This is a genomic window from Microtetraspora malaysiensis (assembly GCF_001528665.1).
In the GTDB taxonomy this organism is placed as follows: Bacteria; Actinomycetota; Actinomycetes; order Streptosporangiales; family Streptosporangiaceae; genus Microtetraspora_A; species Microtetraspora_A malaysiensis.
Map to the genome: position 1 here is coordinate 56,083 of NZ_BBYJ01000022.1, position 98,885 is coordinate 154,967.

At 70.3% G+C, this 98,885-nt stretch carries 87 protein-coding genes, 1 pseudogene and 1 riboswitch (1 of these 89 running past the window's edge); of the genes and pseudogenes, 55 read left to right on the forward strand and 33 right to left on the reverse strand.

The features are described from left to right. From AWQ71_RS27255 to AWQ71_RS27270, 4 genes and pseudogenes are all read left to right on the forward strand, one after another. Positions 1-68, forward strand: a pseudogene (locus AWQ71_RS27255) (RNA-guided endonuclease InsQ/TnpB family protein); it begins 1,114 nt to the left of the window's first position. 48 nt (positions 69-116) lie between these two features. Beyond that, positions 117-587 (forward strand): ABC transporter permease, encoded by a 471-nt coding sequence (locus tag AWQ71_RS27260; RefSeq protein ID WP_067138069.1) that lies wholly within the window; start codon positions 117-119, stop codon positions 585-587. A 4-nt stretch (positions 588-591) separates the two neighbouring features. Beyond that, positions 592-1,677 carry a sensor histidine kinase gene (locus AWQ71_RS27265; RefSeq protein ID WP_067138071.1) on the forward strand — a complete coding sequence of 362 codons (1,086 nt, stop codon included), beginning with the start codon at positions 592-594 and terminating at the stop codon, positions 1,675-1,677. Next, positions 1,677-2,273: a response regulator gene (locus tag AWQ71_RS27270; protein ID WP_084259347.1), complete on the forward strand. Its 597-nt coding sequence runs from the start codon at positions 1,677-1,679 to the stop codon at positions 2,271-2,273. The genes AWQ71_RS27265 and AWQ71_RS27270 overlap by 1 nt, the downstream gene beginning before the upstream one ends. Positions 2,274-2,315: 42 nt before the next feature. Here the strand turns inward: AWQ71_RS27270 and AWQ71_RS27275 are convergent, their stop codons facing one another. Continuing rightward, positions 2,316-3,539, reverse strand: coding sequence for an MFS transporter (locus AWQ71_RS27275; protein ID WP_169806639.1), 1,224 nt, complete (start codon positions 3,537-3,539; stop codon positions 2,316-2,318). 1,165 nt (positions 3,540-4,704) lie between these two features. Between AWQ71_RS27275 and AWQ71_RS41980 the strand changes: the two genes are divergently transcribed. Both AWQ71_RS41980 and AWQ71_RS27280 read left to right on the forward strand, forming a co-directional pair. Next, the gene (locus AWQ71_RS41980; protein ID WP_157570597.1) at positions 4,705-5,610 is read left to right on the forward strand and encodes a hypothetical protein; all 906 of its coding nucleotides are present in this window, start codon (positions 4,705-4,707) and stop codon (positions 5,608-5,610) included. A gap of 997 nt (positions 5,611-6,607) precedes the next feature. Continuing rightward, positions 6,608-8,266 carry a M4 family metallopeptidase gene (locus AWQ71_RS27280; RefSeq protein ID WP_067138077.1) on the forward strand — a complete coding sequence of 553 codons (1,659 nt, stop codon included), beginning with the start codon at positions 6,608-6,610 and terminating at the stop codon, positions 8,264-8,266. Positions 8,267-8,476: 210 nt separating this feature from the next. Here AWQ71_RS27280 and AWQ71_RS27285 read toward each other — a convergent pair whose 3' ends face one another. Continuing rightward, complete coding sequence (locus AWQ71_RS27285) at positions 8,477-9,742, reverse strand: MFS transporter (protein WP_067138079.1); 1,266 nt, start codon at positions 9,740-9,742, stop codon at positions 8,477-8,479. 174 nt (positions 9,743-9,916) lie between these two features. On the opposite strand from AWQ71_RS27285, the gene AWQ71_RS27290 reads away from it, so the two are divergent. Together AWQ71_RS27290 and AWQ71_RS43990 are read left to right on the forward strand one after the other, a co-directional pair. Then, positions 9,917-10,585, forward strand: coding sequence for an ArsR/SmtB family transcription factor (locus AWQ71_RS27290; protein WP_067138202.1), 669 nt, complete (start codon positions 9,917-9,919; stop codon positions 10,583-10,585). Then, the gene (locus tag AWQ71_RS43990; RefSeq protein WP_169806640.1) at positions 10,582-12,072 is read left to right on the forward strand and encodes a cysteine desulfurase/sulfurtransferase TusA family protein; all 1,491 of its coding nucleotides are present in this window, start codon (positions 10,582-10,584) and stop codon (positions 12,070-12,072) included. The genes AWQ71_RS27290 and AWQ71_RS43990 overlap by 4 nt, the downstream gene beginning before the upstream one ends. 145 nt (positions 12,073-12,217) lie before the next feature. Here the strand turns inward: AWQ71_RS43990 and AWQ71_RS27300 are convergent, their stop codons facing one another. Next, positions 12,218-12,766, reverse strand: coding sequence for a lytic polysaccharide monooxygenase auxiliary activity family 9 protein (locus AWQ71_RS27300; protein WP_218001981.1), 549 nt, complete (start codon positions 12,764-12,766; stop codon positions 12,218-12,220). 309 nt (positions 12,767-13,075) lie between these two features. Here AWQ71_RS27300 and AWQ71_RS27305 point away from each other — a divergent pair, with 309 nt between their 5' ends. Together AWQ71_RS27305 and AWQ71_RS27310 are read left to right on the forward strand one after the other, a co-directional pair. Further along, positions 13,076-13,441, forward strand: coding sequence for a nuclear transport factor 2 family protein (locus AWQ71_RS27305; RefSeq protein WP_067138083.1), 366 nt, complete (start codon positions 13,076-13,078; stop codon positions 13,439-13,441). 216 nt (positions 13,442-13,657) lie between these two features. Beyond that, positions 13,658-14,074 carry a nuclear transport factor 2 family protein gene (locus tag AWQ71_RS27310; RefSeq protein WP_067138086.1) on the forward strand — a complete coding sequence of 139 codons (417 nt, stop codon included), beginning with the start codon at positions 13,658-13,660 and terminating at the stop codon, positions 14,072-14,074. 135 nt (positions 14,075-14,209) lie between these two features. Here the strand turns inward: AWQ71_RS27310 and AWQ71_RS27315 are convergent, their stop codons facing one another. Together AWQ71_RS27315 and AWQ71_RS27320 are read right to left on the reverse strand one after the other, a co-directional pair. Continuing rightward, a complete protein-coding gene (locus tag AWQ71_RS27315) occupies positions 14,210-15,220 on the reverse strand; it encodes a zinc-dependent alcohol dehydrogenase (protein ID WP_067138088.1) in 1,011 nt (336 codons plus the stop codon). A 234-nt stretch (positions 15,221-15,454) separates the two neighbouring features. Beyond that, complete coding sequence (locus tag AWQ71_RS27320) at positions 15,455-16,045, reverse strand: TetR/AcrR family transcriptional regulator (RefSeq protein ID WP_067138090.1); 591 nt, start codon at positions 16,043-16,045, stop codon at positions 15,455-15,457. Positions 16,046-16,123: 78 nt separating this feature from the next. Here AWQ71_RS27320 and AWQ71_RS27325 point away from each other — a divergent pair, with 78 nt between their 5' ends. Both AWQ71_RS27325 and AWQ71_RS27330 read left to right on the forward strand, forming a co-directional pair. Then, positions 16,124-16,876: an SDR family oxidoreductase gene (locus AWQ71_RS27325; RefSeq protein ID WP_067138092.1), complete on the forward strand. Its 753-nt coding sequence runs from the start codon at positions 16,124-16,126 to the stop codon at positions 16,874-16,876. Continuing rightward, a complete protein-coding gene (locus AWQ71_RS27330) occupies positions 16,843-18,069 on the forward strand; it encodes a Cmx/CmrA family chloramphenicol efflux MFS transporter (protein WP_245658496.1) in 1,227 nt (408 codons plus the stop codon). The genes AWQ71_RS27325 and AWQ71_RS27330 overlap by 34 nt, the downstream gene beginning before the upstream one ends. Positions 18,070-18,188: 119 nt before the next feature. Here the strand turns inward: AWQ71_RS27330 and AWQ71_RS42775 are convergent, their stop codons facing one another. Together AWQ71_RS42775 and AWQ71_RS42780 are read right to left on the reverse strand one after the other, a co-directional pair. Next, positions 18,189-19,460: a DUF222 domain-containing protein gene (locus AWQ71_RS42775; protein WP_169806641.1), complete on the reverse strand. Its 1,272-nt coding sequence runs from the start codon at positions 19,458-19,460 to the stop codon at positions 18,189-18,191. Between the two features lie 86 nt (positions 19,461-19,546). Continuing rightward, positions 19,547-19,690 (reverse strand): hypothetical protein, encoded by a 144-nt coding sequence (locus AWQ71_RS42780; protein ID WP_169806642.1) that lies wholly within the window; start codon positions 19,688-19,690, stop codon positions 19,547-19,549. Between the two features lie 750 nt (positions 19,691-20,440). On the opposite strand from AWQ71_RS42780, the gene AWQ71_RS27345 reads away from it, so the two are divergent. Continuing rightward, positions 20,441-20,755, forward strand: a complete 315-nt coding sequence (locus AWQ71_RS27345) for an HNH endonuclease signature motif containing protein (protein WP_169806643.1) — start codon at positions 20,441-20,443, stop codon at positions 20,753-20,755. Between the two features lie 194 nt (positions 20,756-20,949). Here the strand turns inward: AWQ71_RS27345 and AWQ71_RS27350 are convergent, their stop codons facing one another. After that, positions 20,950-21,441: a pyridoxamine 5'-phosphate oxidase family protein gene (locus AWQ71_RS27350; protein ID WP_067138103.1), complete on the reverse strand. Its 492-nt coding sequence runs from the start codon at positions 21,439-21,441 to the stop codon at positions 20,950-20,952. A gap of 713 nt (positions 21,442-22,154) precedes the next feature. Between AWQ71_RS27350 and AWQ71_RS27355 the strand changes: the two genes are divergently transcribed. From AWQ71_RS27355 to AWQ71_RS43380, 7 genes are all read left to right on the forward strand, one after another. Further along, positions 22,155-22,793, forward strand: a complete 639-nt coding sequence (locus AWQ71_RS27355) for a TetR/AcrR family transcriptional regulator (RefSeq protein WP_067138105.1) — start codon at positions 22,155-22,157, stop codon at positions 22,791-22,793. A gap of 11 nt (positions 22,794-22,804) precedes the next feature. Further along, a complete protein-coding gene (locus AWQ71_RS27360) occupies positions 22,805-23,095 on the forward strand; it encodes a DUF6204 family protein (RefSeq protein WP_245658498.1) in 291 nt (96 codons plus the stop codon). Positions 23,096-23,191: 96 nt separating this feature from the next. Next, positions 23,192-23,488, forward strand: a complete 297-nt coding sequence (locus tag AWQ71_RS27365; RefSeq protein WP_067138108.1) for a hypothetical protein — start codon at positions 23,192-23,194, stop codon at positions 23,486-23,488. A 69-nt stretch (positions 23,489-23,557) separates the two neighbouring features. Further along, positions 23,558-24,184, forward strand: a complete 627-nt coding sequence (locus tag AWQ71_RS27370; protein ID WP_067138206.1) for a TetR/AcrR family transcriptional regulator — start codon at positions 23,558-23,560, stop codon at positions 24,182-24,184. Then, entirely contained in the window at positions 24,184-25,920 is a 1,737-nt protein-coding gene (locus tag AWQ71_RS27375) for an ABC transporter ATP-binding protein (RefSeq protein ID WP_157570601.1), read from the forward strand. The genes AWQ71_RS27370 and AWQ71_RS27375 overlap by 1 nt, the downstream gene beginning before the upstream one ends. 31 nt (positions 25,921-25,951) lie before the next feature. Continuing rightward, positions 25,952-27,904, forward strand: coding sequence for an ABC transporter ATP-binding protein (locus AWQ71_RS27380; RefSeq protein ID WP_067138110.1), 1,953 nt, complete (start codon positions 25,952-25,954; stop codon positions 27,902-27,904). Between the two features lie 152 nt (positions 27,905-28,056). Next, the gene (locus AWQ71_RS43380; RefSeq protein WP_067138112.1) at positions 28,057-28,419 is read left to right on the forward strand and encodes a YncE family protein; all 363 of its coding nucleotides are present in this window, start codon (positions 28,057-28,059) and stop codon (positions 28,417-28,419) included. Between the two features lie 232 nt (positions 28,420-28,651). Here AWQ71_RS43380 and AWQ71_RS27390 read toward each other — a convergent pair whose 3' ends face one another. The 3 genes from AWQ71_RS27390 to AWQ71_RS27400 all read right to left on the reverse strand — a co-directional run bounded on the left by AWQ71_RS27390 (position 28,652) and on the right by AWQ71_RS27400 (position 30,625). Continuing rightward, positions 28,652-29,047 carry a DUF5713 family protein gene (locus tag AWQ71_RS27390; RefSeq protein WP_369407218.1) on the reverse strand — a complete coding sequence of 132 codons (396 nt, stop codon included), beginning with the start codon at positions 29,045-29,047 and terminating at the stop codon, positions 28,652-28,654. Between the two features lie 125 nt (positions 29,048-29,172). Further along, positions 29,173-29,673: a hypothetical protein gene (locus tag AWQ71_RS27395; RefSeq protein WP_067138116.1), complete on the reverse strand. Its 501-nt coding sequence runs from the start codon at positions 29,671-29,673 to the stop codon at positions 29,173-29,175. A gap of 58 nt (positions 29,674-29,731) precedes the next feature. After that, positions 29,732-30,625: a hypothetical protein gene (locus tag AWQ71_RS27400; protein ID WP_157570602.1), complete on the reverse strand. Its 894-nt coding sequence runs from the start codon at positions 30,623-30,625 to the stop codon at positions 29,732-29,734. A 178-nt stretch (positions 30,626-30,803) separates the two neighbouring features. Here AWQ71_RS27400 and AWQ71_RS27405 point away from each other — a divergent pair, with 178 nt between their 5' ends. Continuing rightward, complete coding sequence (locus AWQ71_RS27405) at positions 30,804-34,541, forward strand: nSTAND1 domain-containing NTPase (RefSeq protein ID WP_067138120.1); 3,738 nt, start codon at positions 30,804-30,806, stop codon at positions 34,539-34,541. 318 nt (positions 34,542-34,859) lie between these two features. Here the strand turns inward: AWQ71_RS27405 and AWQ71_RS27410 are convergent, their stop codons facing one another. After that, positions 34,860-35,318, reverse strand: coding sequence for a hypothetical protein (locus tag AWQ71_RS27410; protein ID WP_157570603.1), 459 nt, complete (start codon positions 35,316-35,318; stop codon positions 34,860-34,862). Positions 35,319-36,241: 923 nt separating this feature from the next. Between AWQ71_RS27410 and AWQ71_RS27415 the strand changes: the two genes are divergently transcribed. The 3 genes from AWQ71_RS27415 to AWQ71_RS41995 all read left to right on the forward strand — a co-directional run bounded on the left by AWQ71_RS27415 (position 36,242) and on the right by AWQ71_RS41995 (position 37,480). Continuing rightward, complete coding sequence (locus AWQ71_RS27415; RefSeq protein WP_067138124.1) at positions 36,242-36,568, forward strand: hypothetical protein; 327 nt, start codon at positions 36,242-36,244, stop codon at positions 36,566-36,568. Positions 36,569-36,596: 28 nt separating this feature from the next. Then, positions 36,597-36,740, forward strand: coding sequence for a hypothetical protein (locus tag AWQ71_RS41990; protein WP_157570604.1), 144 nt, complete (start codon positions 36,597-36,599; stop codon positions 36,738-36,740). A gap of 386 nt (positions 36,741-37,126) precedes the next feature. Continuing rightward, complete coding sequence (locus AWQ71_RS41995; protein WP_157570605.1) at positions 37,127-37,480, forward strand: ricin-type beta-trefoil lectin domain protein; 354 nt, start codon at positions 37,127-37,129, stop codon at positions 37,478-37,480. 312 nt (positions 37,481-37,792) lie between these two features. Here the strand turns inward: AWQ71_RS41995 and AWQ71_RS27420 are convergent, their stop codons facing one another. The 8 genes from AWQ71_RS27420 to AWQ71_RS27455 form a co-directional block, all read right to left on the reverse strand. Next, positions 37,793-38,464: a response regulator gene (locus AWQ71_RS27420; RefSeq protein ID WP_067138126.1), complete on the reverse strand. Its 672-nt coding sequence runs from the start codon at positions 38,462-38,464 to the stop codon at positions 37,793-37,795. Further along, on the reverse strand, positions 38,461-39,780 hold the full coding sequence (locus AWQ71_RS27425) for a sensor histidine kinase (RefSeq protein ID WP_067138210.1): 1,320 nt from the start codon (positions 39,778-39,780) through the stop codon (positions 38,461-38,463). Before AWQ71_RS27425 ends, AWQ71_RS27420 begins: the two co-directional genes overlap by 4 nt. A 10-nt stretch (positions 39,781-39,790) precedes the next feature. Beyond that, positions 39,791-40,936, reverse strand: a complete 1,146-nt coding sequence (locus AWQ71_RS27430) for an acyltransferase family protein (protein ID WP_067138129.1) — start codon at positions 40,934-40,936, stop codon at positions 39,791-39,793. Further along, on the reverse strand, positions 40,929-41,906 hold the full coding sequence (locus AWQ71_RS27435; protein WP_067138131.1) for an alpha/beta hydrolase: 978 nt from the start codon (positions 41,904-41,906) through the stop codon (positions 40,929-40,931). The genes AWQ71_RS27430 and AWQ71_RS27435 overlap by 8 nt, the downstream gene beginning before the upstream one ends. Before the next feature lie 150 nt (positions 41,907-42,056). Next, complete coding sequence (locus tag AWQ71_RS27440) at positions 42,057-42,905, reverse strand: ABC transporter ATP-binding protein (RefSeq protein ID WP_067138133.1); 849 nt, start codon at positions 42,903-42,905, stop codon at positions 42,057-42,059. Further along, positions 42,884-43,936, reverse strand: a complete 1,053-nt coding sequence (locus AWQ71_RS27445; RefSeq protein ID WP_067138135.1) for a FecCD family ABC transporter permease — start codon at positions 43,934-43,936, stop codon at positions 42,884-42,886. Before AWQ71_RS27445 ends, AWQ71_RS27440 begins: the two co-directional genes overlap by 22 nt. After that, positions 43,933-44,970 carry a FecCD family ABC transporter permease gene (locus AWQ71_RS27450; protein WP_067138137.1) on the reverse strand — a complete coding sequence of 346 codons (1,038 nt, stop codon included), beginning with the start codon at positions 44,968-44,970 and terminating at the stop codon, positions 43,933-43,935. Before AWQ71_RS27450 ends, AWQ71_RS27445 begins: the two co-directional genes overlap by 4 nt. 22 nt (positions 44,971-44,992) lie before the next feature. Then, a complete protein-coding gene (locus AWQ71_RS27455) occupies positions 44,993-46,039 on the reverse strand; it encodes an iron-siderophore ABC transporter substrate-binding protein (protein ID WP_067138138.1) in 1,047 nt (348 codons plus the stop codon). Positions 46,040-46,567: 528 nt separating this feature from the next. On the opposite strand from AWQ71_RS27455, the gene AWQ71_RS27460 reads away from it, so the two are divergent. From AWQ71_RS27460 to AWQ71_RS27490, 7 genes are all read left to right on the forward strand, one after another. Next, complete coding sequence (locus tag AWQ71_RS27460) at positions 46,568-47,155, forward strand: hypothetical protein (RefSeq protein ID WP_157570606.1); 588 nt, start codon at positions 46,568-46,570, stop codon at positions 47,153-47,155. Positions 47,156-47,333: 178 nt separating this feature from the next. Further along, positions 47,334-47,984 carry a glycosyltransferase family 2 protein gene (locus AWQ71_RS27465; RefSeq protein ID WP_067138139.1) on the forward strand — a complete coding sequence of 217 codons (651 nt, stop codon included), beginning with the start codon at positions 47,334-47,336 and terminating at the stop codon, positions 47,982-47,984. Between the two features lie 26 nt (positions 47,985-48,010). After that, a complete protein-coding gene (locus AWQ71_RS27470) occupies positions 48,011-48,631 on the forward strand; it encodes a TIGR04282 family arsenosugar biosynthesis glycosyltransferase (RefSeq protein ID WP_067138140.1) in 621 nt (206 codons plus the stop codon). Then, positions 48,628-50,193 carry an ArnT family glycosyltransferase gene (locus AWQ71_RS27475; protein ID WP_067138141.1) on the forward strand — a complete coding sequence of 522 codons (1,566 nt, stop codon included), beginning with the start codon at positions 48,628-48,630 and terminating at the stop codon, positions 50,191-50,193. Before AWQ71_RS27470 ends, AWQ71_RS27475 begins: the two co-directional genes overlap by 4 nt. 102 nt (positions 50,194-50,295) lie before the next feature. After that, positions 50,296-51,642: a molybdopterin-dependent oxidoreductase gene (locus AWQ71_RS27480; protein WP_084259353.1), complete on the forward strand. Its 1,347-nt coding sequence runs from the start codon at positions 50,296-50,298 to the stop codon at positions 51,640-51,642. A 17-nt stretch (positions 51,643-51,659) separates the two neighbouring features. Then, the gene (locus AWQ71_RS27485; RefSeq protein WP_218001983.1) at positions 51,660-52,199 is read left to right on the forward strand and encodes a hypothetical protein; all 540 of its coding nucleotides are present in this window, start codon (positions 51,660-51,662) and stop codon (positions 52,197-52,199) included. A 41-nt stretch (positions 52,200-52,240) separates the two neighbouring features. After that, the gene (locus AWQ71_RS27490) at positions 52,241-54,055 is read left to right on the forward strand and encodes a glycoside hydrolase family 15 protein (RefSeq protein ID WP_067138143.1); all 1,815 of its coding nucleotides are present in this window, start codon (positions 52,241-52,243) and stop codon (positions 54,053-54,055) included. Positions 54,056-54,063: 8 nt separating this feature from the next. Here the strand turns inward: AWQ71_RS27490 and AWQ71_RS27495 are convergent, their stop codons facing one another. Continuing rightward, entirely contained in the window at positions 54,064-55,050 is a 987-nt protein-coding gene (locus AWQ71_RS27495) for an NAD-dependent epimerase/dehydratase family protein (RefSeq protein ID WP_067138144.1), read from the reverse strand. 281 nt (positions 55,051-55,331) lie between these two features. Here AWQ71_RS27495 and hppD point away from each other — a divergent pair, with 281 nt between their 5' ends. Continuing rightward, positions 55,332-56,537, forward strand: coding sequence for a 4-hydroxyphenylpyruvate dioxygenase (gene hppD / locus AWQ71_RS27500; protein WP_067138216.1), 1,206 nt, complete (start codon positions 55,332-55,334; stop codon positions 56,535-56,537). A gap of 72 nt (positions 56,538-56,609) precedes the next feature. Continuing rightward, positions 56,610-57,845, forward strand: coding sequence for a Glu/Leu/Phe/Val dehydrogenase dimerization domain-containing protein (locus tag AWQ71_RS27505; RefSeq protein ID WP_067138145.1), 1,236 nt, complete (start codon positions 56,610-56,612; stop codon positions 57,843-57,845). A gap of 84 nt (positions 57,846-57,929) precedes the next feature. Here AWQ71_RS27505 and AWQ71_RS27510 read toward each other — a convergent pair whose 3' ends face one another. Next, positions 57,930-59,357, reverse strand: coding sequence for an MFS transporter (locus tag AWQ71_RS27510; RefSeq protein ID WP_067138146.1), 1,428 nt, complete (start codon positions 59,355-59,357; stop codon positions 57,930-57,932). Positions 59,358-59,359: 2 nt separating this feature from the next. Continuing rightward, positions 59,360-59,740: a nuclear transport factor 2 family protein gene (locus tag AWQ71_RS27515; protein ID WP_084259355.1), complete on the reverse strand. Its 381-nt coding sequence runs from the start codon at positions 59,738-59,740 to the stop codon at positions 59,360-59,362. An 84-nt stretch (positions 59,741-59,824) separates the two neighbouring features. On the opposite strand from AWQ71_RS27515, the gene AWQ71_RS27520 reads away from it, so the two are divergent. From AWQ71_RS27520 to AWQ71_RS27540, 5 genes are all read left to right on the forward strand, one after another. After that, the gene (locus tag AWQ71_RS27520) at positions 59,825-60,448 is read left to right on the forward strand and encodes a TetR/AcrR family transcriptional regulator (protein WP_218001985.1); all 624 of its coding nucleotides are present in this window, start codon (positions 59,825-59,827) and stop codon (positions 60,446-60,448) included. Between the two features lie 281 nt (positions 60,449-60,729). After that, positions 60,730-60,868: riboswitch (cyclic di-AMP (ydaO/yuaA leader) on the forward strand. Between the two features lie 400 nt (positions 60,869-61,268). Further along, on the forward strand, positions 61,269-62,009 hold the full coding sequence (locus AWQ71_RS27525) for a glycoside hydrolase family 25 protein (RefSeq protein WP_067138148.1): 741 nt from the start codon (positions 61,269-61,271) through the stop codon (positions 62,007-62,009). A gap of 168 nt (positions 62,010-62,177) precedes the next feature. Continuing rightward, positions 62,178-63,386 (forward strand): ROK family transcriptional regulator, encoded by a 1,209-nt coding sequence (locus tag AWQ71_RS27530; protein WP_067138149.1) that lies wholly within the window; start codon positions 62,178-62,180, stop codon positions 63,384-63,386. 43 nt (positions 63,387-63,429) lie between these two features. Continuing rightward, the gene (locus AWQ71_RS27535; protein ID WP_067138150.1) at positions 63,430-64,326 is read left to right on the forward strand and encodes a polysaccharide deacetylase family protein; all 897 of its coding nucleotides are present in this window, start codon (positions 63,430-63,432) and stop codon (positions 64,324-64,326) included. After that, positions 64,323-65,639, forward strand: coding sequence for an MFS transporter (locus tag AWQ71_RS27540; protein ID WP_067138151.1), 1,317 nt, complete (start codon positions 64,323-64,325; stop codon positions 65,637-65,639). Before AWQ71_RS27535 ends, AWQ71_RS27540 begins: the two co-directional genes overlap by 4 nt. Positions 65,640-65,673: 34 nt before the next feature. Here the strand turns inward: AWQ71_RS27540 and AWQ71_RS27545 are convergent, their stop codons facing one another. Then, entirely contained in the window at positions 65,674-66,699 is a 1,026-nt protein-coding gene (locus tag AWQ71_RS27545) for an NADP-dependent oxidoreductase (protein WP_245658500.1), read from the reverse strand. Positions 66,700-66,951: 252 nt separating this feature from the next. Between AWQ71_RS27545 and icmF the strand changes: the two genes are divergently transcribed. Together icmF and AWQ71_RS27555 are read left to right on the forward strand one after the other, a co-directional pair. After that, the gene (gene icmF, locus AWQ71_RS27550; RefSeq protein ID WP_067138153.1) at positions 66,952-70,176 is read left to right on the forward strand and encodes a fused isobutyryl-CoA mutase/GTPase IcmF; all 3,225 of its coding nucleotides are present in this window, start codon (positions 66,952-66,954) and stop codon (positions 70,174-70,176) included. A 137-nt stretch (positions 70,177-70,313) separates the two neighbouring features. Further along, entirely contained in the window at positions 70,314-71,114 is an 801-nt protein-coding gene (locus AWQ71_RS27555) for a hypothetical protein (RefSeq protein ID WP_157570608.1), read from the forward strand. Between the two features lie 6 nt (positions 71,115-71,120). On the opposite strand, the gene ctaD is transcribed toward AWQ71_RS27555, so the two are convergent. The 3 genes from ctaD to AWQ71_RS27570 form a co-directional block, all read right to left on the reverse strand. Further along, on the reverse strand, positions 71,121-72,800 hold the full coding sequence (gene ctaD / locus AWQ71_RS27560; protein ID WP_067138155.1) for an aa3-type cytochrome oxidase subunit I: 1,680 nt from the start codon (positions 72,798-72,800) through the stop codon (positions 71,121-71,123). A gap of 81 nt (positions 72,801-72,881) precedes the next feature. Next, positions 72,882-73,745, reverse strand: a complete 864-nt coding sequence (locus AWQ71_RS27565; RefSeq protein ID WP_084259357.1) for a DMT family transporter — start codon at positions 73,743-73,745, stop codon at positions 72,882-72,884. Between the two features lie 8 nt (positions 73,746-73,753). After that, positions 73,754-75,082, reverse strand: a complete 1,329-nt coding sequence (locus tag AWQ71_RS27570) for a glycosyltransferase (protein ID WP_218001986.1) — start codon at positions 75,080-75,082, stop codon at positions 73,754-73,756. Positions 75,083-75,211: 129 nt separating this feature from the next. Between AWQ71_RS27570 and AWQ71_RS27575 the strand changes: the two genes are divergently transcribed. The 3 genes from AWQ71_RS27575 to AWQ71_RS27585 all read left to right on the forward strand — a co-directional run bounded on the left by AWQ71_RS27575 (position 75,212) and on the right by AWQ71_RS27585 (position 80,079). Further along, a complete protein-coding gene (locus AWQ71_RS27575) occupies positions 75,212-75,880 on the forward strand; it encodes a carbonic anhydrase (RefSeq protein WP_067138157.1) in 669 nt (222 codons plus the stop codon). Between the two features lie 147 nt (positions 75,881-76,027). After that, positions 76,028-77,461 carry a sensor histidine kinase gene (locus AWQ71_RS27580; RefSeq protein ID WP_157570609.1) on the forward strand — a complete coding sequence of 478 codons (1,434 nt, stop codon included), beginning with the start codon at positions 76,028-76,030 and terminating at the stop codon, positions 77,459-77,461. A gap of 461 nt (positions 77,462-77,922) precedes the next feature. Then, a complete protein-coding gene (locus tag AWQ71_RS27585; protein ID WP_067138159.1) occupies positions 77,923-80,079 on the forward strand; it encodes a M4 family metallopeptidase in 2,157 nt (718 codons plus the stop codon). Between the two features lie 193 nt (positions 80,080-80,272). Here AWQ71_RS27585 and AWQ71_RS27590 read toward each other — a convergent pair whose 3' ends face one another. From AWQ71_RS27590 to AWQ71_RS27605, 4 genes are all read right to left on the reverse strand, one after another. Continuing rightward, complete coding sequence (locus AWQ71_RS27590) at positions 80,273-81,061, reverse strand: hypothetical protein (protein ID WP_067138160.1); 789 nt, start codon at positions 81,059-81,061, stop codon at positions 80,273-80,275. Positions 81,062-81,280: 219 nt separating this feature from the next. After that, positions 81,281-82,144, reverse strand: coding sequence for a F510_1955 family glycosylhydrolase (locus tag AWQ71_RS27595; protein WP_084259358.1), 864 nt, complete (start codon positions 82,142-82,144; stop codon positions 81,281-81,283). Continuing rightward, on the reverse strand, positions 82,141-83,751 hold the full coding sequence (locus tag AWQ71_RS27600; protein WP_067138161.1) for a multicopper oxidase family protein: 1,611 nt from the start codon (positions 83,749-83,751) through the stop codon (positions 82,141-82,143). The genes AWQ71_RS27595 and AWQ71_RS27600 overlap by 4 nt, the downstream gene beginning before the upstream one ends. Before the next feature lie 99 nt (positions 83,752-83,850). Then, entirely contained in the window at positions 83,851-84,447 is a 597-nt protein-coding gene (locus AWQ71_RS27605; RefSeq protein WP_157570610.1) for a hypothetical protein, read from the reverse strand. A 203-nt stretch (positions 84,448-84,650) separates the two neighbouring features. Between AWQ71_RS27605 and AWQ71_RS27610 the strand changes: the two genes are divergently transcribed. Next, positions 84,651-85,466 (forward strand): IclR family transcriptional regulator, encoded by an 816-nt coding sequence (locus AWQ71_RS27610; protein ID WP_245658502.1) that lies wholly within the window; start codon positions 84,651-84,653, stop codon positions 85,464-85,466. 18 nt (positions 85,467-85,484) lie between these two features. On the opposite strand, the gene AWQ71_RS27615 is transcribed toward AWQ71_RS27610, so the two are convergent. Continuing rightward, entirely contained in the window at positions 85,485-86,048 is a 564-nt protein-coding gene (locus AWQ71_RS27615; RefSeq protein ID WP_067138164.1) for a flavin reductase family protein, read from the reverse strand. Positions 86,049-86,286: 238 nt separating this feature from the next. Here AWQ71_RS27615 and AWQ71_RS27620 point away from each other — a divergent pair, with 238 nt between their 5' ends. From AWQ71_RS27620 to AWQ71_RS27660, 9 genes are all read left to right on the forward strand, one after another. Beyond that, positions 86,287-87,156 carry an alpha/beta fold hydrolase gene (locus tag AWQ71_RS27620; protein WP_067138165.1) on the forward strand — a complete coding sequence of 290 codons (870 nt, stop codon included), beginning with the start codon at positions 86,287-86,289 and terminating at the stop codon, positions 87,154-87,156. Next, positions 87,153-88,832, forward strand: a complete 1,680-nt coding sequence (locus AWQ71_RS27625) for an FAD-binding protein (protein WP_067138166.1) — start codon at positions 87,153-87,155, stop codon at positions 88,830-88,832. Before AWQ71_RS27620 ends, AWQ71_RS27625 begins: the two co-directional genes overlap by 4 nt. Beyond that, positions 88,829-89,899 (forward strand): ferredoxin--NADP reductase, encoded by a 1,071-nt coding sequence (locus tag AWQ71_RS27630; protein WP_067138167.1) that lies wholly within the window; start codon positions 88,829-88,831, stop codon positions 89,897-89,899. Before AWQ71_RS27625 ends, AWQ71_RS27630 begins: the two co-directional genes overlap by 4 nt. 139 nt (positions 89,900-90,038) lie before the next feature. Then, positions 90,039-90,839 carry a 2-keto-4-pentenoate hydratase gene (locus AWQ71_RS27635; RefSeq protein WP_067138168.1) on the forward strand — a complete coding sequence of 267 codons (801 nt, stop codon included), beginning with the start codon at positions 90,039-90,041 and terminating at the stop codon, positions 90,837-90,839. Between the two features lie 10 nt (positions 90,840-90,849). Continuing rightward, entirely contained in the window at positions 90,850-91,752 is a 903-nt protein-coding gene (locus AWQ71_RS27640; RefSeq protein WP_067138169.1) for an acetaldehyde dehydrogenase (acetylating), read from the forward strand. A 20-nt stretch (positions 91,753-91,772) separates the two neighbouring features. Then, positions 91,773-92,804: a 4-hydroxy-2-oxovalerate aldolase gene (gene dmpG, locus AWQ71_RS27645; protein WP_067138170.1), complete on the forward strand. Its 1,032-nt coding sequence runs from the start codon at positions 91,773-91,775 to the stop codon at positions 92,802-92,804. Beyond that, positions 92,801-93,985 carry an acyl-CoA dehydrogenase family protein gene (locus tag AWQ71_RS27650; RefSeq protein ID WP_067138172.1) on the forward strand — a complete coding sequence of 395 codons (1,185 nt, stop codon included), beginning with the start codon at positions 92,801-92,803 and terminating at the stop codon, positions 93,983-93,985. The genes dmpG and AWQ71_RS27650 overlap by 4 nt, the downstream gene beginning before the upstream one ends. A 426-nt stretch (positions 93,986-94,411) precedes the next feature. Beyond that, complete coding sequence (locus AWQ71_RS27655) at positions 94,412-95,539, forward strand: hypothetical protein (protein WP_067138173.1); 1,128 nt, start codon at positions 94,412-94,414, stop codon at positions 95,537-95,539. 206 nt (positions 95,540-95,745) lie between these two features. After that, a complete protein-coding gene (locus tag AWQ71_RS27660; RefSeq protein ID WP_067138174.1) occupies positions 95,746-96,441 on the forward strand; it encodes a class I SAM-dependent methyltransferase in 696 nt (231 codons plus the stop codon). 327 nt (positions 96,442-96,768) lie between these two features. Here AWQ71_RS27660 and AWQ71_RS27665 read toward each other — a convergent pair whose 3' ends face one another. Then, entirely contained in the window at positions 96,769-97,152 is a 384-nt protein-coding gene (locus AWQ71_RS27665; RefSeq protein ID WP_067138175.1) for a VOC family protein, read from the reverse strand. A gap of 1,118 nt (positions 97,153-98,270) precedes the next feature. Here AWQ71_RS27665 and AWQ71_RS27670 point away from each other — a divergent pair. After that, positions 98,271-98,510 carry a hypothetical protein gene (locus AWQ71_RS27670; protein ID WP_067138176.1) on the forward strand — a complete coding sequence of 80 codons (240 nt, stop codon included), beginning with the start codon at positions 98,271-98,273 and terminating at the stop codon, positions 98,508-98,510. A 44-nt stretch (positions 98,511-98,554) separates the two neighbouring features. Beyond that, the coding region (locus AWQ71_RS27675) for a hypothetical protein (RefSeq protein WP_157570611.1) at positions 98,555-98,885 on the forward strand (331 nt) is incomplete at its 3' end.

The following is a 98,885-nucleotide window of genomic DNA, read 5'->3' on the forward strand; positions in this document are numbered from 1 at the left end:
GTGGAGCTGGTGTAAGACCTCAACGGAGACCTCCGAGCGGGCAACTGGCGGTGAAGCAGGAAGCCTGACCGGCGACGGTGGGAATCCCCCTCGTTTACGAGGGGGAGGATGTCAAGATGGCCTTCCCGCTCATGCTGCTGGTGCTCAAGCGCGGCGACGGCGGCGCGGTCCCCGGGTACCTCGCGATGCTGGCGGGATCGGTGCTGCTGGTGGTCGCGGCGATCGCGGTTTTCGGCGCGGAGGCACCCGGCAACGTCCTCCTGCTGGCCGTCGCCTTCCTGCTCTGCTCGGTGATGGCCTGCCCACTCGGCTTCGTGATCGCCGCCGTCGTACGCAACACCAGAGGCGCGAGCCTGATCGGCATGCTGGTCATGTTCCCGATGATCTTCTTGGCGGGCGCGGCCGTGCCCAGGACGGCCCTGCCCGACTCACTGCGCCGGATCGGCGACTTCCTGCCCCTGACCCCGGGCGTGGAAGCCCTCGGCGACGCCTGGTCCGGCACCGCCACGGTCTTCCCACTGCTGATCCTGGCCGGGATAATCGTGGCGGCCACGGCGGTCGCCGCCGCGCTCTTCCGATGGGAGTGAGAGCGTGAACATCTGGGAGGCGCGCTGGTTGCGCGCCTTCCATCTGCTCTATTACGCCTGCCTGGCGCTCGGACTGATCCTTTCGTTCGACGAGAACACGGCCCCCGACCCGCTGACGGTGGGGATCCTCGCGTTGATGGCCGGCTGGCACGGCTTCTTCGTCGTCCGGCGGCCGCATCTGCTTGGGCGGCTCAACCCGATGGCGGTCCACCTGGTGGTGATCTGCGCGCTCTATGTCGCGCTGGTGGTGCGGGATCGGTCCTTCGATGTGGTGATCTTCGGGCTGATGCCCCAGCCGTACCTGATGCTGGCCAGGCCCTGGTCCTATGTGGGGGCGGTGGCGACGGTTCTCAGCACGTTCGCCGCCCGAGGCCATCTGGGCGAGCCCAACGCGTTCTGGCAGCTCGTCGGGAGTTCCGGCCTGGTGGTGGCGATCGGGGCGTTCGTGGACTACGTGTCCAGGCAGAGCGTGCAGAACAGAATGCTCGGGGTCCTGGAGGAGCGGGCGAGGCTGGCCAGGGAGATCCACGACACCCTCGCGCAGGGGTTGAGCGGGATCATCACTCAGCTGGAGGCGGCCGAGCAGGCGATGCCCGATCCGCACGCCGTACAGAAGAGGGTCGCGCTGGCCAAGGAGCTGGCGCGCGAGAACCTGCGGGAGGCGCGGCGCTCGGTCGACGCGCTGCGGCCGGGCCCTCTCACTGACGCGGGGCTCGACGTGGCACTCGCGGAGGCGGCCGGACGGTGGTCGCGGACATCGGGGGTGACGGCGACCGTGTCCGTGGAAGGCACCCCCCGGCCGCTGTCCGGCGAGGTGGGAACAACCCTGTTGCGGGCGGCGCAGGAAGGGTTGTCGAACGCGGCCAAGCACGCTCGGGCGGGCAGGGCGGCGATCACGCTGACCTACATGGACGACGAGGTGACGCTGGACGTGTTCGACGACGGAGCGGGCTTCGACCCCGCGGCGCGGAGCGCGGGTTACGGGCTGGCGGCCATGCGTGAGCGGGCCGGCAGCGTGGGGGGCACGCTGACGGTGGAGTCCTCCCCGGGAGAAGGGACGGCCTTATGCCTGCGCATCCCCTCCGATTGATGATCGTTGATGATCATCCGGTGGTCCGTGACGGGCTGCGCGGCATGTTCGACCACGTGGCGGACATCGAGGTGGTGGCGGAGGCGTCCGACGGGTTCGAGGCGTTGGTCATGGCCAGGCGGGCGCGGCCGCACGTGGTGCTGATGGATCTCCGCATGCCCGGTCTGGACGGTGTCGGCGCGATCCAGCGGCTCCGGGTGGACCATCCGGAGATCAAAGTGATCGTGTTGACCACGTACGACACGGACGCGGACGTGACGCGGGCCATGGCCGCCGGGGTGGCGGGCTACCTGCTGAAGGACGCGCCACGGGAGGAACTGCACAGGGCGGTCCGTACGGCCGCCGCCGGCGGAGCGGTCCTGGCCCCGTCGATCGCGTCCGCCCTCATCGGCAGGCCCTCGACCCCGGAGCCGAGCCGACGCGAGCTGGAGGTGCTGCGCCTGGTGGCGCGAGGCTCGGTGAACAAGGAGATCGCCAGAGCCCTGCTGATCAGTGAGACGACGGTGAAGACGCACCTGAAGCACGTCTTCGCCAAGCTCGGTGTCGACAGCAGGGCCGCGGCGGTCGTCGTGGCCATGGAGCGAGGACTCATTTAGACGCTCGCGGCGGCTGAACACCGTGAGCCGGACGGTGGGGAGTCAGCCGGCGCTCGGCAGAGGCCGGGCGGCTCGCCTCCCGACCAGCAGCAACAAGCCGACGGTGGCGAGCATGCCGACGGCGATGACCGGCCCCAGGGCCGGGAAGCCGAACTCGCCGGCCAGCAGGCCGAACAGCGGTGGGCCGAGCAGTGATCCGAGGCTGCCCGCCTGGGCGATCACGCCGTTGCCGACGTCCGCGTGGTCGAGTCGTTCCAGCATCAGGGGGAGGGCGGCGAACGCGAGAGCGCCCACATATCCGTTCACCAGGGAGATGGCCCCCGCGCCGGTCAGCGCGGCGGCCAGCGGGGCGTCGCCGCCGAACAGGAGCCAGCCGGCCGGTACGGCGAGCAGGCCGAACAGCGCCAAGACGCCGACCGGCGCGCCCCGGCGCAGCAGCACTCCCACGGCCAGTCCGCCGAGCGCGCTGAGCAGCGAGATCACCGAGGTCATGGCGCCCGCGGCGGCGGCCGAGTGTCCCTGCCGGTCGATGAGGAGCGTGGGCAGCAGCACGATCACCGGAATGGTCACCAGCGCGGTGAGGCAGAAGGACGCGGCGAGTACCGACGGCCAGGTCAGCGCCCGCGCCCGGGGGACCGGCCCGGCCGCGGCCTGCCGCCCGGCCCCGCGCGGCAGCCGCGTCCGGACGAGCGGCGCCATCACGAACGTCAGGCCGGCGAGCACCGCGATCCAGCCGCGCCAGCCCAGAGCCGAGCCGAGCGCGCCCCCGCCGAGCGTGCTCGCTCCGAGGCCCACCGGGACGAAGGTGGCCCAGATCGACAGGGCCGTGCCGCGGTCCCGCTCCCCGGCGAGACGGAGGATCAGCACCGGGCAGGAGATGGTGACCAGGAGGTATCCGATGCCTTCGGCGCCCCGGACGGCCAGCATCCAGGCGAAGTCGCCGGCCGCCGTGCTCACCGCGCTCGCCGCCGCGATCAGGACCAACCCGGCGACCAGCGATCGATCGGCGCCGAAGCGGCGGACCAGGTACCCGGCGGGCAGCCCGGCGACGGCTCCCACGCCGGTGACAGCCGAGATCACCCAGCCCAGTTGCGACAGCGACAGCCCGAGCTGCTCCGCCACCACCGGCCCGACCGAGGCGAACTTGCCGAAGCTCATCGCCGCGACGACCCCGCCAAGGTAGACGATGACGATGGTCACCCACTGCGAGCGCTGCCGGATGCCCTCGCCTGGCTCCGTTGGGTCTGACGTCGGCCGAGGATCCACAGGCTCTCCTTCGCACATGACGTCGCGACGGTTCGGGCGGGGTGGCCGGACACGGGTTCCCGGCCGCGGGGAACGGCCGATGCCCGCGGCGTCGGGTGTCTGCCCAGCGTCCACTAAATCAGGCGTCGGCGTATTTTTCCGGAGCTTTCCAAGGTTCGAATATCGCGGCGCCTTCGGCGATGGTCAACCCGGTTTGCCGACGGATGCCGGCAGCTGCGCCCGGATGGCCGCGAGCCGGTCTCCGGCAGTCGATCGTCTTCGTTCCGGCAGTCCACTCGCCGGCGTGCGGCTCACCTCGTGGAGTTTCCGTGACCAGGGCGTTCCGCGCGCCAGGGACACTGCTCGGACCATGACTCGCGTTCCTGGCCTGAGCTGAGGCATCGCTGGCAACAGCCACACTTGGTGATCTACGGTTGGTCGGGCTGAGCTGCGTGACATGGGCTCATGGTCGGAAGCCGACCGCATATCGCACTGGGCGGGGTCGGCGCAGGCCGCCAAACACATTGAGCAAGTCGGATGTAGCAATGAGTGAACGTCGCGTGGGCGACGAGCGCCGGCAATGCCAGTAAATCATATGACAACTAATTGTCAGGAACATCTTGCTCGCCTGCACTCGGCATGATCTCCTTGCCCCCATCAAATCTTCCCGCCCAATCTCGGAGGTCGCGTGCGCCGCGTTCCGGCACTCATCACCGCCTTGACGGCCATGTCAATTCCCCTGTTTGGCGCTACTCCCGCATCCGCGGACCCCTCTCCCGCCGGCGAGGATCCCGGCATTGTCGCTCCGTGTCGGCCCACAAAGCACGATAGCCTGAGTTCTCTCGACGATATGACCGTAGTCGGGAAATCCGCCCCTGAACCGGACGCACCTCTCTCGTCTGCCACCCTGGTCGGCATCCTCGGCACCCGCGGCTATGTCTGGTAAACGGATCGCGGCACTGTTGGTGCTGATGTGCGGCATTGGCTGCACACCAGGACCATCCGCATCGGTATATCAGGTGAACTCCGCAGTCAAAGAGACGCCCTCATCACGCTCTTCCTGGGGAAAGTACCTTAACTGTGAAGTTGATCTGCCTTCCTCCTGGGAGAAATCCGTAGTAGAGGGATCGATTCCGACGGTTACCACGGAAGGTCAAGTGCAACCCACATCGGTCGGGCCGATGGCATGATGATCTTCGGTCAACTGGAAACCGGTATCGACAGAGCCACCGGCGCGCCCATCAATCGCGAAATCGTCCAGCTTGATCGGGATAAAAAATCCTGGTCGACCGTATTTCAAATGGAACGCCCCAATCGCGATCAGCAAGTGGATGGATCTTTTGACGGCCGTTGGCTTGTTTTTGCGGTGCAACATTCCCTGGAGTCCTATCACGACTGGTCGGTTCACGCGTGGGACAGCACAACTGGCAAGACCAGAGAAATAGACGAAGACGCCGGTATTCAAGGCCCCCTGATTTACGTCGACACGATTGCCGGAAAGGCTGTATGGGCTAAAGCTGTAACTCGCGACATCGCCGAGGTGTACCGGTACGACTTGACTACGAATAAAAAGTCCGTAGTCGCACGGGGCAGCATTGGGGCGGCATGGATCGTTGGCGACCTGATTATTTGGCCCGAGGCCTCATCGAGAGACGGATTGAAGTTTCGCGCCGCAGCACTCGATTCCGGATCGCCTGTCAAGACCCCGCGAGGACTGGACAAAGTCGGAAGAATCAAACAGATAGCAGCTAGCGGCTCAGCACTTGCATGGATTGAGGGTGAGTTCCGAACAATCCGCGCTTGGAAGATCGGCTGGGACGAGCCTCGCACCATCTTCGACGAGGGTCGCGACAAGGCGATCGACGACATCGACGTTTCGGGTGATCTGGTCTCCTGGCATACCATAGACGGCGGTCAGCCGGTGTATGTCGGAGACATGCGTACGGGATCATGCGTACGACTTAGCGAACGAGGCGGGTACGTCGAAACGGGAAAAGACGCCATGATTGTCGTCTACCCGGGCTCGGTCAAACAGAAATATGGCTCTTTCGTCCTTCGGCCGTCACACCTATCGCCGCTTCCTAAGGGCTGATTGGCAAATTCCGCGATCACATGCCGCAGATCGGATGGAGCCCGCCCGAAAGCGGCTCCCACTCCTGCTGTTCGCAGAGATGAACACCGAATCAGACGTTGGGACCGGTGCGGCCCGCGCCGGTCCTACGGCTTCTGGCCCGGCCCCAGCCGAACCGGGGATCGCAGGCACCACCCGACGCCCGTTCGCCAATTCGAGGTCAGGGTCACTCGCCGGCCGGAATGGCTGGAGATGTAGCCATGTCCCGGCGTCCCTGCCTCGACTGCGGCACGCCGACCGAGGGGATACGCCGCCCGCCGCACCGCAAGGCCCACGACGACCAGCGGTACGCACGGCGCGGGAGGCACCGCTGAACGCGGACGCTCCGGACCGCACGCCCGCATGGCCCAGCACTACAAGGAGACCGGCGCGGCCTGCGCCTGCACGAACTGCGCCGAGCATGAGGGCCGGGGGTGCGGACGGTCCGGCACACCCGACAACCCCAGCACCGCCGGGCACATCATCCCGAGGTCGAAGGGCGGCACGAACGACCCGCGACCTACCGGCCCGAGTGCCGCCGCCGCAACAGTGCGAAGGGCGCCCGATGGTGGGGAGGATGGGTAAAGATCTTGAGGATATTCCGGGAACAACGTGCGCGCGGTAATCGATTTCACCGCCGGAACTGGAAAACCGGCGGGAGTGCGACCAGTGCCAGGAGCGGGACTTTCGGTGCGACCGTATCACCTGCTGCCGAGTGGTCGCGACCGCCAATATTGCTGCTGAACGTGGCAATAAAAGGGTGCGGCGGGTGTGAATTATCCCCATAAGTACCCTCCAATATTTCACGCTCGCGGGTCAGTGAGCCCTCCGCGGCTCCGGCAGATCCCGTGAAAGATAGTGGACAGTTCTAAATCGTGGCGCTATTGAATTGATGAGGGCGCTCACCCCCGCGCTCTCGATGCGAGTTTTACGCAGCCCATATCCGGGCTTCCCCACCCCCCACAAAGGAGTCACGAGAGTGAATCCCAAAGTCAGGCCGGGCGTCGTCGCCGTACTGGCGGCGGCCATGGCCGCCACCTCGCTCGCGACCAGCCCCGGGGCCTCGGCCGCGCGGACATCGTCGGCCACGAACGGATGGAGCCCGGTCGGACCTACGTCGACCTCTTCCGCCCTCGACCCCACGCCGGCCTTCAGCCCGCCGAGCTCCGACGAGCGCAAGCGGGCGATCAGCAGCGCGGGCGGCGCGCTCCTCACCGACGCGGCGGCGCTGCACACCTCCTCCGACGACGCGTTCCAGCTCGAGCGCTCGGTCGCCGGCAGCCAGGGCCTCCAGTACCTGACCTACCGGAGGACACACCGGGGCCTGCCGGTGTACGGCGGCGACGTCGTGGTGGCGACCGACAAGCCGGGCCAGGTCGTCCAGGCGGTCACGACCGGCCAGCGCGCCACCCTCAAGATCGACCCCACGACCTCGGTCACCGCAGGCGAGGCCGCGACCAAGGCCAGGGCCAAGCTGTCCGTCGTCGAAAGCGTCGGCGAGCCCACCCTCCTCGTGCACGCGGTCGGCGAGCGGCCCCGCCTCGCCTGGGAGGTCGTGGTCACCGGCGCCACCGGCAAGGGCCCGAGCGTGCAGCACGTCTACGTCGACGCGAGGGACGGCTCGGTCTTCGACACCTGGGACGAGGTCAAGGCCGGCACCGGCAACAGCTTCTACAACGGCCCGGTGACGATCGGCACCGTCAACTCCGGCGCCTCCTACTCGATGACCGACCCGATCCGTCCCGGTCTGCGGTGCGGCGGCCAGAGCGGCACCACGTACACCAAGTCCATCGACACCTGGGGCAACGGGTCGGGCACCGACCTGGAGACCGCCTGCGTCGACGTGATGTTCGCGGCGCAGCAGGAATGGGACATGTTGCGCGACTGGCTCGGGCGCGACGGTTTCAACGCTTCCGGCGGCGGCTTCCCGGCCCGGGTCGGCCTGAACGACTACAACGCGTTCTGGAGCGGCAGCTACACGAATTTCGGCCGCAACGCGTCAAACACCCGGCAGGCGACCGCGATCGACGTGGTCGCCCACGAGTACGGCCACTCCGTCTTCCAGTACTCCGGCAGCCCCCAGCAGAGCAGCGACCCCGAGGAGGCCGGGTTGACCGAGTCGACCGGCGATATCTTCGGCGCGCTGACCGAGCACTACGCGAACGAGCCCGCGCCGTACGACACGCCGGACTACCTGGTCGGCGAGGAGGTCGACTTCGTCGGCAGCGGGCCGATCCGCAACATGTACGACCCGAGCGCCCTCGGCGACCCCAACTGCTACGGACCCTGGATCAGGATGTTTCCGAATCCGTACATGGCGGCAGCCCCGCAGAACCACTGGTTCTACCTCCTCGCCGAGGGCAGCGACCCCGGCGGCGGCAATCCGGCCAGCCCGACCTGTAACAGCTCTACGGTGACGGGCATCGGCATCCAGAAGGCGGGCAAGATCTTCCAGGCCGGCCTGAACATGAAGACGATCCCGTGGACATACGCCAAGGCGCGGGTGGCCACACTGAAGGCCGCCAAGTCGCTCTTCCCGGGAAGCTGCGTCGAATTCAACGCGACCAAGGCCGCCTGGGCCGCGGTGAGCGTGCCCGCGCAAGCCGGTGAACCGACCTGCACGGTCGCCCCGCGGTAACGACGTCACGGTTCACGTGAGCGGTGGCCGGCGACAAGGAGCCGTCCACCGCTCATTCGTGTCATTCGTGCAAAAGCGAGACGTCACGCTCCACGGGAAATACGTCGTCCTTTGTCGCGACGACGTCCCGGAGCGGGTGCTTCTCCGGCCGTTCGCCCATGGTCGGCGTGGGGGAGCGGCGGAGCGGCAGGGCCGGATTCTCTCCTGCGTTCAGCGACCGGAGCGGTCAGTGAGCCAGCGGGCGGCGAGCAGACCGGAGGCCGCGGTGAGGACCGCGGCGGCGACGACGGTGGCGTTCAGGCCGAGCGCGTCGGCGAGGACGCCCGCGACGAGGGCGCCCGCCGCGTAGCCGATGTCGCGCCAGAACCGGTACGTGCCCAGCGCGTTGGCCCGCCAGGAGGGGTGGGCATGGTCGGAGACGGAGGCGATGAGGGCGGGATAGACCATGGCGGTCCCGATGCCGAGAGCGACAGCGGAGAGGATCCCGGCGAGCAGCGGATGGTTCAGCAAGGCGAGGGCGAGGACGAAACCGGCGGCCTGGACGAGCATGCCGGTCACGATGAGCGGCTTGCGGCCGACGCGGTCGGCGAGGTGGCCGGTGTAGATCTGCCCGACACCCCACAGCAGCGGGTAGAGGCCCTTGATCAGGCCGACGGCGGCCAGGCCCAGGCCGTGGTCGGTGAACAGCAGGGGGAAGACGCCCCAGGTCAGGCCGTCATTGAGGTTGTTGACCAGGCCGGCCTGGCAGGCGCCGCGCAGGGATCGGTCGCGCCAGGAGGTCCGGGCGAAGGTCTGTCCCAGTCCGGAGCCCCGGCCGCCGGGCGGGGGCATGGGGTGCTGCGCGAGTTCGAGCGCCACGTGGGCGGCGGTGTCCCGGACGACGAGGGAGAGAGCGAGGCCCGCGGCGACGAAGAGGACGCCGATGAGTTCGGGGGCGGGGCGCAGGCCGTAGCCGGTGGCGAGGTAGCCGGTGAGCAGAGCGGTGCCGCCCACGGAGACGTATCCGGCGGCCTCGTTCAGGCCGGTGGCGAGCCCACGACGGGCGGGGCCGACGAGGTCGATCTTCATGTTGACGGTCATCGACCAGGTCAGGCCCTGGTTGATGCCGAGCAGGACGTTCGCGGCGACGATCCAGCCCCAGCCCGGCGCCCAGGCGAGGGCGAAGGGGACTGGGACGCCGATCAGCCACCCCGCCATGAGGAGCTGTTTGCGGCGGAAGCGGGCCGTCAGGGCGCCCGCGGCCAGATTGGTGAACGCCTTGGTGAGGCCGAACGCGATGATGAAGGAGAAGACGGCCAGGCCGCTGGTCACCCCGAAGACCTCGGTGCCGATGAGCGGGACCGTGGTGCGCTCCAGGCCGACCAGGCCGCCGACGCAGGCGTTGACGATCACGAGCAGGGTGAACTGCAGCCAGTTCTCGCGCAGGCCCAGCCGGACGGGCCGGGGCGGCGCCGACGTACGAGATGTGCTGCTCATGAGTGCGTGGGTCTCCGTGTCGTAAGCGAGGTCCGGCGATATTCCATGGATTTATGGAGTACCATATTCCATGGAATAGTGGAGAATGAAACTGCCTGAGCGTGCGGACTGGGCGAAGGGTCCGCGTCCATGACGGTCGCGCCCCGCGGGGATTGGTTGGGAGTGGAGGAGGCCATGCCGGACACGGCTGCGAAGGCCCGGTTGTACGACGCGTTCGCGGCCAGCGGGAAGGCGCTGGCCAATGGAAAGCGTCTGGAACTGCTCGACCTGCTCGCCCAGGGCGAGCGCACGGTCGACGCGCTGGCGAAGGCGGCCGGGCTGAATCTCACGACGGCGTCGGCGCATCTGCAGACACTCAAGCAGGCCGGGTTCGTCGCCACCCGCCGCGAGGGCGCGCGTGTCTACTACCGCCTCGCGGGCGACGACGTGGCTCAGCTCCTCGCCCTGCTGCGCAAGGTCGCCGACCGTCACCAGGCCGCCGTCCCGGCGGCCCGGGACGCATACCTCGGCCACGACGGCGGCCGCGAGGTCGGCCGCGAAGAGCTGCGCGCCCGCGTGAAAGCGGGGGAGGCCATGCTCCTGGATGTGCGCCCGGTGGAGGAATACCTGGCCGGCCACATCCCCGGAGCCGTCTCCATCCCGGTCGGGGAGCTCGCCGACCGCATCGGCGAGCTCTCCGAGGACACCGAGATCGTCGTCTACTGCCGAGGTGAGTACTGCGTGTTCGCCTACGACGCCGTCCGCTTGCTGAGAGACCGCGGCCGACGCGCGATCCGCCTCAACGACGGCATGCTGGAGTGGCGGCTGGCGGCCCTCCCCGTGGCCGTCGAGGAGCCGGCATGACGCACAACACGCCGCCGCATGCCGGGCTGACCGGCGGACCGGTCTACCTGGACTACAACGCCACCACACCGGTCGATCCCCGCGTCGCCGAGGCGATGCTGCCCCATCTGACGCGGTTCTTCGGCAACCCCTCCAGTGACTACCGCTACAGTGTCGAGCCCCGCTCCGCGCTGGCCCACGCCCGCGCCCAGGTGGCCGCGCTGATCGGGGCGCGCGCGGACGAGATCGTGTTCACCGCCTCCGGATCCGAGGCCGATCTGTTCGCGCTTCGCGGTGCGGTCCTGGCCTCCGGCCGGCGCCGGCCACATGTGATCACTCAGGTCACCGAGCATCCGGCCGTGCTCGAGTCCTGCCGCGCCCTGCAACGGCTGCACAATGCCCGAGTGACGCTGTTGCCCGTCGACGGCGACGGCCTGGTCGATCCGGCCGCGCTCACCGAAGCCCTCGACGAGGACACCGTGCTGGTGTCGATCATGGCCGCGAACAACGAGACCGGCGCCCTGCAGCCCATCGGCGAACTCGCCGCCCGCACCCGCGCGCACGGGGCGCTGTTCCATTGCGACGCCGCTCAGACAGCCGGGAAGATCCCCCTCGACGTCACGGCGTTGGGGGTGGATCTCCTCACTCTCGTGGGGCACAAAATGTACGCCCCGAAGGGAGTCGCCGCCCTGTACGTGCGCGACGGCGTACGCCTGGAGCCGGTCGTCTACGGCGGCGGGCAGGAACGCGGGCTCCGGGCCGGGACCGAGAACGTCGCCTTCGCCGTCGCGCTCGGCGCGGCAGCCCAACTGGCGGCCGACGAGCTCGCCGGCGGCGCCGCGGTCCGGATCGAAGCGCTGCGCGACGATCTGCACCGCCGGCTGGCCGACGGACTGCCCGGCCGTGTACGGCTCAACGGGCCGCGGCAGGAACGCCTGCCGAACACGCTCAACATCAGCATCGACGGCGTCGCCGGACACCGACTCCTCGCCGCCGCCCGCGCCGTCGCCGCGTCCACCGGCTCGGCCTGCCACAGCGGGGCCCACACCCCGTCACCTGTGCTGACCGCCATGGGCCTGGACGCCGGCCGGGCTCTCGGGGCGGTGCGGCTGTCCCTGGGCCGCTGGACCACAGGCGACGACATCGCGAAGGCGGCCACCGCGCTGACCGACGCGGCCTCGGCCCGCGCGGGGGCCACCGCGAGCGACCGGGACTCCACCCCGCGCGACGCCGGCATCACCGTCGACGGCACCGGCCTTCTCTGCGTCACCCTTCTGCTGAAGCTGCGCGACCGCATCCAGGGCGCCGCGCCCGGGACCGTGGTGCACATCATCGCCACCGACCCGGTGGCCCCGCTCGACCTGCCCGCCTGGTGCCACATGACCGGCCACCACTACCTCGGCCCCGTTCCCGGCGACGATCGTCCGGTTTACGCCGTCCGTCTCGCCTCGTCAGAACGGCGGACCCGGCCCGACCGGCCGTGGCATCGGTACGAGTCCGGCCATTGACCCAGGGGCCGCGCGACTGCGCGCCGCCTTCCCGGCCGACCGTCGGCGAATCGCCGTTCGTGGTCTACCGGGAGGGCGGGGCGCTCTCTCGCCTGTCTTGGTGGGTCAGGCCGGATGCCGGGCCGGGCAGTAGGCCCGGGGCGGGTTAGGTGAGGTCGAGGTCGATGACCTGGTAGAAGGCGTTGCCGGTATCGGCGACCTCCCAGACCGCCAGGAGTACGTGGTAGCCCTTGCGGTCGTTCGGCAGTGTGACCTGGTGGACGGTCGGGTTGTCCGGCATGAGGCTGTCACTCGCCCAGTACGGCTGGCCCGTGTTCAGGATCGTCATGATCGGGTCGGGGTCGAACTGTGCCCGCGCCAGGGGCTTCTTCGGATCCCAGCTGCCGCTGGTGAGGAAGTAGTTCCAGCGGCGGGTCTTGTGCGGCGCGTGCATATGCCAGGTGACTTCCAGTTGCTGGCCCGCGCGCGCCGGGTGCTTCGTCCAGTCATCCCGCGGCTCGTCGAGCGAGGCGGCGAAGTCGAGTCCAGCGCTCGCGATCTTGCCGTCGACCGGGGGCGTGTTGTTGGGGACGTCGTCCGGGGCGTCGGGGTCGCGGAGGCCGCCCTGCAGAGCCGGGAAGAACTTCCCCGCCTCCAGGCCGGCGGCCTGCCAGGGTTCGAGGTGGATACCGGCTCTGGACGGCGGGCTGGTCACGTTTCCGTGCCGTGCTGATTGTCCTCCGGGCATGCTTCCCCCTGAGTGGTGTGCAGAGTGTCTCTCGAGATCCGCTACCCACGGTAGTTGTACGATTACCCAGACTTTCGGGCAAGAAAGCCGGCCTCGCCGCTGCAACCGGACGCTCTGGTCGCCGCGATGGGGTCGTGGCCCTGCCGGCCGGTCCGCGACGACGGGCATGCTCGTGCTGCTGGAGCGGCTGACGCCGGCCGAACGGGTGGAGTACCACCCCTGGATACGGTGCGCCCGCTTGCGGACTGCACGTGGTTTCGAGATCGGGGAGAGCGCATGTCGAGGAACACGCAGACCGTCGAGGCCTACCTGGACGGCTTCCGCAAGGGCGATCACGCGCAGATCCTGTCCTGCCTCACCGACGACATCGAATGGACCGTCTTCGGCGCCTTCCATCTCACGGGCAAGCCGGCGTACGACGAGGCCATCGAGGGGCCCGGCTTCGCCGGACCGCCCACGCTCGAGGTGGTCCGCATGGTGGAGCAGGGCGACGTGGTCATGGCGGAGCTCACCGGTTCCGCGGTGCGCGACACGGGCGAGGTCATGCGGATGTCGATGGCCGAGGTGTTCGTCATGCGGGACGGAAAGATCGCCGAGCGCCGGGCCTGGGTGATCGAGCTGAAGGAGAACGACTACCGCTGAGCCGCATCGGAGCCGTACGGGCGCGGCGCGCGGTTCTCGGCGACGGCTTTCGGACGTCGTCGGCTCCGCCCCGCGTCGACGCCCGTCGCCGCCATGGAGAGGTCGCCGCATGTTCCTCCCGCCGTCCGGCGGCCTGGGGCGACGCCGGGGAGGTGCCTCTCTGCCTTACCTCGGGGGTAATCGACGTGCCGTGCCCGAGTCCGGAAGGCTTGCGGGATGAGTACTCGTGACGTTGTGGAAGAACTGCTGCGCCGGATCGCCGAGGGCGATCACGACCGCACGGCGGAGCTGTTCGCCGAGCCGATCGACTGGCGGCTCTCCTGGCCCGCCGAGGGGCATCCAGCGGTTCCGTGGATCCGGCCCCGGTCCAGCCGGGCGGATGTGGCCGACCATTTCCGGTCGCTGGAGGCCCACCACGTGCCCGAGCTGAACGGCACGTCCGTGACGCGGATCCTGGTCGACGGGGCGCACGCCGTCGTGCTCGGAGAGCTTGCGCAGACGGTGCGGGGTGGCGACATCGCGTACACCTCGCCGTTCGCGCTGCACCTCACCGTCGAAGACGGGTTCGTCACCCGTTATCACATTTACGAGGACAGCCTTACGGTCGCACGAGTCCACAGCGCGCACACGTGATCGCGGCCCGGAGCATCGGCGTCGGCGTCGGCGTCGGCGAGGAGCCTCGCCGGACCTGCGCGGATGTGGCGCACAGGACTCGGCGGTGGGATCCCATCGCACGGTGGCGGCGGGAACGCGGGTGGGCGGTTCACCTCACATTGCGAAGACCAGCCGGGCGGGGATCTGGCCGGAGAGGATGTCCTCGACGGCCTGGTTGATCCCTTCCAGGTCGCGGGTCTCGTATTTGACCGTCGTGCGGCCGGCCGCGTGCAGCCGGAAGACCTCGGCGAGGTCGGCGCGGGTGCCGACGATGGACCCGATCACGCTGATGCCGCCGAGCACCGTCTCGAAGACGGGCAGGGGCATCACGTTGTCCTGGGGCAGGGAGACGAGCACGAGGCGGCCGCCCCGGCGTAGGGACGCGTGCGCCTGCTGCAGGACCCGGGGGTCGGCGGCGAGGACGACGGCCACGTCCGCGCCGCCGAGGTCGCGGATCGCGGCGACCGGGTCGGAGGTCTTGGCGTTGACGACGTGGGTCGCGCCGAGCTCGCGGGCGAGGCGGAGCTTGTCGTCGGTGACGTCGACCGCGATGGTGTCGGCGCCGAAGATCTGCGCGTACTGCTGGGCCAGATGTCCCAGTCCGCCGATGCCGAAGATCGCCGCTCGTTCCGTGGGGCGCAGCCCGGAGACCTTGACGGCCTTGTACGTGGTCACGCCGGCGCAGGTCAGGGGAGCGGCGTCGAACGAGTTGACCTCCGGAGGCACGGGGACCACGTGGCTCGCATAGGCCGCGACGTATTCGGCATGGCAGCCGTTGACGCTGTAGCCGGTGTTCAGCTGCGACTCGCAGAGGGTCTCCCGCCCGCTCAGGCAGTAGTCGCACATGCCGCACGCGTAGCCCAGCCACGGGACCGCCACCCGCTCGCCGACGGCGCGGCCGGTGACGGCGGCTCCGACCCGCTCGATCACGCCGACACCCTCGTGGCCGGGTGTGAACGGCAGGGTGGGCTTGATCGGCCAGTCACCGTGTGCGGCGTGGATGTCGGTGTGGCACAGCCCGCTGGCCTCGACCCGGACCAGCACCTGGCCGGGCTGGAGCTCTGGAATCGGAAGATCGCGGATCTCGATCGGACGGTCGAACCCGGTGACCAATGACGCACGCATTGTCCAACCTCCTCATGTCGGGCTTTCAGCGTCCAGCCTGCGATGTACCCGCGGGGAGGGGCCTATGGGCCCCGTCCCCGGGCCGAAGGGCCCACCCGGCTCCGCGACCCACGATCACGCGCCGCCCAGCTCATGTGTCTGTGGTCTCGATCGGCGGCCGAACGCCGGGCGGACACTGCGACGGTGCCGCTCGGGCAGGTGGGGAGCGCGTCCGCGGGCCCGCCCCGGGCCGTCTCACGGCCAGGCGCGGAGCGCGATCTCGGCGACCCGATCAAGTTCGGCGCGCGTGACACCGTCGCGCGCGGCCTGGGCGAGCCCGGTGAGAGCGGACATGGTGTAGCGGCCGAGAGCGCGCGGGTCGATGCCGGCGGGGAGGCGGCCGGCATCGATGTCGGCGCGGATCTTGGCCGCGAACGCGTCGACCTTGCTGTCGCGTATCCGCCTGAGGTGCTCGATGATCTCAGTGCTGGCGGTGCCGGCATCCCCGCTGACGATGAGGCATCCGGTCGGCAGGTCGCGGCGGGTGTAGCGTTCCGGCGCCTCGGCGAACACCCGAGCCGCGGCGCCCTTGGCGGTGGGTTCGTCGGCGAGGGCGCGGTCGATGAATCCGCCGTACCTCTCGTCGTAGACCCGCAGCGCCTCCGTGAACAGCTGCTGCTTGTCGCCGAAGGCGCTGTAGAGGCTGGGGGCGCCGATGCCGAGTTCCTCGGTGAGGTCCCGCACCGAGGTGGCCTCGTAGCCGCGTCGCCAGAACAGCCGGATGGCCTTGTCCAGTGCCGCGTCCCGGTCGAACGAGCGGGGACGTCCCCGTGTCGCTGTCACCATGACCCAATTTTATAGCGATCGATAGAAAAGGTGCTATGTTCACTTCTGTAACGACCGCTAGAAAAATGGGGTTCTGTCATGGGTTCGTTGGCGGGGAAGACCGCGTTGGTGACCGGTGCGGGGAGGGGGATCGGCCGGGCGATCGCGTTGCGGTTGGCGCGCGACGGTGCCCGGGTGGGGGTGCACTACGGCAGCAGTGCCGACGGAGCGGCCCAGACGGTCGCCGCGATCGCGGATGCGGGCGGTGACGCGTTCGCGATCCAGGCCGCCCTCGGGACGCCGGGGGACGCGGCGGCGTTGTGGGCCGCCGTCGACGAGCACGCCGACGGGGTGGACATTCTGGTCAACAACGCCGGGATCCTCGGCGGACGCATGCCGTACGCCGATGTGGACGAGGCGATCTACGACCAGATCTTCGCGATCAACACCAAGGCGCCGTTCTTTGTGATCCGGCACGGTCTGTCGCGGCTGCGGGACGGGGGGCGGATCGTCAACATCTCGACCCGGTTCACCCACGGTGCCCGGAACCCGGAGCTGGCGGCGTACGCGATGTCGAAGGCCGCGCTCGACTCACTCACGGCGACGCTGGCCAAGGAGCTCGGCCCGCGCGGGATCACCGTGAACGCGGTCGGGCCGGGCGCGACCGACACGGACATGAACGCCGCCCGGTTGTCGACCGAGGAAGGCCGTGCCGCGGTCGCCGCGCTGTCGCCGCTGAACCGGGTGGCCCAGGCCGCCGACATCGCCGACATCGTGGCGTTCCTGGCGTCCGATGACGCCCGCTGGGTGACGGGGCAGTGGATCGATGGCAGTGGCGGGTCGATGCTCTGATGCCGATCGCCGTCATCATCATCGGTTTCGCGATCTTCGCGCAGGGCACCAGCGAGCTGATGCTCGCCGGGCTGCTGCCCGAGATCGCCTCCGACCTGGGCATCACCATCCCGCAAGCCGGTCTGCTGATCTCCGGGTTCGCGCTCGGCATGCTGGTCGGCGCGCCGGCGCTCGCGGTCGTCACACTGCGTTGGCCGCGTCGCCGCGCCATGCTGGCGTTCCTTGCGATCTTCATCCTCGCTCACGTGGCGGGGGCGGTGACCGCGAGTTATGCCATGTTGTTCGCCAGCCGGTTCATCGGCGCTTTCGTCTACGCCGGCTTCTGGGCGGTCGGTGGCAGCACCGCGATGGCGCTGGTGCCGGAGAACCGCCGGGGCCGGGCGATGAGCGTCGTCGCCGGAGGGCTGACCGTCGCCACGGTGATCGGCCTCCCGGCGGGGACCTGGATCGGACAACATCTGGGATGGCGGGGAGCGTTCTGGGCCGTCGCCGTGCTGTCCGTCCTGGCCATGGCCGCCGTCCTCGTCAAGGTTCCCGACCTGCGGCCCGACCGGCCGCCGCAGGTCCGCGACGAACTGCGCGGACTGGCCACGCCACGGCTGTGGCTGTCGTACGCGATGACGGCGGGCTCGACCGCCGCGCTGCTGGGCACCTTCTCCTACCTCGGCGCCATGCTGATCGAGGTCACCGGGCTGGACGCGCGCTGGGTGCCGGCGGTGCTGCTCACCTATGGTGTCGGAGCCCTGGTCGGGGTCGTGATCGGAGGACGCGCCGCCGACGCCCGGCCGTTGAGGGTGCTGGCTGCCGGCTTCACGGGGGTGCTGGCGACGTCGATCCTCCTGGCGTTGACCGCGCGCCACATCGTCCCGGTGGTGATCGTGGTGTTCCTGCTCGGGCTCGCCGGGTTCGGCGCCAACCCGGCTCTCAATTCGCGCGTCTTCGGGCTCGCCCCGGCGGCGCCGACCCTGGCGGTGGCCGGGAACACCGCCGCCTTCAACGTGGGCATCAGCGTCGGCCCGTGGCTCGGCGGGATCGCGCTCACGGCGGGGCTCGGCTACCCCGCCGTGCCCTGGATCGGCGCCGGCCTCGCCGTACTGGCCCTGGCGCTCCTCGGGGTCGAGGCGATGGGCCGGATCGGTCCGCGCGGTTCCATGGCGCGTCGTGAAGATCCACGATGCTCGGCCGCCGCCTGACCGCGTGTCCACGGGCGGTTCCATCGCCGTCGTCGGGGCGCGGCTCCACGTGATGGCTGTGGCGACGCGTGAGAGCGGCACCCTGCCACGGCCCTGATCGCACGACTGGGCCGTGGGGGTCACTGCCTGGTTGGCGGGCCGGTCGAAGGCCTGATGATCGCCGATGGCCGCTCACCGAGCGTCATCGTGGAGTCGGCAAGGATGACGCTGACACCAGAGACCCCGAGCGCCACCAGAGACGCAGGCGCCGGGGATGCAGGCACCAGGGACGCAGGCACCAGGGACGCAGGCACCAGGGACGCAGACCTTGGCGCGCCCTCTCCGGTCACGAATGCCCACCAATCGGAATGCCGCACACGGTGCTCACAAATAGTGCAAGCGTGATTACTTAGAGTTGTATATCGAACGCGTGAACGATATCCTCGCAGAGGCTCGACCGGCCTCAGTTCAGCGGTGTAGGCCATCCGCCGCGCGTCAGCGGCGGGGATCGGGGTGCCGTCCTCCAGAAAGGCCAGCGCCTCCGACTGCCCGGTCAACGTCTGCTCGGTCACCGACACGTGCATCACGGTCCGCCGCCCGCCCTGCGACAGGCGGATGGCGAGGGCGTCGGCCATACGGCGGCCGTGGTTGCGCAGGTCGGTGCTGTCGGTCTTCACCGCCAAAGGCTCCAGCCAGGTCTTCAGCTGCATCTTCAACTCGGGGTCGAGCAGCCCGCTGACGCGGCCCATCCCATCGGTGGTGTCGGAGATCGTCAGGTGCTGGCGTTCGGTCTTGGCCGCCGCCCGCGCCAACCTCCCGCCCGGGTCGATCGTCTCGATGATGGTCTGACCGGCGCGGGCCACGTCCTCCACCGTCGACGCCGACGCCTGCGCCAACTCCACCAGGATCGGCTCAGCAAGTTCGGTCTCGGCGTCATCCAGATGCCGGGTGGCGGACGCGATCGTCGCCGCATACCCGAACGACAGACGGCCCGAGGCGAACAGGCCGGCGGTGTGGGGCAGGCGCGGAAGTTGCCGGGAGAGTGTGACACGTTCTCCGGCACGGGCGGCGCGTGACCCGGTAGCCGCCGCTAGCCATGCTCCGATCGACCGCCGCCCGAACAGATGGTGCCCTTTACCCGCTTCGGCTATCGGGAGGCGGGTAGCGATCGCGGCTTCGGCCAGATCGATCGCCCGGGCCAAGGCGACGATCTCCGCCATCGCCACCTCAACCTCGACCTCGACCTCGACCTCGGCCTCGGCCTCGGCCCCGGTCTCGGCACCGGCGTCGGCGTCGGCGTCGGCGTCGGCGTCGGCGTCGGCGTCGGCGTCGGCGTCGGCACCAGTCTCGCCGCCAACACCGGCCCGAGCGCCAGTCTCGGCTCCAGTCTCGGTCTCGGTTCGGCCCAGCACCTTCCCCGCAGCCGCGGCCAACCGCTCAGCACGAGCCAGCAACCCGATGACGTCGCGTCCGGCCAGTTTCAGATCGGGCCAGTCCCCTACCCGGCTATCACCACCAGCAGCATCCCGGCCCGCACCGTTCTGGCCGCCACCGCCAGCACTGCCCGCACCAGCGCCTCGGCGGTCGGTGGCAGCGCCCCGGCCATCAGCGCCCCGGCCATCGGCCCACCAGTCACCGCCACACCGACCCGAACCCTGTGCGTCTGTGTCCTGCGGAACACGGCCCGGACGCTGCTCGTCCTCGCGAACGCGGCCCACACCCAGCTGATCCCGGCCCCGCCGGTCCTTGCCCTGTCGGCCCGAGTCGTTCTGCTGCCGATCACCCCGACCAGCACGCACGGGACGGCTCGCGGGCGACTCATCGAGGGTGGAGCAGCGGCCTTGCCAGATCCCATCCCAGGCCGACAGGTCACCACGGTCATACCCTGACCGCGGCTCGTCCCGACCGGAAGGGGCACCGCCATCGCCTCTGAGGCGCTGCGACCCCTCCCCGCTGTCAGGCTTCTGGTCTTCCGGCGCGTCCGGGAGGCCGAGCAGCCGCCGAGCCCATGACTGTGTCGTCTCCGGCTCACCGCGCCGCCCACCCCGCCCATCAGAGCGCGCCGTGGCGTCCGGCTGACCGCGTCGCGCAGCTCGCTCGTCAGGGTGGGTTGTGTCGTGTGGGGCGGGATCAAGGGCTCCTTCGCGGCCGCCGGAGCTGCGAGCGCGGTCGAGAAGCACCGCCCCGTAGGAGTCACCGGAGAAGCGATCCGATCCGATGAACGGCGTGTGCCGCCTGGACCCGCGCCGCTGCGGGGATGCGGAAGGCGCGTCGGACGGCCGGGACGGAGGAGCGTCCTCCGGTCGGCGCGACAGCAGCACGCCACCCGAAAGCATCATCTTTTCGCGCCTCCCCTCCCGGCCTGCGGGTGCTCCGCGACGCGGACGGGATCGTGAAGGATTTCGGGCGGGCGCGCCGGCTGGCCTCGGCCGATCAGCGGGAAGCGATCCTGGCCATGTACCGGACCTGCTGCCGCGAAGGGTGTGACGTCCCCGCCTATCTGGCCGAGATCGACCACATCGAACCCTGGTACCCGACCGGCCGCACGAACTTGGACAACCTCGCACCACTGTGCGCCGCGGACAACAAGTGGAAGTCCCGCTACCCCGACCGGGTAGAAGTGATCGATCAAGGGGACGGGACCGTCTCAATGCGGTTCCACCGGTATTCCAAGCTCCGCCCCCGACACTGGACCGACAGACAGTGACCAACAATCCCGCGAACAGCCATCCGTGATCCGTGGTCAGTGATCCGCGGTCGGTGATCCGCGACCCGCGAACAGCGAGCCATGACCCGCCTGCCGCGATCCGCGATCCGCGATCCGTGAACGGCGATTCCGTGACCCCCGATCCGTGATCGGTATTTGGCGATCATGGCGCTGGCGGCAGTGCCGATGGTGGTCTATGAGCGCGTGAAGCGGTGGAGTTCGCGGCCGGGGCGCCAAAGGTCGATGACCATGACAGATCCTTCGGTCCGAGTCAATGCGACTTCACGGATGTCGGCCGTGAAGAAATGGGAATCGCGGAAAGTGTCGGGACCGAAACCGCGCGCGGCCAACATCGGCGTGAGCTGGTCCCGGTCGGTCACCTCGACCGCGCAGCCGGACAGTTTCGTGTCACCCGGCGAGGTGGCGGAATCGTCGGCATTGAGGAGAACAGGAGGACCGTGCAGAGCAAATCGTGGATCACGCCGCAGGTCGCGGGCCTTCAATGCGCCGGGCATCGATCCGAACCACAGTTCGTCACCGATGATGTAGGCCTCGATGCCGCTGACTCGCGGTGCGCCGTCCCTGCGTAGGGTCGCGATGGTCTTGTGCTTGTGCGCCTCGAACGAGTCCCGGACGCGGGCGGCGAACTCCGGCGCCGACTCGGTGACTTCACGCCAGTTGGCCATACGACCTCCCATTACACGATCTTGGGCAACCTGCCCAGCCTGTCACCCGGGACCGACAAAACGGAGTCACTCCCTGGCGCAGTTCTTCCAGCGCCTGGTGCACCCCGGCGCGCGCCGTGCCAGTCGCCCACGCCGGTTGCCCGCGCGGGTTGCCCGTGCGAGCTGTTCGGGTGAGGAGTCCGGACGGCATTCCAGCGCGCCGGCGTGGGTGGCCACGGGCGACGGCGCGGCCGCGAGGGGTGGCGGCCGGCGTGCCGATCACCGGTCACCAGAGCTGGGCTGGCCACATGGAACGGCACCCCGAACCCGGTGAAGGCCCGCCCCCGGCGCCGGGTCACACCACCCTGCCGCAGGCGGGTCCTGTAGCCAGGCTCACCGCCGCGACCACGTCATCTGGAACGAGCGCGGTCGCGTACGGGACGGCGCGCGCCCAGAGCGTCACCGCCATCTGCCCGCCCATCCCGCGAGCCCGCCCATTCCGGTGAGCCAGGTCCAGCCGGCTCAGCTTGCCCGTTCCGGCGAGTGCCCCAGCTTGCCCGGTTCAGCGACCCCGTCCAGCCCGCTCGTTCCGGTGAGCCGGCTCGCCACAGCGGCGGGCCGGGGAAGGCGTCTCGCTCACCGGGCAGGCTGGCCGCCGGTACGGCCGAGCCGTCAAGAAATCGCAGCATGCTGTAAATATGCAGTGGACTTAAAGTTTGCACTAGAGTCCATTCATGCGGGAAGGACTGCGGGAGCGTAAGAAGCGGCAGACCCGGCAGCGCATCTCCGAGGTGGCCATCGGCCTGTTTGTGGAGCGCGGCTTCGACCGGGTCACGATCGCCGAGGTCGCGGCGGTGTCGGATGTGTCGGTCAACACCGTCTACAACTACTTCGAGTCCAAGGAGGACCTGGTCCTGCCGCCGGAGGAGGCGTCCCCGCAGCGGCTGGCCGACATCGTGCGGGAGCGGCCTCCGGGCCGGTCCGCGGCGGGCGCGGTGCTGGCACGGCTGCGCCAGGAGATACGCGACCGCGAGCGCAGGGTCGGGCTGAGCGCGGGATTCGGGCGTGTCCTGCAGATGATGCGGGCCGCCCCCACGCTGACCGCCCGCCTGGAGGACCTCGGCCGCCAGATGACCGACGCGCTGGCGGTCATGCTGGCCGAGGAGACCGGCGCGGCCGAGGACGATCCGCTGCCGCGCCTGGTCGCCTGGCACATCGGCTGCTTGCACGCGTTCGTGTACGCCGAGATCGGCCGGCGCACGACGACGGGGGAGAGTCCCGACGCGATCGCCGCCGCCGTGCTGGACCTGCTGGACGTCGCCGAGGATCTGCTCGGCGAGCGCGTCCTCACCTACGCCGTACGAAAGGGATGACCGTGTTCAGGGTGACGATCAGAGGGAAGTTCGCGGGGCTCGACGACGCCGGCCGGGCGGCCGTGATGGCGGCGGGCGGAGCGGCCTACAGCGAGGCGGGGACGTTCACCCACGACGCGAGCGTGTCCGTCTTCACCTTCCGTTGCCAGGTGCCCGCCGGTCCGGACGACGGCGAGGACGAGGCGGCTCTGGGGGCGATGGTCGCCCTGGACGCGCACGGGCACCCGTACGAGATCCTGAAGATCGCGGTGACGGACATGCGCGACATCAAGATCCGCCACCGATCCCGCGGATCCTCGTAAACCGGGAAGGCGGTACGCGCCCATGGGTTGGGGCGTGCCCGTCATGGAGGGTGAGTCGTCTGGGTGAGGATCTGCTCGGCGTGGCCGGTCTGGGGTGTGGAGCGCGTCGGCTGTGACGACGACGTTCGTCAGGTCCAGGCCAGTCAGCAGGGGCATGCGAGCGACGCATTCCCGGCCAGCCCGGAATCGTCGCCCGGCGTGGGCGAGCAGAACTGCGCCATGCAGATCGACGTCGACGAGGTGCTCGGCGCGGAGACGTGGCCCGTCGCGGAGGGCGAGAGCGCGCGTTCCCCGAGGTGGGCGACGTTGTTCTCGGTACTCGAACCGGGTGATTACTCGAACCGGGTGATCCGGTCGGTGCCGGCAATAGCGGTTGATATTCGAACCGGGTGATCCGGTCAAGGCCGCGGGTGTCGGCAAATCGGTTGAACGAGTGAGTGCTCGCTCATTATGCTCACCCGCATGACCAGAAGGCGAAGGGTGCCGGCCATGGCACCCGACGACCGCCGCGCCGCGCTCATCGCCGCCACGCTCCCTCTGCTCCGCGAGTACGGCACCGCGATCAGCACCCGCCAGATCGCCGAGGCCGCGGGTGTGGCCGAGGGCACGATCTTCGGCGTCTTCCCCGACAAGGCCTCGCTGCTGCGGGCGGCGCTGATGAGCGCGTTCGACCCGCAGCCGGCGGTGGACGCCCTGGCCGCCATCGCCACGAAGGCCGGGCTGCGCGCGCGGCTGCGTGAGGCGGTCACGACGCTGCGGACCGGGATGTGCGCCAACGCCAACCTCATGACCGCGCCCAGGGAGCTGATGGCCGAGGACGCCGAGTTCCGCGAGCGGATGATCGACGGCCGGCGTCGGATGCTGGCCGGGCTCGCCGCCCTGATCGAGCCGGACCGCGACCGGCTGCGCCGCTCCCCGGAGGCCACGGCACAGCTGCTGCTCATGCTGATAGTGGCGAGTGTGCACCGCGGCTTCGGCCAGCAGGGCGGCGAGTTCGGAGAGATGGACGACGAGGAGATCGTCTCCGACCTGCTTGACGGGCTGCTCGTGCGGCCTTCCCCCACCCCTTCCACAGAAAGCCTCTCTTGATGCTGCTCCGTCTTCTGCGGGTCCAGCTCAGGCCGTACGGGAAAGAGATCACGCTCGTCGTCCTCTTCCAGTTCGTGCAGACGCTGGCCACGCTCTATCTCCCCACACTCAACGCCGACATCATCGACGACGGTGTGGTCAAGGGCGACACCGGAACCATCATGCGCATCGGGCTGGTGATGCTCGGTGTGACGCTCATCCAGATCGCCTGCTCGACCGTGGCCGTGTACTACGGCGCCCGGACCTCGATGGCCCTGGGCAGGGACCTGCGGGCCGCGATCTTCCGCCGCGTGCAGGACTTCTCCGCCCAGGAGGTCAACAAGTTCGGCTCGCCGTCCCTGATCACCAGAACCACCAACGACGTGCAGCAGGTCCAGCTGCTCGTGCTGATGACCTTCACGATGATGGTGGCCGCGCCGATCATGTGCGTCGGCGGCATCGTGCTGGCGCTGCGCCAGGACGCGACGCTGTCGTCGCTGCTGCTCGTCGTGCTGCCCGTGATGATCGTCATCGTGGGCGTGATCGTGATGCTGATGCGCCCGCTCTTCCGCACGATGCAGGTGCGCATCGACCGGATCAACCAGGTGCTGCGCGAGCAGATCACCGGCATCCGGGTCATCAGGGCCTTCGTCCGCGACCGGCACGAGCGCGAACGCTTCGGCGTGGCCAACGGTCAGCTGACCGACGTGTCGCTGCGGGTCGGGCGGCTGATGGCGCTGATGTTCCCCACGGTCATGCTGGTGGTGAACCTGTCCAGCGTCGCCGTGGTGTGGTTCGGCGGCCACCGCATCGCCGACGGGGCCATGCAGGTGGGTGCGCTGACCGCGGTCATCTCCTACCTGATGCAGATCCTCATGTCGGTGATGATGGCGATGTTCATGTTCATGATGATCCCGCGGGCGGAGGTCTGCGCCGAGCGCATCAAGGAGGTGCTCGACACCGAGCCGACCGTCCACCCGCCGTCGAGCCCCGTCACGCCGGAAAGACGCCTGGGCGAGCTGGAGTTGCGATCTGTGGGCTTCCGCTATCCGGGCGCGGAGGAGCCGGTGCTGAGCGACGTGAGCCTCGTGGCGCGGCCCGGCCGTACCACCGCGATCATCGGCAGCACGGGCAGCGGCAAGACGACGCTGCTCAACCTCATCCCCCGGCTGTTCGACGCCACCGCCGGCGAGGTGCTCGTCGACGGCGTCGACGTACGCGACCTCGACCCGGCCGTGCTCTCCCGGGCGGTCGGCCTGGTCCCGCAGGCGCCCTACCTCTTCACCGGCACCGTCGCCTCCAACCTGAGGTACGGCAGGCCGGACGCGACCGACGAGGAGCTGTGGGAGGCCCTCGAGGTGGCCCAGGCCCGCGAGTTCGTCGAGGCGATGCCCGGCGGCCTGGAGGAGCCGATCTCCCAGGGCGGCACGAACGTCTCCGGTGGCCAGCGCCAGCGCCTGGCCATCGCCAGGACACTGGTGCACCGGCCCGAGATCTACCTGTTCGACGACTCCTTCTCCGCCCTCGACTACGCCACCGACGCCCGGCTGCGGGCCGCGCTGGCGGAGCAGATCACCGACGCCACGATCGTGATCGTGGCCCAGCGAGTGAACACGATCCGTGACGCCGACCGCATCCTCGTGCTCGACGACGGCCGTGTGGTGGGCAGCGGCGACCACTCTGAGCTCATGACCACCTGCCCGACGTACCGCGAGATCGTGCTGTCCCAGCTCACCGAACAGGAGGCCGCAGCATGACCGCGCAGGTCGAGGCCGACAAGGAGAGATCATGACGACGCAGGCGCCCGCGCGCCGCCCACAGCCCGGCTTCGGCCCGGGCAGGATGATGGGCGGGCCGGCCGAGAAGGCACTCGACTTCGGCGGCACGTTCCGCCGCCTGCTGCGGATGCTGCGCCCCGAGCGGGCGCTCCTGACCGTCGTCCTCGCTCTCGGCACGGTCAGCGTCGCGCTGACGGTGACGGGTCCCAAGATCCTCGGGCAGGCCACGGACCTGATCTTCTCCGGCATCATCGGGGCGCAGCTGCCCGCGGGGATCACCAAGGAGCAGGCCGTGGCGGGGCTGCGCGCGCGGGGCCAGGGCACGTTCGCCGACATGGTCTCGTCGATGAGCGTGGTGCCCGGCCACGGCATCGACTTCACCGCGCTGGCCCAGGTGCTGGGCTGGGTGCTGGCGATCTACCTGCTGGCGGCGCTGCTCGGCATCGTGCAGTTCCGGCTGACCACGACGGTCGTGCAGCGGGCGGCGTTCCGGCTGCGCGAGCGGATCGAGACCAAGCTGGCCCGGCTGCCGCTGAGCTACTTCGACGGCCAGCCGCGCGGTGAGATCCTCAGCCGCGCCACCAACGACACCGACAACATCGCCCAGACGTTGCAGCAGACGATGAGTCAGCTCATCTCGGCGCTGCTGACGGTGGTGGGGGTGCTGGTGATGATGTTCTGGATCTCACCGGTCCTGGCGCTCATCGCGCTGGTCTCGGTGCCGCTGTCGGTCTACGTCACCACGGTCATCGGCAAGCGTTCGCAGCCGCAGTTCATCAAGCAGTGGTCGTCGACGGGCAAGCTCAACGGCCACATCGAGGAGATGTACGGCGGGTACACGCTGGTCAAGGTGTTCGGCCGGCAGAAGGAGGCCGCCGAGACCTTCGCCGAGCACAACGAGGCGCTGTTCACCTCCAGCTTCCGGGCCCAGTTCATCTCCGGGATCATCCAGCCGGCGATGATGTTCATCGGCAACCTGAACTACGTGCTGGTCGCGGTGGTGGGCGGGTTCAAGGTGGCCTCGGGCTCGATCTCGCTGGGCGACGTGCAGGCCTTCATCCAGTACTCGCGGCAGTTCAGCCAGCCGCTGACCCAGGTGGCCGGCATGGCGAACCTGGTGCAGTCGGGCGTCGCGTCGGCCGAGCGGGTCTTCGAGCTGCTGGAGGCTCCGGAGCAGTCCGCGGAGTCCGACGAGCCCGCGCGGCCCGCGCAGGTCAGGGGTCGCGTGGCGTTCGAGAACGTGTCCTTCCGCTATGCGCCGGACCGGCCGCTGATCGAGAACCTGTCGTTGACCGTGGAGCCCGGTCAGACCGTGGCCATCGTCGGTCCCACGGGAGCGGGCAAGACGACGCTGGTCAACCTCATCATGCGCTTCTACGAGGTGACCGGCGGCCGCATCACGCTCGACGGCGTCGACATCGCCGAGATGTCCAGGGAGGAACTGCGCGCCAACATGGGCATGGTGTTGCAGGACACCTGGCTGTTCGGCGGGACGATCGCGGAGAACATCGGCTACGGGGCGGAAGGCGCCACGCGCGAACGGATCGAAGCCGCCGCGGAGGCCGCCCATGTGGACCGCATCGCGCACACGCTGCCCGACGGCTACGACACGGTGATCGACGAGGAGGGCGCGTCGGTCAGCGCGGGCGAGAAGCAGCTGATCACGATCGCCCGGGCGTTCCTGTCCGAGCCGGCGATCCTGATCCTGGACGAGGCGACCAGCTCGGTCGACACCCGGACCGAGGTGCTCATCCAGCGGGCGATGAGCTCGCTGCGCGAGGGGCGCACCAGCTTCGTGATCGCCCACCGGCTGTCCACGATCCGGGACGCGAGCCTGATCCTGGTCATGGAGAACGGGCAGATCGTCGAGCAGGGCACGCACGAGTCGCTGCTGGCCGCGGACGGCGCCTACGCCCAGCTGTACACGGCCCAGTTCGCCCAGGCCGTCGCGGAGGTGGACTGAATCTCGTACCGCACGGCCCCGGCCCGGCGAGCAGCTCGCCGGGCCGGGGCCGTGCGGTCGCGGGACCCGCTGCGCGTCCACTTGGCGCCACCTGCCGCGTACCGGGTGCTCGTGGCGTCCGGAGCATCTGGCCGGAGCGCCGACCAGCGGCGGTGCCGTTGGTTTACCGGCGTTCGCCGAGCGGCGGCCCGCTCACTCTGGTCAGGCGCATCCACAACCACGGTGCCGGTCCACACGGCATCTGGCCCAGCCCGGACAACTCCCGCATCTACGTGGTGCTGCAGAAATCCGACGCGGTCGACGTGATCGACACCAAGACGATGTCGGTGGTCAAGACTCTGCGCATCGGGCAGTACCCGATGGCGTTGGTCTATGTGGCCCGCGCGAGTCGTGGTTCCGGTGCGAACCTGAGCCGGCAGGGGCTGGGCATGCCCGTCGTGAACCTTCCGATTGACGTGCGAGGAGTTCCCGGGTCCGGGAACGGCGAACATCCGGTCCGTTCCCGGACTCGATGAGATCGTCGTCGACCTGCGGGGGCTTCCCCCGCACCGGCCGTTCACCGTGTACGCCGTCCGTGGCACGAGCGAAACCGCGATTCTGTCAGCGAAGAGTGACGGCATGGGTGCCATCCCGGAAGCGCTCGCCTACGTTCATTTCTTCGCCAACCATTACGACAAGCTCGTTCTTCGTCCCGCGTCGTCTCGGTGAGCCCGTTCCCAGAGCCGCTGAAACCCGGGCCGGCGAGCGTCACCACTCCCGGGCGGCGACCAACTCTTCGATGTCCGCCTCCGCGAAGCCGTATGCCGACGCCACAAAATGGAAGTCCACGGCGATCACATCTCGGGCGACGGTCTCGATTTCGCTGCCGGCCGCGCCGAACTCCTCCTCCAGCTCGTTGAACTCCTCTGTCGCGGACTCCGTGAGCACGTACAGCGCCGTGAGATCCGACGGCCGCTCGGCCTCGATCCGCTCGCACAGCCTCAGCAGGATCGTCTTCCCCTTGTCGACGAGGTGACCCGGGTAGTAGTCGTCGTCGGACATGCCACTGAGAAAGGCGTAGTCGGCCACCTGAGGGTTTGAGAGTGACACCGAGATCTCCTGTTCCTGTCGGCGGTTCGGTGGTTCGGCGGTTCGATACTGCACGACCCCACCGACAGTTCCTACCGGTCCTCGGGGACAACAGGGGTGTCGCGTAACCATCACCGGATGATTCAGCAAGGGAGCCGCCTTCCCAGATCATCCGATGATGGCGCCGATCATTTCTCGCGTTACGGCAGGCCGATCCAGCTTTTAGCTGCGCAGTCGCCGCTGGTGACCCACTTATGCGAGGAGATCTGGCGAGCCATGGGGCCCTTCGCGTTGCCGTTGGGGTCGACGAACCTGAACTTGCTCAGGTCGGACTCCCAGGCGCCCACGCCCAGGCACCGGTACCCGCCCCAAGACCAGTAATTCTCGTAGTCGTACACGGCGACGACGTCATACTTTCCAGGTATGCCGTTATTGAGGATGGACATGGCGTTGTTGCCGGCACTGCCGTAGAACCCGCCCGAGTTGTCGGCCCAGTTGGGGTCATCGCCCTCGTCATAGCCGAGCGGGAAATAGCAGAAGGTGTCTCGGAAGGCGTGGAGGTCGCCGTCCCGCCCGTACAAGTTCTTCAGCGTGAGGCAGTGCGACTCCATGGCGGTGCTGGCTGCCGAGGAGGGGGCGGACATGGGGACGGCGGCGACGGCCAAGCCCACGGCTACCGCCGCGAGGTGGATCTTGCGCATTGATCCTTCTTTCGTGAGCCCTCGGTGAGGGATGATCCGCGGCCTCGTGCCGCGGAAGTCAGGGGGTGGAGTGGTTGATCTCATTCGCGCGCTCGAATGCCTCGCGCAGCAGCCGGGCGTGGGTCCGGAGGCTGGACGCGTAGGGGCCCTCCACCTTGGGCTGGTATTCGGCTTGCAGCGCACGCAAGGTCGAGGTGAGCGAGATGGCGCGTGCGCAGGTGGCCTCCGCCACGGCGAGCTTCACCTCGATGGCGTGGGCCTGGGCGGGAGCCAGCCCATCGGTGAGATCGGGAAGGGCTGCCCGGATCTCCGGTGGCGTGGCGTAGGCGTGGCCTTTCCCGCGCATGCACCGCGACCATGAGGACAAGGCCGCGGTGAAGCGCGCGTCCTTGGCGACCTCCCGCATGTACAGCGGCGCGATGTTGGAGGCGAGGGTGTCCAGGCGGAACCATCGCTCGCGGTTGCCGTAGAGCTCTTCGCTGCTCGACAGCTGGCACCCGCCGGGGGCGCTGTTGATCGTTCCTCCGTCGGGCAGGTGCGCGGTGAGCACTTTGACGTCGTCGCCGCCGCTCATGGCGAGGGCGTACTGGGCTTGGCGGGCCGCGGGCAGGCTGTCGCGGTAGGCGATGTTGGGGTCGTCTCGCTTTTCTTGCATGGCCTTCTGCCGATCGAGGCCCCCGTACCCGTGCTCACGCGCCCAGTCCGGATCGTCGAGGACGAAGCCGAGCCCTCGCGACGGCTCCCACATCTTCGGCACCCAGTACCAGAAGCCGTGCTCTTGCATGCAGTCGCGGATGAGTAGGAGTTCCGCGCGTTTCAGGACCACGTAGTCGGCCTGGGTGAGCGGAGTCGGCGGCACGCTGGGGCCGGCGCCGCACCCGGTGAGCAACCCCAGGGCCAGAACATGGCCTGCGACCACCGCTGCGGCCCGCCCGCGCCCCGTGAAAAGCATCCGTGTCCCCGTTCTGCTCGGAATCGACGTCGGCCCTGCTCGGCGGGCGACACCGCTCAGCTTCGGAGGCCGGCGGATTGTCTGCCACCCCGATTCGCCACCTCAGACAAACTTGATCACCTCCGCCCGACGTCGTACTTTGTGTTGGTTTGCCTTGTCGGGGGACGAAGGGGATCGTGTGGGGCGTCGCGAGCGGCCGGTGGATCCGGCGGACGGCCCGGTGGCCGCCTTCGCCGTCGAACTACGCAAGTTGCGCCAGGAGGCGGGCAGCCCGTCGTACCGGGCCATGGCGGCGCAGGTGCATTTCTCGTCCGCCACGCTGGCCGCGGCGGCCGCCGGGGACAAGCTGGCGACACTGCCGGTCACGCTCGCCTATGTCGAGGCGTGCGGCGGAGACCGCCGGGAGTGGCAGGCCCGCTGGGAGGAGGTCTGCGCCTCCGCTCTCGAGACGGCGGCCTCAGGTGCCGCCGTCCAAGCGCCGTACCGTGGGCTGGCCAGGTTCGAAACAGCCGACCAGGCGTACTTCTTCGGCCGCGGCGCACTGGTCGAACGGCTGGCCACGCTGGTGGGAGCGCACCGGTTCGTGATGGTGGTGGGACCGTCAGGCAGCGGCAAGTCCTCACTGCTGCGTGCCGGCCTGGTGCCGGCGCTGCAGCCGCGCACGGTCAGCGTCGCCACTCCCGCAGCGCATCTGGAGCAGCCGCACCCCGGTGGCGTCGAGGTGGTCGTCGTCGACCAGTTCGAGGAGACGTTCACCCTGTGCCTGGACCCCGCGGCGCGGCAGGCGTTCATCAACGCGCTCATGACCCTCGGCCACGGCGAGGATGGCACCCGGGTGGTGTTGGCCGTCCGCGCGGACTTCTTCGGCCATTGTGCGCATCATCCCGAGCTCATCGAGGCCGTCCGGGATTCCACGATCCTGGTGGGCCCGATGAGCCCGGCGGAGTTGCGGGAGGCGATCGTCAAGCCGGCGGCCGCGGCCGGCCTGATCGTGCAGCGTGAACTGACGGCCAGACTCGTCGAGGAGGTGACCGGCCAGCCGGGCGGGCTGCCGCTGATGTCGCACGCGCTGCTGGAGACCTGGCGGCGCCGCCGCGGCAAGGCGCTGACCATGCAGGCGTACGAAGCGGCTGGAGGTATCGACGGCGCGGTCGCCCACACCGCGGAAGAGATGTACGCCGCGCTCACGCCCCCGCAACAGCAACGGTTGCGCCACCTGCTGCTGCGCATGATCACCCCGGGTGAGGCGGGCAACCAGGACACCCGCCGCCCTGTGATCCGGGCTGAGCTGGTCACCGGCCAGGACGGTGACTTCGGCCCGCTGCTGCTGGAGCGGCTGGCCGCTGCCCGGCTGATCATCCTGGACGACGACACCGCCGACCTGGCGCACGAGGCGCTGCTGACCGCCTGGCCGCGCCTGCGCGGCTGGGTGGAGGAAGACCGGGAACGCCTGCGCGTCCACCGCCGCCTCACCGAGGCGGCCACCGCCTGGCAGGATCACGCCCGCGACCCCGGCACCCTCTACCGCGGGCTCCAACTCGCCAACGCCCGCGAGCATCTCACCGAACGCCTCGATGCGCTCACCCCTGAGGAGCGGGCGTTCCTGGAGGCCAGCACAGCCGCCCACCACAGAGCGCGCCGCCGGAGCAGACTGCGCACCTTGTTCCTCTCGGTCGTGGTCACGCTCGCGCTGGTAGCGGTGTCACTGGCCTGGCAGCAGAAAACGGCCAGCAGCCGGCAGCAGCGCGAGGCGCACGCTCGCCAGATGATCGGCACTGCCGAGAGTCTGCGCCAATCCGATCCGCGCCTGGCGATGCAGCTCAGCCTGGCCGCCTGGCGCCTGGCCGACCTTCCCGAGACCCGCGCCGCCCTGCTGACCGCGAGCCGGCAGCCCCAGCAGGACACCTTCACCGACCCCGACCCCGCCTCGGCCACCATGCGCTGGCTCAGCACCGACGGCCGCTCACTCATCAGCGCCGGTGCCTCTCGAATCACCCGCTGGGACCTGGACAGCCACCGGACGATCTCCACGGCTCCCGGCCTCGGCGGGCGGTTGCCCGACGCTGCCCTGGTCATGGGCGATGTCCGCTGGCTCCCCCTCGTGGATCGCCGGGCCATCAACTCGAAGGTGACGCTGTGGGACATGACCACCGGCCACCACGACCCAACGCCGTTGGACACCACCAACCTGGGCGTCGAGGTCACCCGCAGCGGATACCAGGTCATCGTCTACCAAGCGGACGGCTCCCGCTATCGCGTCCGCGTGTGGGACCTCGCCACTCGGCGGAAGATCCTGCAGGTGAGCACCTCTCGAAAGAAGTCCGGGCCGAACCACGGGGGAAAGGTCCGCATGCTGGGCATGGCACTCAACCAAGGGGGGACCGTCGAAACTGACGTTCCCGACGCCACGATCAGCGCGAACAGCAAGGTCATGGCACTGTGCGTGCCCGGCGCGCCGGTCCAGCTGTGGAACCTGGACGACGGCCACAGGATCACGGCGCCCTGGGCTCCGACGCTGTCGGCCCGCCAGTGCCGGGAAGAACGCCTATTCCTGGCCCCGGACGGACGACGACTGCTGCTGGCCGAAGAGGGCCGGGTCCGGCTGTGGCACCTGCCCGACGGCAAGGAGGCCGCCGCCCTCGTGGCGCCGGGCGTGGATGAGGTCGAATTCAGCCAGGACGGCTCCTTCCTGGCTACGGTCGGCATGGATGAGCTCCTGGTATGGCGGTTGAGCAAGACCGACGTGCCACTGTTCCGGCACCCGCTCGGCGGCGAATTCGCGTTCGACCTCAGGATCGACCCAGTTGCCGGCCGAATCCGCTACCTTTTCAGGACACTTAACGGTTCGGACTTCTCGACACTGATCACCGTCCGCACGCTTCAACTCAACGCCGTCTTCGGCAGCGACGGGGGAGACGACCTCGCCACGGGCGCGACCTTCAGCCCCGACGGCCGCCGCCTTGCCATCACATACAACAACCGAGTCGAGCTACGCGACGGCACCAGCGGGCAGCGCCTGCCCGGCCCCCCGCCACTGCGCTGCCCGGCGACCACCCCAGGCACGACCGGATGCTCTGCGATCGCCGCCTTCCGGCGCGACGGCCGGGCACTGGCCTACAGCGACGTCCTTCAGGCCCCGCTGCGCAGGGCATGGGTGTGGGATCTTGACGGCCAACGCGTAAGCGCGACCTCGCCTCCTCTGAAGTGGGGAGGAGGCGGCCTAGCCTTCGCGGGCAACCGTCTGTTAGTAAGCGGAGTAACCCTCGACGAAGATGCCTCACCTCTCAGAACGACCACCGTCTGGGATCCGACCAAGGGCCGCATCTCCGCGACCGTGCCCGTCATCGGCGGCGGCCTCGCCGTCGACCCCACCGAGCGACTGTTGGTCAGCTCACAGGGGCACATCGCCGATCTCGCCGCAGGAGTGCCGACCCGCCGCGAGGGCAGCTTCGGTGCGGCCGGCGCGCTGGCCTTCAGCCCCGACGGACGCTTCCTCGCCGTCGGCAAGGGGGGCGGGCAGACCGCACTGTGGGACGGCAAAGTGCGACGCCACATCGGCACCCTCACGTCCACGACCTCGGCCGCGGCCGTCACCGCCCTCGCCTTCTCCCCGGACGCGCGCATGCTCGCTGTCGGGATGACCAACGGCACGATTCAGCTGTGGGACACCGAAACACAGCAGCCCATGGGGGCACCCATCACCGCTCCCGGCAGCATGGTCTCGGCCATGTCCCTGCACGACAACGCCCTCTACGTCGCATCCGGGCGCACCCCCTACCAGCGATTCGACCTCACCCCAGCGGCTGCGGCCACCACCATCTGCCACCGGGCAGGCCAAGGCCTCACACCGGAGACCTGGGCCACCTACTTCCCCGGCTATCCCTACCAGCCCACCTGCGATGGCAACGCCCGATGAAGGGATGATCGGCCGACGCCCTTTCGGTTCGGCCAACGCAGGGACCGTCCCAACCGGCCCCGGACACCCCCAGCGTCCACCACCAGCACCACTGAGAGCCCGAGGCCCCCTCGAGGGGGCCTCGGGCTCTCTCCGCACCCAGCCCCGTCCGTCAGGACGAGGTTTTCCGGCTTTCCCGACAGGTCTACCCGCGTGCGTTGGAGAGAGTTTCAGGACTTTCGGGAGGGGCCCGTCTTCGGGGAGGATCGGACCGATTTTGGCCTCTGGAGTGGCGGCCCGGCTGGGGACGATGCCCTCTTGAAGCGATCTCCCTACGACTCAGGACGACTCATGGCAAGGAGCCTGGGACTTCTTAATCCACTCGATCGCCACCACCGTGACAGGGACCGAGATGGCTTCGTGGCCGGCGGCCACGTTGTTTTCCTCGGCCCGATGGACGCAGAGCGTCATGAACTTGCGGGTTGGCAAGGCGTAGGTGACGGCCACATGGTCGTACGTGTCCGGGAAACCATAGTTGAAGAAGGACCGAACATTTTTGTAAGGGCTGCCGTCGATGTTGGGAAAGATGTCCCAAGTCTCGCCGCGGCCGATGCCGATCTTCGTGTCTGCCGAGATCACCTCGGTGGAGTACACGCAGAAGTCCCCACGCGCACACCCGTACAGGCGGTCCGGAAGGCTGGCTGCGCTGGAGGCCCCGGCCGGGGTCGCAGTTGTGAGACCGACGAGGCCGGCGGCGGCGATGGCCACTGCTCTGGCTACGAGATGAGATTTGATCACGCGAGGAGTTCCTTCCGTCAGCAGCTCGACTGCAGGCACTGGAGTGGCCTTGCTGTCACCGCAGGTCAGGGGTGACGCGTCTTAGCTTTGGTGACTGGTCGATTGTCCGGAACCCCGATTTGCCACATCAGACAATTTTGATGCTGCACGTCGTCTCGGCCCTTACCCCTGGCTTGTCGCGTGTCCTGCCGGTTCGTCAATCGTCGCGACCATCTCCACGGCGGCCGCCGGCTTCCGCACGGCGCCACCTCTTCGATCGCCTTTCACACCCCCATTAGCGACACCAGCCGATCCGCTTCCTCGGCCGGGGGCGAGTCTCGATGGCGCCGGCCACGACGGACCCGCGCGACGAGGACGCGTTCACCGAGATCGGCTTGGCTGACGTGACGGCCTGGTACTCGGCGAGCACGTACCCGAGAAGCTGTACGACTCGCCCGGCTGCCCCTTCTGCGGCGCGCAGGAGATCAAGGCCCAACGCTCGGGCCGTCGTGATCGGACTCGGCACACACTGCCTCGCGCGATCGCTATTCGATGGACGTCGCCGCGATCGAACGGATCTATATCAGATCTAAAGCGGATCTATAGCGGGGGTGCGCATACTCAGTGATCGCGCCCATCCGGTCGGACGCAGCAGTCGATTCACCCAACGCGGGCAAGGGCGCCGGCAGGCCCGCCACCGATTGTCCGAACTGGCGAGGGGGGCTACCAGACAATCGGCGGTCCGCCGAGACTGAGGACCCGCCGGCGACGTGGCGACGCTGGGGATGTCGACGCGGCCGCTGACCGGGCGGGGCTATGAGCTGCCTGTTCCTGCTCAGGCTGGAACGGGGGCACAGGCAGCGGCCCCGCGTTGTGCGCTGGATCCCGTGCCCGACCCGGGCGCGGCGGGAGATCACGCATCAGGAGTGACGAGAGGTGACGGCATGACCAAGACGACGCTCAAACTGGCCGCGATCGGGCTGCTGGCCGCAGCCGGACTCGCCCTGGCCGCCGGCCCGGCAGCCGCCAAGGACGACTTCTTCCCCAGCACGGGCGGGATCGCCCCGATGGGCGAGGAGGCTTGGCCCGGCAAGGGCGGGGTCGCCCCGATGAAGGAGGACTTCTACCCCGGCGGCGGCACGGTCGCTCCAATGAAGGAGGACGCCTGGCCCAGTCACGGCGGGGTTGCCCCGATGAAGGAGGACTTCTACCCCGGCGGCGGCACGGTTGCCCCGATGAAGGAGGACTTCTACCCCGGCACCGGCGGGTGAGCTCCGGGTTGGAGTTCCGACCTGGACTTTGAGCGCGATAGCAGAAGTGCTGGCACCGCCGCTCGATATGCAGCGGCGGACCATCGCCGAGGAAACGCGTGCGCTCGATCTGGATGTCACGCTGTGCGGCAAGGAGGACCATCAGGGCGTGTTTCAGAATGAGGAAGAGTAAAGCAGCAGCGAGTCCGCCGGCCGGGGCATTAAATCTTGGTCGACTGCTGTCTCATCGAAAGCTTCATCTCATCTGCCACCGCTCTGCACAGGCCCATTCTGGCCAGCACCGTCACGATGGAAAAGACTCCAGGCATCTGGGCAATTTCGCAAATATCCACGCAATAGCCTGCTCTTCTGCCTTCATTTCATTAAACTTATTTCGATGGTCGCACGAACACGGGAGGCGGTATTATGCTAAAACTCGGGGCCAAGGTCGCAGCAATTAGCATGGCGGTCCTCGCTACTCTGTCAATCGTAACTCCGGCTGCTAATGCGACTAGTAGCGGCGAGTGGACGACGTATGGCCCCTACAGCTTCGTGTTCGATCTTCAGAACAGAATGTGCATGATCTCCATCTCCGGCGGCGCCACCTATGAGGGAGCCTGCGCAGCCAGCAGCACCAGGGGTCGTTGGCACGTCCGCTACAACTCGGTCACCCATCTGGTCGTACTCCATAACGTGGCCTATGACACCTGTCTGAACGTCGATGGTAACTTTAAAGTCACCACCAGCGGCTGCAGTAGCGTCTGGACTCAAGGGTTCAACGAGGAAAAGATCGCGAATGGCACCAGTAAACACAGTGGCGTATACATGTACCATCCACTGGCTGACGCAAGCAAGTGCCTCGTGAGGGGCTGGTATATCGGCTCCTGCAGCGATAGAGGCGCCACCTACTATCAGTACTACAATGCGCCGTAGGCCACCTTAATAGCTTCCCGAAACAAAAGGCCCCCCACCACCATGTGGTGCGGGGCCTTTTGTATGGTAACCGGCCGCCGTGGAATCCAAAATGCGGAATCCAAAATGAGAATTCACCGGATATATGGCGTTCCACGCGCTCCTTGATAAAGACGGCTGCTCATTCGACGTGACGGCCCCGGGCGCGCCGAAGAGTGGTGGCGGCCGGATATGAGGCAGGGCCGGCGGGTTGGCGGGTCGGCGTACGGAACGGCGTCCGGCTCGACCGGGACGCGGCTTCCCATGGCTGATAATTGACCGGCCCCCGCGAACCTACTGTCCGGACGGGCGCACCAGCCCTGTCTCGTACGCGAAGACCGCGGCCTGGGTCCGGTCACGCAGGCCCAGCTTGACCAGGATGCGGCTCACGTGTGACTTCACGGTCTGCTCCGCCACCACCAGCGCCTCGGCGATCTCCGCGTTCGACAGGCCCTGCGCGATCAGCGACAACACCTCGGACTCGCGTTCCGTCAGGTCGCCGACGCGCTCCTTGAGCGGGGCGCGGGCGGTGCCGCTCAGCCGGGAGAACTCGACGATGAGGCGCTTGGTGATGTTCGGGGCGAGCAGGGCGTCGCCGGCCGCCACCACCCGCACCGCCCGGGCCAGGTCGGCGGCCGAGGCGTCCTTCAGCAGAAAACCGGAGGCGCCCGCGCGCAGGGCCTCATACACGTACTCGTCGAGGTCGAAGGTGGTCAGGACGAGGACCTTGACGGCGGCGCCGGGGGGTTCCATGATCCGGCGGGTCGCCTCGATGCCGCCGAGCCGGGGCATCCGGATGTCCATCAGGACGACGTCCGGGGTGAGCTCGGCGACCTTGGCGACGGCGTCGAGGCCGTCCACGGCCTGGCCGACGACCTCGATGCCGGGTTCGGCGTTGAGCAGCACCGTGAATCCCTGGCGGACCATCATCTGGTCGTCGGCGATCAGTACGCGGATGTTCGTCACGGGGTGTCCTCAACCGGGTCGGCGGGGGGTTTCCGAGGGGTGGCGGGCAGGATCGCGGTCACTTCGTAGCCTCCGTCGGGGGTGGGCCCGACGGCCAGTTCGCCACCCAGCATGGTCGCGCGTTCGCGCATGCCCAGCAGCCCGTGCCCGGCGATCCGGGTCGGCGGGGCAGGCTCGGCCGGGGCGGTGTTGGTGACCCGGATGGCGAGAGCGTGCGGCTCGTACCCGAGCTCCACCCGCGCCCGCGTCCCGGGGGAGTGCCGCATCACGTTGCTGAGGGCCTCCTGAACGATGCGGAACGCCGACAACTCGACGCCCGGCGACAGCGGACGCGGTGCACCGGTGGTCTGGGTGGTGACGGTCTGTCCGGCGTCGCGCACATTGCCGACCAGCTCGTCCAGCCGGTCGAGGGTGGGCTGCGGGGCGTGCCGCGCCCCGTCCGCCAGGGGGTCTTCCGACCGCAGCACGCCCAGCACCCGGCGCAGCTCGGTCAGCGCCTCCACCGCGTTCTCCCGGATCGCCGCGAGGTTCTCCCTCAGCTCGTCGGGCGGGTCCTCGACCAGATGCGGCGCGACCTGTGCCTGGATGGAGATCAAGGACATGTGGTGGGCGAGCACGTCGTGCAGCTCGCGGGCGATCCGGTTGCGCTCCTCCAGCTGGGTGCGCCGGGCCCGCTCCTCGGCGGTGAGCTCCTCCTGCAGGACCAGTTCCGTGCGGGCCACCCGGCTGCCGCGCACGGCCGCGCCGACCACCACCACGGTGGTGAGAACCGCGGCGGCGGTGCCGGCGCCGTAGTTGTGCGCCCGGGAGACGAACAGGCCGCAGGCCAGTCCCACCATGATGCTGATCGCCAGCGCCTCGACCGCGGCCCGGGGGCGGACCCGCAACGCAAGCAGGAGCAGCACCCCGCCCTGCAGGGCGAGCCCGGGGCCGGTCCAGGGGAACAACACGTCTGAGGTGCGCGGCGCCGCGACCGCCGCGACGACGACCATGGCGATCGTCACCGCCCACCAGGCCGGTACCGGCCGGACGAGTGCGAGGACGAGCGCCGCCGACTGGAGCACGCCAAGCAGCACGGCGTACGACGTGTCCAGCTGGTAGAGCGAGACGAGCTGATTGATGTTGGGGATGGCGACGAACGTCGCCGACAGCACCAGTATCAGTGCGAACGCCGGCATCCAGTCCTGCCAGCTGGGCCGCCCCGTACGCGGTAGCGGATCACGCGCCGTCGTCCACAGATCGTCGCGCAGGTTGCGCGGTACCGCCCGCAGTGCCGCCACGAGCCGAGCCCTGACGCCTTTCTCCTCCTTCTGCACGGAAGTCACCCTAAGCACGCCATACCTCCAGCTCTTGCGCGGGCCGCCTCTCGCGTACGGGCCGCCCGTGCTCGTAGACGCCGAACGCGGTCACGCACACCAGCAAGGCCAGAAGGAACGCCGGCAGCCAGGCCAGCCGGGCGAGCAACCAGCCCAAGGTGTCGGGGACGGTGTGCAGGCTGGGCACGGGCGCGTCCGCGAGCAGGCCGAGGGCGGTCACCGTGATCATCGCGGTCTGGTGCCAGAGGAAGATCGTCATCGTGGACAGGTTCACCGCCGCCACGACCGCCCAGGCGGCGGGACGGCGCAGCACCCGCCGCAGCGGCCCGGCCAGCAGCAGCGCCGCACCGCACTGGGCCACCCCGAACGTGACGGCCGCGAGCGTGGGCGGGTTGAGGTTGGAGATCGCGGCGCCGGGCACTCCGACCATGGCGACCGGGTAACCGCCCCAGCCGACGAGCGCCGCGGTGGCGGCGGCGCCGCCGAGCAGCAGCGCCCATCCGGTCGCGCCGCCGCGCAGCCGGCCCCGCCCCCACGCCGCGCCCAGGCAGTACGGCACCAGCCAGCCGGCGGCGAGGTTGATCCAGCCGAGCCAGGCGGGTCCGCCCAGGCCGTACCGGACCAGGTCGACGAGCGTGACGACGGCGAACGGCCACAGCGGGTGCAGCTTCGCCACCAGCGGAGTCACCGCCGTCAGCGCCGCGAAGACCAGCAGGAACCACAACGGGGAGTACACCAGCTTGACGAGCACGCGGACGGTCTCCAGCCCGGCGCCGGAGGCGAGGAGCGCCACGGCGACCAGGACCCATACGACCAGCACGGCGGAGACCGGCCGCGACAGGCGGGCCATCCGTACGCCCAGCCACTGCCCGTACGTCCTGCCCCGGGCGCGCGCCGCGGCGTGACCACGCGCCCCCGTCCAGCCGCCCACCAGGAAGAAGACCGCCAACGTCTGGAACATCCAGGACGAGGGGGCGAGCTGCGGCAGGTGGCGCAGCGGGCTGGCGACACGCACCGTTCCGCTGTCGACGACCAGGGCGGTCACCAGCCAGTGGCCGGCCACCACACCGCCGATGGCCAGTGCGCGCAACGCGTCCACGGCACGGTCGCGGTCGGCGGGAGTCGCCGCGCCGATCCGCCGGGTGAGGTCACGCACCGCGGCCCACCACCGAAGGGACCTGCCCGCGGACGATCCTGGCGATGTTCTCCAGCGCCGGGGAACCCGCCCCCAGATAGTCGGTGTGCCCGCCGTCACCCGCCGCGAAGACGCGCGCGCCGAACTCCGGGGACATCGGATCGACTCCGAACCCGACCGTGACGAACGGAAGACGGAACTGGACGTGCGGCACGCCGGCGATCCAGTCACCGCCACCCCGGCCGGCCCACACCGTCGCCCGGGTCCGCAGCGCGGCGACGTCGGCGGCGGCCACCCCGGCGCTGCCGTACAGGACGATGTCCGCGACGTCCAGGCCGGACGCGGCACGGGCGCAGACCACACTCCCGTAGGAGTGGCACAGCAGCGAGATCCGCGCGCCGGGCCGGGCCACCCGCAACCCCCGGACGAACGCGCGAAGACCGGGGGCGGCCTCATCCGCGCGGCCGGGCGTCAGCGCCGCCAAGCTCATCATGCTGGGCGTCCGATAGCCCATCCAGGCGATGACCGCGGACCGCGCACCGAGCTCCCGCGCCAGTCGCGTCGCGCCACCGTGCAGGCGCCCGTACTTGTCGAGGTTGGTGTCGGCGCCGGGAACCAGCACGGCGATCCGCTCCGCCGTCGACAGGTCGCCGTAGACCTCGGCCGTACGGCCCCCGTCGCGGCCGTCGAAGAACAGGAACTGCCGGGCCGGATCCGCCAGGGCCCCCAGCATCACGGCCCGCCCCCGGTCGCCGTGACCGGCGGCCGTCCGCTCGGCCGCCCGGATGGCCGCACGGCTGGTGGCATATCGCCCGGCCAAAGCCGGGGGAGTCACGGCCCGCGGAGGAGCCCAGGCGGCGGAGACGGCGGGGACGGGCGCGGGGACGGCCGCGGAGCGGGCCGCGCCCGACATCGGCACCGCCACCGAGCCGGCGACGAGCGCGGCGAGCAGGGCACGGCGCAGGCGGCTCCCGCGCGAATTGGGCGCCATGGGGGATGGTCCTTCCGTAACGGATCTCTCTCGTATGTCAGGACCCGAAGTTATGGACCACCCCTTCTGGCCGGCGTCCCGCCAGGGAGCGAACTTCTCGCGTAGCTCTGAAGTACTACGAGTAGGGGCTCCTGCATCGCCGGTAGGTCGTCAGGCGGCGCCGGGGCTCGAACTCGCGGGGAAGCGCGTGTGCGGGACGACCATCGGGGTGAACGTCCGCGGGTCGGGCACGATGTCGCAGGCCAGTCCGAAGACGTCCGCGACGAGCCCCGAGGTCAGCACCTCGGCCGGTGGACCTTCGGCGACCACCTGTCCGCGGTGCATCACGACCAGATGGGAGGCGAACCGGGCGGCCTGGTTGAGGTCGTGGAGCACGGCGACGATGGTCTTGCCCTCGTCGTGCAGTTCCCGGCAGAGCTCCAGCAACTCGTACTGGTGGGCGATGTCGAGGAATGTGGTCGGCTCGTCGAGGAGCAGCAGGTCCGTCTGCTGTGCCAGGACCATGGCGATCCAGGCGCGCTGCCGCTGGCCCCCGGACAGCTCGCTCACCCGCGCCTCCGCGAGATCGGCCAGGCCGGTGCGGTCGAGCGCGAACCCGATCGCCACGTCGTCGTGCGGTGACCACTGGCGGAGCAGCGTGTGATGCGGAAAGCGGCCACGCCGCACCAGGTCTCGCACGGTGATTCCGTCGGGCGCGACCGGGGTCTGCGGCAGGAGCGCCATGTGGCGGGCGGCCTCCTTCCCCCGGTATGTCCAGAGGTCCTTGCCGTGTAGCAGTACGCGTCCACCGGCCGGCTTCAGCCCGCGGGCCAGCGCCTTGATCAGCGTTGACTTGCCACACCCATTGGGGCCGATGATCATGGTGAAGGCGCCGTGCGGGATGTCGAGGCTGACCTCGCGCACGATCGGGGCGCCGCCGTAGGAGAGCGTCACTTTCCGCACGCTCAGCCCTTTCCCGCCCGGTTCGACTGGGGTGTTCACAGGCGTCCCTTTCTCCATTCGCGGACCAGTAGAAAGCCGAGGTAGGCCCCGCCGATCGCCAGCGTGTAGATGCCGACCGGCAGGTTCACCGGGAGGGGCAGCTGCTGCGCGGCGAGATCAGCCAGCACCAGCAGCAGGGCGCCGACCAGCGCGGCCGGGGTCAGATGCGGGCCCGGCCGGCCGGTGACCCGTTTGGCGATCTGCGGGGCGGTCAGCGAGATGAAGGCGACAGGGCCGGCGACGGAGACGGCGCCGGCGGAGAGGACGATCGACAGCGTGACGGCCCAGGCCCGGGTGGATCTCGGCCCGGCCCCGAGCGCCCCGGCGAGTTCGTCGCCCATCTCGCCGATATCCAGGCGCCCGGCGATGAGCGCGACCAACGGCACCGCGACAAGGAGCACCACCCAGATCGTCACCGCGTGACTCCAGGACCGGGCCGCCAGGCTGCCGTTGACGTACGCGGTGAGCACGGCGGCCTTGTCCCGCTCCACGGCGTACACCACGTACTGCGTGAACGCCGTGGCGATCGAGAAGACGCCGATGCCGGCCACGATGAGACGCCCGGGGCTGCGGAACCCGGTCCCGGTCGACACGTAGACCAGCGCCATCGCGGCCGCGGCGCCGGCCAGGGCGCCGACGGGCACCGGCAGCACGCCGGGCAGGTACAGCGCGACGACCGCGGCGCCCGCCCCGGCGCCGGCGGCGAGTCCGATCACATCGGGACTGCCGAGCGGATTGCGGGTGACGGTCTGGAACAGCGCGCCGGAGAGCCCGAGCGCGGCCCCGGTACCGACGGCCACGACGAGGCGCGGCCCACGCAGCCGTCCCAGGACGAACGCCTGCGTGCCGTCCGCGCCTCCGGTGAGAGCACCGGGAAGATCGGTGACCGGGATGCCGAGCCGCCCCAGCGACAGCGTGGCGACGGCGGCCGCGGCGACGAGGACGACCGTGCCGATCGCGACGACCACGGAGACGCGCGCGACCGGGATCGCCACGGCGCGTCCGATCGTGACGAAGCCGCGCGGGGGCGTGGTGCGGTTTCCGGTCATGTGGCGCCCCTCATCCTGCGCACCGTGAGGAGCAGCGCCGGGGCTCCGATGAACGCGGTCACGACGCCCACCATCAGTTCCTGCGGCCGTAGCACCAGGCGGCCCACCACGTCGGCGAGAAGCAACAGAGCGGGACCGATGACGGCGGAGAACGCGATCTGGACCCGGAAATCCAGGCCGGCCAGCGCTCTGACCATGTGGGGTACGGCCAGGCCGACGAAGGCGATGGGGCCGACCGCCGCGGTCGCCGCCGTGCTCAGCAGCACGGCGGCGAGAAGTCCCCCCGAACGCGTCACGGCCGGGTTGGCGCCGAGCGCCGACGCGGACTCGTCGCCGAGCGCGAGCGTGTTGAGGCCCGAGCCGAGCAGCACCGCGACGACGAGACCGGCGACGGCGGGCGGGAGCACAGAGGCGAAGACGTCGAAGTTCCTGCCGCCCAGAGCGCCGACCACCCAGTAGCGGTAGCTGTCGAAGACCTGCGGCTTGCTCAACGCCACCGCCTGCACGTACGCCCCGAGAACCGCCGAGACCACGGCCCCGGCGAGGACGAGCCGTACCGGGCCGCCGGCGGATCCCGCCGCTCCGATGACGTGGACGAGCGCCCCGGCGGTGAGCGCCCCGGCCAGCGCCCACCAGACGGCGGCCCACTGGCCGGACGCGCCCAGGACGGCCGTGGCGGTGACGATCCCGGCGGACGCGCCGGCCGTGATGCCGAGGAGGCCGGGGTCGGCGAGCGGGTTCCTGGTCACGCCCTGCATGAGCGTGCCCGCGACGGCGAGGCAGAGCCCGGCCAGGAGGCCGAGTGCCGTACGCGGATAGCGGCTCTCCACGACGACGGCGATCTCGGGGGGCGCAGTGCCGTTCAGTACGGCGAACACCTGGGAGAGCGAGGTCGGGTGGCTGCCGAACGCGACGCTCGCGAGGATCGCCAGAGCGAGCACGACCAGGGCGAGGAACAGGAAGGACAACCGCCGCGCGCGGCCGGCGCGACTCGCGTCGGCCGTGCGCGGACGGGACAGGGGGCCGATGGACATGGGCGACGGGCCGTCCGCGGGCTCAGCGGCCGAGGGTGGCCACGGCCTTGTCGATCATCGGCAGGTACCGATCGATCACCCACGGAACGGTGAGCGGGTTGATGATCGACGACGCGGTGACGAACGAGTTGTCGTCGCTGGACACGACGCCGCCGCGCTTGACCGCCGGGATCGCGGCGTACAGCTTCTGCGCCTCGATCTCCTTGCGGGTCCTGTCATCGGTGTAGAAGGTGAAGATCAGATCGCTGTTCGCGAGCTTCGGCGCGTTTTCCAGGCCGATCAGGGCGGAGGCGGTGCCCTTGGTCTCCTCGAAGGAGCTCACCACCGGGTCGACCGTGAGCCCCAGCGCCGAGACCATGTCGACCCGCTGTTCCCCCGGCAGGAACACGCCGAGCGTGCCGGGACCGGCGGTGTAGATGTAGGAGAAGGTCACGTCCTTGTACTGCGGGCGGGACGCGGCCGCGTCGGCGAGCTGCCGATTGATCCGCGCGATCAGCGTGTCGCCGTCGGCGGGCCGGCCCAGCGCCTTGGCGATAGTCTGGATCTGCTCGTCCCACTTCGTCGTCCACGGCTCGCCCGGGTAGGCGACGGTGGGCGCGATGTCCTTGAGGATGTCGTACTGCTCCTTGGTGATGCCGGACCAGGGGGCCAGGATCACGTCCGGGTGGAGTTCGACGATCGCGTCGAAGTCGATGTCCTCGCCGCCGTCGAACTGCTTCGGCAGCGTGCCGCCGGCCTTGGTCACCGCCTCATGGATCCACGGCAGGTAGCCGGTCTTGTCGCTGCCCCACGCGTAGCTCTCGATGCCCACCGGTGTGTGGCCCAGCGCGATCGCGGTCTCGGTCGAGCCCTGTCCGAGGGTGACGATCCGTTCCGGCTTCTCGTTGATCGTCGCCTGGCCGAGCGCGCTGTCGATCGTGACGGGGAAGGCGGCGCCCGCGGCTTTCGCCGGTTCGGGGGCGGGCTTCTCGTCGGTCGACGAGCAGGCTCCCAGGGCGAGGACCGCCACGGTGGCGATCGTCGAGACAGTGAGCGCGCGGCGGCGCACACGGGTGAACGAGAACGGCATCGAAGTTCCTTGTGTTCTGCGAACTGCGCGGGTCGTGTTTTCCCCCGCGGGGGAGGCGGAGGTATGCGCCCCCGGAATGAGCCCAGGCGGGAAACCGTGCAGGTCGCCACCAGAGGTGCGCACTTAGGTGAGGCTAACCTAACCAATATGGCGATCGCAATCTACCTACCGCTGACCGGGCCATTGCCTGGCGCCCGTTTCGCCGCGTGCGGCTTCGGTCCGCCGCGCGCAGAGACCGGGAAGGTACGCGAACGCATGGTTTTTCATGACCCGCCACGGACTGTGGCCGAGCGAAGGCGTCGAACAAACCCTGCCAGATTGGGTTCGTCGGGCCGGGCACGAGCGAAGGACAGCGTCCGGAGCGCCATTCGGACGCGAGTCGTGCCGATGGCCGCGCGGCCCGGCTCGACGACACAGGGCTATGAGCACATCGACCTGCGGCGGTCCGGCATCCGGGATACCTCGACGATCACGGACCGGTACGCCGCCGGATACACAGGCATCCATTGGCATCCATAGGAGGAAGAAGTGGCGGCGCGGAGTATTCGATATGCCGGCGTGCACGTGGCGGCGGCTCTGCTGTCGGTGACGCTGCTCGCCGGCTGCGGCGGCAACACGGCCACCACCGCGGCGGAGGAAGGCGCGGGCGCCCCCAAACCGGCGGCGACTCCCACGAGCACCGATGCCGAGTACACCGGCGCGTGTCCGACGGGAGGCAACGCCAAGCGGTTCGCCAAGACCCGCTTCGCGCTGCACGCGGGTCTCGCGCTGGGCGCTTTTCATCGCTACATCTACAAGCCCCTGCGCGCCGGCGGCTTCCAGGCCGGGGCGGAGAAGCGGAAGCGCACATTCGTCAAGGCGGCGGTGGCCGGTGCTTTCGCCCTTCATCAGCTGAAGGTCGCCAAGGGGTTCGCCGTGGCCAATCCGACGCTGTGCAAGTCCGTTGAAGGGGTCACCGGCCACTTCACCCACCTCACGGACAGACTGAAGAGCGGCACCGCCACACCGGCCGACCTCGACGCCAGCAAGAGCTCCATTGACGCCCTCCAGGGTCACGCCGGGCAGACGGGTTACCCGTTCAAGGAGCAGAACGTCAGCATCCCCGGCGCCGCCTGACCGGCCCAGGGGACGCGGCCGCTCGCGGCCGGCCACCATGGCCGGATCGATGAGACGGGAGAGCAGAAGAGCTCCTGGGTGAGATGCCCAGGGGCTCTTCTGCCACTTCGCTGAAACCACCGGACGCGAAGCGGATTCGCGGACGGCGGCCCGAACCCGTGGCGTGAAAGGTGGATCAATGAATGTGGATGTGGTCCTGCCCTGCCTGGACGAGGCCGGAGCGCTGCCCTGGGTGATCGGCCGCCTCCCGCCGGGATTCCGCGCCATCGTGGTGGACAACGGCTCGTCCGACGGGTCGGCGGAGATCGCCCGCTCACTCGGGGCCGTCGTCGTGGCGGAACCCCGGCGCGGCTTCGGCGCGGCCTGCCGCCGGGGCCTGATCGCGGCCACCACGGACGTGGTGTGCTTCTGTGACTGTGACGCCACCCTGGACCCCCGGCAGCTCCCTCGGGTGGCCGGACCGGTCCTCCAGGGCGACGCGGATCTGGTGCTCGGGCGCCGACGGCCCGTCGCCAGGGGCGCCTGGCCGCTGCCCGCGCGGCTCGCCAACCGTGAACTCGCCCGGCTCATACGGCGCCGCACCGGCGTGCGCGTACACGACCTCGGGCCGATGCGGGCGGCCCGGCGCGCGGAGCTTCTCGCGCTGAACCTGGCCGACCGGCGGTCCGGGTACTCGCTGGAGATGCTGGTGCGCGCCGCCGACGCCGGCTGGCGGGTGAGTGAGACCGACGTGGACTACCGTCCGCGCATCGGCCGCTCGAAAGTCACCGGGACCGCGCGCGGTTACTGGCAGGCCGTGCGCGACATGCGTAAGGTGCTCGCCCGGTGAGGACAGGGGGCGGGGGCGGCTTGCGCATGACCTTGCTGGTCATCGCGAAGGAACCGTTGCCCGGCCGGGTCAAGACCCGGTTGGTGCCGCCCTACACCTTCGAGCAGGCCGCTCAGCTGGCCGAGGCGGCGTTGTCCGACACGCTCGCGGCGGCGCGCACGGTTCCCGCGTGCCGCCGCGTCCTGATTCTGGAGGGGCGGCCCGGGCCGTGGCTGCCGGACGGCTTCGACGTGATCCCGCAGAGTGGCGGCACGCTCGACGAGCGGCTCGCCTCGGCGTTCGCCGCGGTTCGCGGGCCGGCGCTGCTGATCGGCATGGACACCCCGCAGGTGGCGCCGGAACTGCTCGCGGTCGAATGGGACGGCGTCGACGCGTGGTTCGGTCCCGCCGCGGACGGCGGGTTCTGGGCGCTCGGCCTGCGTGTGCCGGATCCGGATCTCGTGCGCGGCGTCCCCGTCTCCACGCCGGACACCGGCGCCGCGCAGCTCCTGAGGTTGCGCGCGGCCGGACTGCGGGTGGCCGAGCTGCCGCTCCTGCGGGACGTCGACACCGCCGAGGACGCCGCCGCGGTGGCCGCCCTCGCGCCGGGTAGTCGGTTCGCCGCCTGCCTGGCCCGGATCGCCGCGGGGCGGGTCGATCGCCCGTGAGCTTCGGGGCGGAGGCGGGACCGCCGCCCGCACAAGGTCCGCGTGTCTGGGAGAAGGGCGCGCGCGCCGTCTCCCGCTTCGCCGCGGTGGCGGGGCTCGCGGCGATCGCGGTGTTCCTGTCGACCGCCGTGCGCCGCCTGGACCATCCGTACGCGCTCGAGTGGCTGGAGGGCAACTCCCTGGTCGAGGTGTGGCGGCTCCGCGCCGGACTGCCGCTGTACTCCGCCCCCACCGTCGACTATGTGCCGGACGGTTATCCGCCGCTGTACTTCGTCATCTCGGCGGGCCCCGCCGCTCTCCTGGGAGAGTCCTACCTGCCGCTCCGGCTGGTGTCGTCGCTCGCGTCGATGGCCTGCTTCGTGGCGCTCGCCCGGCTTGTCCAGCGGGAGACCGGCGATCTCGCCGCCGGAGTCGCGGCGGCGGGGCTGTACGCCGCGACCTACTTCGCGGCCGGCGCGTGGTTCGATCTCGCCCGGGTGGACTCGCTGTTCCTCGCCTTCAGCCTGGCGGGGCTGTACGGCGCCCGTTGGATGCGCCGGACGCGAGGCGCGGTGGCGTCGGGCGCGCTGCTCGCCGCGGCGTTTCTCACCAAGCAGAACGCGCTCGCCGAGGTGGTGGTGGTCACCGCGGTCCTGCTCTGCGGCGCCTCCCGCCGCCTGGCGGTGATCATGGCGGGGACGTTCGCGGGTGCGGTCGCGCTGGTCACGCTCGTCTGGGGTGCGGCAAGCCGGGGCTGGTATGTGTTCTACGTCTTCGAACTGCTCGGACAGCATCCCTGGGAGCGGGGAGCGTGGGCCGGGTTCTGGACCTGGTACCTGTTTCCGATCATGGGGGTCGCTCTCGGTGCGGCGCTGCTCGCGGTGGGGAGGGTCACCCCGGTCGTCGGCGCGGGCTGCCTCGCCCTGATGGCGGAGGGTTATGCGGGCCTGCTGCACACGGGCGGCGCGGTCAACACCATGCTCCCCGCCTTCGCGGCGGTGGCGCTGCTCGCCGGCGTCGCGATGGGTGGTCCCCGTCCGGAGTGGCGCCGCGCCGCGGCCGGTGCGCTGGTCCTGCTGCAGATCGCCTTCCTGGCCGCGACGACGTTCGCCCCGGCCCGGATGGTCCCCACCGCCGCCGACCGGCGCGTGGGCGACGCGCTGGTCGCGTGGGTGCGGGGGTTCGGCGGCCGGGTGGCGGTCTTCTCCGATCCCGGTCTCGGCATGGCGGCCGGGCTGCCGCCGGTGGCCCATCGGGGGGCCGTCTACGACATCGTGCGCGGCACGAGCGCCGCCGCCAAGGCGTCGCTGGGTCGGTCCATCGCGCGGGCGATCGAGGAACGGCGGTTCGCGGCGATCGTCGTCGAGCAATCTCAGGACCTCAAAGGTCTCGCGGCCGGCCTGGCCCGGACCTACCGCCGCTGCCCGGGAACGCTGCTCGCGGGCGTTCCCCGGCAGGTGTTCCGTCCGGTGACCGGGCCCTCGGTACGGCCGGCCGAGCTGTGGCTCCCCGCCGGCGGCGCATCCTGCGCGGCGGCCTTCCACCGGCTCGCGGTGGAACTGACCCGGAACGCCGGAGCGTAATCGCGTCGATACAATACGCGAAGGGGGCATGTCCGAATATTTCTAGCGGGCCGGTGTTCGTGCGCGAATACCGGCGGGCGCCGACGCGGGGGTGGTGATCCGGTGCCAGATCAGCCGGGCGAAGAGCAGGGGCGCGAGGGCGGCGAGTCCGTGTGGCGGAGGGGTGGCGCGTGGGTGCGGTCGCATCCACCGCCCGGGCCGTTCCGGCCGGACTTCTGGCGCAGTCCGCTGCGTGGTTCCTGGTTGACCTCGGTGTTCGGTCTGGTCCTGCTGGTCGGCATCCCGATCATCGCGATCACCGGCCTGCTGTCGTACGCCGCGTACAACCCGTGGCTGCCCGGCAACGACACGACACCGGAGCGAGGCCTGCTCGGGTTCTATTTCTTCGACTGGCCGACCTGGCCCGCGTGGCTGTACCGGGTCACGCAGGGAATCCACGTCATCCTCGGGCTGACGCTCATCCCCGTGCTGCTGGCCAAGCTGTGGTCGGTCATCCCCAAACTGTTCGCCTGGCCGCCGGCCCGCTCTTTGGCCATGGCCGTCGAACGCGCCAGCCTGCTGCTGCTTGTCGGCGGCGCGGTGTTCGAGTTCGTGACCGGTGTGCTCAACATCCAGCTCTTCTACACCGCGTTCCCGTTCTCCTTCTATCCGGCGCACCTCTACGGAGCGTGGATCTTCATCGCCGCGTTCGCCGTCCACGTCGTGCTCAAGCTGCCGCGGATGGTCAGCGCGCTGCGGTCACGGAGCCTGCGCCGCGAACTCCGCACGGGCCTGGACGGCACAAGGCCGGAGCCCCCCGACCCCGACGGCCTGGTGGCCACCCGTCCCGCGGAGCCCAGCCTCTCCCGGCGCGGTCTCCTCGGGTTCGTCGGCGGCGGCTCCCTGCTGATCTTCGGTCTGTCCGTGGGGCAGACCCTGGACGGGCCGCTGCGCCGCACCGCCCTGCTCGCCCCGCATGGACGCATGTACGGTCTGGGGCCGAACGACTTCCAGGTGAACAAGTCCGCGTCCGCCATGGGTGTCAACCCGATGAGCACCGGTCCCGGCTGGCGGCTGGAGCTGGCCGGGACCGACCTGCGGCTGTCACGCGCGGAACTGCTGGCGCTGCCGCAGTACACCTACGCGCTGCCCATCGCATGCGTGGAGGGCTGGTCGACCCAGCAGACGTGGACCGGCCCGCGCCTCGCCGACCTCGCCCGGCTCGCGGGGGCGGTCCCGGGCCGCGTCGAGGCCTACGTGGAGTCGCTGGAACGCGGCGGCGCGTTCTCCGAGGCGTCGCTGAGCGCCCGGCAGGTGGCCGACCACCGCTCCCTGCTGGCGTTGCGGGTCAACGGTGCGGATCTCTCCCTCGACCACGGCTATCCGGCCCGGATCATGGTCCCGAACGCGCCCGGCGTGCACAACACCAAGTGGGTGCGCAGGCTCACCTTCCGGCCTCCGAGCGGGTGACGGCGATGATCTCCCGGGTGCGTTCCCTGCGGCAGTGGGCCGTCGGCCGCTACGGCGCCGACCCGCTGCACCTGCTCGCGCTGCTCGCCTGCTTCACGCTGGCCGGCTACGCCGCGAGCCGTGTCGTCGTGGCCGGCATCTGGGTGGGCTTCGTCGTGTGGTTCGTCGGTGCGGCGATCATCCATGACCTTGTGCTCTATCCTCTGTACGCCGTCGCCGACATCGCCGTGCGGTGGCGACCCTGGCGTCGTGTGCGGCCGTCGGCCGTGCTCTCCCACCCGCCGCCGTGGATCAACTACCTGCGCGTTCCCCTCGCCCTGTCGGCGCTGTTGCTGCTTGTCTGGTTCCCGCTGATCCTCCGCCTGTCCCAGGACGGGTACCGGAGGTCGGTGGCGCTGGACACGACCCCCTTCCTGGGACGGTGGCTCCTGGTGACCGGCCTGCTCTTCGCCGGATCGGCGCTGGCCTACGCCGTCAGGCTGCGCCGACGGGCGCCGGGGGAGGGGAGCGGCCCCGGCTCACGACCGGACGACCCACCCGGCCCCGGACAGGGGTGACCGGCCGTCCGACACGCAAACCAACCGGACGAGGTGCCTGTGTGAGCACGCGAGCGATCAGCGACTACGCCTTGCTGTCGGACTGCCGGTCAGCGGCCCTGGTCTCGTCGGACGGCTCGGTCGACTGGCTGTGCTCTCCCCGCTTCGACAGCCCGGCGATCTTCGCCCGGTTGCTGGACGAGAACGCCGGACACTGGTCCGTCGGCCCGGCCTGCCCGGCTGAGATCACCCGCAGGTACCTGGACGACACCCTTGTGGTCGAGACGACCTTCCGCACCGCGACCGGGACCGCGGTGCTCCGCGACACGCTCGCCCTCGGCCGCCGGGAACGCGGGCACGCGCTCGGCGTGGCCTCGCCGAGCGCCCTCCTGCGTGAGGTGTCCTGCGTCGAGGGGCAGGTGCCGATCACCGTGGACTTCGCCCCCCGGCCCGAGTTCGGGCTCATCCGGCCTCTGATGGAACCGGTGCGCGGCGGGCTGGTGGCGCGAGGAGGAGCGCAGGTGCTGACTTTGTCGTGCCCGGTCGAACTGCACGTGCGCGACGCCACCGCGCGGGCCACGGTCACCCTGCGCGCCGGACAGCGGCTCGGCCTCGCCCTGCGCACCGGGCCGGTCTGGGAGCCGGCCCCGCCGTGCTGGCGCCCCGGGCGCGTCCACCGCCGGATCGGGGACACGGCGCGGGGCTGGCGCTCCTGGTCCCGTGAGCACGCGCGCTACCAGGGCCCCTGGCGGGAACAGGTCGGGCACAGCGGGCGAGTGTTGCGCGCGCTCACCTTCGCACCCACCGGCGCCATCGTCGCCGCGGCGACCACCTCGCTGCCCGAGTGCGTCGGCGGCGAGCGGAACTGGGACTACCGCTATACCTGGATACGGGATGCCAGCCTCACGCTGCAGGCGCTCGCCACCGCGGCGTGCGAGAAGGAGGAGACCGCGTTCTTCTCCTTCCTCGCCGGTGCCGCGGCCGGTCTGCTCGACCGCGACACCGACCTGCCGATCATGTACGGCGTGGGTGGCGAACGTGACCTGAGTGAGAGGATCCTGCCGCACCTGACCGGGTGGCGCGGCAGCGCCCCGGTGCGGATCGGCAACGACGCCTGGCGCCAGCGTCAGATCGACGTCTACGGCGAACTGCTCGACGCGGCCTACGAGCTTTCCCCCAGCCGGTTCGACCCGCTCACGCGCTCCTTCCTGCTCGGCGCGGCCGAATCGGCCGCGCGCCGCTGGCAGGAACCCGACCAGGGCATGTGGGAGGTCCGCGGCCCGAGCCGGCAATTCCTGCATTCGAAACTCATGTGCTGGGTCGCCCTGGACCGGGCTGTCGCCCTGGCCCCCGTTCTCGGCGCCACCGACAGGGTGCCCTTCTGGGAAGACACGCGCGAGCGGATCCGGGCGGCGATCCTCACCCGGGGCTGGAACGAGGACGTGGGCGCGTTCACCCAGGTACTCGACGGGACGGACCTGGACGCGTCGGCGCTGACGCTCCCGCTGGTGGGGTTCCTGCCCGGCGACGATCCGCGGGTGCGGTCGACTGTGGAAGCCGTCGCGACGCGGCTGGCGGACCGGCGTGGGCTGGTGCTCCGCTACCGTACCCGCGACGGGATCACCGGCCCCGAGGGGACGTTCCTGCTGTGCACCTTCTGGCTCGCCCACGCGTTGGCCCTCACCGGCCAGGCCGGACGCGGCGAGCGGGTGTTCCGTACCGCGGCCTCGCACGCCAACGACGTCGGCCTGCTGGCCGAGGAGGTGGACCAGGTCACCGGGGAACCGATCGGGAACTTCCCCCAGGCCTTCAGCCACATCGGCCTGATCAACGCCGCCCGGGCGATCGGCGACGTCGGCCGGCCGTCGTGCCCGTGACGGGCGGTTCAGCCGAGCGGCGCGGTGGCGAACTCCCTCATCCCGGCCGCGAAGCCGACGCGGGCGCGGAATCCGAGCTCCGCCGCGGCCCGGTCCGGCGAGGCGACGATGTGCCGCACGTCTCCCAGCCGGTACTCACCGGTGATCACCGGCTCGGGGCCGCCGCGTTCCGCGGCGAGCGCGGCCGCCAGCTCACCGACGGTGTGCGGCTCTCCGCTGGCGATGTTGTACGCGGCCAACGCGCCGGGCACCCCGGCACCGAGCGCGACGACGTTCGCGCGGGCGACATCACGCACGTGGACGAAGTCACGCAACTGCCCGCCGTCCTCGAACACCGCCGGCGCCCGCCTCGCCTCCAGCGCGGATCGGAAGATCGCGGCCACACCGGAGTACGGAGTGTCCCTGGGCATCCGGGGACCGTACACATTGTGGTAGCGCAGCGCGACCACCGTGCCACCGGTCTCGCGTGCCCAGTTCGCGGCCAGGTGCTCCTGGGCGACCTTGGTGGTCGCGTAGACACCGCGCGGGTCCAGGGGCGCGCCCTCGCCGATGGCGGCCGGGGTCAGCGCGGCGCCGCAGCGCGGACAGCGTGGATCGAAGAACCCGGCCGCCAGATCCCGTACGGCGCGGGGTCCCGGCCGCACCCTGCCGTGCGCGGCGCAGTCATAGGCGCCCTCGCCGTAGACGACCATCGACGAGGCGAGGACCAGCCGCGCGACGCGGCGCCGTGCCATCGCGGCCAGCAGCGCAGCGGTGCCGTACGTGTTCACGGAGACGTAGGAGGGCATGTCCGCGATGTCCACGCCGAGCCCGACCTTGGCCGCCAGGTGCACGACCGCGTCCACGCCGTCCGTCGCGCGGTCCAGCGCGGCCGCGTCCCGGATGTCCGCGCCGTCGCGCACGTCGAAGCCGGACGTGTCATGACCGGCCTCGACAAGGATCTCGGCGACGTGGCTTCCGATGAAGCCGGCCGCTCCGGTGACCAGAACTCTCACTCGCCGAGAGTAACCGGCCGCCCACTCCCGCGCCCGCTTCACGACCCCGCGTACGTGGCGCGACCGCCCGGCGAGGTCTCGCGGCGTTCGGCTGAGCGCCTCCGTCGAGCTGCCGCCGCGCGAGGTGGACAATCTGTACAGCATATCCGCGCGACCGCTCGACAAACATGGCAGATCGAATAGCGACTTTCTGGTTTCTTGCGCAGCTCCTTTCGCATGCGTTCCCATATGCGAAGTCCGCCCGTTTTGCGGGGGAAGGCACCCAGTCATTGGAGGAGATCGTGAGCATCCAGCAGACCCTCACCGACCAGGAACGCCTGGCCGAACTCAACCTCGACGAGCTGCAGCAGCTCGTGGGCCTGGTTTCCTACGACGACTCCACCGACCCCTTCCCGGTGACCGGATGGGACGCCATCGAATGGGTGGTGGGCAACGCCACGCAGTCGGCGCACTACTTCCAGTCCGCCCTGGGCATGGAGCTGGTGGCGTACTCCGGCCCGGTGACCGGCAACCGCGACCACCACGCGTACGTGCTCAGGAGCGGAGCCATCCGGTTCGTCATCAAGGGCGGGGTCGCCCCGGACAGCCCGCTGCACGACCACCACCGCGCGCACGGGGACGGGATCATCGACATCGCGCTCGAGGTGCCCGACGTGGACCGCTGCGTCGAGCACGCCCGCGCTCAGGGCGCGACCGTGGTCGAGGAGCCGCACGACGTCACCGACGAGCACGGCACGATCCGGATCGCGGCCATCGCCACCTACGGCGAGACCCGCCACAGCCTGGTGGACCGTTCGCGCTACGACGGCCCGTACCGGCCCGGCTATGTGGAGCGGACCTCCTCCTACGTCAAGCGCGCGGGCGCGCCGAAGCGGCTCTTCCAGGCGCTCGACCACGTCGTGGGCAACGTCGAGCTGGGCCGCATGGACGAGTGGGTGGACTTCTACCGCCGCGTGATGGGCTTCACCAACATGGCCGAGTTCATCGGCGACGACATCGCCACCGAGTACTCGGCCCTGATGTCGAAGGTCGTGGCCAACGGCAACCACCGGGTGAAGTTCCCGCTGAACGAGCCGGCCATCGCCAAGAAGAAGAGCCAGATTGACGAGTACCTGGAGTTCTACCGGGGGCCGGGCGCCCAGCACCTCGCCCTGGCCACCAACGACATCCTGCACACGGTCGACCTCCTGAGGGAGGAGGGTGTCGAGTTCCTCGACACCCCGGACTCCTACTACGAGGACCCGGAGCTGCGGGCCCGCATCGGCGAGGTACGCGTCCCGGTCGAGGAGCTGCAGAAGCGCGGCATCCTCGTGGACCGCGACGAGGACGGCTACCTCCTGCAGATCTTCACCAAGCCGATCGGCGACCGGCCCACGGTCTTCTTCGAGTTCATCGAGCGGCACGGCTCCCTCGGCTTCGGCAAGGGCAATTTCAAGGCGCTGTTCGAGGCGCTGGAGCGGGAGCAGGACCGGCGGGGGAACCTCTAGCGATCCGATCGTCGCGCCCGCGGGCGCGACGCGCCGATCACCACCAGCCCTCTACCGAAGCAGGAACAGGATATGAAGCATCTGCTCACCCGGTTCGAGAACCGGGCACCGGAGATCGTTTTCGAGTGGCGAGATCCCGAGACCCCGGCCAGGGGATGGGTAGTGATCAACTCGCTCAGGGGAGGTGCCGCGGGCGGCGGAACCCGCATGCGCCCCGGGCTCGACCGCGACGAGGTCGTGTCGCTGGCCAAGACGATGGAGATCAAGTTCACCGTCTCCGGGCCCCGGATCGGCGGGGCCAAGTCCGGCATCGACTTCGACCCGCGCGACCCCCGTAAGAACGACGTGCTGCGCCGCTGGTACAAGGCGGTCACCCCGCTGCTGAAGACGTACTACGGCACCGGCGGCGACCTCAACGTGGACGAGGTGCGCGAGGTCGTGCCCATCACGGAGAGCCACGGCCTGTGGCACCCGCAGGAGGGCGTGGTCCGGGGCCACTACGACGCCACCGACCGGGAGCTCGTGCGGCGGGTCGGACGGCTCCGCCTCGGCGTGGGCAAGGTCGTGGAGGACGGCCGCTACACCCCCGCCCCCGCCGGGCACTCCGGCGGCTACGCGGTCGCCGACCTCATCACCGGGTGGGGCGTGGCAGAGTCGGTGCGGCACTACTACGCCGTCTACGGCGGCGACATCGCGGGCAAGCGCGTCATCGTCCAGGGCTGGGGCAACGTCGGCGCCGCGGCCGCCTACTACGCGGCCCAGGCCGGCGCGCGGGTGGTCGGCGTGATCGACCGCAACGGCGGGATCCTCAACCCCGCCGGGTACGGCCTCGACGAGGTGCGCGAGCTGTTCCTCACCAAGGACGGCAACACCCTGCGCGCCCCCGGCATGATGCCGTACGAGGCGATCGACGCCGCCGTCTGGGACGCCGGCGCGGAGGTCTTCCTGCCCTGCGCGGCGTCCCGGCTCGTCACCCGCGAGCAGGTGGACCGCATGGCGGCGCGCGGCCTGGAGGTGATCGCGTGCGGCGCCAACGTGCCGTTCGCCGACACCGAGATCTTCTACGGCCCGACGTACGAGCACGCCGACAAGAGCGTCACGGTCGTGCCCGACTTCATCGCCAACAGCGGGATGGCCCGCACCTTCGCCCTCCTGATGCGGGAGGGCGTGGAGGTCTCCGACGAGGCGATCTTCGCCGACGTGTCGGCCACCATCGAGTCGGCGATCAGGAAGTGCCACGAGCGCTCGCCGGAGCCCACCGGGGTGGCGAGCACCGCGTTCGAGATCGCCCTCGAACAACTCACCTGACCCTCCCCACACGTACGCGCGGGAGCGCGGTGGCGATCGCCACCGCGCTCCCGTCTTTTGCCCGGAGGATTCACGGGACCCTCCCTAAGGCCGGCCAGGACGAGTGATGAGGGAGACCACGAGCGCGGCCAGGCACAGGAAGCCGGCTGCGCCGAGGCTCGCTACGTTGAAGCCGTGGACGACGGCCTCCGCGGGCTCGTGGTGGTGATAGTGGGCCGCGGCCGTCCCGGCGATCGTGCTGAGCAGCGCGGTGCCCAGGGAAGCGCCGACCTGTTGCGAGGTCATGACCATGGCTCCTGCCACAGCGCTGTCCGCACCCGCGCCGAGGGTCGCGGTGCTGTTGGCGGTGACCAGCACCCACCCCGTGCCGAGCCCGACCAGCAGGAACACCAGGAGGGCGTGCGGCCAGTAACTGCTGTCGGTCCGAAGAAGTCCGAGCAGGGCGAGCCCGGACGCGACCGCCAGGAGCCCGGGGCACAGCAGCCACCGGACCGGGACCCGAGCCAGCAGCGGGCTGACCGCCCGTACTCCCACCATCAGGCCGACGGTCAAAGGCAGGAAGGCCAGGCCCGCCCGGACAGGTGAATAGCCCAGCACGTCCTGCAGGTAGAAGGTCAAGAAGAACAACGCGGCGAACATGCCCACCGCCAGGCTGAGCACCGCCAGGTACGACCCGCCGCGGCGGCGGTCCAGGACGACCCGCAAGGGGAGCAGCGGCCCCTTGACCCGGGTCTGGACCCGTACGAACGCGACCAGCGCCAAGGCTCCGGCGACCAGCGGTCCGAAGGTGTACGGCGAGTCCCACCCGTCGGGTTCGGCCCGGGCGAACCCGAAGACCAGCGCCATCAAGCCGGCGGTGGACAGGACCACCCCGGCGACGTCGAGGCGCACACCGGGAACGCGTGGCACGGGCCGTACGGCGCGCGACACCCCGATCGTGGCCAGGGCCGCGATCGGCAGGTTCACGTACATGCACCAGCGCCAGTCGAGGTAATCGGTGAGCACTCCGCCCAGCAGCACGCCCAGGCCGGAAGAACTCCCTATCACGGTGCCGTAGATGCCGAACGCCCTGCCGCGCTCGGCGGGGGCCGGGAACGTCGCGGCGAGGGTCGCCAGCACCGCCGGAGTGAGCAGAGCGCCGAAGACGCCCTGCAGGGCACGGCCGGTGAGCAGCATCGCCGGGCCGGTGGCGGCGCCGCCGAACGCTGAGGCCACGGCGAACCCGATCAGACCCACCATCAGGGTCCGCTTGCGCCCGACCAGATCTGACATCCGCCCGCCGAGCAGCAGCAGGCCGCCGTAGCCCAGGGAGAAGAGCGTGACCACCCACTGGCGGGTCGGGTCGGACAGATGGAGGTCTCGCTGTATGGAGGGCAGCGCGATGTTCATGATCGTCATGTCGATGCCGATCATGAGCTGCGCCGTCGCGACCGCCGCAAGCGCCCACCAGCGCCGGGGGTCGGGCGGGGCGGCGTCATCGGGAAGCCGCGTGGAACTGCTTGTGGTGGTCACGGCTAGAACATCCCGTTCCGGTTCTCGGCGGCCTCCGGGATCGGCTGCATCACGTCCCAGTGCTCAACGATCTTGCCGTTCCGGTCGAGCCGGAAGATGTCGACAATGGCCGTGCCGGGCTGCCCGGGCACCCGCACGCCGTGCACATGCGCGATGACGAAGTCGCCGTCGGCGAAGATGCGCTTGACCTCGGCGCGCAGCGCGGGAAAGTCCTCCCGTAGCTGTCTGGCGAAGGCCTCGAAGCCCTCGATCCCGTCCGCGATCTTGGGGTTGTGCTGCACGTACCGGTCGCCGATGAGCTTCGACGCGGTCTCGAAGTCCTTCTGATTGAGGCCCGCCTCGTAGAAGGCCAAGACAGTCTGCTTGTTCCGCTCGAGATCCATGTGTCCCCTTAAGTGAACAGCCGTAGGTTAACGCATGTAGCGCTACGACTGTAGGGCAACGGTCGTTGCAATACAATGCGAGCCATGGACACGACCTCTTCGAACTCTTCGGCGCGGGGTCGCAACCCGCGCGGCCAGGGGGAACGGCTGCGCCGCGACATCATCGGCGCCACCCTGCGGATGCTGAACGAGTTGGGGGATGATGAGGCGCTGTCCCTGCGCGCCGTCGCGCGCGAGGTGGGAATCGCGGCGACCTCCGTCTACATCCACTTCTCCGACCGGGACGCCCTGGTCTTCGCGGCCCTGGAGCAGTGCACCCTCGACCTCATGCGTGATCTGGATCGTGCCGAGTCGGCCTCCGGCGACCCGGTGGCCCAGCTGCGAGCGCGCCTGCTCTACCTCGCCACGTGGGTCCGCGACCATGCGGGCCTCTACAAGGTGCTGCACGAGAGCACTCTCAATCGGCGGATGCATCTGGTGTTCAAGGAGGAGTTGGCTGTGCGTACCGGCGCCGCCGTTCAGCGGTGCATGGACGCCGGGCTCGCGCCCGCCGCCGATGCGGCCACTGTGGCGCTCGACCTACGCGCGGCCGTGCACGGCGCCGTGTCCATCCGGGTGAACGAACCGGGGCTGGCGTTGCCGCCCCTGGAGGAGCAGATCGACCGCTACCTCACCAAGATCGTCGGCGTGAGCCTCGCAACGGGGTGAGGCTGCCCGCCCCACTCCTGCGAGGGGCTACGGGCGCTCTCCGGGACGGCTGGACGGTCGCCGAGGGCGGCCCCGGGGCTCCTGTGAGGAGACGCCGGCCTGACTCGATCATGACTGCGATGTCAGGTGGAAGGTAAAAAATTATCTGTCCTATTTATTGCAGCATGTCGGATTAGGTAGCTTTAGGGCACTGTCACGGTAGGTAACGCCAACGTCGTCGTTACCGTGCCGCGACCTCGTACCAGGACCGCGCGTGCCCGGTGGGGATCCTCCCGCCGGGACGCGCGCGGCCGCCGAGTCCGCCACGCGCGGAGCCGGGGACCCACTCCCGGGGTGAATCGACACGCCGAGCGGCGTGCCGTAGGGCACCTCCCAGCCCGAACCCGTCAGCTAACCCGGTAGGCGGTGTGGAAGGAAGGAGGACCCTTCATGCCCGAGCATCGGCCTGCCCCTCGTCCGAAGCCCCCCGGCCGGACCTGTCACGGCACGCGTGGCGCCCTCGCCTGACGCGCTGCCGGTAGGCGCCGCCTGACGGCCCCGAGGACCCCGTCCTCGTGCCCGGTCTTCAGGCTCGCCCCGTCGACCTCGCCTTCCGCGCCGCTCTCGCACTTTCACCCCCCGGGCTCCCGCCTGCCCGAACCCCGGACGCCCGCACCGTTCCGGCAGGGCCTCGCGGGCGCTCGGCGGTCGTCGGCTCCCGGTGACCCGGACCCCGCCACGGGTCGCGAGGAGCGGACGCGACGGCACCCGTGTGCCCCCGCACACCACCGATCCCACTCCCCAGGCAGTTCCCTCAATTGCCCCCCGTAGGAGAAACCTGATGTCCCTTCGTCGTAACCTTCGCGTCGCGTCCGCCGCCGGACTGCTGGCCGCCGTCTCCACGTCGGCCGCCCTGGTCCTGTCCGGCCCGGCGCACGCCACACCGGACCGTCCCGTCCCCGCCGCGGCCGAGGAGAAGGCCGCCGTCGCCCCGTTCATCTACGGCGAGGACATCTCCAACCACGAGCCCGACCACGACTGGAGCGCCAGCCCCGCGAAGTTCGGCATCGTCAAGGCCACCGAGGGCCTGACCTTCCGCGACGGCACCTTCGCCCGGAACTGGCGGCAGATCGGCGAGAAGGGCATCGTGCGCGGCGCCTACCACTTCGCGCACCCCAGCAACGACCCGATCGCCGAGGCGAACCACTTCCTCTCCGTGGTGAACGCGCAGCCCGGCAAGCAGGGCGACCTGCTCGTGCTCGACCTGGAGGCGACCGACGGCATGTCCGTCGCGCACGTCAACAAATGGGCCAAGACCTGGCTCGCGTACGTGAAGGCGAAGACGGGCGCCACGCCGCTGATCTACAGCGGGTGGAACTTCGCCGACACCTACGGTCGTGGCCTGGCGGAGTACCCGCTCTGGGTCGCCCACTACAGCAAGGCGAAGGGCACCGTGACCCCGCCCGCCGACTGGAAGAGCTGGGCCATCCACCAGTACACCGAGGACCCCATCGACGAGAACGTCTCGGCGCTGAGCGCCGACCAGCTGCGCGCCCTGGGCCGCCCCGCCGCCAAGGCGTAACCGCCCCCCGCGCTCACGCCCACCGCCTTCCCGTACAGGAGGCGGTGGGCGTTCGCGTGTCACGGGGCGCGCGTACCCCCTTGCCGCCGGGCGGCCCATGGGATAGAAATGCGCTCACCCTGAGTAGGAAAGTTTCCGACCTACTCGGTGCCGGGACGGAGGGTGAGCGTGGGCGGCGACTACCTCGCGGGGCCGCAGGGCCTGCTCCGGTCGATCAACGCGCGCGCCGTGCTCGCCGTCGTCGACCGCGAGGGGCCGCTGGGCCGGCCCGAGATCACCAGGGCGACCGGCCTGTCCAAGACCACCGTCGCCCAGGCGCTGCGCGAGCTCATCGCGCGCGACGTCGTCGACGAGGCGGGCATCGACACCGCGCGCAGGGGACCCGCCGCGACGCTCTACCGGATCGCCCCCCGCTGCGCGTTCGGCCTCGGCGTCGACATCGGGCACCTGCGGGTTCGCGTCGCGGTCGTGGACGCGACCGGAGAGGTCCTCGCCCGCGCCGAGGCCCCCGCGCCGCGCCGGGACGCCGCCGCCCTGGCGGACACGGTGACCGCCCTCGCGTCCGAGTGCGCCGGACGGGCCGGCATCGGCGTGGCCGCCGTGGGCCAGGCCGTCATCGGAGTCCCCGCCATCGTCGGCCGCGACGGCCGCACCATCCGACGGGCGTACGGCCTGCCGCGGGGCGGCAAGGGGCTGGTCGACGCGATCGCGCGCGACCTGCCCATGCCGCTGCTCCTGGAGAACGACGTCAACCTGGCCGCCGTCGCCGAGCAGCGGTTCGGCGCGTGCGCGGACGTCGGCGACTTCGTCCTGCTCGGCGTCGGCGTCGGCCTCGGCGCCGGGATCGTGCTCGGCGGCCGGCTGCACCGGGGGTTCGCCGGAGGAGCGGGCGAGGTCGGCTTCCTGCCCCACCCCGCGACCGAGCTCGGCACCGAGGTGCTCGGCGCCCGGCGCATCGCCGAGCAGGCCAGGGCGGCCGGCATCGCGGGCCGGCCGTCCCCCCGCGAGCTCTTCGAGCGCGCCAGGGGCGGTGACGAGAAGGCGCTCGCGGTCGTGGACGCCACCGCCCGCAGGATCGCCCACGTCGCGGCCTCCATCGCCCTGGTGATCGAGCCGGAGTTGTTCGTGCTCGGCGGGGCGGTCGGCGCCAACGCCGACCTGCTGCTCGGCCGGGTCCGCCACCACCTCGCCAAGGACGCCGGCCCGCTGCCGATCAGGGTCATCGCGAGTGGTGTGCCCGACGACGCCGTCCTGCGCGGCGCGGCCTGGCTCGCCCGCCATCACGCCAGGGAACGCGCCTTCGCCGCCGCCACGGGCGCGCCCCCGCAGGATGCCGGCCCCGGAGGCCGGCCGTACGACACCGACTCCGCCGGGTGACCGCGCGGCTCCAGGAAAGCGGCTCCAGGAAAGGGGACACCACGTGAACCTCGCACGACGGCTCGGCGCCCGGGAGGACGACCGGCTGTTGATCGTCAACGCCGACGACTACGGCATGTGCCACGCGGCCAACACCGGCATCACCTCGCTGCTCGCCGCCCGCGCCATCAGCTCGGCGACCGTCATGACCCCGTGCCCGTGGGCCCCCGAAGCGATCCGTACCGCCGTCGCCGGCGGCTACGACGTGGGCGTCCACCTGACCTTCACCAGCGAGTGGGAGGGCTACCGGTGGGGGCCGGTGACCCGTGACCGCGGGGTGTCCTCGCTGGTGGACGAGGCCGGCTACTTCCCGGCCGACTGCCGGGCGGTCGAGGAGCGGGCCGACCCGGACGAGGTCCACGCCGAGATCACCGCCCAGATCCGCAGGGCCGTGACCCTCGGCCTGGACCCCTCGCACGCCGACAACCACATGGGCAGCCTGTACGGCCTGGTGACCGGCCGGGACTTCCTGGACGTCGTGTTCAAGGCGTGTGCCGAGCACGGCCTGCCGTTCCGGCTGCCCAGGACCCTGGACGGCATGGGCCTGCCCGAGGAGCTGGAGCCGATCGCGGCGGCGCGGGCGGAGGCGGCGGACGCGGCCGGGGTGGTGATCCTCGACCGGCTCTGGACGCTGCCGTTCGAGCTGGCCGAGGGTGAGACGTACGAGAGTGTCAGGAACGACATGATCGGGCTGATCCGGGCGCTGCGGCCCGGTGTGACGGAGCTCTACATCCACCCGTTCGAGGAGACCGGCGAGCTGCGGCAGATCATGCCGCACCACGCGAAGCGCGCCATGGAGCTGCGGCTCTTCACCGATCCGGAGGTCCGCCGGGCGGTCGACGAGGAGGGCGTCCGGCTGATCGGCTGGTCCGACCTGCGCGCCCTGCAGAGGTCGCGATGATCGGCCGCGGCCGGATGCTCGCCTACGGGTCGGGCAACCTGTCGGTCAACCTGCTGGCGCAGGCGTTCGCGACCTTCGCCACCTTCTACTACGTGGACCACCTCGGCGTCGATCCGGCGCTGATCGGCGTCGCCATGGTCATCCACGGCATCGTGAACGCGCTGCTCAACCCTTTGGTGGGGCACGTCTCGGACCGGACGCGCACCCGCTGGGGGAGGCGGGTGCCGTACATCGCGATCGGGATGGCGCCGCTGGCGGCGGCGTTCACCATGATCTGGATCCCGCTCGTGGACGGTGGAACCGCCCGCTTCTGGTACTTCCTGATCGCGGTCCTCGTCTACGACGTGCTGTTCGTCGTCGTGGTGCTGAACTACGTGGCGCTGTTCCCCGAGATGTTCACCACCATCGCCGAGCGGGCCGCCGCCGCGTCCTGGCGGCAGATGTTCGCCATCGTCGGCATGATCGTCGGCGTCGCCGCCGCGCCCGTGCTGTACGGGCTCATCGGATGGCCCGCGATGGGCATGTTCTTCGGCGTCGTCGCGCTGGCCTTCTTCGCGTTGTCGCTGCGCGGGTCGGTCGAGCGGGTCCGGGCCGAACGCGAGAGCTTCGGGTTCCTGACCGCGGTCCGCTACACGCTCGCCAACCGGGCGTTCGTCACGTACGTCCTGGGCAGCTTCCTGCTGCAACTGACCTTCGCCCTGCTGCAGGCGGGCATCCCGTTCTTCACCAAGTACGCCCTGGGCGAGCCCGACTCCGCCAACACCGTCATCCTGGGCGCGGTGTTCGTCACCGCGATCCCGCTCGTCTACGTCTGGAGCCGGGTCACCACCCGGATCGGCCCGCGCCGCGCCGTCCTCGCCGCGATCATCGTGTACGGCGCGGCCCTCGTGCCGTTCCTCTTCGTCGGCGGTCTCGCCCTCGCGGCGGTCGCCGGGGCCGCGGTCGGCGTGGGGATCGCGGGCATGCTGGTCCTCCTGGAGATCCTGCTCGCCGAGGTGATCGACGACGACGAGCGCAGGACGGGCGCCCGCCGCGAGGGGATGTATTTCGGGATGAACGGGTTCATCGTCCGCTGGGCGGTGTCGCTCCAGGCGGTGATCATCAGTATGGTGCTGTCCCGGTCCGGTTACCAGGCGGGGGCGGCCGTGCAGCCCGGCTCCGTCGTGACCGGCGTCCGGCTGATGCTGGGCGGGGTTCCCCTGATCGTGCTGGCGGTGGCGTTCGGCTGCTTCCTGCTCTACCCGCTGCGGGCGGGCGTCCGCCCGGCCGGCGAGAGCGGCCCGGTCCCGATCTCCGGCCCACCCGCTCCTTGAGGACCGTCATCACGGGGCGAGGCGGCGGCCGGGCTCAGATCGTGACGAGCATCTTGCCGATGTTCTCGCCCCTCAGCATGCCGAGGAACGCGTCCGGGGCGTTGCGCAGGCCGTTCACAACCGTCTGACGCTCGCGCAGCCGGCCGTCGCGCAGCCAGCCGCCGACCTCGTGCAGCAGGTCGGGCATGCGCCGGGCGCTGTCCCCGACGATGAAGCCCCGCAACGCCAGCCGCTTGGTAACGATCTTGAACATGTTGTGCGGCCCCGGCGGCGGATCCGGGACGTTGTACTGCGCCACCGCGCCGCAGCAGGCGACCCGGCCGTGCTCGTTCAGCAGGTCGATGGCGGCCTCCAGATGGTCGCCGCCGACGTTGTCGAAGTAGACGTCCACACCGTCCGGCGCGGCCGCGCGGAGCTGCTCCACGACCGGGCCGTCCTTGTAGTTGAAGGCGGCGTCGAACCCCAGCTCCTCGTTCAGGTAGCGGACCTTCTCCGCCGACCCGGCGCTGCCGATGACGCGGGGGGAGCCGCGCAACCTGGCCATCTGCCCCACCAGCGAACCGACCGCCCCGGCCGCCGCGGACACGAAGACGATGTCGCGCGGGGTGAACCCCGCGACGTCGAACAGGCCGACGTACGCGGTGAGGCCGACCATCCCCAGCACGCCCAGGTACGAGCCCAGCGGCGCGGCGTCCGGATCGACCACGCGGGCCGACTTGGCGTCCAGCAGCGCGTACTCGCGCCAGCCCAGGGGGTGGACCACCTTCTGCCCGGGCCGGAACCGGCCGGAGGCGTCCGCGATCACCTCGCCCACGGCGCCGCCCTCCAGCGGTTTGCCGACCTCGAAGGGCGGGACGTAGGACGGGCCGGCGTTCATCCGGCCGCGCATGTACGGATCGACGCTCATGATCTCGTTGTGGACCAGGAGCTGCCCGGGGCCGGGAGGCTCGACCGGGGCCTCGGCGATGTCGAAGTTCTCCGGGGTGGGCCATCCCCGGGGCCGGGACGCGAGCCGCACCTCGAGGCCCCGCTCGGGCAACGGCCGGTGTGGCTGGTTCACGTTGATCGTCCATCCGTGCTCGGGGAGCGTCCCTGCTCAGGGCGCTTCCCTGCTCCTGTTCCTCCGGCCCGCCGCCGCAAACGTCATGGCCGCGAAACCGCCCGTGCCCGCCCGTGCCCACCTGCGCCCGCCCGTGCCCGCCCGAACGGGGACGACGCGCGGAGCGGCCTTGCTTTGCGCCTCCGTTCTCTTCTATGCTCCGCGATTTAGTAGGACGTCCTAATAAATTGTCGCTCGGTAGGAGTGTGGTCCATGCATGTGCCGGTTCATCCCACGAGGTTCGTGACGGCGGCGGCCCTGTTCGACGGACATGACGCGGCGATCAACATCATGCGGAGGATCCTGCAGTCACAGGGCGCCGAGGTGATCCACCTCGGGCACAACCGGTCGGTCGAGGAGGTCGTCACCGCGGCCATCCAGGAGGACGTCCAGGGTGTGGCGATCAGCTCCTACCAGGGCGGCCACGTGGAGTACTTCACCTACCTCGTGGACCTGCTGCGTGAGCGCGGCGCCGGCCACATCAAGGTGTACGGCGGGGGCGGCGGCGTGATCGTGCGGGAGGAGATCGAGCTGCTGCACGCGCGCGGCGTGGCCGGCATCTTCTCGCCCCAGGACGGCCAGCGGCTGGGCCTGGCAGGCATGATCAACAAGCTTGTCGAGACGTGCGACGTCGATCTCGCCGCGGGCGACGCGCCCGACATCGCCAAGGTGGTGGCCGGGGACCACGGGGCGCTCGCGCGCGCGGTCACCTTCGTCGAGGCGGGCCGGGCCGGCGCGGAGTGGCTCGGCGAGCTGCGCGCCGCCGCGTCCGCCCGGGAGATCCCCGTGCTCGGCATCACCGGGACCGGCGGTTCGGGCAAGTCCTCGCTCACGGACGAGCTGCTCCGCCGGATCAGGATCGACTACGAGGACAAGCTGCGGGTCGCGGTGATCGCCGTCGACCCGACCCGCCGGCGCGGCGGGGGAGCGCTGCTGGGCGACCGCATCCGGATGAACAGCCTGACCGGGGGCTCGGTCTACTTCCGCTCCCTGGCCACCCGGGGCGCGCAGGAGCTGCCCCCGCACCTGGGGGACGTCATCGCCGCCTGCCGGGCGGCCGGGCACGACCTGGTGATCGTGGAGACCCCCGGCATCGGCCAGGGCGACGCCGCCATCGTCCCGTTCTCGGATGTTTCGCTGTACGTGATGACGCCGGAGTTCGGCGCCGCCTCGCAGCTCGAGAAGATCGACATGCTCGACTTCGCCGACGTGGTGGCGATCAACAAGTACGAGCGGCGCGGCGCGGAGGACGCGCTGCGCGACGTGCGCCGCCAGATGGTGCGCAACCGCGAGGCGTTCGGCGTCCCCCCGGAGCAGATGCCGGTCTTCGGCACGATCGCCTCCCGCTTCAACGACGAGGGGGTGACCGCGCTCTACCAGCGGCTGCGCGCCCTGCTCGGCGAGAAGGGGCTGCCCGTCTCGCCCGGGCTGGTCCCCGAGGTGCGGGGCAACGCCTCCGAGGTGACCTCCGCGATCGTCTCGCCGTCCCGCGTCCGCTACCTGGCCGAGATCGCCGAGCACGTCCGCGGCTACCACGCCCGCACCGCCGCCCAGGCGGAGGCCGTACGCCGCCACCAGGCGCTGCTCACCGCGCGCGAGGCGGTCGCGGCCGACGGGGCGGCGACCGCCGACCTGGACCGGATCGCCGAGCGCGCCGCGGGCGCGGTCGACGCCGACAGCCGCGGGCTCCTCGACGGGTGGGCCGCCACGCGGGAGGCGTACGAGGCCGACGAGCTGGTGGTCAAGGTCCGCGACCGGGAGCTGCGCACGCCGCTGTGGCGCGAGACGCTGTCGGGCAGCCGCGTCCGGAGGGTGGCCCTGCCCCGGTACAGCGACCGCGGCGACCTGCTGAGCTTCCTGCGCTCGGAGAACCTGCCGGGCAGCTTCCCGTTCACCGCGGGGGTCTTCCCGTTCAAGCGGGACGACGAGGAGCCGACCCGGATGTTCGCCGGCGAGGGCGACGCGTTCCGCACCAACCGGCGCTTCAAGCTGCTGTCCGAGGGCCAGCCCGCGACGCGGCTGTCCACCGCGTTCGACTCGGTCACCCTGTACGGCAACGACCCCGACCTGCGTCCCGACATCTACGGAAAGGTCGGCACCTCCGGGGTGTCGATCGCCACCCTGGACGACATGAAGGCGCTCTACGACGGGTTCGACCTGTCCGCGCCGAACACCTCGGTCTCCATGACCATCAACGGCCCGGCCCCCACCATCCTCGCGTTCTTCCTCAACGCCGCCGCCGACCAGGCGCTCGACCGGTTCGCGGCCGAGCACGGGCGGCAGCCCTCGGCGGAGGAGGCGGCCGGCCTGCGGGCCCGCACGATGGCCACCGTACGCGGGACCGTGCAGGCCGACATCCTGAAGGAGGACCAGGGGCAGAACACCTGCATCTTCTCCACCGAGTTCAGCCTGCGCATGATGGCCGACATCCAAGAGTGGTTCATCGCCAACAAGGTGCGGAACTTCTACTCGGTGTCGATCTCCGGCTACCACATCGCCGAGGCCGGGGCCAACCCCATCACCCAGCTCGCGTTCACCCTCGCCAACGGCTTCACCTACGTCGAGGCGTACCTGGCGCGCGGCATGAATGTGGACGACTTCGCCCCCAACCTGTCGTTCTTCTTCTCCAACGGCATGGACCCCGAGTACGCGGTGCTTGGCCGGGTCGCCCGCCGGATCTGGGCGGTCGCCATGCGCGAGCGGTACGGCGCGGGCGAGCGGGCGCGGAAGCTCAAATACCACATCCAGACCTCGGGCCGTTCCCTCCACGCCCAGGAGATGGACTTCAACGACATCCGCACCACCCTGCAGGCGTTGATCGCGATCTACGACAACTGCAACAGCCTGCACACCAACGCCTACGACGAGGCCGTCACCACCCCGTCGGCGGAGTCCGTACGGCGGGCCATGGCGATCCAGCTGATCATCAACCGCGAGTGGGGCATGGCCGTCAACGAGAACCCGCTGCAGGGCGCGTTCATCGTCGAGGAGCTCACCGATCTGGTCGAGGAGGCGGTGCTGCGGGAGTTCGAGCGCATCTCCGACCGCGGCGGCGTCCTCGGCGCGATGGAGACCGGCTACCAGCGCGGCAAGATCCAGGACGAGTCGATGCTGTACGAGACCCGCAAGCACGACGGCTCGCTCCCGATCATCGGCGTGAACACTTTCCGGAACCCGAACGCCGCCGTCGACGACCACCGGGAGCTGGAGTTGGCCCGCGGCACCGAGGAGGAGAAGCAGGCCCAGCTCACCCGGCTGCGCGCCTTCCACGAGGCCCACGCCGAGGAGGCCCCGGCCGCGCTCGCCCGGCTGCGGGAGGCGGCGATGTCCCGGGAGAACGCCTTCGACGCCCTCATGGACGCCGCCCGCGTCTGCTCGCTCGGGCAGATCACCGAGGCTCTCTTCGAGATCGGAGGCCAGTACCGCCGCAACGTGTGACCCCGTCCCCGCCGTCCGCGAGGTCCTCCCTCCGCCGGGACGCGACGCACCGCCGGTGAGCGGTGCGTCGCGGGAACCGGCGGGGCGGTGGGCCGCGTCGAACCGATCAACGATCATGATCGGAAAAAGGGGCGAGGATGGCGCGGGGGATGGCGTCCGGCGCGGCGGCGGCCCTGCTGCTGGCCGGGCTCGCGGGCTGCGGTGGCGCGGGACTGGACGGCGCGCAGACGGTCGTTGCAGTGGCCCCCGAAATGGGGGCGGCCGGCGAGATCGTGATGTGCCATTTCCAGGAGGTGTCGCTGCGGGCCCTGGGAGAGGGGCGGCCGGCCACCGAACTCGGCCCGGACGGCCGCGCCGCGCTGAAGGGAACGGAGGTGCGCCGGATCGACGACCTGGACACGTGGACGATCGTGGAGGAGAGCGCCACCCGGCTGGCGCTCATCCGGGAGCTCACCCGCCCCCGGGACCAGGGCGGCGGCATGGTCTTCACGCACGAGTTCCTGGACGTCGAGCGGTTCGGCGAGCCGGACGCGGACGGCCGCCCGGGCTGGCACCTGCGGGCCTCGAGCCGCTGCGACCTGCGCCGCGACCTCGGCGAGCTGGGAGTGGCCGACGTGACGCTCGACCCCGCGGCGCCGCCGCCCGGCCCGGACTCCCGGCGGATATCCGTACTCGTGCACGAGCGCGAGTGCGCGAGCGGGCGGCGGGCGGACGGCCGGATCCGCCTCCTCGGGGTGGAGCCGACCGCGGAGGAGGTGCGGGTGGTCCTCGGCGTACGGCGGGTGGACGCCGGAGGCGGGGTGGTGACCTGCCAGGGGAACCCGGCCACGCCGTTCACCGTCGAGCTGGACGAGCCGCTCGGCGAGCGGGTTCTCACCGACGCGTCGGTCTACCCGCCCCGGCCGATCTCGGCTCCGACCGCCGCCGGACGGCCGTGAGGCCGCTCAGCGTCCCGGGTCGATGGCGTCCCGCTTGCCGTTGAGGTACTCGGTGCCGGGGACGCGCGGATAGCGCAGGTCGAAGGCGGGACGCTCGGACCTGATGAGCGGGAGGGAGACGAAGTTGTGCCGTGGCGGCGGGCACGACGTGGCCCACTCCAGGCTGTTGCCGAATCCCCACGGGTCGTCCACCTCCACCCGCCTGCCGTGCCGGGACGTCCGCCAGACGTTGTAGAGGAACGGCAGCGTCGACATGCCGAGGAGGAAGGCGCCCGCGCTGGAGACGCTGTTCAGGAAGGTGAAGCCGTCGACGGGGGAGTAGTCGGCGTAGCGGCGGGGGAAGCCGATCACGCCGAGCCAGTGCTGGACGAGGAACGTCATGTGGAAGCCGACGAACAGCGTCCAGAAGTGGATCTTCCCGAGGCGCTCGTCGAGCATCTTGCCAGTGATCTTGGGCCACCAGAAGTAGAAGCCGGCGAACATCGCGAAGACCACGGTCCCGAAGACCGTGTAGTGGAAGTGGGCGACCACGAAGTAGGTGTCGGTGACGTGGAAGTCAAGCGGCGGGGAGGCGAGGATGACGCCGGTCAGGCCGCCCAGGAGGAAGGTCGCCAGGAAGCCGACCGAGAACAGCATGGGGGTCTCGAAGGTCAGGTGGCCGCGCCACATCGTGCCGGTCCAGTTGAAGAACTTGATGCCGGTCGGGATCGCGATCAGGAAGCTCATCAGCGAGAAGAACGGCAGCAGCACCTGGCCGGTGGCGAACATGTGGTGGGCCCACACGGTCATGGACAGACCCATGATCGAGATCGTCGCGCCGATCATGCCGACGTAGCCGAAGAGCGGCTTGCGGCTGAACACCGGGATGACCTCGGTGACGATCCCGAAGAACGGCAGCGCGATCACATACACCTCGGGATGGCCGAAGAACCAGAACAGGTGCTGCCACAGGATCGGCCCGCCCGAGTCCGGACGGAAGACGTGGCTGCCCGTCTTGCGATCGATCTCCAGCACGAGGAGGGCCGCCGCGAGCACCGGGAACGCCAGGAGCACCATGAGCGAGGTGAGCAGGACGTTCCACGTGAAGATCGGCATCCGGAACAGGGTCATGCCGGGCGCGCGCAGCCCGATGATCGTGGTGACGAAGTTGACCGATCCGAGGATCGTGCCCAGCCCGGACAGCGCCAGGCCCATGATCCACAGGTCGGCGCCGGTGGACGGGCTGAACTGCGCGAGGGACAGCGGGGCGTATCCGGTCCAGCCGTACGCGGCGGCGCCCTGGGCGGTTCCGAAGCCGGCCAGCACGATGAGCCCGCCGAAGAGGAAGAGCCAGTAGCTGATCGCGTTGAGGCGGGGGAACGCCACGTCGTGGGCGCCGATCTGGAGCGGCATGACCGCGTTGGCGAAGCCCGCGAACAGCGGCGTGGCGAACAGCAGCAGCATGACCGTGCCGTGGATGGTGAACAGCTCGTTGTAGACCTGGTTGTTCACGAACTGCAGCCCCGGCATGGCCAGTTCCGCCCGCATGATCATGGCCATGAGCCCGGCGACGAGGAAGAACGCGAACGACGTGACGAAGTAGAGGTTGCCGATCACCTTGTGGTCCGTTGTGGTGAGCCAGGAGACGACGCGGGTGCCCAGCCGCGTCGATGCCGCGGGCGGTGGGCGGGTCGCGCGTGTGGTCATGACATCTCCTGTCCCCCGAGAGGAGCCTTTCCAGGCGTCATGTACCCCTGCGCCGGTCGTCCTGCCCCCGTCTCACGGACATCAGCCGTCCTCGTCCTGCCGCCCGGCATCGCTCTTGACCAGGAACGGCGACCGGCCGAGGATGACGATCCCCACGACGAGCGCGACCAGGCCGGCGACCGTCCCCGCCAGCGCGTAGACGTCGACCCGCAGCTGCTCCTTGAAGATCGCGACGCCCAGCACGATGCCGGTGATCGGCTCGGCCGCGGTGGTGGCGGGCAGCGAGATCCGCAGCGGCGCGGCGTCGAACGCGCTCTGGTTCAGCAGGATGCCGAGCACCGCCACCAGGGGGAGCGCGTACGGCGGCCAGGCGGTGACCAGCGCGTGCACTCCGTGCTGAAGGGTGAGCAGGGAGCCCCGGGTCAGGGCGTCCTGGAGCCCGTACAGCACGCCCGCGGCGGCGGCCAGCAGCATCGCCCGCGTCTTGAGTCCGCTGCGCAGCGCGACCACGACCAGCCCGGCCGTCACCACCAGCACGGCCAGCACCGCGATCCAGGTCAGCGAGGTGGGGTGCGGCACCCTGCCGCCTCGGGGTTGCGCGGACGCGAGGAAGACCGCCACCCCGCCGCTGACCAGCACCGCCCCCAGCCACTCCCCGCGTCCGAGGCGCTCCTGATAGACCAGGGCGGAGACCGCGAGCGCGAAGATGAGGTTGGTCGCGAGCAGCGGTTCGATCTGGGCCACGCCGGCCCGCCGCAGCGCCAGCGCCCCGAGGATCTGCCCTCCCACCATGGCGCCGATGCCGAAGCGCCACAGGGGCTTGCGCATGAGGTGCAGCAGCAGACGGACGTGGAGGATCTCGGCGAGCGGCTCGGTGTACGCGGCGTGCTGCTGGGCCATGAACCCCACCCCGATGAGGGCCGCCGCCATGAGACCGAGCAGCACCGTGAGGATCATGTCGCGTGAGCCGGGTGGGCCCGGCCCCGTTGTTGACGGGTGAGCACGGAACGGTAGACGTCCACCACGCGGTGGACGAGCGTGTCCCAGGTCAGCTCCGCGGCCTGACGCCGGGCCCGGGAGGCGAGCGCCGCCGCGAGCGCCGGGTGCGCCGTCAGCTCGCGCAGCGCCCCGGCGATCGCGTACGGCGAGCCCGGCGGGACGAGCAGGCCGCTCTCCCGGTGCCGGACGAGCTCGGGGACGCCTCCCGTCGCGCTCGCCACGACCGGCACCCCGGAGTACATCGCCTCGACCAGTACCGAGCCCAGCTCCTCGTAGCGGGACGGGAGCACCAGGACGTCCACGTCCCGGAGCACGGCCGGGATCCGCTCGTGCGGGAGGAACCCGAGGAAGAGGGTCCGCCGCTCGACGCCGAGCCGCGCGGCCAGGCGGCGCAGCCGCGCCCGCTCCGGCCCGTCGCCCACCAGAACCAGGTGCCCGGGCGCGGCGGCGGAGAACAGCGCGAAGCCGCGCAGCAAGGTGTCGACGCCCTTCTGCGGGTGCAGCCGTCCCACGTACGCGATGCGCGGCCGGGGCAGTCCGGCGGGCAGGCCGGGGCCGAGATCGGCCGGGTCGGCCCGGAACTCACCGCCGACCCCGGACGGGATGACGTGGACGTCCGGGTGCGCCAGCTCGCGCCGGAGCCGGTCCGTCAGCGCGATGACCGCGGCCGCCCGGTCCACGCCGTACCCCTCCAGCGCGCCGCCCAGGGTCTTCAGGAGGAGCGAGCGCGGGCCGGTCACCCGGAGGGTGTGGCGCAGGCTGCAGTGGACGGTCAGCACGATCGGCGCTCCGCTCAGCCGGGCGGCCCGCAGCGCGAGCGGCACGATGGCGAGGTCCTCCCCGAGGTGGGCGTGGATCACGTCGGCGCCGGGCGCGAGGCCGGGCAGCCGCCACCACGCGTACAGGCTGTAGCACTGGCGGAAGACGCCGATCGGGAGGCCGAGCCGGATCACCCGGCCGTGCCGTCCGAGCGGCGCGACGGCCGGGGCGGTCGGCGGCCGGCTGGTGATGACGGTCTGCGCGATCCCGAGGGCGTCCAGCGCGCGGCTGAGGTGCCCGGTGTGGTTCTGCATCCCGCCGATCGGGTCGAAGGCCGCCGCCGACTCGGCGGCCAGGGCCGAGGCCGGCGGCTCGAAGACGGAGCACAGCCGTAGGACGCGCATGTTCACCTCGCCGGAGCCGCGGGCCCGGCACGCCTCGCGGCGCGAGACGGCGGGCGGCGCGAGACGGCGGGCGGCGCGCCGCCCGGAGACGACGCCGGTCGGCTGCCCGGGCAACTCCACACATCTACCCGCCAGACCGCACCTCATGTGCCCGCCCACCGCGGGGGGTAGCGTCTCATGATGTGGTCAGGAAATGGTCACGGGTGGCCCGGCGGGGACGTACCTGGCTCCTGGTCGTAATCTGCGGACATGACAGAAATTCGGGCACTGACCCCCGGCGACGCCTTCGCGATGCTGCTGGCCGGCAACGAACGGTTCATCACGGGGCGCACGCAGCACCCGAACCAGGACGCCGTCCGCCGCGCCGAGATCGCTCCACTTCAGAGCCCGTTCGCCGTGCTCTTCGGCTGCTCCGACTCCCGCCTGGCGGCCGAGATCATCTTCGACCGCGGACTCGGAGACCTGTTCGTCGTCCGTACGGCGGGGCATGTCATGGGGCCCGAGGTGCTCGGCAGTATCGAGTACGGCGTGAGCGTGCTGGGCTGCCCGCTGGTCGTCGTCCTCGGCCACGACTCGTGCGGCGCGGTCGCGGCCACCTGCGCCGCGCTTGAGGAAGGACTCGCCCCCACCGGCTACGTACGCGACGTCGTCGAGCGGGTGACCCCGAGCGTGCTCGCCGCCCGCGCCGCCGGGCTCACCCGCCCCGACGAGATCGTGGACGAGCACATCCGCAACACCGTGGACCTCCTGGTCGACCGCTCCCGCGTGCTCGCCGACAGCCTCGCGGCGGGCCGGGTGGCCGTGGTCGGCCTGTCGTACCGGCTGGCCGAGGGCACCGCGCGGCTCGTCGCCGACCACGGTCTCGGCGTCCCCGTCCGCACGCCCGGCGTCGAGGAGGAGCCGGCCCGTCCCGCCTGACCGGGCGCCGGTCCGTCGCGACCTTTATGGCGGAGTGTGGGTTTTCTATACGCTTCCTGACGTTTGCGAGGCACTGGTGGTGAATCTCCCGTTGTGCGGCAAGGAGTTGTCCTAAGGGGCACGCCTGCCAAGCGAGGGGTGATCAGCGTGACCGCATGGCGTCGATGCTCCATCAGGACCCGCCTGACCGTGGCGGCGAGCGCCGTCATGGCGGCGATCTGCGCCATCGGCACGGTGCTCACCCTGCTGTCCGCGCGCGGGCGAGACCTGGAGTACCAGAAGGCCTCCCTGGTCGTCTGGGCCATGAGGGTCATCGAGCAGATGGTGATCCAGGGCCCCCTGACCGCCCTTCCCGACGGACCGGGCAGGGCGGCCCAGCTCTTCGACCCCGACAAGCGCCTGGCGGCCTCCTCCGGTGACATGGCGGGCAAGCCGCCGATGGCGAACTTCGGCTCCGACTCGACGACGTACCGGGTCAAGGAACTGTGTGACCTGCCCGACTTCCCGGGCCAGTGCCGGATCGTCATCGACGTCCCGGTCCACCTCGCCGACGGGACCTGGCGGCTGTACGCCGCGGCCCCGTCGCCTCCGTGGTTCGGCAACCCGCTGCTGCTCGCCCTGCTGGTCGGCGGCTCGGCCCTGGTCGTCGCGGTCACCGCACTCGGCACGTACCGAACGGTGGGCAAGACCCTCGAACCCGTCCAGGCCATCGGCGCCAAGCTCGACCAGATCACCGCCACCGATCTCGGGCATCGCGTCCCGCTCCCGAAGTACCAGGACGAGCTGGAAGACCTCACCCGGATCGCCAACCGGACCCTGGACCGGGCCCAGGCGGCCGTCGAGCAGCAGCTCAGGTTCGCCTCCGACGCCTCACATGACCTGCGCAGCCCGCTCACCGCCATGCGCGTACGGATCGAGGACGCGCTCATGTGCCCGGAGGAGACCGACTGGCCCAAGACGGCCGCCGCGCTCCTGGACAGCGTGGAGCGCCTCCAGGAGCTGGTCACCGACCTGCTCCAGATCTCCCGCCTGGACGCGGGGGTGGGCGGACGGCACGAGCCCGTGGACCTCACGACGCTCGTGGCGTCCGAGCTGGACCACCGGCCGCGCCGGGTCCGGGTGGTCCGCGACCTCGCCCCCCAGGTGATGGTGAGCGGGGACCGGATCGGCCTGGGCCGGCTCCTGACCAACCTCCTGGACAACGCCGAACGCCACGCCGACACCGCGATCACCGTCACGGCCCGCGCGGAGCCGGGCACGGCGGTGCTGGAGGTGCGCGACGACGGCGAGGGGGTCCCGCCCGAGCAGCGGGACGCCGTCTTCCAGCGGTTCGTCCGCCTGGACGCCTCCCGGCGGAAGGATCCGGGCGGCACCGGACTCGGCCTGCCCATCGCGCGGCAGATCGCCGAGAACCACGGCGGCACCCTCACCATCGAGGACAGCCCGCGCGGCGCCCGGTTCGTGCTGCGCCTCCCGCGCCGCGTCTCTCAGCCGGAACCCGCGCTCGCCGGAGACGAGCACGGCGGCCGCGAACCCGCGGAGCGCTCCGCCGACCGGGGCGGCGGGTGCCCTCCGCGCTGAGCCGGGTGAGACGGGCTCCGTCCGCGCGAGTCCGAAGCGCGTAGCCGCGCGGTGCGACGCCGGGACGTCCGCGTACGTTCCGGTGATGCCGAGCGCGTGAATATCGGCTTTGCCGATGGCACCGCCCCCTCTTCGCGAGCAGCCGCGAATGATCAATTTGAACAGGCGACGTGGACGATCGCCCCAAAGTGAACTTTCTACCGACTCGCCTGTCAATGGCGGCAAAGCGCATAAAACGTGGGGTTGTTTCCCTCAATCGGATCTCCGGCGGGTTCGCGCCGCTCACCGGCATGGCCGGCCTCGACCGAAAACCCTTCGGTTCGAGGGGGCTTCGTCCGTAAAATCGACAATTTTTTCCCGTATATTGACATGTTTGTCAGATTAGAGTCAGACTTCGCTCGTTCTGTTCACCCCCAGGTGATGCACCCCCCAAACGCGTCACGACTCAGAAGGAGCGTCGTGTGAAACGCACTGCTGCGTTAGCGCTCATCACCACGGCCGCGGGCGTCCTCGTCGGACTGTCCCCAACCAGCGCGGCGGGCGCGAGCCCCGCCGCAGATCCGGCGCAGGCCGCCCGCGGCGCCGACCGCATGGTCGACGCCAAGCCGGCCGCCCTGCGGTCCTCCGCCAAGGACGCCTTCCACCGCGAGAAGGTCGTCGGGCAGGGCGACCTCAACTACGTCTCCTACACCCGCACCTACAGCGGCCTGCCGGTGTACGGGGGCGACTTCGTCGTCGTCACCGACGCCAAGGGCGGCGTGCTGAGCACGTCCGTCGCCCAGGAGAAGGCGCTGGACGTCGGCACCACACCGAAGATCTCCGCCGAGAAGGCGGCCGAGGTCGCCCGCGCGCAGGTGACCGACGCCACCGGCACCTCGACCCCCCGCCTGACCGTGATGGCCGAGGACACCGGCCGGTTGGCGTACGAGGTCGTCGCGGAAGGGACGAACAACGGCCGCGAGAGCAAGATGCATGTCTTCGTCGACGCGCTGACCGGCGATGTCGTGGAGAAGTCCGACGAGGTCATGGACGGCACGGGCAACAGCTACTACAACGGCAACCCGGTCACCATCGGTACCACGGCGGGCTACTCCATGGCCGACCCCACCCGGACCGGCATCCGCTGCGGTGGCCAGAACGGCACGACCTACACCAAGAGCACCGACTCCTGGGGTAACGGCTCCGGCACCGACCTGGAGACCGCCTGCGTCGACACGCTCTTCGCGGCCGGCCAGGAGTGGGACATGCTGCGCGACTGGCTGTCGCGCAACGGCATGGACGGCACCGGCGGCGGCTTCCCCGCCCGGGTCGGTCTCAGCGACGTCAACGCGTACTGGAACGGCAGCTACACCAACTTCGGTCACTCGCAGGACAACAAGCGCCAGGCCACCTCGATCGACGTCGTGGCCCACGAGTACGGCCACTCGGTCTTCCAGAACACCCCGGGCGGCTCGACCGGCAGCAACGAGAAGGGTGGCCTCAACGAGTCCACCGGCGACATCTTCGGTACCCTGACCGAGCACTACGCCGCCGAGCACGGGGGCACCCACACCCCGGACTACGCCGTGGGTGAGCAGGTCAACCTCGTCGGCAGCGGCCCGATCAGGTACATGTACAAGCCGTCCCTCATCTCCGGCGACCCCGACTGCTACTCCTCCTCCGTGCCCCCCATGGAGGTCCACTCCGCCGCCGCCATCCAGAACCACTGGTTCTACCTGTTGGCCGAGGGCTCGAACCCGACCAACGGCAACCCGGCCAGCCCGACCTGCAACAGCTCCACCGTCACCGGCGTCGGCATCCAGAAGGCCGGCAAGATCTTCATGGGCACGCTGAACCGCAAGACCTCCACCTGGACGCACACGCTGGCGCGTAAGGCGTCCCTGGCGGCCGCGATCGAGCTCTTCCCCGGATCCTGCACCGAGTACAACGCCACCAAGGCGGCGTGGAACGCGGTGAGCGTGCCGGCCGACTCGACTGAGCCCAGCTGCAACACCAGCGGGAACGACTTCTCCGTGTCGCTCAACCCGGCCTCGGCGACCGTCACGGCCGGCCAGCAGACGACCACCACCGTCGCCACGCAGACCACGTCCGGAAGCGCGCAGAGCGTCGCGCTCACCGCGAGCGGCCTGCCGGCCGGCGTGACCGCCTCCTTCAACCCGTCGTCGGTGACCTCGGGCGGCTCCTCGACCCTGACCCTCACGACGTTGACGACCACCGCCTCCAACGCCTACCCGATCACGGTGACCGGCACCGGCACGGCGACGCACACCGCGACCTTCACCCTGAACGTGACCGGCGGCACCGGTCCGTGCGGCGGCAAGCAGCACACCGCCACCGGCACGCTCACCTCCGGCGCCAGCGCCTACCAGCCGGGCACGTCCGGCTTCCAGGTCACCACGTCCGGAACGCACACAGCCTGCCTGGCCGGGCCCAGCGGCACCGACTTCGACCTCTACCTGCAGAAGCAGGGCATCCTGGGCTGGACGACCGTGGCCAGCAGCCTCTCGGCCAGCTCGAACGAGTCCATCACCTACAACGGCACCGCGGGCACCTACCGCTACCGCGTCTACTCCTACAGCGGCAGCGGCTCCTACACCCTGGGCTACGACAACCCGTAACCCCCTCTCTGGAGTAGACCCCTCCAGCGGGCCCCGGCACAGCGCTCATGCCGGGGCCCGCCCCGCTGTCCGGGGGCGCCTTCCCTCTTCGCGCCGCTCCTCCAGCTCGCCTGCGTCGGCACGGTGCTGCTGGCCGCGCGCTCGCTCGTCCCCGCGCCCGTCGCCGCCTGACCCGCCGCGGCGGCCTGCCGGCTCAGACCTCCCCGACCGCCTCGCACTCGCCCTTCTTCATCGCCGGCGCGTTGTCGTCGTACGCGTCCGACGTGGCCACGACGTTCGGCATGCCCTCGTAGTCCGGGCGCAGGAACCCGTCGGGGGAGTCACACTCCGTCCAAGCCGACCACATGTCGACGCTGGGGCCGTTCCAGCGCCGCAGCGGTCCGTCCGGCTTGTCCCGCCAGTACTCGTGTCGGGCCTTGACGAAGGCCATCACCCGGAGCACCGGGCCGGGCACTCCCTTCGGGCGTACCGGATAGACCGCCCGGAACGTGTAGTTCACCCACAGCTCCGGCCTGCCCTGATCGTCCTTGCCCTTCTCGGCGGACATCGCGGCCTTCACCTTGATCACATCGCCGACCAGGTCCACCGAGCCCGGCGCGAAGCTCGTCACCCAGCTACGGGTGTTCTTGTCCTGGTCCTTGCTGTCCAGGTATTTCAGGAAGTGCTTGCGCTGCTCCCGGTCGAGCAGCGCGGTGAACGCCTCCGGCGCGCCGCCGAGCAGCGTCTGCCGGTCGAGGTGGGCGGCCACGAGCATCCGCTTGCTCGTCTGGTACGCGGCCTCGACGTCCGCGGCCGGATATTTCCCGACCTGGGCGGCCGCGGGGATCGCGATGCCGTCGGCTCCGTCGGCGTAGCTCTCAGAGGGAGACCCCCGGAAGGGCCGGTTGGGATCGATCACGGAAGGGTCCGCCAGCGCGTCCCGCATCGCCGCGCATCCGGAGAGCGCCGTCACGGCCAGGCATCCCGCCAGGAGGGTACGCATTACACCACGTTCAGACATGCCAGGAATTATTCAGGTGATCTCCAGTATCCGGCAGTAGCGGAGCACGACCTCGTGGATCTCCCGGCGGTCCGACCATTCCGCACGTATGACGGTCACCTCAGGCGAGTACGGCGGGTTCGTCGAGGCAAAGGCGAGACGGCCGGGGTTCGCGGGGGCGCGGTCCCGTTGACCGGAACCGCGCCCCCGGCTGCCCGGCGGTTACGGCCGGTGGATGGTGGTGAAGGTGCCGCCGCCGTCGGTGGACTCGTACACGCTGCCGTCCATGGAGGCGGCGAGCAGGCGTTCGGCGGAGACGGCGGTGAAGGCCACGGCCTGCATGGGCAGCCGGCCGCGCGGCGTCCACGCGGCGCCGTCGGCGGAGACCTGCACCCGCCCGTCGGGAGCCACGCCGAGCAGGCCGCCTCCGTCGGTCACGTCCAGGAAGGACAGCAGGGGAGCGCCCTTGAGCAGGCGGAAGGCGCGGCCCCCGTCCGCGCTGACCTTGACGCCGTCGGGGGTCGTGGCGTAGACGGTCTCCGGCTTGCCGGCTCCGGCGGCCAGGTCGAGCAGGTCGAGCCTGGCCCCCGGGGTGAGGGACCCACCCTCGCCGCGCCACACCTGCCCGGTCTGCGAGTCGTAGCCGTACACCCTCGTGCCGGCGACCTGGAGCGCGTGGAAGTCCGCCTTCCCGGCGAGCGCCACCTGCTCCCACGTCGCCCCGGCGTCCGCCGAGCGGATCAGCCCCAGGTGCGGAGCCTGCCCGGCCGCGATGTCCTGGGCGGACGGGTGGCCGCTGGCGTAGAAGGTGCCGGGGCCGGCGACGGTGAAGCCCATGTGGTCGGCGTCCCGGTCGCCCACCCGGACCAGCTTCCCCGCCTCGACGGTGAACAGGCCGAAGTGCCCCGCGACGTACACCTTGCCGGTGGCCGGATCGACACCGAGCCCGTGAACGTGCCCGACGCCCGGATCCGCGTCCGCGGCGGCGGGAGGCGCGTCCCGCTCCGCCGTCCCGCCGGTGCCGCATCCGGCCAGCCCCGCCGCGAGCAGCAGCGCCCCGGCCGCCAGGCCGAACTTCTTGATCACTTCGGCTCCCCCTTCCCGGCCCGGTAGCCGAGCAGGCTCATCATCCCGGCCTCGGCGTGGTACACGTTGTGGCAGTGGATCATCCAGATGCCCGGATTGTCGGCGTCGAAGTCGGCGTGCACGGTCGCGCCGGGCAGCACGATCGCGGTGTCCTTGCGCACGCCGCTCGCCCCGAGGGCGAAGGTGTGGCCGTGCAGGTGCATCGGGTGCCACATCAGGCTCCGGTTCACGAAGGACAGCCGCACCCGCTCGCCCGACCGGACCGGTTCGATGACCTTCGGGTCGTACCTCCTGCCGTTGATCGCCCAGTCGTACTTCGCCATGCTGCCGGTGAGCGCCAGCGTGATCGTGCGGTCCGGCGTCTTCCCGGGCAGTCGTACGGCGTCCGCCGGCACGAGCGCGTCGTAGGAGACGAGCCGGCCGTCCAGCTCGCTGGGCCGGACGTCGGGCTCCGGCGCGCGGGCGCCCGCCGAGGTGCGCACCAGCGCGCGGGCGACGGCGCGCTTGCCCTCCGCCAGCGCGACCAGGGGGAACACGCCGTCCTTGAGGGTGACGAGCACGTCGTACCGCTCGCCCATGCCGATCAGCAGGGCGTCGGTCTCGACGGGGACGACCGGGTAACCGTCGGTGTGCGTCACCGTCATGGCGTGGCCGCCGAGCGCGACCCGGAACGCGGTGTCGCCGCCCGCGTTGATCAGCCGGATCCGCAGCCGGGAGCCCGGGCGGGCGGTCCGGGTCTCCGGCGCGGTGGCGACCCTGCCGTTGACCAGGAAGTGCGGGTAGTAGACGTCCCCGGCGTCGCCGCCGAGGAGGTCGCTCTCCGCGTTCATCATCATGTGCGGCCACTTCGACGAGGCCGAGGGCGACGGGGTGGGCATGGCCATGTCGCCGTGGCCGCCGTGCCCGCCGCCCTGATCACCGTCCGGGGCGGTCGCGCCGTGGTCCATCCCCGGCATGTCGTGGTCCATGTTCGCGTCCATGTTCGCCATGGAGGTGAGCTCCGCGAGCACCTCGTCGGGGGTGCCGCTGACGCCGTCCAGCCAGTCGTCCAGGACGACGACCCACTCCTCGTCGTAGCCGAGCGGCTCGTCCGGATCCTCCACGATCAGCGGCGCGTAGAGCCCCCGGTCGAGCTGCGGCCCGTGGTGCGGGTGGAACCAGTACGTGCCCGGATGGGCGGCGGTGAACTCGTAGACCAGCTCGCCTCCGGCGGGTACGGGCGGCTGCGTGACGCCCGGCACGCCATCGGCGTCGTTGCGCAGGGCGAGGCCGTGCCAGTGGACGGTGGTCTCCTGGGGCAGCCGGTTGGTCAGGCGAGCCCGGACCACCTCGCCGGCCCTGACCCGGATCGGCTCTCCGGGGAGGCGGTCGCCGTACATCCAGGTGCGTACGGCGGGGCCGCCCAGGTCGGCCTGCCCCTCCTGGGCGATCAGCTGGAACTCGCGCACCTGGCCGGGACCGCGGGCGGCCTCGGCGGCGCGTACCTCGGCGCCGGTCGGCCGGACGAAGGGGGTGCTCTCGCTGACGCGGGAGCACGCGGTGAGTAGGGCTCCACCGGCGCCGGCCAGGCCGGCGCGCAGGAAGAGCCGTCGATCGATCGAAGGCATGGGAAATTCCGCTCACGGTTCACTGATGGGAAGAGGACCAGGAGGAACCGGGCGGGCGGCGGCTTTCGGGCCGCCGACCTCCGCCCGGCCCGGAAGCCTCTATACGCGCAGGACCGTGACGCGCCGCAGTGAGAGAGCGAAGGACGGCGGCGACCCGCGGACGGCGGGCAGCCGGGAGGGCCGCTCGCTCCCGCCGGTGACGCCGCCGGAGGAACGGCACCGGAAAACCAGGCTCAGCGCCGCCGCGGCCAACACGGCGGCAACCGCGGTCAGGCACAGCACGAAGGGGGAGGCCTCGCCGGCCCCCTCCGTCTGGGAGGCCGCCACCTGGTGCACCGCTCCGATGCGCGCCTCCGCCATCGTGGCTGTCACCGTGGCTGTCACCGTGGCCGCCACCTGGTGGGCCGACGCGATCGGGGGCGCCGCCATCGGGCCGTGCGGCGCGTGCCGTTCGGCGGGCGCCGCGACCATGTCGTGCATGGGGCCGTGCATGGGGCCGTGCATGGGGCCGTGCATGGGGCCGTGCATGGGGCCGTGCATGGGGTCGTGCGACAGGGGCGAGTCCGCCATGGGCATCCCGCACAGGTGCGCGGTGGCCTGGCTCAGGCCGACGCCGAGCAGCACGGACGCGAGCAGAACCAGCTTGGGCAGCACCGCCGCGACCGCGCTCCTGGTGGTCCCCCGCCGAGTGCGCACGGGCTCACACTACCGGCGGCACACCCCACCCCCGTATCCGGCGGGTGCGATCGCTCTTCCCCGAGGCGCTTCCCGTTGCTACATTCGCGGTAACAAGAATTCATTTCAGTTTTGGCCAGGAGGACTCCATGACCGCTCCCAGTCCTTCAGCACAGGCCGCGGCATCGGCGCGCCGGGAGCTCCCCCCGTCCATGGTCGAGCGGATGACTCTGATCATGGACGCCTTCGCCGGCCGCTCGACCCGGCTCACCCTGGAGGACGTGGCGCGCTGCACCCACCTCCCGCGCTCCACCGCGCACCGCATCCTCGACCAGCTCGTCCGGCTGAACTGGCTGGAGCACACCACGTTCGGCTACCGCCTCGGGCAGCGGGCGCTCGGCCTCGGCGGCCGGGACGGCAGCCACGGGGAGATCCGCGAGGCGGCCGCGCCGCTGCTGCACGAGCTGCAGATCAGGACCGGCATGGTCGTCCATCTCGCGGTGCTCGACGGCGCCCAGGTGTTCTACCTCGACAAGGTCGGCGGCCGGTTCGCCACCTCGGTCCCGTCCCGCGTGGGCGGCCACGCCCCCGCCCACTGCACCGCGCTGGGCAAGGCGATCCTCGCCTGGCTGGAACCCGAGCAGGTCGAGGCGCGGATCAGCGGCTCCATCAGCCGGATGACCAACCGGACCATCGGCGAGATGAGCATCCTGCACCAGGAACTGCACCGGATCCGGCAGCGGCACGGGCTGGCCTTCGAACGGGGGGAGTGCTTCCCGACCATCGCCTGCGTCGCCGCGGCGATCCGCGGCTACGAGGGCCCCGTCGCCAGCATCTCCCTCGTCGGCGAGCCCCGCACGCCGCTGGAGAAGGTCGCGCCGCTGGTGATCGACGCCGCGCGGCAGGCGTCGCTGGCCCTCTTCCCCGACCTCACGGCCCCGCGCCGGGCCCGCCTCATGGTGGCCGTGCCGGACCAGACCTGGTCGTCCGAGACCATGAACCGGCTCATGGAGACCGGCCAGAACGGCGACTGGCTCTGACCGCCCCCGCGCGGGGGCCTACCCCCAGTGGTCGCCCCAGCCCCACACGTTCGGCGCGATCTGCGGCTCGTCCTCGTCGATGCCGAACCGGCCCTTGAAAAAGATCATCGGACGCTGCTCGGCGATCGTCTCCACCTGGAGCACCCGGCCGATCACCACGTCGTGGTCCCCGGCCACATGCACGTCCTCGACCTCGGCGTGCACGCGGAGGAGCACGTCGCGCAGCGCCGGCGAGCCCCACCGCGAGAGGTCCCAGTCCAGGTCCTCGAACTTCTGGCCCTTGCTCGAACCGAACCGGCGGCAGACGTCGACCTGGTCCTCGCCCAGGACGTTGACGCAGAACCGCCCGGACTTGCGGATCCGGGGCCACGCGCGGCCGTTGTGGTCGGCGCAGAACAGCACGAGCGGCGGCTCCAACGACACCGAGGAGAACGCCTGGCAGGCGAAGCCCACCGGCTCGCCCTCGTCGATCCCGGTCACCACGGTGACACCGCTGGCGAACGCTCCCATCGCGCGGCGCAGCTCCAGCGGCGTGGGCGGAGCGACATCGGCGGGCTCGGTCGAGAGCGGCTCGGTCGTCATGGCTTCCCCTCATTCGGTCAAGGCCATTGTGATGGCTCTGGAAACGAACGTAAGACGCGGTACCCCCCGGGCAGAAGTCCGTCTCAATCAGTGGAAGGCCGGTCCGGCCGCCGAACACCCCGCGGAGGCGCGCCGTACGGACCGCCCCGGTCTCGCTCATCGGGATCGGCCCGCGCGTGGGAAACGACCGCTGGCTTACCGTCCCAGCAAGCTGACATTCCTATGACCGGAGCGGACGATGACCACGGAACTGACCTACGAGTCGACGATGCGTGAGCTCGCGACGGACAAGGGAGTCCTGCGATATCACGAGGCCGGCGACGGCCCGCCGCTGCTGCTCCTGCACGGCTCCGGCCCCGGGGTCACCGGCTGGCGCAACTACCGCGGCAACCTCGCCGTCTTCGCCGAGCACTTCCGCTGCCTGGTCCTGGAGTTCCCCGGCTTCGGCGTGAGCGACCCGGCCGACGAGCACCCGATGCTCGCGGCGAACGCGGCGGTGATCCGCTTCCTCGACGGCCTCGGCCTCCACCAGGTCGACGTGATCGGCAACTCGATGGGCGGCATCGTCGGCACCCAGGTCGCGATCGCCCACCCCGACCGCGTCCGCCGCCTCGTCACGATCGGCGGCATCGGCCGGAACCTCTACAGTCCCGGTCCGGGCGAGGGCATCAAACTGCTGATGGAGTTCACCGAGGAGCCCACCCGCGAGCGGCTCGTCCAGTGGCTGCACTCCATGGTGTACGACCCGTCCCTGGTCACCGAGGAGCTGATCGAGGAGCGGTGGACCCAGGCCACCGACCCCGGCACGCTCGCCGCCGCCCGCCGCATGTACGGCAGGGCCGCGTTCGCCGCGACCCAGGCCGCCGCCGCGGCTTCCGGCGCCCCGCCGTACTGGGCGATGCTGCACAAGCTCAAGGCCAGGACGCTGATCACCTGGGGCCGTGACGACCGGGTCAGCCCGGTGGACATGTCGATCGTGCCGATGCGCACCATCCCCGACGTCGAAGTGCACATCTTCCCCAACTGCGGGCACTGGGTCATGATCGAGCAGAAGGCCGCCTGGGAGAGCGCCGTGCTCGCCTTCCTCACCCGCAAGGACAACGCATGAGCGCGGAGTGGGACGACGAGTACGACCTGATCGTCGTCGGCAGCGGCGGCGGCGGCATGACGGCCGCGCTGACCGCGGTCGAGTGCGGGCTTTCCGTCCTGGTCGTCGAGAAGGGCCGGATGTTCGGCGGCAGCACCGGCATCTCCGGCGGCGGCGTCTGGATCCCCAACAACCCGACCCTGCGGGCGAAGGGCCACGCCGACAGCCGCGAGTCGATCCGGCGCTACCTCGATCTGCTCACCGCGGGCCGGGTGCCCGCCGCGCGGCTCGACGCGTACGTGGACCACGGCCCGGCGGCGATGAAGCTGCTCGGCCGGAGCAGGTGGATGCGCTTCTTCTGGACGAAGGGGTACGCCGACTACCACCCCGAGCTGGAGGGCGGCCGCCCGCTCGGCCGCTCGGTCGAGCCGAAGCCGTTCGACACCCGCGAGCTCGGCGACGACGAGAAGTACCAGCGGCCCAACAGCATGAAGGGCCCGCTCGGCCTCTGGATCACCAGCAAGGACTACCACGACCTGGCCATGGTCAAGCGCAGCTGGCGCGGACGGTGGGCCTCGGTCGTGGCCGCCTGGCGGGTGTCCTCCAACATGGTCCGCCGCCGCCACATGGCGACCGGCGGGCGCGCGCTCGTCGCCCGGCTGCGGATGGCGCTCAAGGACGCCGGCGTCCCGCTGTGGCTGCGCACCGCCATGACCGAGCTGGTCGTCGACGAGCGCGGCGCGGTCACCGGGATCATCGCCGAACGCCGGGACGCGAGCGGCGGCGCCCGCACCGTGCGGCTGCGCGGCAGGAAGGGCGTGCTGCTGGCCACCGGCGGGTTCGAGCACAACCCCGAGCTGCGCGCCAAGTACCTGCCGGAGGGCGGCCGCGACGATCACAGCATGGGCGCGCGGGAGAACACCGGCGACGGCATCCTGGCCGGCGAGCGGCTCGGCGCCGCCCTCGACCTCATGGACGACGCCTGGTGGATGCCCGCCGTACGGCACCCGGCCGGGGCGACGATCCCCCTCGTCTCCGAACGCTGCATCCCGCCGTCGATCATCGTGTCGTCGGAGGGGAAGCGGTTCACCAACGAGTCGTCGCCGTACGTGAACTTCGTCCACGACCAGCTCGCGGGCGGCCACGTCCCGGTGTGGTTCGTGATGGACGCCAAGGCGCGCGCCCGCTATCCCTTCGCGCAGATCCTGCCCGGCGTGCCGATCCCGAAGGGGTTCTACGACGCGGGCATCGCGTTCCACGCCGACACGCTCGAGGAGCTGGCCGGGAAGATCGGCGTCCCGCCGGGCGCCCTGTCCGAGACCGTCGAGCGCTTCAACGGCTTCGCCAGGAGCGGTGAGGACGCGGACTTCGGCCGTGGCGACAGCGCGTACGACCGCTACTACGGCGACCCCACCCTCAAGAACCCGAACATCGACGTGATCGACCGGGCGCCGTTCTACGCGTTCCGTGTCGAGGCCGGCGACCTCGGCACGAAGGGCGGCCTCGTCTGCGACGAGCACAGCCGGGTGCTGCGCGAGGACGGCACGGTGATCGACGGCCTGTACGCCACCGGCAACACGTCGGCGTCGGTGATGGGCAACGAGTACGCCGGGCCCGGCGCGACCATCGGCCCGTCCATCGTCTTCGGCTACATCGCCGCCCGGCACGCCGCCGGAGTCACCGGGGCCCGCGCATGACCCAGCCGGGCCCCCTGCGGGTGCGTGTCGTCGAGGTCATCCGGGAGACCGCCGACGCGCACTCGCTCGTGCTCGAACCCGACGAGGACGGCAGGGGCCGGTTCGCCTACCGCCCCGGCCAGTTCCTCACCGTCCGGGTGCCGGCCGATGGGGAGAGCACGGGGGAGGGCACGGGGGAGGGCACGGGGGAGGGCGCTGTCGCGCGCTGCTACTCCCTGTGCAGCTCCCCGGTGCGCGGCGAGAAGCTCAAGGTGACCGTCAAGCGGGTCCGGGACGGCTACGCGTCGAACTGGATCTGCGACAACGTCGCCGAGGGCGACACGCTCGACGTGCTGCGGCCGTCGGGCACGTTCACCCCCGACTCGCTCGACCAGGACTTCCTCCTCTTCGCGGGAGGCAGCGGCGTCACGCCGGTCATGTCGATCCTCAAGTCCTGCCTGTACGGCGGGACCGGCGCGGTCACCCTGATCTACGCCAACCGGGACGAGCACTCGGTGATCTTCCGGGACGAGCTGATCACGCTTTGCGCCGAGTACGGCGACCGGCTCACCGTCGTCCACTGGCTGGAGTCCGTGCAGGGCCTCCCGACGGCCCCCGGGATCGCCGCGCTGGCCCGGCCGTACACCGATCGGCAGGCGTTCGTCTGCGGTCCCGAGGCGTTCATGGACCTCGCCGTCGCGGTGCTGGCCCGGCTCGGCGTGCCGGAGCGCCGGGTGCACGTGGAGCGTTTCACCTCGCTCGCCGGGGACCCGTTCGCCGACCCCGGCGTCGTCATCGACGACGAGGGCCCGGTCAGCGAGGTCGAGGTCGAGCTCGACGGAGAGACGCGCACCGTCACCTGGCCCAGGGGGAACAAGCTGCTCGACGTGCTGCTCGACGCCGGCCTGGACGCGCCCTTCTCCTGCCGCGAGGGCTCGTGCAGCGCGTGCGCCTGCGTCCTCCTGGAGGGCGAGGTCACGCTGGAGCACAACACGGTCCTCGACCGGCAGGACCTCGCCGACGGCCTGATCCTGGCCTGCCAGGCGATCCCGGTCAGCGAGCGGCTCCGGGTCACCTTCGACGCGTGACCTCCCGGCCGCGCGCCGCGCGACTCCCACTCAGCGGGAGAGGCGGCGCGACCGGCGAACCACGACTGGAACCTTTGACCACAGGAGCCCGCCCGGACGGGCCCGGCCCGACGATCCCCGACGATCCAGGAGGAAGCGGATGCTGGAGGCGGCACAACGCGTGGCCGCGGCCGAGCGACTGTGGGCCGCTGAGCGGGACCGGAGACCGATCGCCCCGCTCACCGAGTCGTTCCCGGGCATCGACGTCGTCGACGCGTACGAGATCCAGCTCGTCAACATCCGCAGGCGCCTCGCCGATGGGGCCCGCGTGTACGGGCACAAGGTGGGGCTGTCCTCCCTGGTCATGCAGCGCATGATGGGCGTCGACGAGCCCGACTACGGGCACCTGCTCGACACGATGGTGTTGTCGGAGGACGCGCCCATCCAGGCCGCCGCGTACTGCTACCCGCGGATCGAGGTCGAGATCGGCTACGTGCTCGGCGCCGGCCTGCCCGGCGAAGGATGCACCGAGGAGGACGTGCTCGCCGCCACCGAGTACATCGCGGCGAGCATCGAGCTCATCGACAGCCGGATCGCCGACTGGAAGATCGGCCTCGCCGACACCATCGCCGACAACGCGTCCTCGGCGGGCGTGCTCCTCGGCGCGGCCCGGGTCAGCCCCAAGGACCTGGCCCCGTCCGGCATCGAGGCCGTGCTGTACGCGATGGACGGCTCCCCGGCCGGGACCGAGATCGCGCGCGGCAACACGAACGCGGTCCTGGGAAACCCGACCACCGCGGTGGCGTGGCTGGCCAGGAAGGTGGCCTCCTTCGGAGTGAAGCTCGAAGCCGGGCACGTGATCCTCCCCGGATCCTGCACGCGCGCCGTGGACGCCCGCCCCGGCGACACCTTCCGCGCCGAGTTCGCCGGCCTCGGCTCCGTGACCGCTCGATTCGAATGAGGGTGAGACAGTGACCAAGGCGACCGCCGCCATCGTCGGCTCGGGCAACATCGGGACCGACCTGATGTACAAGCTGCTGCGCTCCGACCTGATCGAGCCGCGCTGGATGATCGGGGTGGACCCCGACAGTCCCGGCCTGAAGCGGGCGGAGGCACACGGGCTGATCGCCTCGGCCGAGGGCGCCGACTGGCTGCTCGCCCAGGACGAGCGCCCCGACATCGTCTTCGAGGCCACCTCCGCGTACATCCACAAGGTCAACGCGCCGAAGTACCAGGCCCTCGGCATCCAGGCCGTGGACCTGACCCCGGCCGCGCTCGGCCCCGCCGTCGTGCCCGCGGTCAACCTCGGCGCCCACCTGGACGCGCCCAACGTCAGCCTGATCACCTGCGGCGGCCAGGCCACGATCCCCGTCGTGCACGCGGTCTCCCGGGTCGCCGAGGTCGCCTACGCCGAGATCGTGGCCAGCGTGGCCTCCCCGTCGGCCGGCCCCGGCACCCGGGCGAACATCGACGAGTTCACCAAGACCACCAGCCGCGGCATCGAGACGATCGGCGGCGCGCGGCGGGGCAAGGCGATCATCATCCTCAACCCGGCCGAGCCGCCGATGCTCATGCAGGACACCGTCTTCTGCTCGATCCCCGAGGACGCGGACCGCGACGCCGTCGCCGCGTCCGTCCACGACGTCGTCGCCTCGGTCGCCTCGTACGTGCCCGGCTACCGGCTGCGCGCCGCGCCGCAGTTCGACGACCCGACGCCGGTGAGCGGCGGGCTGGCCCGGGTGGCGGTCTTCCTGGAGGTGGAGGGCGCCGGGGACTTCCTCCCGCCGTACTCCGGCAACCTCGACATCATGACCGCCGCCGCCACCAAGGTCGGCGAGGGCTTCGCGCAGCGCGTCGTCTCCGAGCGCGCCTGACTTCACGAGGAGATCGATCCATGCCCTACAGCGCCGACCTCGACATCCGGGTCACCGACTCGTCGTTGCGCGACGGCTCGCACGCCAAGCAGCACCAGTTCACCGTCGAGCACGTCCGCTCCATCGTCGCGGCCCTGGACGACGCCGGGGTGCCGGTCATCGAGGTCACGCACGGCGACGGCCTCGGCGGCTCGTCCTTCAACTACGGCTTCAGCCACACGCCCGAGCAGGAGCTGATCAAGGCGGCGGTCAAGACGGCGAAGCGCGCCAAGATCGCCTTCCTGATGCTGCCCGGCCTCGGCGTCCAGGACGACATCCGCGAGGCGGCCGGCAACGGCGCCGCCGTCTGCCGGATCGCCACCCACTGCACCGAGGCGGACATCTCGGTCCAGCACTTCGGGCTGGCCAGGGACCTCGGCCTGGAGACCGTCGGCTTCCTGATGATGGCGCACAGCCAGCCACCGGAGGTCCTCGCCAAACAGGCGCGCATCATGGCCGACGCCGGCTGCCAGTGCGTGTATGTCGTCGACTCCGCCGGCGCGCTCATCATGGAGCAGACCGGCGACCGGATCGCCGCCCTGGTCGCCGAGCTGGGGCCGGACGCCCAGGTCGGCTTCCACGGTCACGAGAACCTCGGCCTCGGCGTCGCCAACTCGGTGCTCGCCGTACGCGCCGGGGCGCTCCAGATCGACGGCTCGACCCGCAGGTTCGGGGCCGGGGCCGGCAACACCCCCGTCGAGGCGTTCGCCGCGGTCGCCGGGAAGCTCGGCATCCGCACCGGCATCGACATCCTCAAGATCATCGACGCGGCCGAGGACGTCGTACGCCCGATCATGGACGGCGAGTGCCTGCTCGACCGGCTCTCACTGACCATGGGCTACGCCGGGGTCTACTCCAGCTTCCTCAAACACGCCGACCGCCAGGCCAGGAAGTACGGCGTCTCGGGCGCCGAGATCCTCATCGAGGCCGGGCGCCGCAAGCTCGTCGGCGGACAGGAAGACCAGCTCATCGAAATCGCAGTCGCACTCGCGGGGAAGCGGGAGAAAGCATGACCAACCAGGTACTCGAGGCGATCAACCAGCGTGCCGAGGAACTACGCGCCCTCGGCACCTCGAACGAGGCCCTCGGCAGACTCGACGACCAGGCGGCCAAGGTGCTGCGCGAGTCGAACGTCATCCGGATGCTCCAGCCGAAGACTCACGGCGGCCTCGAGTTCCACCCCCGGGACTTCGCCGAGACCGTGATGAAGATCGCCAGTCTCGACGGCTCGACCGGCTGGGTCGCCGGCGTGGTGGGCGTCCACCCCTGGGAGATGGCGTTCGCCGACCCCCGGGTGCAGCAGGAGGTCTGGGGCGAGAACCAGGACACCTGGATCGCCTCTCCGTACGCGCCGATGGGCGTCGCCCGGCCCGTGGACGGCGGGTACGTCTTCAACGGCCGCTGGCAGTTCTCGTCCGGCACCGACCACTGCGACTGGATCTTCCTCGGCGGCTTCCTCGGCGACGAGGAGGGCAAGCCCGCCCAGCCGCCCGTCTCCATGCACCTGATCCTGCCCCGGTCCGACTACCAGATCGTCGACGACTCCTGGGACGTCGTCGGCCTGCGCGGCACCGGCAGCAAGGACATCATCGTCAAGGACGCCTTCGTCCCCGAGTACCGCACCCTGCAGTACACGAAGGTCGTGGACGGCTCCGCGGCCAAGGAGGCCGGGCTGACCAACCCCATCTACCACCTGCCGTTCTCCGCCGCGTTCCCCCTCGGCATCACCGCCTCGGTGATCGGCATCGCCGAGGGCGCCCTCGCGCACCACATGGCGTACCAGCGGGGCCGCGTGCAGGTCACCGGCACCAGGATCAAGGACGATCCGTACGTGCTGTACGCGATCAGCGAGGCGGCGGCCGAGATCGCGGCGGCCCGCTCGGCGCTGCTCGACAACGCCTCCCGGATGTACGACATCGTCGCCTCCGGCCGCGAGGTCACCTTCGACGAGCGCGCGGTCGGCCGGCGGACCCAGGTCGCGGCGGCCTGGCGCGCGGTGCGCGCGGTCGACGAGATCGTCGCCCGCTCGGGCGGCAACGCCATGCGCATGGACAACCCCATCCAGCGCTTCTGGCGGGACGCGCACATGGGACTGGCGCACGCCATCCACGTGCCCGGCGCGGTCTTCCACGTCTCCGCGCTCACCCAGCTCGACATCGACCCGCCGAACGGCCCGATGCGCTCCATGATCTGACCCCTCCGCAACGCTCGGCGGGAAAAGGCCGACGGCTCCCATGACCGCCGGCTCGAACCTTGGACCTGCCAGCAGCCATAACGGCAGCTCAGAGCCCCTCCGGGGGCTCTTTTGCTTTCCGAGGCCCATGCAGCCATGTGTCGCTGGCGGCCGTATTTCTAGGCATGCGATGACCTAATGACTGTCCAGTGGCCACCGCGCGACGGTGCGAGCCGTGGCGGGTGGCGTTCGACGGGGACCGAGTGAACGCCTATTGCGATACCGGGCCTGGAGCCCTCTGCTTAGGCAGTGCGCCTCGGTCCCTCTCGATCACCGCCCGCCGTTGCTACGTGTCGCTGAAGGCCTTCACGACCCTGGGCCCCTACGCTCATCCAGCTGAGTACGAATACTCATGCGCCGTTCTGGCGGCCTTTATACGCTTCGACCATGTTTCTGAAGCTGGCCGTCACCGGGCGGTGGCTCGGGTGGGCAGCCGCCGTCGCGGCGGTCGCGGCCGCCGCTGGCCTCTGGATCTGGCGGACGGCCTCTTGGGACGAAGGCAACGACCGCTGGAAACTGGTGGCAGCCCAGCCGTCGGTCACCTATGGACAGGTCATCGCCACCGGCGAGCACGACGCCTGGGCCGTCGGCTGGGACATTCTCGGCATTGGCGCCTGGCTGCCGATGGCCGACGGCCCGCACCGCCCCACGGTCTTCCACTGGGACGGCGACCGCTGGACGAAAAGCGACTTCCCGGTGAAACGCGGCGACATAAGCTCGGTCGCCGCGTCCGCCCCTTCCAACGTGTGGGCCCTAGCCAACGACGAGAGCGGCACCTTCGTCCTGCGCTGGGACGGACACCGCTGGGCGATCGTCCAGAAGCTGCGCGGTACGGCCGGGAGCCTTGCCGTCACCGCTGACAACGACGTGTGGGTCTTGGGCGACTACAAGGCCTGGCACTACAACGGCGCCACCTGGTCGGATCAGAGCGTCTCCTTTTCCGCCTACCGAGTCAGCGCCCGCTCCGCCTCCGACATCTGGGCCCTCGACGTCGCCTCCTCCTCGGTGCGCCACTTCGACGGCAAGGCCTGGACCCGGGTCGACGTGACTGCGGCGCTGCCCAAGACTCCGCCCCCGTCCGACGGTTTCCCGCTCGACCCGATCGGTCCTTGGCTGACCGCCATCACCGCCGATCCAACCGGCATCTGGATCACGGGGGAGATCGGGGCGTCGTCGTTCCTGCTCTCCCAGACCGGTTCCGGCTGGCGCAGCGAGGACACCTCCGCGAAGGCCGGACGCATGAGCCGTGACCGCCCACCCGTCCCCGACGGCAAGGGCGGCCACTGGTTTCTCGGCTCCACCGACTTCAACGGCGACGACTCCGCCCTCGCCCACCGCGACCCATCCGGCCATTGGACAAGGGTTCCGTCCGGCGGAGAACTGACCTCGCTTTCGGCCGTCCCCGGCGGCCCACTCCTGGCCACCGGAGTGATCGGCAAAGCCTCAGGCGTCTTCCGCAACCTTCCGAAGAGGACCCTGCAGAAGCAACCAGGCGGACATGACTTGACAGGTTAGGCAGATCGGATGTCTTGGCGACGTTTTCCCAGGTCGCAGAGCACTTTCGGCCGGTCTCACGCGTCGGGGACAGCCGGCGAAATGCCAAAGGGCTCCGGATGGCTTCCGGGACGACCCCGTCTGTTCGGCTTGCATGTCACGCCGCCATCCACCGGCTCACCTGGAACTCAATGGCGACGGGCTGGCGACCACGCCATGATGTCCCGATGCGCAAGGCGACCGCTTACCATGACGCACTCGGCGATCACTTCGCCGAACATGCGGAGACGAGCCCTTACAACGCCTACACCGACAGACCGGCAATGCTTCAACTCGCGGGCGATGTCTCCGGGGCCAGAATCCTGGATGTCGGCTGCGGAGCAGGCCACTACGCGGCCGAGCTCTTGGCCCGCGGTGCTCAGGTAGTCGGAATCGAAGGCAGCGCCACCCTGCTGCGCCACGCGCGAGCGCGCGTGAACGGCCACGCAGAACTACTTCTCCATGATCGGGAAGAGCCACTCGGCTTCACCGCTGACGCATCCTTCGACGGGGTGGTCTGCGCCCTCGTGTACGAGCACGTCAGGAACCGTGTGCAACTGCTGGATGAACTACGCCGCGTCCTGCGGCCAGGTGGATGGCTCTTGGTGTCGACCACCCATCCCACAGCCGATTGGCGCCACTTCGGAGGTTCGTACTTCAGCCACGACTGGAGAGACCTGCCTCTCGGAGACAGCAAGCTCTCGATCCATTACCAGCGCCTGCCCCTGGAGACCTTCCTGGGCGAGCTATTGGCCGCAGGGTTCGTGCTGGAGCAGCTGATCGAGCCGCGCCCCACGGCCGGCCTTCGGGAGATCGACGAAGCCGCCTACAACAAGCTTCACCAAGCGCCATCTTTCCTCGCGGTAAAGCTAAAACGCTCTTGATCGCAATCTACGAACTCCATCCCACGTCATAGAAAGAATCGCCTCTGGCGTGGCGCTCCGGCTCCGGGGCGCCACACTGACCGAACGCCAGCGGCCAAGGTCGCCCTGCTGCTGAACAGATGCAGCCCTTACGTGTGTTGACGTCACGAAACTGATGCCAGGGCCCGTTTTTGAGCGTCGTTGACAACCGCCCAAAAGGCACCGAGCCGTGGCCACGAGGTACGACAAACTCGCGGTCCGGTACGAGGCGACCGTTCGCATCGCGACCATCAATGAGTGGCTGTGGACCGGCGGTCATATGAAACCGGCCAGGATGGCGCGTGAGCTTCAGGAACTCGTCGCGGCTCGGTCGGAATCGCTGCGAAGAACACAGAATTCGTTGCCTTCAGGGTCGGCAAGGACTGCCCAGCCAGAGCCATCAGGATTCCGGTGATCTGTGACAAAGGTGGCACCGAGGCCCAGCAGCCGTTCCACCTCCTGCTCACGCGAGGTCTCAGGTCGCAAGCACAGATGGATCCGGTTCTTGATCTTCTTGGGCTCGGGCACCTGGTTGAAGTACAGCACCGGGCCCTCCGCCAGCAGTACCTGAGTTTCGAGGTTGCCCGGTTTGTCCTCGGGATGCAGCGGATGGCCGGTCACCCTGCTCCAGAACTGGGCCAGCTCGTAGGCATCCGCACAGTCAATCGCCACGTTCTGCAATACCGAAACCATGCGTGCAAGCTTTCCTGACTTCCACTCCAGACGCCACCGAGTTGCGCTCGGCCTTCGCGCACGCGGCTCAGGCGCATGGCGGCACTTTCGATACACGCCCTGGCTACAGGCAAGAGCACCGCACGCGAGCAAGATCTTCAGTGGCCTTCTAGAAGGCGCCCACTCCGGTACCTGTCACCCTTCGCGGGCTCTTCGGTGGGGCACCCGAGCCGAGCGAGTCCCGCGTCCGAGCCGCACGTCGACGCCCTCCGCCCCTTCCGGCCCGCGGCCATTGCCTTCACCCCTCCGCGCGGCGGCCATTGCTTCCGCCGTCACCGCCGTCCTCGGCCTCGTCCGGCGAGGCCCGTGTGCGCCTCGACGAATGCTGTCGCTCCGCCTCTCGCGAATACCAGCCAAACGGAATGTCGTACACAGTTCTCACAAACAGTGCAAGCGTGACTACTTAGAGTTGCCTATCGAACGTGTGAACGATATCCTCGCAGAGGGTCGGCCGCCAGATCGGGAGGGGAGGTGTGAAGAGATGATGCTTTCGGGTGGTGTGCTGTTGTCGCGCCGACCGGAGGGCGCTGCTCCGTCCCGGCCGTCCGACGCGCCTTCCGCATCCCCGCAGCGGCGCGGGTCCAGGCGGCACACGCCGTTCATCGGATCGGATCGCTTCTCCGGTGACTCCTACGGTGCGGTGCTTCTCGACTGCGCTCGCAGTGCAGGGCTCTTCGATCACGCTCGCGGATTCGGTGGCGGCGGGGGAGCCCCTGATCCCGTCCCGCACGACTTGGCGCGCCCCGAGGGGCGAGTTGCGCGGAGCGGTGAGCCGGAAACGACACGGTCATGGGCTCGGCGGCTGCTCGGCCTTCCGGACGCGTCAGTAGACCAGAAGCCTGATGGCGGGGAGGGGTCGCAGTGCCTCGCCGGTGGCGGTGCTCTTTCCGGTCGGGACGAGCTACCGCGGCCTGGATGCAACCGTGGTGACCTGTCGGCCTGGGATGGGATCTGGCAAGGCCGCCGCTCCACCCTCGATGAGTCGCCCGCGAGCCGTCCCGTGTGTGCCGGTCGGGGTGATCGGCAGCCGAACGGCAGGGACCAGCAGGACGCGGACAGGCAGGGCTGGGGCCGCTGGGATGAGGCTCAGCGAGGAAGTGACGGTCGGCGCGATGGTTGGGCTGCTGCCGCCGACGGCCGGGCCGCTGATGCTGATCGCCAAGGTGCTGGCGGTGACCGCCGGGGCGCTGATCGGAATGGCCAGGACGCCGTCGGCCGGGGCGCTACCACCGGCCGCCGAGGCGCTGGTGCAGGCAGCGCTGGCAGTGACAGCCAGAACGCCACAGGCCCGGATGCTGCTGGTGGTGATAGCCGGGTAGCGGACTGGCCCGATCTGAACCTGGCTGGACGCGATGTCATCAGGTTGCTGGCTCGTGCCGAGCGGTTGGCCGCGGTTGCGGGGAAGGTGCCGGGCGAGACCAAGACCGGGGCTGGAGCCGAGACCGAGACCGGCGCTGGGATCGAGGTTGAGGTGGCGATGGCGGAGATCGTCGCCCTGGCGCGGGCGATCGATCTGGCCGAAGCCGCGATCGCCGCTCGCCTCCCGATAGCCGAAGCGGGTAAAGGCCACCATCTGTTCGGGCGGCGGTCGATCGGAGCGTGGCTGGCGGCAGCTACCGGGTCACGCACCGCCCGTGCCGGAGAACGCGTCACACTCTCCCGGCAACTCCCGCGCCTGCCGCACACCGCCGGTC

What these genes read in the sequence shown, in the direction of transcription:
- AWQ71_RS27260 (WP_067138069.1), top strand. Translation starts at nt 117, where the DNA reads ATGGCCTTCCCGCTCATGCTGCTGGTGCTCAAGCGCGGCGACGGCGGC.
- AWQ71_RS27270 (WP_084259347.1), top strand. Translation starts at nt 1,677, where the DNA reads ATGATCGTTGATGATCATCCGGTGGTCCGTGACGGGCTGCGCGGCATG.
- AWQ71_RS41980 (WP_157570597.1), top strand. Translation starts at nt 4,705, where the DNA reads ATGATGATCTTCGGTCAACTGGAAACCGGTATCGACAGAGCCACCGGC.
- AWQ71_RS27285 (WP_067138079.1), bottom strand. Translation starts at nt 9,742, where the DNA reads ATGAGCAGCACATCTCGTACGTCGGCGCCGCCCCGGCCCGTCCGGCTG.
- AWQ71_RS27290 (WP_067138202.1), top strand. Translation starts at nt 9,917, where the DNA reads ATGCCGGACACGGCTGCGAAGGCCCGGTTGTACGACGCGTTCGCGGCC.
- AWQ71_RS43990 (WP_169806640.1), top strand. Translation starts at nt 10,582, where the DNA reads ATGACGCACAACACGCCGCCGCATGCCGGGCTGACCGGCGGACCGGTC.
- AWQ71_RS27305 (WP_067138083.1), top strand. Translation starts at nt 13,076, where the DNA reads ATGTCGAGGAACACGCAGACCGTCGAGGCCTACCTGGACGGCTTCCGC.
- AWQ71_RS27310 (WP_067138086.1), top strand. Translation starts at nt 13,658, where the DNA reads ATGAGTACTCGTGACGTTGTGGAAGAACTGCTGCGCCGGATCGCCGAG.
- AWQ71_RS27315 (WP_067138088.1), bottom strand. Translation starts at nt 15,220, where the DNA reads ATGCGTGCGTCATTGGTCACCGGGTTCGACCGTCCGATCGAGATCCGC.
- AWQ71_RS27320 (WP_067138090.1), bottom strand. Translation starts at nt 16,045, where the DNA reads ATGGTGACAGCGACACGGGGACGTCCCCGCTCGTTCGACCGGGACGCG.
- AWQ71_RS27325 (WP_067138092.1), top strand. Translation starts at nt 16,124, where the DNA reads ATGGGTTCGTTGGCGGGGAAGACCGCGTTGGTGACCGGTGCGGGGAGG.
- AWQ71_RS27350 (WP_067138103.1), bottom strand. Translation starts at nt 21,441, where the DNA reads ATGGCCAACTGGCGTGAAGTCACCGAGTCGGCGCCGGAGTTCGCCGCC.
- AWQ71_RS27355 (WP_067138105.1), top strand. Translation starts at nt 22,155, where the DNA reads ATGCGGGAAGGACTGCGGGAGCGTAAGAAGCGGCAGACCCGGCAGCGC.
- AWQ71_RS27370 (WP_067138206.1), top strand. Translation starts at nt 23,558, where the DNA reads ATGACCAGAAGGCGAAGGGTGCCGGCCATGGCACCCGACGACCGCCGC.
- AWQ71_RS27375 (WP_157570601.1), top strand. Translation starts at nt 24,184, where the DNA reads ATGCTGCTCCGTCTTCTGCGGGTCCAGCTCAGGCCGTACGGGAAAGAG.
- AWQ71_RS27380 (WP_067138110.1), top strand. Translation starts at nt 25,952, where the DNA reads ATGACGACGCAGGCGCCCGCGCGCCGCCCACAGCCCGGCTTCGGCCCG.
- AWQ71_RS27395 (WP_067138116.1), bottom strand. Translation starts at nt 29,673, where the DNA reads ATGCGCAAGATCCACCTCGCGGCGGTAGCCGTGGGCTTGGCCGTCGCC.
- AWQ71_RS27400 (WP_157570602.1), bottom strand. Translation starts at nt 30,625, where the DNA reads ATGCTTTTCACGGGGCGCGGGCGGGCCGCAGCGGTGGTCGCAGGCCAT.
- AWQ71_RS27415 (WP_067138124.1), top strand. Translation starts at nt 36,242, where the DNA reads ATGACCAAGACGACGCTCAAACTGGCCGCGATCGGGCTGCTGGCCGCA.
- AWQ71_RS41995 (WP_157570605.1), top strand. Translation starts at nt 37,127, where the DNA reads ATGATCTCCATCTCCGGCGGCGCCACCTATGAGGGAGCCTGCGCAGCC.
- AWQ71_RS27435 (WP_067138131.1), bottom strand. Translation starts at nt 41,906, where the DNA reads ATGGCGCCCAATTCGCGCGGGAGCCGCCTGCGCCGTGCCCTGCTCGCC.
- AWQ71_RS27440 (WP_067138133.1), bottom strand. Translation starts at nt 42,905, where the DNA reads ATGGAGAAAGGGACGCCTGTGAACACCCCAGTCGAACCGGGCGGGAAA.
- AWQ71_RS27445 (WP_067138135.1), bottom strand. Translation starts at nt 43,936, where the DNA reads ATGACCGGAAACCGCACCACGCCCCCGCGCGGCTTCGTCACGATCGGA.
- AWQ71_RS27450 (WP_067138137.1), bottom strand. Translation starts at nt 44,970, where the DNA reads ATGTCCATCGGCCCCCTGTCCCGTCCGCGCACGGCCGACGCGAGTCGC.
- AWQ71_RS27455 (WP_067138138.1), bottom strand. Translation starts at nt 46,039, where the DNA reads ATGCCGTTCTCGTTCACCCGTGTGCGCCGCCGCGCGCTCACTGTCTCG.
- AWQ71_RS27465 (WP_067138139.1), top strand. Translation starts at nt 47,334, where the DNA reads ATGAATGTGGATGTGGTCCTGCCCTGCCTGGACGAGGCCGGAGCGCTG.
- AWQ71_RS27470 (WP_067138140.1), top strand. Translation starts at nt 48,011, where the DNA reads ATGACCTTGCTGGTCATCGCGAAGGAACCGTTGCCCGGCCGGGTCAAG.
- AWQ71_RS27505 (WP_067138145.1), top strand. Translation starts at nt 56,610, where the DNA reads ATGAAGCATCTGCTCACCCGGTTCGAGAACCGGGCACCGGAGATCGTT.
- AWQ71_RS27515 (WP_084259355.1), bottom strand. Translation starts at nt 59,740, where the DNA reads ATGGATCTCGAGCGGAACAAGCAGACTGTCTTGGCCTTCTACGAGGCG.
- AWQ71_RS27520 (WP_218001985.1), top strand. Translation starts at nt 59,825, where the DNA reads ATGGACACGACCTCTTCGAACTCTTCGGCGCGGGGTCGCAACCCGCGC.
- AWQ71_RS27525 (WP_067138148.1), top strand. Translation starts at nt 61,269, where the DNA reads ATGTCCCTTCGTCGTAACCTTCGCGTCGCGTCCGCCGCCGGACTGCTG.
- AWQ71_RS27540 (WP_067138151.1), top strand. Translation starts at nt 64,323, where the DNA reads ATGATCGGCCGCGGCCGGATGCTCGCCTACGGGTCGGGCAACCTGTCG.
- icmF (WP_067138153.1), top strand. Translation starts at nt 66,952, where the DNA reads ATGCATGTGCCGGTTCATCCCACGAGGTTCGTGACGGCGGCGGCCCTG.
- AWQ71_RS27555 (WP_157570608.1), top strand. Translation starts at nt 70,314, where the DNA reads ATGGCGCGGGGGATGGCGTCCGGCGCGGCGGCGGCCCTGCTGCTGGCC.
- ctaD (WP_067138155.1), bottom strand. Translation starts at nt 72,800, where the DNA reads ATGACCACACGCGCGACCCGCCCACCGCCCGCGGCATCGACGCGGCTG.
- AWQ71_RS27575 (WP_067138157.1), top strand. Translation starts at nt 75,212, where the DNA reads ATGACAGAAATTCGGGCACTGACCCCCGGCGACGCCTTCGCGATGCTG.
- AWQ71_RS27590 (WP_067138160.1), bottom strand. Translation starts at nt 81,061, where the DNA reads ATGCGTACCCTCCTGGCGGGATGCCTGGCCGTGACGGCGCTCTCCGGA.
- AWQ71_RS27600 (WP_067138161.1), bottom strand. Translation starts at nt 83,751, where the DNA reads ATGCCTTCGATCGATCGACGGCTCTTCCTGCGCGCCGGCCTGGCCGGC.
- AWQ71_RS27610 (WP_245658502.1), top strand. Translation starts at nt 84,651, where the DNA reads ATGACTCTGATCATGGACGCCTTCGCCGGCCGCTCGACCCGGCTCACC.
- AWQ71_RS27615 (WP_067138164.1), bottom strand. Translation starts at nt 86,048, where the DNA reads ATGACGACCGAGCCGCTCTCGACCGAGCCCGCCGATGTCGCTCCGCCC.
- AWQ71_RS27620 (WP_067138165.1), top strand. Translation starts at nt 86,287, where the DNA reads ATGACCACGGAACTGACCTACGAGTCGACGATGCGTGAGCTCGCGACG.
- AWQ71_RS27625 (WP_067138166.1), top strand. Translation starts at nt 87,153, where the DNA reads ATGAGCGCGGAGTGGGACGACGAGTACGACCTGATCGTCGTCGGCAGC.
- AWQ71_RS27630 (WP_067138167.1), top strand. Translation starts at nt 88,829, where the DNA reads ATGACCCAGCCGGGCCCCCTGCGGGTGCGTGTCGTCGAGGTCATCCGG.
- AWQ71_RS27635 (WP_067138168.1), top strand. Translation starts at nt 90,039, where the DNA reads ATGCTGGAGGCGGCACAACGCGTGGCCGCGGCCGAGCGACTGTGGGCC.
- dmpG (WP_067138170.1), top strand. Translation starts at nt 91,773, where the DNA reads ATGCCCTACAGCGCCGACCTCGACATCCGGGTCACCGACTCGTCGTTG.
- AWQ71_RS27650 (WP_067138172.1), top strand. Translation starts at nt 92,801, where the DNA reads ATGACCAACCAGGTACTCGAGGCGATCAACCAGCGTGCCGAGGAACTA.
- AWQ71_RS27655 (WP_067138173.1), top strand. Translation starts at nt 94,412, where the DNA reads ATGTTTCTGAAGCTGGCCGTCACCGGGCGGTGGCTCGGGTGGGCAGCC.
- AWQ71_RS27660 (WP_067138174.1), top strand. Translation starts at nt 95,746, where the DNA reads ATGCGCAAGGCGACCGCTTACCATGACGCACTCGGCGATCACTTCGCC.
- AWQ71_RS27665 (WP_067138175.1), bottom strand. Translation starts at nt 97,152, where the DNA reads ATGGTTTCGGTATTGCAGAACGTGGCGATTGACTGTGCGGATGCCTAC.
- AWQ71_RS27670 (WP_067138176.1), top strand. Translation starts at nt 98,271, where the DNA reads ATGAGGCTCAGCGAGGAAGTGACGGTCGGCGCGATGGTTGGGCTGCTG.